We start from the raw sequence: 89,110 nt of genomic DNA, 5'->3' as shown, positions 1-89,110 counted from the left end.
ATACGCCACACCGACGAAATGCGTAGCATTTTGGAGGTTGGCTCTGAACAGTTACGTAAAATGAAAGAAAGGAAGAGGTGAGATGAACAAATTTAAAATGAAAGTGACAGCTGTCATAGGAGTGATTCTGTTGATTGGAATCTATTACTATGTGACACTCCCGGCGATCAATATTCATGCCTCAGAATTCTGGATGTATCTTGTGGTGTTGGTCATTCTGGCAGCTGTGGTATTTATCAGAAAGAAAAATTTAAACCGTTACGACTGGAAAGAGTCAAAGGGATTAAAGGTGATCCTTGGAATCCTTGCGGTGCTTGTGATCGCATATGTGGCAGGATCAGTTTTGTCTTCTCCAATTGTGAATGCGAAGAAGTATCAGGAACTTTTGACGGTGAAGAATGGAGAATTTACGAAAGATATCGAAGAATTATCTTTTGATCAGATTCCATTGCTGGATAAGGATTCAGCAGAGCTTCTCGGTGACAGGAAGATGGGAAGTATGGTAGATATGGTATCCCAGTTCGAGGTAGATGAACTGTATTCCCAGATCAACTATCAGGATCAGCCGGTGAGAGTTTCTCCTTTGAAATATGCCAGCGTGATCAAATGGTTTACGAACATGAGAGAAGGAATCCCGGCCTATATCAAGATTGATATGGCAACACAGAATACGGAACTCGTAAAACTGAGTGAAGGGATGAAGTACACGACAAGTGATCATTTTAACAGAAATATTTACCGTCATCTGAGATTTAACTATCCGACCTATATTTTTAATGATCTGAGTTTTGAAATTGATGAAGACGGGGTTCCGTACTGGATCTGCCCGGTGAAGAAGTACAATATCGGATTATTCGGTGGAACAACAATCGGAAGAGTTGTACTTTGCAATGCAATCACAGGAGAAACGAAGGATTATGCAGTTGAGGATGTCCCACAGTGGGTTGACAGAGTATATTCCGCAGATCTGTTAGTTGAGCTTTATAATTATCACGGAACATTGAAACATGGTTTCTTTAATAGTGTATTGGGGCAGAAAGACTGCCTGAATACAACTGACGGATACAATTATCTTGCAATCGATGACGATGTATGGGTATACACAGGTGTTACCTCGATTACCGGAGACCAGTCGAATGTAGGGTTTGTTCTGATGAATCAGAGAACAATGGAGACAAAGTTCTATGAGATTGAAGGAGCAACAGAGAGTTCAGCGATGTCTTCCGCAGAAGGGCAGGTACAGAATCTGCACTATACGGCAACATTTCCACTGCTTTTAAATATTTCCGGTGAACCGACCTATTTCATTGCACTGAAGGATGATGCCGGTCTGGTGAAGAAGTATGCGATGGTAAATGTGCAGAAATATCAGATTGTTGCAATTGGAGATACGGTCAGTGAATGCGAGGAATCTTACACTAATCTGATGTATAAGAACGGGATCAAGACAGAAGCTGAGGATACAAGATCCGTAGAGACACTGACAGCTAAGATCACAAAGATCGCCCAGGGCGTTATAGACGGTGATTCTCATTATTATATCATGCTTGAAGGTTCGGATGAGATCTTTGATGTATCTGTTGTAGATTTTATTGATATTATCCGGTTTAATGTCGGAGATGAAGTCACAGTTGAGTATAAGAAGGGGGAGCAGGTGGATACAGTTCTTTCCCTGAATGGAAAAGCGAGTGAACAGATCAGCACAAAAGCTGCGAAAGAAGAGCAGGCAGAAGATACGGCAGGGGATTCTGCACAGACAGAATAAGAGAAAGAAGCGAAAAAAAGAAGTACAACCGGAGAACGGAAGTACTTCTTTTTTAATTCCTAAAATTATTGTAACTGTTCAGACCCAGAAGGGCGAATCCTGTGTTACACTACGCTGTAAATGCTTACAGAACTGTGCATTCAAGTGTGTCAACATCTGCAATCTCAGCTTTATCTGCGCTGACGCTGAGGTAGAAGTCAATCTTAGCATCTTCGGAAATCTTATTTAATTTCTCGATGAATGTCGGAAGACTTTCTAATGTGATATTAGCCTGCTTTAAGATACTGTCAATGAAAACAGCCTCGATATCGTGATTGCCAGCAGCCATACCATAGAGGAAACCTACGAATTCTTCTAAGGTAAGGATGTCAGGATAATCAGCCATCTTGATGACACGGATATTGAAATCTACAGAATAAGTGTCTTTGCTGCTCCTTTTAATAAATACGACATTACCGGAAGAAGTCTTAACCTTCTCGTTTGCAAGATCGATCATCTGCTGTGTTTTTCCGCTGCCTCTTGGGCCTGTGATTAAATTTACCATGGCGAATCTCTCCTTTATGTAAGTGTGTATAATGTTTGAGATTTTCTCACCTCTCAAATATTTATAAATTCATTATACACTAAAGATATGTGAGTAACAACTAAAAAAGTGTTAAAATTTGAAAAAGTTTTATGCGGAATTACCATAAGAAATAAGCAGCAAGATGCCATCATGGTAATGAGAAAAGTTCTCAAAAACTGTATTGAAAATCATTTTCATTTATGTTAACATAACACTTGAATGAAAACAATTCTCAAAATAAAACTAAGGAGAACGATATGCCGACGGAAGTATTATCCTACTATCTAAAAAATAAAGACCGGAAGGTGAGGCTTGGATTTCAGGTTATATTACAGTGTGCGCCTTTTCTGAAAGGGCTTAAAGTATCTGGCCTGATTTCAATGGAAAATGAATCATATTCTGAATTGGAAGAAATGTTTTCCGGGATGGAGATCAATTTTTATAAATTATCCTGCTCAGAGGGGAAATGCCTTGTCCTTTTCTATCGCCCCAAAGAGCTGGAAGAATATATGAACCAGCCAAAACTCCGCGAACTGATTGGACAATACGGATATAAGGAAAGCAATATCGAGGAAATGCTGGCACATCTGTCAGAACGTATCTGCGAGTGTACTGCACAAGGAATTGGATTCCCACATGAGATTGGAGCTTTTCTCGGATATCCGACGGCAGATGTGCAGAGCTTTATTGAAAAAGAAGGCAGAGATTTTATTATGACAGGATATTGGAAAGTATATAGTAATCCTGAAAAAGCGAGAATGATTTTTCATGAATATGACCGCGCAAAGGTTTGTGCGGTGAATGAGTATCTGGATGGAAAAAACATCCGTGAAATTGCATTGAATCAAAGAAAGTGGAGGAATTTATAAAATGAGTATATCAGTTGTATATTGGAGTGGAACCGGTAATACACAGGCAATGGCAGAGGCGGTTGCCGAAGGAATCAAAGCGGCAGGTCAGGAAGCAGAACTTCTGGAAGTAGGGGATGCAGATGCAAAAACAGTGGCAGAAGAAGCTGCATTTGCACTTGGATGCCCGGCAATGGGGGCAGAGGTGCTTGAAGAATCTGAGATGGAACCATTTGTAGAAGAACTGGAATCTTATGTATCAGGGAAGAAGATCCTTCTGTTCGGTTCTTATGGATGGGGAGACGGAGAATGGATGAGAGACTGGGCAGACCGCATGAAAAACGCTGGGGCACAGTTGATCTGTGAAGAAGGAATCATCGCAAATGAGGCTCCGGAGGATGACGTACTTGAAGAACTTAAGGCAGCAGGAAAAGAGCTGGCAGAATAATCTTATTGTTAATGTTTATTAATAAATATTAGTATTCTTAATTGAAAAAATGTTTGAAACGTATTGCATTTCTTATAACATAGTGCTATTCTTAATTTTATCGTGTTAAAGCACGAAAGAGAAAACTTGCTGTCATTTACATCTGACGTGAATGACAGCAATACTCAGGAGAGTCTCTTTAAAAAGAGCGCCGAAGGTGTAAGCGGTCATGGATGCAGTTACATGCCGCGAGTCTCTCAGGCAAAAGGATGGAGGAATAAAGAAATGTTTGCACAAATCGACAAAATCATCACTGCAATCGACAATGCTGTGTGGGGGCTTCCGTTGATCTGCCTCATCATGGCAACAGGTATCTTTCTAACAGCCAGACTTGGTCTTGTACAGATCAGGCATCTTGGCAAAGCTTTCAAATTCATGTTTAAAGATGAAGAAGACGGTAGCGGAGAAGTGACCAGCTTTGGGGCACTTTGTACAGCTCTGTCAGCAACTATCGGAACCGGTAATATCACAGGTGTTGCAACAGCAATCGCACTTGGTGGTCCGGGAGCGTTGTTCTGGATGGTTATCGCGGCATTCTTTGGAATGGCGACAAAATACGCAGAAGGTCTTCTGGCAATCAAATATCGTACAATCGACGAAGACGGGCATGTACTTGGCGGACCATTCTATTATATTGAAAACGGAATGGGTAAGAAGTGGACATGGCTTGCGAAGATTTTCGCATTCTTCGGAGCCGGAGTTGGTCTCTTCGGAATCGGTACATTTACACAGGTAAACAGTATTGCATCAGCGGTTAAGAACTTCTTCGACCCGGATATGGCACATACAGTTTCCCTGTTTGGAGGAAATTATTCTTGGGCAACTGTAGTCGCAGGAGTAATTCTGACATTATGCGTAGGTCTTGTAGTTCTTGGAGGAATCCAGAGAATTGCTAAAGTATCAGAAGTTATCGTACCATTTATGGCAGTTCTTTATGTAGGACTTGCAGTAATCATCATTATTACAAATATCACAGCTGTTCCGGCAGCACTGGCTTCTATCGTGAAATCTGCATTTACAGGAAGTGCACTTGCAGGAGGAGCGGTTGGATCCGTGTTCGTAGCAATGCAGAAAGGTGTTGCAAGAGGAATCTTCTCAAACGAGTCCGGACTTGGTAGTGCACCGATCGCAGCAGCAGCAGCAAGAACAAAAGAACCGGTCCGTCAGGGACTTGTGTCTATGACAGGAACATTTATTGATACAATCGTAATCTGTACGATGACAGGACTTTCTATCGTGATCGCCGGTTCCTGGCTGAACCCGGAACTTGAAGGTGTGGCAATCACAATGGATGCTTTCCAGAAAGGACTTCCATTCCCATCGTTCGTAGCGACATTCTCCCTGATGCTGTGTCTTGTATTCTTTGCATTCACAACAATTCTCGGATGGAACTATTACGGCGAGAGATGCGTGGAATACCTGTTTAACAGAAATAAAGGAGTTGTAATGGGATATCGTATCCTGTATATCCTTGCAGTATTCATTGGACCTTATATGACAGTAAAAGCAGTATGGAATATCGCAGATATCTTCAATGCACTGATGGCATTCCCGAACCTGATCGCACTTCTTGCATTGAACGGAGTGATCGTCAAAGAGACAAGAGATTTCCATGCAAAACATAACGGATCTTATTAGAAAAAGAATTGACCGAATTATCTGTGAATTCGAAAAATAAATAGAATTATTACCTGAAATAAAACGAAAGAAAAGGCAGCCAAAGTCCTTGAATAAGGACTGTTTGGCTGCCTTTTCCGCAGGTGTGAAAGGAGAATGAGTAGACAGATAATTCATAGACAGTTTTGATTTTGTATAACAGATGGAGTAAAGATTATCAGTTAAATGAAAAACTCAAAAAATGTAGCAGATGTTCTGAAAATACATGATACTGTGTTTTGGGGATTGCATTATACTATATTTTGTATTAGAATAAGTATCAGACAGCACGATAGAAACGGATAAAACACAAGATATCGTGCAAGAATAAGAAAAAGTGAGGAGACTGATCAATGAAAATTATCAAGCGAAATGGGTCGGAAGAGACATTTGATATACAGAAAATCGTGGTTGCTGTGACGAAAGCGGATAAGGATAATGGGGAGCGTACGCTGACAGACAGCCAGATTGAAGATATCGCAGAATATGTGGAATTCAAGTGTAACAAGTTGAATCGTGCAGTATCCGTAGAAGAGATCCAGGATATGGTAGAGAATCAGATTATGGCTACCGGAGCTTTTGAACTTGCACGTAAGTATGTAAGATATCGTTATAAGAGATCCCTCGTACGTAAGGCGAATACAACAGACAATCGTATTCTGTCACTGATTGAGTACAACAACGAGGATGTAAAGCAGGAGAACTCGAACAAGAACCCGGCAGTCAACAGCGTACAGAGAGATTATATGGCAGGAGAGGTCAGCCGTGACCTGACAACAAGAATGCTTCTCCCACATGATATTGTGGAGGCAGACAGAGAAGGAATCATCCACTTCCATGATTCTGACTATTATGCACAGCATATGCACAACTGTGATCTTGTGAATCTGGAGGATATGCTTCAGAACGGAACTGTGATCAGTGGTACAATGATTGAAAAACCACACAGCTTCTCTACAGCATGTAATATCGCAACTCAGATTATTGCCCAGGTTGCAAGTAACCAGTATGGTGGACAGAGTATCTCACTTGCTCATCTGGCACCGTTTGTAGATGTTTCCAGAGAGAAGATCCGCAAGGAAGTGATCAGCGAACAGGAACTGGTCGGAATGGAATATCCGGAAGATGTGCTCAATGAGATCGTAGAGAGAAGACTGAAGAAAGAGATCACAAAGGGTGTCCAGACAATCGAATATCAGGTGATCACACTGATGACAACTAACGGACAGGCACCGTTCCTTACAGTTTTCATGTATTTGAACGAGGCAAAGAACGAGAGAGAGAAGAAAGACCTGGCGATGATTATCGAAGAGACACTTCGTCAGCGTTATCAGGGAGTTAAGAATGAAGCCGGAGTATGGGTGACACCTGCATTCCCGAAACTGATCTATGTTCTGGAAGAAGATAATATCGAAGAAGGAAGCGAATATTATTATCTGACAGAACTTGCAGCAAAGTGTACTGCAAAGCGTCTTGTTCCGGATTACATTTCCGAGAAAAAGATGAAAGAGCTTAAAGAAGGAAATTGTTTCCCGGTTATGGGATGCAGAAGCTGCTTAAGCCCATGGAAAGACGAGAACGGAAACTACAAGTTCTACGGACGTTTCAATCAGGGAGTTGTTACGATTAACCTTGTTGATGTTGCACTTTCTTCCGGTGGAGATATGGATAAGTTCTGGAAAATCTTTGATGACAGACTGGAACTTTGCTATCGCGCATTGATGTGCAGACACAACCGTCTGAAAGGAACACTGTCTGACGCAGCACCGATTCTGTGGCAGTTCGGAGCACTTGCCCGCCTGAAGAAGGGAGAACCGATTGATAAACTTCTCTATGGAGGATATTCAACGATTTCTCTTGGATATGCAGGACTTTACGAGTGTGTGAAATATATGACAGGAAAATCCCATACAGATCCGGATGCTACACCATTTGCACTGGATGTTATGAAGCACATGAACGATGCATGTAACCAGTGGAAAGAGGAGACGAACGTTGCTTTCAGTATCTATGGTTCACCGATTGAAAGTACAACCTATAAGTTCGCAAAATGTCTGCAGAAGAGATTTGGCATTGTTCCTGGAATTACAGATAAGAGTTATATTACAAACAGCTATCATGTATTTGTCAGAGAAGAGATTGATGCTTTCTCAAAACTGAAGTTTGAATCTCAGTTCCAGGCACTTTCTTCCGGTGGAGCCATCAGCTATGTAGAAGTTCCGGACATGAAAGACAACATTGCAGCCGTACTTCAGGTCATCCGTTTCATTTATGACAACATTATGTATGCGGAACTCAATACAAAGAGTGATTACTGTCAGGAATGTGGATATGACGGAGAGATTCAGATCATAACAGATGAGGAAGGAAAGCTCGTATGGGAGTGTCCGCATTGCGGAAACCGCAACCAGGATACACTGAATGTTGCAAGACGTACCTGCGGATATATCGGAACGCAGTTCTGGAATCAGGGAAGAACGCAGGAGATCAAGGAGAGAGTTCTGCATCTGTAGAATCACAATTGTATTTGTAACAGGAATTTTGTGCATAACCAAAAAAAATTTTTTAACAAAAAAGCTCGAAAATGTACATAATGAACTTTAAAACCTAAAAACAGATATTTAGAAAAAGTATCAAAAATGTACATAATTAGCTTTAAAACTTAAAAATAGAAATCACTAAAATCATTAGAAAATGTACATAATAAAAAGGAATCAGATTATGATTCCTTTTTATTTTACACTTTAAAATTAAAATAGTCGCTTCTTGCGTCTTCGTCCCTTACAATAAGGACAGCTTTCACGATGACGTTTCTTGTATAAAATCTTTTCAGAAACACTTAATTCATAGACGTGATCAGGATTACGCTTGCAAATCCACCAGACGTTAGTTGAATATTTTTCTGTAATCTCATCAGGATTAACTAATACATAATTGTTAATCCAATTCCATTCATTCATTAGATCGGGATGAAGTGCCGCGAAGGATGTTTTGCCAGGGATAACTTTTCGACCTGAACAATACGGACAGTCAGCATCTCCATTTACCATATCAATGATTTCAGCATTGTAATCGTTATGGCAAGTAGGGCAAGTCCAAGCACCAGATCTGTGATTGGGTCGGACTTCATCCGCAGTTAATTCATTTTGGTCACTCCATAAAGTAGCAATGTCAGGGTATTTAGCAAAAGAATTCATGCTGTATGCTATTGGAAGAAATATAAATAAATATCATCGTTTTTTATACGAAAAACTGAGAAAATTTGAAGGAAAAACTGCCTAGAAAAAAATGCGGCTGAAAAAATCCAAACAAGGATTTTTTGCGGCCAAAAACAGAAAGTATTTATCAAAATAAAAATATCCTGAACAAGTTGCAGAGCCAGAAAGCTCTGTAACTGTCAGGATATTTTTGTTTGGTGCTGTCAGCTCTAAAAAACGTTATTTACCGACAGCTCCCTGTTTTGTTTTAATGATATTTATGCATCCGTACATAATAGCTGATGCATAAGATCACAGTGGCTCCGCTCCATGCTGCAATCTCTGCAAAGAAAATACCGTCCTGTCCGATAAAATGGGGAAGGATTAGTGCAGCACTGATACGCATGACAAATTCAGCCATACCACTTACCATAGGCATTAAGGTATCTCCCAGCCCCTGAAGTACAGATCTGTACACGTACAGGAAGTACAAAACCCAGAGCATGGCAGCCATAATAGAAAGGTATTTAAAAGCAATTGCCAATACCTGCTGTGTCTGCTGCGGTTCACCTGAGATGAAAAGTGAGAGAATATTTTTTCCAAATAAAAACATGGCAGCAGAAATGATCAGTGAGGTAAGCAGGCAAAGCAGCATACTGCTGCGGACGCCTTTTCTGATCCTGTCAATCTTTCCGGCTCCCAGATTCTGACCCACATAGGTAACGATGGCATATCCATAGGAAATAGCAGCCATTTCCAGCAGACCATAAAGCTTGTTTGTAGCTGTAAATCCTGCTACAAAAAGGAAACCGTAGCCATTGATCACATACTGGACTACCAGACCGCCCACACCGATGATGATATTCTGAAATACAACAGGAATACCAAGCTTCATCAGGCGGGCATTCATGCCGGAGGCAGGCATAAAATCTGCTCTGGTCAGATGAACGATATCAATTCTGCGTAAAATCAGGAAACAGTAAACAGCGGAGAAGCTCTGTGCAATCACAGTTGCGATTGCTGCTCCTGCCACACCCCATCCGAAGCCTGCCACAAAAAGGATGTCCAGTGAGACATTCAGCACAGATGCGATGATCATTGCGGTCAGCGGTGTTTTACTGTTTCCCATAGCCCTTAGAGCAGAGGCAAACATATTATAGGCTGCTGTGGCGGGGATTCCACAGAAAATGATGCGCAGATATAACAGAGACATTCCGATAATATTGGAAGGTGTATGCAGCCCTGTTAATACCAGCGAAGCAAATGACTGGCTGAGAATCAATACTCCGGCTGCGATGAATGCGGTCAGCCGGTAACTGTGAGCCAGAGATTTACGCAGATTTTCGAAATCCTTTGCCCCATAATACTGGGAGAGTTGAATAGAAAATCCCTGAGTGAGTCCTGTGGATATTCCTGTGACAACCCACATCAGAAAGTCAACAGCACCCAGTGCGGCAAGAGCCTCCACACCTGCAACCTGGCCAACAACCATGGTATCCACCATTGTATAAAGCTGCTGACAGATATTTCCCAGCATCAGGGGAATTGCAAAAAGAATGATCAACCGTCCCGGTGAACCGGAGGTCATATCCTGAATCTTGGTTTTCATTAGTATAAAAGTTCCTTTCCAGAGCATATTTGAAAAAGTTTAGAAATGATTATTCGAATATGCCCTGATATTTACATTGATAATTTTACATCATTAACGTGAAAAATAAAATATAATATTTCATCAGAATGATATAAATTTATCAATACCTGCTATAAGCAGCATGTTGTTGAAATTATTATGCATAGCGCCTGAGAGGGGTTTTTGATTGCTATTTTTTAAAATACAGATATATAATAGAATCTGGATTTGCCTTTATAGTTGTTGAAGTGCCTGTATCCATCATGTAATTACAATCTTTTGACTTGCTGATATCAAAAGAACTTAAATCTAAGTATTTCAAACTAGAACAATTACTAAACATACATCTCATATCTGTAACATTACTTGTTTCAAAATATTTTAGATTTATTTCTTTCAATGAAGAACAGTTATAAAACATAAAGTACATATCTTCACATTTATCTGTATACAGATTTTCAATATTTTTCACTTCTACTAAATTTGTAAAACCATAAAACCAATTTCTACACGATATAGGTCTTATTTTTTCTGCAAATTTGACACTCTTTACTAATTTTGAATCAAATGAACCATCTCTTGCTAATCCATTACTACGAACATTTATTGATTTTTCTTTTAAAAGTGCATCAGTTGGTGCTGTTATTTTATTCTTAGATATTACAAGTTCATTATTTTTATTAATATAAATCCAAACATACAGATCTACTGTTGTTGGTGGTTTTGGACGTCCTGTTGTTGCCACATATACTTCATCACTTCCTAATTTGGTAATCTTCTGGAACGGCAGTTCAATTTGCCCCCCGAAGTAACGCAGCTGCCCCGATCATGATCGCGATCACAATAGAAACAACAACGATCTTGCCGTATTCTTCCAACATTGATTTCATAAATAAATTCTCCTTTCAACTATCAACTTGCTACCATTTCCAATCTAATTATTTTGTTCTATCTCTGATCATTGTATCTATCCTAACTTTCGCATTATATTCCTTATATTAATATGGAAGATAATCGAACAAGAAAAAGAGTATGTTGTAGGATTTGATATTTCTGAAAAGATTACATTTTTTTGCAAAGAGAATGAACATAATATTCTCTTTATTGTAGTAGGTGAAAAATAAACATTATGAAGTGGAATCATAAAGTTTATTTTGCAATAAAGTCTAATTAAAAAAATAGTGAACTTTATACGTAAACCCTTGTGGGTGCTGACTTTTGTAGCAAAATTGATATAGTTCACGATTTTTAAGTTATGTAAAAATGGAGCTTGACGACTAATCGTCAGGCTCTTTTTAAACAAACATAATATGATGATACGGATGTAAAGTTTCAGCAAGTCAATGAGTGCCATCCCTAGAGTTTGGACTTTTTTAAAGCCCAAACTCCTTCAATAATTTTTTCTGATATTCTCGGTCTGCAGCTGCTTTGAGAATCTCATCAGTTCTGTTAAGTTCGGACAATTTCAAAATCAGTTGATTGATCCTGTTTTCTCCAAGAGATTCCCCTTCTTTTATGCCCTCTTTTATCCCTTCTTCTCTTTTTTCATCTAATTCATCTTTCATTAATTCTAATAACGCATTACACATATCTCGTTTCCCCTCCTTTAGCCGATTCTCGTTTGCTTTTACTATGATCTCCATAACAGCCTGATACAGCTGATTCTCTTTGTTCTTTTTATAATCCTCTAAAAGCTGTCTGGTAACAGACATGTCTTCCAGTGTATCTGTCAAACTATATAACCAAAGATTTTTCTCCGGCGATAATCGATTTGTTACAAGAATCTGAATCGGTAAGATATCTCCAATTACATAATAAATCCCTTCTTCCGGATTATCAATAGTGTAGTGGCGTACTTCTTTCAAATGTCGGATCAGTTCTCTTGGATATCGTTTTGATACTAAGGTGATCGTCAGCTCCTGAATCGGAATTTCATTTACCTTCCCTGTATCTGCTTTATAAAAATTTGTATATCCATATACCTTATAGAAATCGTCCACGGAAAGGGAATCGGATGGTGATTTATATTCGATGATATTATACTTACGGAATATTTTCCCAATATTTTTATGGATAGGTTCCGCATCCTTCTTTTTAATGATCAACACATCAATTGCCATTGGCTTTGAACTTAATAGATACTCCCGTTCAAATTTTAATTTTTCTTTTTCTTCTCTGAATTCAATCTGCAAGTCTGCATAAAATGCAGGATGCCACTGAAGCAGCTTTTCATCTGCCGGTTGCTGTTCTTCCGGCAATTGCTTTCTCTTTTGTTTCATCTAAGAGACCTCCTTATGTGATTTTTCACAGAAGTTATCCCTTCATCAGAAAACCTCTGCTTTAAATAATGGATTTTAAAAGCATGAATTTTCTGATTTGACAGGTGTATTCTACCTGTAATGAAACCTTTTATATGAATTTAGATGTTTTAGAAAATATGCTTTGAAACAGGATAACATATTTATGTACAATATTCAATGCTTTTCGATAATGAACTGTTACTTCTAAGCAGCATCACTTAAGATAGCAAAAGATGAAAAGATATGGTATGATAGGGATAAATGGAAAGAAAATTCCAATCAATGCTATGATACAAAATGTATTTTGGAATAAGTGGAAAAGAGGATTCAAAGTGAACTACGGAGAAATCAAAAAATGTGATATTGCAAATGGAGAGGGTGTTCGTGTTGCCCTTTTCGTGTCAGGCTGCAGGCATCATTGTAAGGGATGTTTTAACAGTATGACATGGGATTTTAATTATGGAAAGAAATTTACGAAAGAAACAGAAGAAGAGATTCTGGAAGCGTTGAAGCCGAATTATATTGATGGACTGTCATTGCTTGGTGGCGAACCATTCGAACCGGAGAATCAGGAAGTGCTTGTGAAGCTTTTAAGAAAAGTGAAGGAACGTTATCCGGAGAAGAATATCTGGTGTTACAGCGGTTATTTGTTCGATGAGGAACTGAAGAAAGAAAGCAGGGCGAGATGTGAGTATACGGATGAGATGCTTTCTATGCTGGACGTACTTGTGGATGGAAGATTTGAGGAAGATAAGAAAAATATTACATTGTTGTTCAGAGGTTCGGAAAATCAGCGTTTGATCGATGTGAAGAAATCACTGGAACAAGACAAGGTTGTAGAATGGAAACCGGCAATAAAAAGAGGACTTTAAGCGGAAAAAAGCCTTGACTTATATTCGCATAGTTTTTATAATGAATAGGTATATTGTAAAAACGCAGATGAGGAGTAGTAGAAGGAAAAGATGCCTTTCAGAGAGCTGTCGGCAGGTGTGAGACAGCAGCACAGACTTTGAACTGACCTCGGAGTTCTTTCGGTGAAAAGATATTATATTGATTAGCCGGAGGCGGGAGTTCCCGTTATAGAATGAATGAGTGCATTTGACTTTGTGTCAGATGAATAAGAGTGGTACCACGGAATTAAAGCCTTTTCGTCTCTTGGATATATGAGAAGAAGAGGCTTTTCTTTATATTGATGAAAGAGAGGAATTAAGTACATGGGTACAAAGATTGTTTACAATCACAAAGCCATTGAGAAAAAATGGCGTGAGAAATGGGAAGAGACACCGGTCAATCCAAGAAACGGAAAAGACGGAAACAAGAAACCGAAATATTACTGCCTGGATATGTTCCCGTATCCATCAGGAAATGGTCTTCATGTAGGACATTGGAGAGGATATGTAATCTCTGATGTATGGAGCCGTTATAAATTACAGCAGGGATACTACATCGTTCATCCAATGGGATGGGATGCATTCGGTCTTCCGGCTGAGAACTATGCGATCAAGATGGGCGTTCACCCGGCAAAATCAACAGAGGCGAACATCACGAACATTAAGAGACAGATCAATGATATCGCAGCACTGTATGACTGGGATATGGAAGTGAATACAACAGATCCTGAGTTCTACAAGTGGACACAGTGGATCTTTGTTAAGATGTTCAAGGAAGGTCTTGCTTATGAAAAAGAGTTCCCGATCAACTGGTGCCCGTCCTGTAAGACAGGTCTTGCGAACGAAGAGGTTGTGAATGGTAAATGTGAGCGTTGTGGTGCAGAGGTTACAAAGAAGAACCTTCGTCAGTGGATGCTTCGTATTACAAAATATGCAGATCGTCTGTTGAATGACCTTGATAAACTTGACTGGCCGGAGAAAGTTAAGAAGATGCAGGCTGACTGGATCGGAAAATCTTACGGTGCAGAAGTTGACTTCCCGGTAGAAGGAAGAGATGAGAAGATCACTGTTTATACAACAAGACCGGATACACTCCACGGAGCTACATTTATGGTACTTGCTCCTGAGCACGAACTGGCAGCATCTCTCGCAACAGATGAGACAAGAGATGCAGTAGAGAAATATATTTATGATGCATCTATGAAGTCCAATGTTGACCGTATGCAGGACAAAGAGAAGACAGGAGTTTTCACAGGAAGCTATGCGATCAACCCACTGAATGGAGCAAAGACACCGATCTGGCTGTCTGATTATGTACTGGCTGACTACGGTACAGGAGCAATCATGTGTGTACCTGCACATGACGACCGTGACTTCGAGTTCGCAACAAAATTCAATATTCCGATCATTCAGGTTATCGCAAAAGACGGAGAAGAGATCGAGAATATGACTGAGGCATATACAGATGCAGTCGGAACAATGATCAACTCCGGTGAGTGGAACGGTATGGAGTCTTCTGTGCTTAAGAAAGAAGCTCCACATATGATCGAAGAGATGGGAATCGGACGCGCAACAGTAAACTACAAGCTGCGTGACTGGGTATTCTCCCGTCAGCGTTACTGGGGAGAGCCAATCCCGATCATTCACTGTCCGAAGTGTGGAAATGTTCCGGTACCGGAAGAAGAACTTCCACTTCGTCTGCCAGAGGTAGATTCCTACGAGCCAACAGGAACAGGTGAGTCACCACTTGCTGCAATCGATGAGTGGGTAAACTGCAAGTGTCCGGTTTGTGGAAGTGATTCCAAGAGAGAGACTAACACAATGCCACAGTGGGCAGGATCCTCCTGGTATTTCCTGCGTTATGTAGATAACCACAATTCAGAAGCACTTGTTTCCAGAGAAAAAGCAGACGAGATGCTTCCGGTAGATATGTACATCGGTGGTGTAGAACATGCTGTACTTCACCTTCTGTACTCCAGATTCTATACAAAATTCCTGTGCGATATCGGGGCAATCGACTTTGATGAGCCATTCCACAAACTGTTCAATCAGGGTATGATCACAGGTAAAAACGGAATTAAGATGAGTAAGTCCAAAGGAAATGTTGTATCACCGGATGACCTCGTACGTGATTACGGATGTGACTCTCTGAGAATGTATGAACTCTTCGTAGGACCACCGGAGCTGGATGCAGAGTGGGATGACCGTGGAATTGACGGCGTAAACCGTTTCCTGAAACGTCTTTGGAATATCCTTATGGAAAGCAAGGAGAAGGATGTTCAGCCTACAAAAGAGATGATTAAACTTCGTCACAGAATGGTTTATGACATCACAACAAGACTTGAAAGCTTCAGCCTGAATACAGTTATCTCCGGATTCATGGAGTACAATAACAAGTTCATGGAAATTGCAAAGAAAGAGGGCGGAATCGACAAAGAGACACTCGAGACAATCGCAGTACTTCTTTCTCCATTTGCACCGCACTTTGCAGAAGAGATGTGGGAGCAGCTTGGACATGAAGAGACAATCTTCAATGCAGGATGGCCAAAATATGATGAGAACGAGATGAAAGATGATGAGATCAAGATTCCGGTTCAGATCAACGGTAAGACAAAGGCTGTAATCGAGATCCCGGCAGATATCTCCAAAGATGATGCAATCGCAGCAGGTAAAGAGGCAATCGCTGATAAGCTGACAGGAAATGTGATCAAGGAGATCTATGTTCCGAAGAAGATTATCAATATTGTAATGAAATAATTCAAAATAATGAGAAATGGCGCAGATGATAGAGATATTGTCTGCGTTATTTTTTGTTGTTGGATTTTATGATTTCATAGTTCTTAATATAATTTTGATACGTAAAAATACGTTGACGCACGTATTTTTACGTAGTAATATATAAATATGATAAGGAAAGGAGACACAAAAGATGCCAATGAGCTCGAAGGAGATGCTAAAACTCCTGAAAGAAAATGGATTTGAAGTAATCAGTCAGAATGGTTCGCATGTAAAAATGAAGAATCTGAAAACTGATAAGACAGTAATTGTTCCTTATCACTCCAAGGACTTGAAAAAAGGATTGGAGCAGGCAATACTTAAACAGGCAGGGCTTAGATAGTCCTGTCGCTTGAAAGAGAGGTTATTTGATGAAGAATAGATTATTTTATCCAGCTGTTTTTCATAAAGCAGAAGAAGGCGGTTTCTGGGTTAGCTTTCCCGATTTTCCTGAATGCATGACACAGGGCGATAGCATGGATGAAGCATATGAAATGGCGATAGATGCATTAGGTTTGTCATTGTCCAGTATAGAAGATGAAGGAACTGATATCCCAAAAGCATCAGAATTTGAAACGGTGGATCCTGAAGATGGGATTCTGGTAATTATAGAATTTGATATGGCAGAGTATCGGAGAAAGCACAGATCAAAGGCTGTAAAAAAGACGCTCAGTATTCCAGAATGGTTAAATGAAGCGGCTGTTCGAGAGAATCTTAACTTCTCTCAGATTCTTCAAGAAGCTCTTATGGTGAAATTAGGGGTAAATGGAAGATTGCGGTAATATGTCTAAAAATTGTTCCTAAGTCCTCTATGTATCATCAGATCCTTGGATGTTCCATAAGATCAAATGCGGAGTTATGAATCAGATAATCATAAGCAGCTGCAATCTCTTCCGGGGTATATGTGATATCATGTATGATCGCATATTTTACAGAATCTGCGAGCCCAAAGGTATAAAATCGCGCAATTGTCTCGCGACTGAGTATCTGGAGCTTCGCAGGTGATTTCAATGGATATTTGTTTAATAATGTAAGCAATGTATCATAAATAAATTGGAACATCAGATGATCGAAGGAGTTAGGACCTTCGATCAAATAAAGTCTCTTATAAAATTCTTTGTCTTTAGAAAGACAGGTGAAAAGAAGACGGAGAAGATCGTCTTCCATGTCATTTTCAATCAGTACCCGGATTTTATCTTTGATTTCTTTTTTGAGGATATATTCGATGATTTCGTATTTGTCCTGAAAATGTTTATAAAAAGTTGGACGGATCACATCAGCTCCGTCGGTGATCATCTTAACTGTAATCTTTTCAAAAGGCATCTTCATAATAAGTTCTTTGAAAGAGAGTGCCAGCAAATTTTTTGTCAGTTCTTTTTTCACTTCTGTCATTTGTTCAAATCCTTTCTACAATGGAAATATTATACCATAAAAAAGAGAATGTGATTAAAAAAGTTTCTAAGATTGACAATTCTTTAACATGACTTTTCAAGAACATAGTGTTGAAATTTCTTGATATTTCGGATACATTTCACACAATTTGTAGCCAAAAAAGAACAACAAAAAGAAAATGTTCAAACTACAGCACATTTGGAAAAAACTGAATCTTACATGAAAAAAAGGAAAATGCTAGATTATGAGATAATAGTTTATACTTAAGAAAGGTTCCTTGAAAAGTAAGGAAAAGGTGAAAAAAATGGCAGGATTAAAATTTCAGGCAGAAAGAGCAGCATTTAGTTTGGCAGCAGATAAAGTACTTAAATATATGAACAAGACAGATGATAGAACGAAAGCACTTCTTAAGCTTGTAGATCTTACAGAAAATTTTGCAAAAGATCGTTTCCAGCCAGGGTCTTATGAAGCTGCAAGAAAGATGATTCAGGATCCGGACAATAAATGGGTTCAGTATTTGAACAGACTTTTTGATGAAGTGGATCCGCATGTCCTTAAGACAACAGCATTGAATCTTGGATTTGATGCAATGCTTTACGGAACAAAGTTAATGCATGAGTCACGTGAAAAATATCAGTGTAATATTCCATGGCTGATCCTGATGGATCCAACCAGCGCATGTAATCTGAAATGTACCGGATGCTGGGCCGCAGAGTACGGACACCTTCTGAACCTTTCCTTTGAAGATATGGATCGTGTGATCACACAGGGAAAAGAACTTGGAATTTATCTTTATATGCTGACAGGCGGAGAGCCTCTCGTGAGAAAGAAAGATGTCATCCGTTTGTGCGAGAAACACAACGACTGCGTATTCCACGCATTTACAAACGGAACACTTGTAGATGAAGAGTTCTGCCAGGAGATGCAGCGTGTAGGCAATCTGTCCTTGTCCATCAGTTTGGAAGGATATGAGGAAGTTAACGACGGCCGCCGTGGAAAAGGCGTTTATCAGAAGGTTATGCATGCAATGGATCTTTTGAAAACATACGGATTGATCTTTGGAACATCAATCTGCTATACACGCGCTAATATTGATACAGTAACATCCGACAAATTCCTTGATATGATCATTGAAAAAGGATGTCGTTATGCATGGTATTTCCACTACATGCCGGTTGGAAATGATGCAGCACTGGATCTGCTTCCAACAAAAGAGCAGAGAGAATACATGTATCACCGCATCCGTGAGATCCGTGGATTGACAGGTGGAAAACAGCTCTTTGCATTCGATTTCCAGAATGATGGAGAGTTTGTAGGAGGATGTATTGCCGGTGGAAGAAATTACTTCCATATTAATGCAAATGGAGATGCAGAACCATGTGTATTTGTTCATTATTCAAGCGCAAATATTAAAGAAGTAAGTGTTCTTGATGCATTACGCCAGCCACTGTTTATGGCTTACCATAACAATCAGCCATTTAACAACAATCATCTGCGCCCGTGCCCAATGCTTGAAAATCCGGAAAAACTGCAGCAGATGGTACACGAAACCGGCGCAAAATCAACAGACCTTCAGTCCCCGGAAACTGTAGAACACCTTTGCGGAAAATGCGAACATTACGCCAAAGAGTGGAAAACAAAAGCCGACGAACTTTGGGGTGAGAGATAATTAAAGTAAGAGCCAGAACAGGCACCACACACGGTAACTGTTCTGGCTCTTATGTTTCATATTAATTGCTTGAATCCAAGTTCAACAAATTCCTCTTACTTCTTCTGTGATTCTACTTCCTGCATTTTCATAGCACGAACTTTCAGAGGAAGTCCGAACAGGTTGATGAATCCGTCAGCGTCATGGTGATCATACAGATCTCCTGTTGTGAAGCTTGCAAGGGATTCGCTGTACAGTGAGTATGGAGATGTCTCTCCGGCACGGATGATATTTCCTTTATAGAGACGGAACTTAACTTCTCCTGTTACATACTGCTGTGTAACATCAACAAATGCCTGGATTGCTTCACGAAGTGGTGTATACCATTTTCCTTCGTATACGATCTGAGCAAATTTATTTCCAAGATCTTTCTTAACTTCATATGTAGCACGGTCGAGAACGAGCTCTTCAAGCTGGTCATGTGCTTCCATAAGGATTGTTCCACCAGGAGTCTCGTAAACACCACGTGATTTCATTCCAACAACACGGTTCTCAACGATATCAACGATTCCGATTCCATGTTTTCCTCCGAGACGGTTCAGCTCTGTGATGATTTCAGAAACTTTCATCTCTTTTCCGTTTACGCTCTTTGGAACACCTGCTTCAAATGTCATTGTAACGTATTCATCTTTGTCTGGTGCTTTCTCTGGTGTTGTGCTCAGTACGAGAAGATCATCGTAGTTTGGTTCATTTGCCGGATTCTCAAGTTCAAGTCCTTCATGGCTGATGTGCCACAGGTTACGGTCACGGCTGTAGCTGTGCTTTGCGTCAAATGGAAGATCAATTCCATGAGCTTTACAGTAATCGATCTCGTCTTCACGGGACTGCATTGTCCATACATCTGTCATACGCCATGGAGCGATGATCTTGATGTCCGGAGCAAGAGCTTTGATACCAAGCTCGAAACGGATCTGGTCATTTCCTTTTCCTGTTGCACCGTGGCAGATAGCAACAGCGCCTTCTTTACGTGCAATCTCAACCAGTTTTTTAGCGATTGCCGGACGAGCCATGGAAGTTCCGAGAAGGTATTTGTTCTCATAAACAGCTCCGGCTTTTACGCAAGGAACGATGAAGTCATCACAGAATTCATCAATGATATTTTCAATATATAATTTAGAAGCTCCGGAAAGTTTTGCTCTTTCATCCAGTCCGTCCAGTTCTTCGCCCTGTCCACAATCGATGCAACAGCAGATAACGTCATAGTTAAATGTTTCTTTCAGCCACGGGATAATTGCTGTAGTATCAAGACCACCTGAATATGCTAATACAACTTTTTCTTTACTCATTTTATTGCCTCCTGAATGTATTTTATCAATTTCTGTTTTCTCAGTTTCTTGAGTTCTAAAGATTTCTGCTTTAACAAGCTAAAACATACTATACACCACATTTTATAATTATGCAAGTATTATTTTAAAAAAATGAATAAAATGCATAAAGACACACATAATAAACAAAAAGAATGCATAAAACAATAGACTATAAGAAGAAATATACAAGATATGATGAAAAGAATGAAATAAGAAGAAAATCAAAAAAATATTTAGGCCAATATCATCGCCTTTTTTATATATCTTTATATAGTAGGAAAATACTATCTACAAACTTTTTTGAAAAAACGCTTGCATATTATACATGGAAGATGTATTATTATGCAAGTAAAGCAGGGAAAGTGTATTTTTATACATTCAATTTCAGGAAATACTTTACATCCCGATTAAAGTGGTATATTATAAGGAGAAATGATTGCGGTAACACGTTACCACAGTACAGTAAATATGCAATTCCCAGGGAACTTCTATTGGCTCCCATGGAAATGGTAAAAGAAAGGACTTGAGAACGATGATTAAGGTCGGAATTATTGGAGCAACCGGTTATGCAGGCGGCGAGCTCGTAAGAATATTGATGGGACATAAAGATGCAGAGGTTGTCTGGTACGGATCCAGAAGTTATGTGGATCAGAAATATGCAGATGTATATAGAAACATGTTTCAGATTGTAGATGCAAAATGCATGGATGATAACATGGATGAGCTTGCCGAGCAGGTAGATGTGATCTTCACAGCAACTCCGCAGGGACTGTGTGCATCTCTGATCAATGAAGAAATCCTTTCAAAGACAAAGATCATTGATCTCAGTGCAGATTTCCGTCTGAAAGATGTGAAGGTTTACGAAGAGTGGTATAAAATCGAACACAAAGCACCGCAGTATATTGATGAAGCTGTCTATGGATTGTGCGAGATCAATCGGGACAAAGTGAAGGATGCACGTATCGTGGCCAATCCGGGATGTTATACAACATGTTCTATCCTGACAGCATATCCGCTTGCAAAGGAAGGACTGATCGATATGAGCACTCTGATCATCGATGCGAAGTCTGGAACTTCAGGAGCAGGAAGAGGAGCAAAGCTTCCGAATCTTTACTGTGAAGTGAATGAAAATATCAAAGCATATGGAGTAGCTACACATCGCCATACACCGGAGATTGAAGAACAGCTCGGATATGCAGCAGGAGAGAAAGTTGTATTGAACTTTACACCGCATTTAGTTCCAATGAATCGTGGAATTCTTGCGACAGAGTATGCAAAGCTTACGAAAAAAGTTACATATGAAGAAGTAAAAGCAATTTATGATAAATATTATGCAGATGAGAAATTTGTTCGTGTTCTAGAGAAAGATCAGTGTCCGGAGACCAAATGGGTAGAAGGAAGCAACTATGTAGACATTGGATTTAAGATCGATGAGAGAACAGGACGGATCATTATGATGGGAGCTATTGATAACCTTGTAAAAGGTGCCGCAGGACAGGCGGTTCAGAATATGAATCTGCTGTTTGGTCTTCCGGAGAGTGAAGGACTTGAACTCGTTCCGATGTTCCCATAAGATATATAAATATAGAAGCAACAAAGTTGCTAAATCACATAATAGTGAGGACAACAGTGAGATAAAGGGTTGCTGGTCGCACATCGTGTGAACAGTAACGATAAAGGTGGTATGTATGATACGTGTAATGACAATAGAGGATTATGATGAAGTATATAAATTGTGGAAGAAGATCCGGGGATTCGGAATCCGCAGTATCGATGATTCGAAAGAAGGTGTCGAACGTTTTCTGCGGCGTAATCCGACAACGAGTTTTGTCGCAGTGAAAGAAGGAAAAATCGTCGGAAGTATTCTCTGTGGTCATGATGGAAGACAGGGAAGTCTCTATCATGTATGTGTGGATGAGGCATATCGAAGACATGGAATCGGAAAAGACATGGTCGTGCATAGCATGAAAGCTCTTCAGGAAGAGAAAATTAATAAAGTCTGCCTGATCGCATTTGCACAGAATAATGTAGGAAATGCATTTTGGAATACAATCGGATGGACGGAACGACTTGATGTGAATTATTATGATTTTATTTTAAATGAAGAAAATATTACAGCATTCAATGAACAATAAGCAGAAAGGAAGCAAGTTATATGAAGATAATCGAAGGCGGAGTTACCGCAGCAAAAGGATTTGAAGCAGCAGCAACAGCAGCAGGAATCAAATACCAGGGACGTACAGATATGGCGATCATTTACAGTGAGAAACCGTGTAAAGTTGCCGGAACATTTACAACGAATGTAGTAAAGGCAGCTCCGGTGAAGTGGGACAGACAGATTGTAGAGAGCAAACAGAAATCACAGGCAGTTATTGTAAACTCCGGAATTGCAAATGCGTGTACCGGAGAGGAAGGTATGAAATACTGTGAAGAGACAGCAAAAGAGGCAGGAAAAGTTCTTGGAATCGATGAGAAAGGTGTTCTTGTAGGTTCTACAGGAGTCATCGGAATGCAGATCCCAATCGATAAGATCAAAGCCGGAATTACAGAACTTGCCAAGGGAAAGAAAGCTGATCTGGCAAGTGGAACAGAAGCTGCAAAAGCAATCATGACAACTGATACGAAGAAAAAAGAAGTTGCGGTTACATTTATGGCAGGAGATACAGAAGTAACGATCGGAGGAATGGCGAAAGGTTCTGGAATGATTCATCCGAATATGTGTACAATGCTTGCATTTATTACAACGGATGCAAAAATTTCCAAAAAAGCACTTCAGGCGGCAATGAGCAGTGATGTTGAGGATACTTATAACATGATCTCTGTTGACGGAGATACTTCAACAAATGATACAGCACTTCTTCTCGCGAATGGAATGGCCGGAAATGAGAAGATCAAAGAAGGCACACCGGAATTCGATGCATTCAAAGAGGCTCTTCATTATGTAAATGAGACACTTGCGAAGGCAATGGCGGGAGACGGAGAAGGTGCAACAGCACTTTTTGAAGTAAAGGTTGTCGGAGCACAGACAAAAGAGCAGGCAAAAGTTCTTGCAAAATCTGTTGTATGCTCGAATCTTACAAAGGCTGCAATCGCAGGACACGATGCAAACTGGGGAAGAATCCTTTGTGCAATGGGATATTCCGGAGCGCAGTTTGATCCGGAGCAGGTAGATCTTTTCTTCGAGAGCTGTGCAGGAAAGCTTCAGATCATTGCTAATGGAACAGCAACAGATTATAGCGAAGAAAAGGCAACAGAGATTCTTTCACAGGAAAAAGTGACAGCCATTGCTGACTTAAAAGCCGGAGATGCAGAAGCTACTGCGTGGGGCTGTGACCTGACACATGGATACATTGATATCAATGCGGATTACAGAAGTTGATTTATAGAGAAATTATTATTTCTTTAAAGACGCTGAAAAGATAAAAAAGGGAGACAGAAAAAATGACAAGCAATATGCAGAAATATCTGGATAAAGCGCAGGTGCTGATTGAGGCACTGCCTTATATCCAGCGCTTTAACCGTAAAATCATTGTAGTAAAATATGGTGGAAGTGCCATGGTGGATGAAAGTCTGAAACGCAGAGTAATCGAGGATGTTACACTTCTGAAACTGTGTGGATTCAAACCGATCATCGTGCATGGCGGTGGTAAGGAAATCAGCAAGTGGGTTGGAAAAGTTGGAAAAGAAGCAGAATTTATCAACGGACTTCGAGTGACAGATGCAGAGACAATGGAGATTGCTGAGATGGTTCTGGGACGCGTGAATAAGAGTCTTGTACAGCTTGTAGAGAGTCTTGGCGTGCGTGCGATCGGAATCAGTGGAAAGGATGGAAATCTTCTCCAGGTTGAGAAGAAGTTTTCAGACGGACAGGATATCGGATTCGTAGGAGATGTCAAGAAAGTAAATGCAGAGATTTTGTATGACCTTCTGGAAAAAGATTTCCTTCCGATCATTTGCCCGGTTGGTATGGATGAGGAATACAATACTTATAATATCAATGCTGATGATGCAGCTTGCGCAATCGCCCGTGCAATGAAAGTTGAGAAGCTTGCATTCCTGACAGATATTGAAGGTGTTTATAAAGATCCAAAAGATCCTTCTACATTGATTTCTGAACTGGAGGTCAAAGAAGCCAAGGAATTGATTGCTGACGGATATATTGGAGGTGGAATGCTTCCAAAGCTTCAGAATTGTATTGATGCGATTGAAAGTGGTGTATCCCGTGTTCATATTCTGGATGGAAGAATCCCACATTGTCTGTTGCTTGAAATCTTTACAAACAAAGGAATCGGTACAGCAATTTTAAATCAGAAAGAAAGCAGGTATTATGATGGTGAACAGTAAAATACAGGCGGCAGAAGAAAATCTGATCCATGTATACAATCGATTTCCGATTGCACTGGATCACGGAGAAGGAATGTATCTGTATGATACAGAAGGAAAAGAATATCTTGACTTTGCAGCAGGATTTGCTGTGTCTGGACTTGGATATGATAATAAAGAACTGAATCAGGCATTAAAAGACCAGATTGACAAGTTATACCATACATCAAATCTTTATTTCCACGAGAGCTGTGGAGAGGCGGCAAAAGAATTAAACCGCATTTGCGGAATGGACAGAGTTTTCTTTACAAACAGCGGCGGAGAGGCAAATGAAGGTGCTCTGAAAGCGGCAAGAAGATATGCTTACACAAAGAAGACAGGAAGATATGAATTTATCGCGATGCAGAATTCTTTCCATGGAAGAAGTTTCGGAGCAGTTTCTGTGACAGGACATGATTCTTATCGTGAACCGTTTGAGCCGGTTGTTCCAGGTGTAAGATTTGCAGAGTTTAATGATCTTGACAGTGTGAAAGCACTGGTAAATGATAAGACCTGTGCAATTATTTTGGAACCGCTGCAGGGCGAAGGCGGAATCAATCTTGCAACACAGGAATTTATGGAAGGAATCCGTAAGATCTGTGATGAAAATGGAATTCTGATGATCTGTGATGAAGTGCAGTGCGGAATGGGAAGAACCGGAAATATGTTTGCATGGCAGGGATTTGGTGTAAAACCGGATATTTTGACTATGGCGAAAGCAATCGGAAACGGAATTCCGGTCGGTGCATTTGCAATGACAGAAGAAGTGGCAAAATATTCTCTGCAGCCGGGAGATCACGGCGCAACTTATGGAGGAAATCCACTGGCATGTACAGCTGTTAAGACAGTGATCGAGATTTTTGAACGTGAAGATATTGTAGGACATGTAAATCAGGTTGCTCCATATCTGACAAAAAAACTGGATGAGCTTGTGGATGAGCTGGACTGTGTTGTCAAAAGAAAAGGAAAAGGTCTGATGCAGGGAATCGAGATTACAAAACCTCTTGCAGAAGTAAATAAAAAGACAATTGAAGAAGGACTTCTGATTATTCAGGCTCAGGGAAATGTGATCCGTTTTGTTCCACCGCTGATCGTAGAAAAAAAGCATATTGATGAGATGATCGAAAAACTGAAACGTGCACTTGCATAAGAAATCTTATACATAAAAAAGCCGGCATTTGCTTATACTATTTCTATAGGGAGGTATGAGCTTATGGCCGGTTTTTTGATTGCACTGCTATCAGGTGCGCTGATGAGTGTACAGGGAGTGTTCAACGCGCAGGTGACAAAGACGACAGGAATCTGGGTAAGCAATGGGTGGGTGCAACTTTCAGCATTTCTTTTGTGTCTGTTTGTCTGGCTGGCAACAGGAAGAGACTCTGTTGCAGCACTTATGGAAGTCCAACCGCGCTATATGTTGTTGGGAGGTGTGATCGGAGCAGGGATCACATGGACTGTCATTAAAAGTGTGGATGCTCTGGGACCTGCAAGATCAGCACTTTTCATTGTTGTTTCCCAGCTGGCGGTTGCTTATCTGATCTCACTATCCGGAATGTTCGGAATGGAAAAAGAACCATTTTCATGGAGAAAATTGATTGGATTGTTGATCGCAGCCGGTGGAATTGTTCTTTTCCAATGGAAATAGAAAGTTTTGCGGGTATTGTAACAAGTCTGTAACAAAGCGTTAAATTGTCTATTGTATTTTTGAGAAAAATTCGTTACAATATTTATGTCCGGTTTTAAGGGGAAGTCTGACTGTCTGAGAACAGTGAGGCAATAGGATGAAGAACGGATGGAAGAAAATATGCAGATGCCGTAAAGGGCAGATGCTAAAAGGAATTGTATTGACTTTAACTTTGGCTTTTTTGACCATGGGATTGTGTGGCTGTGCAGAGAAGCATGACGCAGCGGAAGAACTTGAAGAGTTCACACTGGAGGGAGAATCTGATGTAGGAAAGAATTCCCAAAATTCCAAAACAGAGTCAGAAAAAGGATCTCAGGGTGGCACAGATGCAGAAGAAGGACTGCCGGAGACGTTATATGTTCATGTATGTGGAGCTGTGAATGCTCCGGGGGTGTACGAACTGAGGACAGATGCACGGATTTACGAAGCATTGGAAGCGGCCGGTGGAATGACAGAAGATGCTGCTGCAGATTGGATCAATCAGGCAGAAGCTTTGAGTGATGGAGAGCGGATCTATGTGCCAACGCAGGAAGAAGCAGAGGAGTCAGCACAATCTGTTTCCGGTCAGTGGGCAGATCCGAATGGAAATGCAGGTGGATCAGTCAGTGATAAAATTAATATAAATACAGCCGCAAAAGAAGAATTGATGACCTTGAGTGGAATCGGAGCATCAAAGGCAGAGAGTATTCTGAAATACAGACAGGAGCATGGAAACTTTCAGAGTATAGAGGATCTCAAGAAGATCGAGGGAATCAAGGATGGCGTGTTTAATAAGATAAAAGACGATATTACGATATAGGAGCGGGCAGGCAGAAGAACGGCCAGAAAGAGGAGTATGAGCAAGAAGATATTAGTTGTTGATGATGAAAAATTAATCGTAAAGGGGATTCGGTTCAGTCTGGAACAGGAAGGAATGGAAGTGGATTGCGCTTATGATGGAGAAGAAGCATTAGAATATGCGAGAAGATGTGAGTATGATCTTGTACTTCTTGATGTCATGCTTCCGAAACTGGATGGTTTCCAGGTATGTCAGCAGATTCGTGAATTTTCAGATATGCCGATTGTTATGTTGACTGCCAAGAGTGAGGATATGGATAAGATCCTTGGTCTGGAATATGGTGCGGATGATTATATCACAAAGCCGTTCAATATTCTTGAAGTGAAGGCAAGAATCAAGGCAATCATGCGCAGAACAGCGAAACGCAAGGAAGAGCCGGCCGGCAGTCCGGTGCTTGTGAAAGGGAATATGAAGATTGATTGCGAAGGACGCCGTGTTTTCATCGGAGAACGTGAGATCAATCTTACAGCGAAGGAATTTGATGTGCTTGAGCTTCTGGCAATGAATCCGAATAAGGTTTACAGCAGAGAGAATCTGCTGAATCTGATCTGGGGATATGATTATCCGGGTGATGCAAGAACTGTAGATGTACATATCCGTCGTTTACGAGAGAAGATAGAACAGAATCCAAGTGAACCAAAATACGTACATACGAAGTGGGGAGTGGGTTATTATTTCCAGGGGTAAGAATACATTTTCATTTAAGAAAAAGATCTTTAACAATCTTAGATTCCGAATTTTTATTATGGTGCTTCTTGCCGGGCTTGTGCCCAGCGTAGTAGCACTATTTGGAATCGTAAAAGTCTATGAGTCACGTGCTGTGTCACTTCGAACAGCAGAAATTCAGAATCAATGTACAATTTTAACGAATCAGATCAGTGCGAGCCACTATTTTGAGGACACTTCACAAGAGGTGGTCAATGACAGCCTGAATCAGCTGACTAACATTTATAACGGAAGAGTTATGGTAATTGACGATCAGCTGAGGGTAGTCAAAGATACTTACAGTCTGGATGAGGGAAAGCTGGATGTATCTGAAAGTGTAGTGCGCTGTATGAAGGGGACGAGCACGAATAATTATGATAAGAAGAATCATTATATCGAGGTGACTGCACCGATTGCAATACCCGGAGAGAATCAGATTCGCGGTGTAATGCTGGCAAGTGTTTCAACTGATAGTATTGAGGATTCTCTGGATGTATTATATACACAGGGGAGCGTGATTATTGGTCTTGTGATGATTTTTCTGACGATTGTTGCAGTGTTTGCAGCAGATCGTGTAGTACGTCCGCTGCATCAGATTGCAGCTACGATCGAGAATGTAAGTGCAGGGTATAGCGATGATGTTTTGCATGTGGATACATTTACAGAAACGAAAAGTATCAGCGAAGCAATTAATAAGATGATGGGAAGGCTAAAGCTTTTGGATGATTCCAGGGAAGAATTTGTATCCAATGTATCTCACGAACTGAAGACCCCGATGACATCGATGAAAGTACTGGCCGATTCACTTCTGGAGCAGGAGAACCTTCCGGTTGAGATGTATCAGGAATTCATGGGTGATATTGCAAAAGAGATTGACCGTGAGAATAAGATCATTACAGATCTTTTATCACTTGTGAAGATGGACAAGAAGGGGCAGACGCTGAATATTGAATCCATTAATATCAATGAACTTCTGGAACAGATTTTGAAGAGATTAAAACCAATTGCAGAGAAAAAGAATGTGGAGATCGTAATGGAGAGCTTTCGTCCGGTTACGGCGGAGATTGATGAGACAAAGCTGTCACTTGCGATTTCCAATCTGGTAGAAAATGCAGTAAAGTATAATCATGATAATGGATGGGTTCATGTATCATTGAATGCAGACCACAAATTTTTCTATGTAAAAGTAGAAGATTCAGGAATTGGAATTCCGAAAGAGGATCAGGCGCATGTTTTTGAACGTTTCTTCCGTGTGGATAAATCTCATTCCAGAGAGATCGGAGGAACAGGACTTGGACTTGCAATTGCGCGAAATGCTGTGATTGCACATAGAGGTGCGATTAAAGTATTCAGTGAAGAAGGCGAAGGAACAACATTTACTGTGAGAATTCCATTGATCTATACAGCTTCTTAGGAGAAAAGTTATGAAAAAAAGAAAAGGGATCGCAGTGTTGCTTATTCTGATTCTTTCTCTCGCAGTAACTGCGTGTGGGAATCGTTATGGAGTAAAGGAAGGCGAATCTTACATTTACTGTATGAATACAGACAAGACAGGACTTGTAAAGGTTGCGGCTAAGATCAGCGGCAATTCTGCGATAAAAAAGGCGGAATCTGTAATCGATGAGATGAAGAAACCAACGAATGAAATTGAATATACACAGGCAATTCCGGAACAGGTGAAATTGCTCGACTGTGCTTTAAAGGGCAGTATCCTTGAGATTAATTTCAGCGAAGAATATTATGAAGTGAAATCCTTAGATGAGAAACTGATGCGGGCAGCAATCGTGCAGTCACTGCTTCAGATTGACGGAATTGATGCGGTATCTGTCCGTGTGGAAGGAGAACCACTCAAAGACGATGAAGGAAATGAGGTCGGTCTGATGAATGAGGACGATATTGTTGACACGACAGGTTCTTCGTTAAGTTCTTATCAGAGTGATACATTGAAGTTATATTTTGCAGATCAGAATGGATCCAAACTGGTCAAACAAGAGGTTGATGTTCATTACAGCAGTAATGTTTTGAAAGAAAAGCTGATTGTAGAAAAGCTGATGCAAGGTCCATCTGAGGAGGGGGCATATCCAACGATCAATCCGGCGGCTAATCTGTTGAGTGTAACGACAAAGGATGGAATCTGTTATGTGAATTTTGACAGCACATTTCTGATCAGTGCGTATGATGTACTGCCTGAGATCACGATTTATTCTATTGTGGATTCTCTTGTAGAGGGAACAGGAGTAAGGCAGGTACAGATTACGATCAATGGTGAATCGAATGCAAAATACATGGAGAAGGTGGACTTGTCACAGCCATTGAATGAAGAGCAGGACTGGATAGCAGCAGATAACAAAGAATGAGAAAACGCCCGCTCTGTATGGTATGTCTTATACTGCTTGCCATACAGATTGTAAGAGTGAGTTTTTTACAGAATACAAAAGATCAGAAACCGTCCCTTGCAGAAACATTGATTTCGGATGAGAAAAATGTGATTTGCGAGGGCACGGTTTATAGAATTGAAAATAAATCACAATCAACTGCAATTTATCTGAAAGATGCGGTTGTTTCTTGTACAGACCAAAAGAGTAAGAATCAGATAATCAAAGAAAAGAAAATCCTTGTAACAATAAAAAATAATAAATCCGGTAAAAAAATCAGAATGAAAATAGGACAGAAGCTGAATGTGTGGGGGAAAAAACAGTCGTTTCATCCGTCAAGGAATCCGGGTAATTTTAACCAAAAAAGTTATTATCAAAAACAGGGAATCCATGTTGGGGTTTTAACAAAGGCAGAACAGGTTGAGATAGTTTTGTCTGAAAAAGACAAGAACTGGATTGTATCACGATGGAATAGCATACGGAATCAGCTGGACCGGCTGAAAAATTACTGGAACTGGAAGATTGTAAGCCAGATGGGAAAAACACATGGCGCGATGCTTTCTGCAATCTTGTTGGGAGAAAAGAGCGGACTTGATCCGGAGATGAAAAAATTGTATCAGAAGAACGGATTAGGACATCTGCTTGCAATTTCGGGATTACACATGTCACTGATCGGAATGTCTGTTTACCGGTTATTAAGAAGAATGGGAAATTCATTTCTGTTTTCCGGAATTGCCGGAGGAGGGATTTTGTTTTTTTATTTGGTTATGACAGGTCCACAGGTGTCCAGTCTTCGTGCACTTCTTATGTTTTTTATCCGCATGGGGGCAGAAATTACCGGGAGAGATGTGGATCAACCTACAAGCCTGGCGGTTACAGCAGCTATCTTAAGCATATATCAACCGCTGTATCTGTTAGACGCAGCATTTTTACTTTCGTTTGGTGCAATTCTTGGGATTTTATTATTGTATCCAATTTTTGAACAGAAAACACGTTTGAAAGCATGGGAAGGATTTAAGATTAGTTTAGCTGTTAATGGAATGCTTCTGGGAATCATGCTGTATTATTATTTTGAGATACCACCGTATGCACTCGTTTTGAATGTTATTTTAATTCCGTTGTTTCCATTTGTGATGTTGACAGGTATAGGTGGAATTTTGTTTTCAGAATTATCGGGAACCGTAGGAAAAATTGGATTCAGAAGCTGTGATCGCCTGTTGTCCTTCTATGATAAATTATGTGAGCTGACATCAGCGCTTCCGGGCAGCAGGATCGTGACCGGACAGCCAGAGTTATGGTGGGTGCTTATTTACTATGGTGTGCTGTTGTTTTTGTGCTTCCTGTTTCATGCAATGAAAAATAAGACAGATAACCGAAGAAAACAGGCGGGATTTTCACTTCTTGTTTGTATTGTCATAGCAGGATCGATCTGCGGATGCGGAATACTCAATAATGATTCAAAAAACCTTCAGGTGACGGTTCTGGATGTTGGACAGGGGGACTGTATTTTTATAAGAGACAGGGAAGGAAAGAGAATGCTGGTGGATGGAGGGAGCAGTGATCTGTCTTCTGTCGGTACTTACCGGATAGAGCCGTTTCTATTATCGCAGGGGGTCAGAAAACTGGAGTATGTTTTTGTGACACATGGTGATGCGGATCACATCAATGGAATTCAGGAACTTCTGCAAAATCAGAAACAGGGAGTGGAAATCGATGCGCTTGTTCTGCCGCCGGAAGAATATATGGATGAGAAATTACTCCATCTTGCAGAAATAGCGAAAGAAAATGGGACGAGAGTGTTGACAATTTATGCCGGAGAAAAAGCAGGAACGTATTTAAAATGCATTGCTCCGTTGACAACGAGGAAAAACGAGCGTATTCGTGGCAAGGAAGAGGAGATGCCTCGTCTGGAAGCGGGAAATGAAGCATCTGTTGTACTTGAATTGAAGGATGGGGCGTTTCAAATGCTTCTGACAGGAGATTTGGAAGGAAGAGGAGAGGAACAGCTGGTGGAAAGCGGAGCATTGGAAAGCTGTCCAATCTTAAAAGCAGGACATCATGGGTCGAAGAATTCGGGAAGTGAAGAATTTCTTCAGATTGTGAAACCCAGATTAACATTAATCTCAGCGGGGATAGAAAATCGCTACGGACATCCACATGCGGAGACGCTGGAACGCCTGCGGGAAATCGGAAGTGAAGTATTGTCCACGCAGGAATGTGGTGCAATTACACTAAGGAGCGATGGACGAAAAATAAAGGTTCACAAGTATTTATAAAACAGGAATAGGTGATAAAAAGGCTCTTGTCAAAGTGTTGGTTATTCATTTATAATAGAATAGTTATGAAGACCTTAAATGAAGATTTAAAATCAGGACAATTTAAGCAGGTATATCTTCTCTGTGGAGAAGAAGGATATCTGAAGAAACAGTATAAGAACCGTTTTGTGAAGGCAATGCTTCCGGAAGGTGATACGATGAACTATTCGTATTATGAAGGGAAGAATACGCCAGTGAAAGAAGCAATCGATCTTGCAGAGACCTTACCTTTCTTTGCAGAGCGCAGACTGATCGTATTTGAGAATACGGGATTTTTTAAAACTGCGGCAGGGGCAGATCTGGCGGATTATATTAAGGACATGCCAGAGACAACCTGTTTTATCTTTGTGGAAGAAGAGATTGATAAGAGAAATAAGCTCTATAAAGCAGTGAAATCAAAAGGATATATTGCAGAGCTGTCCACGCAGGATGCAGGAACTTTGAAACGCTGGGTTGCAGGTCTGGTCCGAAAAGAGCAGAAGCAGATTTCGGAGTCTGTGATAGTTTATTTTCTGGATAAAGTTGGAACAGATATGGAAAATATCCAGGGAGAGCTGGAGAAAGTATTCTGTTATGCACTGGAGAGGGATACGATCACGAAGGAAGATATTGATGCTGTCTGTGTGACGCAGATTACGAATCATATTTTCGAGATGGTAGATGCGGTTGCAGCCGGAAATCAGCAGAAAGCACTGGATCTGTATTATGAACTGCTGGCTTTAAAAGAACCGCCGATGCGTATTCTTTTTCTGCTGGTGCGTCAGTACAGGATGCTTTTCCATGTCAAGGCACTTGCAAATCAGGGATATGGAAGAAAAGAGATTGCGTCTAAAGCAGGCTTACATCCATTTGTGGCAGGAAAGAACATGGAACAGGCGAAGCGGTTTAAGATGGGACAGCTGCGCCGTGTGATGGAAGAAGGGGCACAGTTGGAGCAGGATGTAAAGACAGGATTGCTGACAGACAATCTTGCGGTAGAACTTTTTATTGTAAAACAGTCAGAAAGATAGATGGAGGTAAGAAGTATTGTCAACAATTGATCAGAGTCATATTAGAAATTTTTGTATTATAGCACATATCGATCACGGTAAGTCTACACTGGCGGATCGTATCATTGAGCAGACAGGACTTTTGACTAGCAGAGAAATGCAGTCACAGGTTCTCGATAACATGGATCTGGAGAGAGAGCGTGGAATCACGATCAAAGCACAGGCAGTCCGTACTGTATATCAGGCAGATGACGGAGAAGAGTATATTTTCAACTTGATTGATACACCTGGACACGTCGATTTCAACTATGAGGTATCCCGAAGTCTGGCAGCCTGCGACGGAGCGATTCTTGTTGTTGATGCAGCACAGGGAGTTGAGGCACAGACGCTTGCGAATGTATATCTTGCACTGGATCATGATCTGGATGTTATGCCAGTTATCAACAAGATTGATCTACCAAGCGCAGAGCCGGAGCGTGTAAAAGAAGAGATAGAAGATGTGATTGGAATCGATGCGGAGAATGCACCACTGATTTCTGCTAAGACAGGACTGAATGTACATGAAGTTCTCGAGCAGATTGTACAGCAGATTCCGTCACCGGTCGGAGATCCGGATGCACCGCTTCAGGCACTGATCTTTGATTCCAAGTACGATTCTTACAAGGGAGTTATTGTATTCTGCCGTATCAAGGAAGGCACTGTCAAAAAAGGTACACCGATGCTTATGATGGCAACAGGCGCGAAAGCAGAAGTTGTAGAAGTTGGAACTTTTGGAGCGGGACAGTTCATTCCATGTGACGCACTTGAAGCAGGAATGGTAGGATATATCACAGCCAGTCTTAAGAATGTAAAGGATACCCGTGTCGGAGATACGATCACGAATGCAGAGAATCCATGTGCAGAACCACTTCCGGGATATAAGAAAGTAAATCCGATGGTATATTGCGGACTTTATCCGGCAGACGGAGCAAAGTATCCGGACTTGAGAGATGCACTTGAGAAACTGCAGCTTAATGATGCTGCGCTTCAGTTTGAGGCAGAGACATCGGTAGCACTTGGATTCGGATTCCGTTGTGGATTCTTAGGACTCCTTCATCTGGAGATCATTCAGGAACGTCTGGAAAGAGAGTATAACCTTGATCTTGTTACAACAGCACCGAGTGTTATTTACAAGATCCATAAGACAAACGGTGATGTGATCGATCTGACAAACCCGACAAACATGCCGGATCCTGCAGAGATTGAATATATGGAAGAGCCTATGGTAAAGGCAGAGATCATGGTGACATCCGAGTACATCGGAGCGATCATGGATCTGTGTCAGGAACGCCGTGGAATCTATCAGGGAATGGAATATATTGAAGAGACAAGAGCCGTGTTGACATATCATCTGCCACTCAACGAGATTATTTATGATTTCTTTGATGCATTGAAATCAAGATCCAGAGGATACGCATCTTTTGATTATGAGATGCTTGGTTATGTACGTTCCGAGCTTGTCAAACTTGACATTCTGATCAACAAAGAAGAAGTGGATGCTCTTTCCTTTATTGTATTCGAAGGAAGCGCTTATGAGCGTGGAAGAAAGATGTGCGAGAAGCTGAAAGAAGAGATTCCAAGACAGCTTTTCGAGATTCCGATCCAGGCAGCAGTCGGAAGTAAGATTATTGCGAGAGAGACAGTTAAGGCAATGCGTAAGGACGTTCTTGCGAAATGTTACGGCGGTGATATTTCACGTAAGAAGAAACTGCTTGAAAAGCAGAAAGAAGGAAAGAAGAGAATGCGTCAGGTTGGAAATGTAGAGATTCCACAGAGTGCATTCATGAGTGTCCTGAAGCTGGATGAGAACTAGATAAAAGAAGGAAGGAAAAGATACTGTTTTTATCAGACAGTATCTTTCTGTATTTAAAGATGAAAAAGAGAAATTTAGAATTATATCTCCATATTCCGTTCTGCGTAAGAAAATGTAATTATTGTGATTTTTTCTCAGCAAGTGGAACAGAGGAAGAGCAGGCAGCTTATGTCAGTGCTATGATTCAGGAGATTCAGAATTATCAGGAATTATCTGGAGAGTATGAAGTTCAGACCATTTTCCTGGGAGGCGGAACACCGTCTCTTCTGACACCGGAACAGATAGAACAGATTTTTAATGCAATTTATCATACATTTTCAGTAAATGAGAATGCAGAGATCACAATGGAAATGAATCCGGGAACGGTTGATATCGAGAAGCTTCATGCTATGAAAGCAGCAGGGGTGAACAGACTGAGTATTGGACTTCAGTCGGCACAAAATGAAGAACTGAAAATGCTAGGAAGAATCCATACATTTGAAGAATTCCTTGAGACTTGGAAACTGGTAGAACAGGCTGGATTCAAAAATCGAAATATCGATCTCATGTCTGCGCTTCCGGGACAGACGATAGAAAGCTACGAAGATACACTTTCAAAAGTTCTGGCACTTGAGCCGGAACATATATCCGCATATAGTTTGATCTTAGAGGAAGGTACTGTATTCTATGACTGGTATGAAAAAGGAAAGTTAGATTGTGGTGCATGGAAACTTCCATCTGAGGAAGAAGAATATGCGATGGGAGAACTGACAATACAAAGACTTGCAGAAGCAGGAATGCATCGATATGAGATATCTAATTATGCAAAGCCAGGGAAAGAATGCAGACATAATCTGGGATACTGGGACAGAACGGAATACCTTGGGATTGGAGCAGGGTCCTCCTCATTGATCAAAGGAGAGCGGTTTGATCATATTCGAGATCGGAAAGCATATATTGAAAAGATTAGAAATGGCGAGTCGATCCTTATTGACAGAGAAATTCTTTCCGTGGAATCGCAGATGGAAGAGTTCATGTATCTGGGGCTTCGAAAAGTAGAGGGAGTTTCGAGAACAGATTTTCAGAACTGTTTTGGAAAGAATGCAAATGATGTATATGGAAAAATTCTTGATAAATTAGAAGAAGAACAATTGCTGGAATTTAGTGGAGATCGAATCAGACTGACGCATCGGGGGATGGATGTCAGCAATTGTGTGCTGGCGGAGTTCTTGTTTTAAAGGCTGAAAACCAAAATTGTGCAAAATCAACCAAAAACAGTCATGAAATTTGTTGATTAGTTTGATTGACTATGAACGAGTTTGAACGTATAATACAAGCATAAAGAAAAACAATGGTCAGAGAGAAGGAGAATGCAAAATGATTTACACAGTAACATTTAATCCGTCATTGGATTACATTGTCTCTGTTGAGGACTTTAAGCTTGGACTTACGAATCGAACGAGTTCAGAGCTGATCCTTCCAGGTGGAAAGGGCATCAATGTTTCTACAGTGCTTGGTAATCTTGGTATCGAGAATACTGCACTTGGATTTTTAGCCGGATTTACCGGAAAAGAGATTGAAAGAAGACTCAAAGAGATGGGAGTTGCATCTGATTTTATTGAGATCAATGAAGGTGTATCTCGAATCAACCTGAAGTTAAAATCAATCGACGGAACAGAGATTAACGGAAGTGGACCGGTGATTTCTCCGGAAGATGTAGAGAAGCTGATGGAGAAGCTTGACAAACTTGGAGAAGGTGATGTTCTATTTCTGGCAGGAAGTATTCCAACATCTATGCCGGATGACATGTATCAGAAGATTATGGCGAAGCTTGATGGCAAAGGTGTCATGATCGTTGTAGACGCAACGAGAGATCTGCTGTTGAACGTTCTTGAATATCATCCATTTTTAATAAAACCGAACAATCATGAACTTGGAGAGATTTTTGATGTGGAACTTCTGACAAGAGAATCTGTTGTACCATATGCAAAGAAACTGCAGGAAAAAGGAGCAAGAAATGTTCTTGTATCCATGGCAGGAGAAGGTGCCGTTCTTGTAGCAGAAGATGGAAGTGTTTATGACACTCCGGCGCCGAAAGGGGAATTAAAAAACGGTGTTGGAGCAGGTGACTCTATGGTAGCCGGATTTATGGCAGGCTGGATGGAGAAACATGAATACAGACATGCATTCCACATGGGAGTTGCATCAGGAAGTGCAAGTGCATTTTCAGAGAATCTGGCAACAAAAGAGGAGATTGCCGGAGTATATCAACAGGTTGTAAAGGAGGAGCGGTAGGATGAGAATTACAGATTTGCTCGATAAAAGAAGCATTGCCTTTGACAAGAATCCGGCAAATAAGCAGGAAACTTTGGACATGGCCGTGGATTTGATGTGTGCAAGTGGTAAGATCAATGACACAGAAGCCTACAGAAAGCAGGTTTACTTAAGAGAAGAAGAAAGCACAACAGGAATTGGTGAAGGAATTGCCATTCCACACGGAAAAGGTGATTGTGTAAGCAAGCCGGGACTTGCAGCAATGGTCATTAAAAATGGTGTTGATTTTGATTCTCTGGATGGAGATCCGGTAACACTTTTATTCCTGATTGCGGCACCGAATACAGAAGACAACGTTCATCTGGAAGTACTTAGTAAATTGTCAATGATGCTGATGGATGAGCAGTTTACAGAAGCTCTGAGAAATGCAACCTCTGCGGAGGAATTCCTTTCTATTATTGATAAAGCAGATGATGAGAGAGCTGACATTGATGAGCAGCTGGCAGATACAGGAAATGCAGAGAGTGATTTCAAGATTCTTGCAGTAACAGCATGCCCGACAGGTATCGCACACACATATATGGCAGCAGAAGGAATCGAGAAAGCTGCAAAAGCTGCTGACTGCTTTGTGAAAATCGAGACAAGAGGAAGCGGCGGAGCAAAAAATGTGCTGACAGATCAGGAAATCGCTGATGCAGACTGCATTATCGTTGCAGCAGATACACAGGTTCCGATGGATCGTTTTGACGGAAAGAAAGTAATCATCTGTCAGGTATCAGACGGAATCAGCAAGGCAGATGAACTGGTAGCTCAGGCGAAAGCCGGAAATGTTCCGGTCTTCCACGGAAACAATCCGGCTGCAGCATCTTCTTCCGCAGGAAAGAAAAGCGGCGGAGTCGGACATCAGATTTACATGCAGTTAATGAACGGTGTTTCCCATATGCTTCCACTTGTTGTTGGTGGTGGTATTCTGATCGCGATCGCATTTCTGATTGACGGATTGTGCGTAGATCTGAATGCACTTCCGGCTGACCAGAGAGCAAATTTTGGTATGATCACTCCGGTTGCGGCAGTATTTAAACAGATCGGTGGAACAGCATTTGGATTCATGCTTCCGGTACTTGCAGGATTTATCGCAATGGCAATCGGTGACCGACCGGCGCTTGCAGTTGGTCTTGTAGGCGGTATGATGGCAGCAAGCGGAAAATCCGGATTCCTCGGAGCTCTTGTAGCCGGATTCCTTGCAGGATATATCATTGTACTTCTTCGTAAAGTATGCGACAAGCTTCCGGATGCACTGGAAAAAATCGCACCGGTACTTATTTATCCATTGATCGGAGTTCTCCTGATCGGACTTGCGATGATGTTTGTAATCGAGCCAATCATGGGTGGAATCAACACAGGCCTGAATAATGCATTGACAGGTATGGGAGATTCAAGTAAAGTAGTATTAGGACTGATTCTTGGAGGAATGATGTCCATCGATATGGGTGGTCCATTCAACAAGGCAGCTTATGTATTCGGTACAGCATCAATCGCAGCTGGTAATTATGATATTATGGCAGCAGTTATGGTTGCAGGAATGGTTCCGCCATGTGCCATCGCCCTTTCCACACTGTTGTTTAAGGATAAGTTTACAAAAGAAGAAAGAGATGCAGGTCCGACAAACTTTATCATGGGTCTTGCATTTATCACAGAAGGAGCAATCCCATTTGCAGCATCTGATCCGCTGCATGTACTTCCATCTTGTATCATCGGTTCAGCAATTGCCGGTGGAATGTCAATGCTGTTTGGATGTACACTGATGGCACCACATGGTGGAATCTTCGTATTCCCGGTTGTTGGAAATGCAGTAATGTATCTTGTTTCCCTCGTAGTAGGAACAGTCATCTCCGCAGTACTGCTTGGATTGCTTAAGAAGAAAGTTGCATAAAGTAACAAATATTTGGATGAAATGCCGAATAGAATAATCTGTCAAAACCATTGAACAGTTACAAGAATATAAGAATCAGGACCGGGAGTCGTGGATCAAGAAGCAGGCGCTTGAGATTCATGGCTTCAGGTCCTTTTTTAAAAGGAGATAATAAAAATGCTTACAGAACAGAGATATCAGATTATTTTGGATTTGCTGAAAGAAAAGAAAAGTGTTACGGCGACAGAACTGAAAGAGATTTTAGACACATCAGAGTCTACGGTAAGAAGAGATATTACTGCACTTCATAAAGCCGGAAAGCTTATCAAGGTATTTGGCGGAGCGGTTGCGCTAGAAGATGAAGGCACTGTCTCTGCTTATGAACCGACAGTTGAGCAGAAGAGCGAACTCCATGTGGAAGAGAAAAGAAAAATCGCGCAATATGCGGCAGAACTGATCGAGGAGGAAGATTTTATTTATCTCGATGCAGGAACAACGACAGGTTATATGATTGATGCTCTTGGACATACCAATGCAGTTTTTGTGACAAATGCTGTTTCACATGCACAGAGACTGGCAGCTAAAGGAATCAAAGTGTTTCTGATCGGCGGAGAACTTAAGAACTCTACAGAGGCAGTGATCGGTGCCCAGGCAATGAAGAATCTGCAGGAATATCATTTTACCAAAGGATTCTTTGGAGCAAATGGAATCACAAAAGCAGAAGGATTCACGACACCGGATGCGAATGAGGCTCTGGTGAAACAAACGGCAATCGAGAGATGCAGGAACAGGTTTGTCCTTGCAGATCATTCAAAATTCGGATGTATCAGTTCAGTGACATTTTCTGCTTTTGCGAATGCAAAGATTCTGACAGACAGCTGTCCGGCAGATTATCAGGAGATGGATTGTGTGATAGGGGTGGAAGTAGCAATGTTCCCAACAGAATAAGAATGAATGTAAAGATTCTGACAGACAACTGTTCGACGGAATTTTTGTATAATATAGTGGACATGTTTATATTTTATACTATCAGCCAGACTTTTGAAGTCTGGCTGTAATTTTTTGTCATGAAATGGAAAAAGAAGAATTAAACAATAGAAGAAATAATTTTTACTGTAATTTAATTTATTTTAATTGTTATTTGAAAATAAATATGCTAAAATAAAATGACATTCACTAAATGTCAAAACATAAAAAGGAGAGTGGAGACTATGGCAATATGTCCGTTTTTTGAAGAATCAATGTGGAATGGTAATAAGTGTAAAGCAAGTGGTGGAAAAGATGGGGCACCGATACAGAAACGGTATGCAGATTATTGCGGAGCTAATTTATTATCATCAGATTATCACAAATGTCCGTTGTATAAGGATGCGACAGGAAAAAGCAATAGTAGCGGTGGATGCTATTTAACGTCAGCTTGCATGAGTGTAAAAGGAGAAGAATTTCTAGATGATTGTGATGAACTTGAACTTTTAAGAAATTTTCGGGATTCATATGTTAAAGAGAATTATCCGCAGGACATAGAGAAATATTATGTGATTGCGCCCAAAATTGTAGAGAAAGTGAAAGGGCTGAAAGATAATGTAGATGTGTTCCGAAAAATGTATTATGAGTTAGTACTGCCATGTTGCAATTTAATTGAAGAAAACAAATTGTATGAAGCATATAATAGATATAAAAATTATTCATTAGAATTAGCTGAAAAATATTTACAATAGCCGCTTTATTTCGTATACCTTTTAATCACTATTTCAGTACCTGATATATCAAAATGCTCATAACTGCGACTCATTCTCTGAGATATGAGAGACCAGAAAACCTTGAATCTTCAATAAGAACATTTGATTATATGAGGAGTGGTAATAATTATGGAAAAAAATTATGAAAGACAGAATGAACAATTAAGAAGAAATATTGAATTATTAGAACAAGGAATTACAGTAAAAAAATATTTACAGATAGAAAATGATATAGAGGTCGAGGGAAGTACAGCAATCTATAATTATTTCGGAATCTTTATTATATATAGTGAATCTGAAAAAAGATTTATTTTAAAAGGACATCCAGAAAAAAAAGACGAATATTCAAAAAAATATATGGGAGATTATATACATAGAATTATAGATCCCAAGAGCTATAAAAAACATTTGCGCAGATGTTTCTTGAATGATTTCTATATATTAAAGTATTATAGGCTAAATCCAAAAGAGTTCCCAACTATAGAAGAATATTTAGTCAGAAAAGGAGATACATGTGAAAAATATATAAATGAATTCATTCAATTGAATGGTAAAGTTTTACAGGAATATTGGGATATGGGCTATTTACATTATACTTCTATAAATGATGAGAAAACGATAGTAAAATACCAAATACAAGTTATGGCAAGAAGCTTGTTACATTTAAGAAAGAAGAGTCGATTTTTGTATGAAATATTAAATATGATAGTTGATATTCTTGTTAAGTCATTGCCATTTTTTATCTGGCTGTTATATATGAATAAATCATCTTTATTAACAGGTGTAAATATAGTTCAAAAGGGTAGTTCTTTAATTGCTGGAATTCTAGGAAATTATTTAGCAGGAATCTTTATGTATCTTATATGTTTGGTGATGATTTTTGTTATAGATTTGATTGTGTTTAAAAGTATATATACAATAAAACTGAAAATATTTGATTGGATAATTGATAAAAGCGTATAAAATATATAATTTTTTAAGATTTTCATTAAGGCATCCATTAGGATGCCAAATAATTTGCTGAAAGTGATTTCTGTCATTTTATTAACAAGGAAGGAGAACTGTTCACCAAGAGTTCTCAGGTATTTACTTTGTCTTTGTTCCATTGAGCAACACATATTCTGGTAAATATAATGGTCACGTGGGCTATTAGTCCATCTTTACAACAGTCACCTTTTAGGATTAAGAAAAATTACTGTTCAGTAATGTATCACAACTTACATTTAAGACAGAAGCAATAGCTTTCAATTCAATATCAGTAACAAAACGTTGTCCAGATTCAATTCTTTGAATAGCATTTTTGTCTACATCAAGCCCGTGTATTTGAAGCATATCTGCAAATTTGCGCTGAGAGGTTTTTTCGGGAAGTTGTAAACGCAATTCTTTAATTTTTTGTCCACAAATATTATTAAATCCAGTTGAAGATTTATTTTTATACATAGATAAACTCCTTTCTAAAAATGACATTCACTAATTGTCAATTTAAAAAGTATATGATAAAATAAAACAAAAAATGACACCTACTAGATGTCAAAGGCGATTTTATTTACGAAAGGGAGAAGAATAATATGAAAAAGAAAACATCGCTATTATTAATGCTAGTATTCATTATGTTGTGTATGACAGGGTGTTCGTCAGTACCCAAGGAAAAACAAATCAAACAAGATATAATGGATGCAAGTTCCTCACTCGCATTAGCTGAGAATGAAAAAGTAGTTGATATTGAAATCAAGGATAGAAAAACGGACAAAAAAGCTAAAAGTGATCAAGTGATATGTATCGTAAAAACAGAATTAGACAATGTTTCTTATGAAAAAGGATATACATTGTCATATCATAAATTTGATAATGGATGGAAAATGCAGTCTATTATTATAGGCGAAAGTGCTGATTGGGTTATAAAACCATTAAAGGGGGTTAATGAAGAACAGATTAAGAATTCTTTAGCTTACAAGACAATAAATGTTGATGGTGAGTTGTGGACAATCGAAGATGGAGAAATTTCCGATATTGTTATAAAAAAACAAGATACAGATTTAGATAAAGGGAAAGATAAAGTGACTATTAAGATAAAACTAAATGGAGAAGTGGAAGAAGTTGAAGGTACAATCAAAGCAGAATATGATTTTGATAAAAAATGGGAATTAAAAGATATGGAAGACGAGAATGATTTTTCATCGAAGGAAAAAGCAGATAAAGCTTTAAATGTTAATAAAGAAGATTTGATTGCTGAACTTTCAGGAAGAGAGATATCAGTTGGAGAAACAAAATCAGATGTTGGTAATGGAATTTCTTTTATTGATTATTCGACACAACAGAAAATAAAGATAAATACAGATGATATATCAGAATTCACAATCAATCAACAGACAAAAGAAGAGAAAGGAAAAGGCGTAACATATGAATGCAGTTGCAAATTGTCAAAAGCAGATGTGCAATATACTCTTCAAGTAAAGTATTTTTATTATTATGATGGAACATGGAATGATCCAAGTGTAACAATTACTCCTGTGTTAGATACGGATTCAATTAATTTGAGTGGAACTTGGAAAGGAAATTATACAGGAGCAGGATCTTCTGGAACAGCAGAGCTAGATATTAACTCGGAAGATGGGATAAATTATTCTGGTACTTATACATATACTTCGGATAAATCATATGTAAATTCTGGAAGTTATAAAGTAGAAGGAACATTTGACAAAGATACAATGCAATTAAAATTAAAAGCAGGGGATTGGATTTCGAAACCAGATCGTCCACTTTCTGTTGAAAAACAGGATATTTTAGCAATCTATTATGTGGATAGCTCAAAGCTGAATGGAAGGGGACAATGTGGAGATATATTTAATATAAACAAGTAGATAAAGTTAAAAATCTGAAGGAGAAGATGAGTTGAAAAAGTGGATACAAAGGATAATATTTATTATTCTAATATTGATTGTTATTGTAATGGTGTCGGTATTAGGATATCAAAAATTATATAAGGATAAGAAACAAAAACAAGAGGGAGATGTTATTGTAAAAGAAAATGTAAAAGTCATTACTTCAGATATGGATAAGAAAAAGAAACCGATAAATGTGAATGATGATAACCTTGTCTTTGAATCAAATCCGAAATACAAAGAAGGAGACGTAATTGTTGCAGGTGAGATTAGTGGAGCTGAAAATGGATTTATAAGAAAAGTAGTGTCAGTTAAAAAAGCAACTGGAGGGTATGTAGTAGAAACGCAGTCAGCTCTTCTAACAGATGTGTTTGAAAAAGCATATATTGAAAAAAGACTAAAATTAACAAAAGATGGAGTGCAAGAAGTATCTAATAATGTGAGCAAAAAAGATACTGATAAAGCTGTAGAGACAGTACAGATGATGTCCGCTAAAATGGAAAAGAATTATTCTGTGATAGAGATGGCAGATAAGAAAAAAGATAGTAGTTCATCAGATGGCACAGAAACTCAAGATGATTCGAAGTCAAAAGAAGATAGTGACAAAAAGACTCAAAAGGATTCAAAGTCAAAAGAAGATGATGACAAAAAGACTCGAAATGATTCAAAGTTAAAAGAAGGCAGTAGCGAAGAGACTCAGGATGATTCGAAATCGAAAGAAAGTGATAACGAAGATCCAGAGAAAGAAGAACCAGAAAGTGAGTATGATTTTGGAAAAGCTTTTGAGGAAACGATAGATGATGTTACGATTTCAGGTGATATGGGAGTTGATCTTGAAGTTGAATTGATGTTAGATATTAATCATGGAAATATCAAATATGGCATGGCGATGTATAGGAAAGCGGGGGCAAATCTTTCAGTTGATTTGAAAGAAAGTATGAGTAAAGAGCATGAGAAGCAACTGTTTGAAAAAAAATTACCTAATTATACTTTTGTCGTGGCAGGAGTACCGATTGTTATAACGAATCAATTAGAATCAAATCTTACAGGAAAGATTGGAATTGAGGGAAATTGGAATATGTCACTTTCCTGGTTAGATGAACAGACTGTTGGATTTATATATGATAGTAAGACAAATAAAGTGAAAGAGATTAAAGATCCAAAAGAGCAGAAAGATATTTCAGATGGAATTGAGTGGTCAACTATTGCATCAGCAAAAGGCGATGCCTCCGCAGGAATAGATATTCATTTAATTACAAAGATATATGGAACATGTGGAGGTGATATCTCAGCTGGAATCTTTGGAAATGCATCAGGTGAGGTGAGTTTGTCTAATCGAGAGGATCAATACTATGCAGGAACAGTAAATCTGAGTATTGTTCCTAATCTTACAGGAAAGCTTGTTGTTGACCTTCCACTTGTATCAGAGGAACTTATGGAGGTGGAAATTTTCAATAAAGATTTACCGGCAATTTGGGAAAAAGAGTGGAAATCCAGCTGGAATCCAGACGATGATTTGAATTATTCTGATACCGGGGAGCAGTGGAACTTATATAAAACCAGATATGGGGAAACATATAATGTTGATGCGCAAGAGTTTCAATTTAAAATTCCTTTAGGATGGAACGTTGAAAGCGAAGAAATAGGGGAACCAAATGATGAAATTATGGAAAAGGTTGTGTTATCTAATGAGCGCGGTGTTACAGTTACATTTTGGTCTCTAGTACACAAATTGGGAGGAAGGTCTGGTGTGTCTATGTTACAAGCGGATATAACAAAAGCGGATGATTCAGAATTCGTTCCGAGTTTTCCAAATGGAACAAATACAGACTTCTCATCATTAGGCAATTTTATTGTAGCGAAGGTACATATTATTGGCGAATTGGATATGAAGAGAGATTCAGATTTTACTCCCGTAGATTCAGGAACTACATTTTATGCAGTTGTTCCAGAATCTTATCTTGGAACAAGAGAATTTGTAGGACAAGCTGGGAATGTAGATGAATTTTCTTTTGACTATCCAACACCATATGCATTCATTGCAGAGGCACCAGATGGAACCTTTACTGCGGGTGAAGAAAGAGATGTGGTTAAAATATTGAAGAGTTTTAAAGTTGCAGAGTAAAAGAGAAAAATGTTCACTTATAAAATAGCAGGCGGAGCCCCCGCCTGTTTTTAAATTGAAATTTATTGCCTTTTTAGGTAGGCGTTTTTCATACATAATACTTAATTCATCATATACCTGTCCTCGGTTTTGAATGATCATAGTCCGTTTTTTGTAGCTTCATCGAAAGTACAGGAAGCATTTGAAAGACTGGATCATTATGTGTTTCATCCTTAAAATGAATTGACAAGATATAAAATCGCTGGTAGGGTAAAAAGGGGAGTGTGATAGGAGAAAAAATGGATACAAGTACTGAAAAACATAATTTTCCACATTCAAAATCAGAGAAAGAAGAGGATATCTTAGAGCAGTTGTGTATCTGGAAGACACAGAATATCTCATTAGATCTGGAACGAATCTGTCAGCATTTCAGAATGGAGAAAAGAGATATAGTGGTGTGTCTCAAGAGGATGCAAAAGGAAGGATATCTTGAAAAAATAATTGCAGGACAGGAGATACAATTGACAGATTATGGGCTATCTGTAGGAAATGATTATATTTACCGGCATAATTCAATCAGTCAGATGTTACAGTTTATTGGTGTAAATGAAAAGACGGCAGACCAGGATGCATGTCGGATTGAACACATTGTAACCGATGAATCTACGAGAGCAATCTGCCAGTTTATCAATTATGAAAACATGTACTATGAGAGAAGAATAAGAAATTCAGAACTGACAGACCGTTATGAAAAAGGAAACTATATTTTTTCAATGCAGATGTATAGTCTGGAGCAACGCTGTCCTAGAAAATTAAAGAAGGAATATCATTGTTATTCCAGGAATGTAATTCTTGAAATAACAAAAAAGGGTTATTTTAAATTACAGAAAGTGAGCAGTCTGGGAAACAAAAGATTATGGTATAAGAACTATGATAAACAGTGGGTTTTAGCTGAACAAGGAGCACAAGGAGAACAGATTCCATCCAGAGTCTTTGAATTTATTATAAAGCCGAATGACAGAGTGATTGAGGGAAAACTTCTGATTGCATTTATGCCGGAGAATCAGACAGAACCGGAAGTGTGGGACTGTGGACAACTAGAAGTGGAAATATGGTAGAGGAATTGAGTCATGACCAGGAACCAGACAGTAGAAATTAATCATCTGACAGTATTACAAATTCAGTATCTGACAGAATTGGAACAACTGGAAAAGGGAAGAGGGACAATTGGTGCAGTTGCTACAAAATGTGGCGTAAAACATCCAACAGTAAGCCGATTCTTTAAAAGTTGTATAGAAAAAGGATATCTGACCGAAAGTCTTGAATTCACGGATAAAGGGAAAAAGATGCTCCGTTGGCATCAGAAAGTCCAAAAAGACGTTAGGGAGTATCTGGAACGCAGTGGGATTACAGAAGGAATCGATGATGTTCTGAAAGGAATGATCGAAAATATTGATTACAGAAGACTGGAAGAACTTACAAAAAGCCATATGCGAATCAATAAAGAAATTCGAATGCAAAAAGAACAGAATCAGATTAGAAACATAGAAGAACTTGTGGAGTATGGCAATCATCCAGTTGTGATTTCTATCCTGCAGACAGATGGGAGTAGTCGATCCATGGCAGAAAATGGATTCGAACCTCTCGGGATTGTGAAACGTAATAAAAGAGGCTGTTATCTCGAATTGACAATCAGAGAAATGCATGCGGTATCTCGGATTAATGGAAAACAGATGAAAGGGCATCTTACCTGTCTGAAATATTTGCAAGGGGATATGTATAAAATTGCAGATGTAAAGAACGGAAGGATAAAAATACCTTTGAATGCATGTGTTTTTCAGAATTTTGACCATGGAACGTTACGTGGAAATCTTTTGATTACTGTGTCCAGTTCGGTTGGAGAAGCACATATGCCAGAGAGTACAGCACGATTGATTTTTAAGCTGTAAGTGTTAAAAATGCGAGAGGTTAACAGATAATAGATTTAATAAATATGTCTTAAAAGAAGTAATGTATGTAAAATCAGGAGCATATAGTACTTCTTTTTTTATGGTATAATGCCGCTGTTTTACAATTTATTAACAAGTAAAAAGAAAAAAATATTGATAAAAATTATCAAATAGTATGAAAAATAACGTATTTATAAGGAGATTAGAAAATGAAGATTTCGTACTTAAGGGTACGAAATAAGTGGAAAAATATTGACAGTCAGAAAGAGTATAATATATATTTTAACAGGATAATAGTCATAACTAACAACAAATGGAAGAAACTAACCTTGCGTGTTCGGAAATGACCATCATTATCTTATAAATACAGATGAAAATAAGTGATAAAGGAGAGGAGTATGGAGAAGAAAAATAAAACGAGAAAAAATCCTTTAAAAATAGTATGGATTGTGCTTGGATTTCTTTGCCTGGGACTTGGTACGATAGGAATTGTACTTCCTATCCTGCCAACCGTTCCATTTTATATGGCAACACTGTTTTGCTTTGCAAAGAGTTCTAAGAAATTGCACGACTGGTTCATAGGAACGAATTTATATAAGAAACATCTAGATAGTTTTGTTCAGAAAAGAGCTATGACCATGGGAACAAAATGCAAGATTATCGGAATGGTAACGGTAGTTATGTTGATTGGTTTTATCTGCATGAAGAATGTACCGATTGGAAGAATCTGTATCGCAGTGGTTTGGGTATGTCATTTGTTATATTTCTTCCTGAAAATTCAAACGATAAAGCCTGAGGAACAGGAACTGGAGGCAGCAGAATAAATGGATTCAATCGAAAAGAAGCGGCAGAAGGAACAGTGCGTTGTGGAAGAAATGATCCGGCTGTACTGCCGGAAGAATCATAAGGAATATGACAAAACGACAGGAAAGATGTGTCCTTCCTGTCAGGAACTTTCGGATTATGCCAGACTCAGAAGCCAGAAATGTCCCTTTATGGAAGAGAAAACATTCTGTGCGAACTGTAAGGTGCATTGCTACAAGCCGGAGATGAGGGAGAAGATTCGGAAGGTTATGCGGTTTTCCGGACCGAGGATGCTTCTGTATCATCCGGCACTTGCAGTGTGGCATTTGATATGCAGTAGGAAATAAAAAGAACAAAAAAAGAAACGAGCAAGCCGCTTGAACAGTAACAAATCACTGGGGTGAAAATTCTAAACAAGGAGTTACTTATGATTAAAACAAGACTGATGGGGCTGTTGTCCCACGCAAAAAAGTATATCGTGTATACGATTTTGTGGCAGTGGGCAGCCCTCCTGTCACAAGTGTTAGCGGTTTTTACTATCGCAGATTTACTGGAACGTGTAGTGTACCAGGCAGTAACCGTACCGATCATTGAACGGACCATAATGATCTTAGTCCTGGTCGTTGTGATTCGTTTTGTATGCGAACGGATGGGAGCAAAGTCTTCTTATCTGGCGTGCGTGGATGTGAAACGGATTCTGCGTGAAAAGATTTATGAGAAAATGTTAAAGCTGGGAACTTCCTACAGTGAGCAGGTATCCTCTTCGGAGGTCGTACAGGTGTCAACTGAGGGTGTGGAGCAGTTGGAAACATACTTTGGAAAATATCTCCCACAGTTATTTTACAGCCTGATCGCACCGCTGACCTTGTTTATCATTCTTTGTAGAGTGAGTCTGAAAGCGAGCGTTATCCTGCTAATCTGTGTACCGCTGATCCCGATTTCTATCGTGGTGGTACAGAAAGTGGCGAAGAGATTATTAAATAACTATTGGAGCATCTATACCGGACTGGGTGATTCGTTCCTTGAGAATTTGCAGGGACTTACCACATTGAAGATTTATCAGGCAGACCAGCAGAAAGCAGACGAGATGGATGTGGAATCCCAGAACTTCCGTAGGATTACGATGAAAGTTCTGACCATGCAGCTTAATTCCACCAGTGTGATGGATATTGTGGCGTATGGTGGAGCTGCGATCGGTATGGCGGTTGCGGTATCTGAATTCTTAAAAGGAAATATCAGTGTAGCAGGAACGTTATGTATCGTTCTGCTTGCCAGCGAGTTTTTCCTGCCGCTCAGACTGCTTGGTTCATTCTTCCATATCGCAATGAATGGTATGGCAGCGAGTGATAAGATTTTCAAGATTTTAGATTTGCCGGAACCACAGGCTGGAGAAAAAACACTGCCGGATGGAGCATTAGATGTTACATTAAAAGATGTGCACTTTTCTTATGAAGAGGACAGAGAGATTTTAAAAGGAATCAACTTAAATCTTCCGGCAGGAAGTTTTGTATCACTGGTTGGTGAATCCGGATGTGGTAAGAGTACAATCGCTGGAATGCTTGCAGCAAAGAACCGGGGATACAGCGGAGAAATCACCATCGGTGGTGTACCGCTTAACGAAGTGAATGAAACAAATCTGATGCAGAGGGTTGTTCTGGTTCGCCATAACAGCTACCTGTTCAAAGGTACAGTAGAAGAAAATCTGAAGATGGCAAAACCGGACGCAACGAAAGAAGAGATGGAAGCAGTTCTTCAGAAAGTCAATCTCTTAGGGTTCTTACAGACACAGGATGGCTTGCAGACACAGTTGCTGGAAAAAGCAAGCAACCTGTCCGGCGGTCAGTGCCAGAGACTGGTGATTGCCAGAGCATTGCTTCGGACAGACAGTGCAGTTTATATTTTTGATGAAGCTGCATCCAATATCGATGTGGAAAGTGAAGAACTGATCATGAATGTGATTCACGAACTGGCAAAGACAAAGACGGTGCTTCTGATTTCCCACAGACTGGCAAATGTCGTGAAGTCTGATAAGATTTATTTCTTAAAAGATGGAGAAATCAAAGAAAGCGGAAAGCATGACGAACTGATGAGCCAGAATGGTGCGTACAGACATCTGTATGAAAGCCAGATGGCACTGGAAAACTATGGAAAAGGAGGAGTGGCATAATGAGTGAAAATACGAATACAACAAAACGAAGAAGTGCCATTCAAATCATGGAAAGCCTGATCGGGTTAGTAAAACCCCTGCTCCATATCATGCTGGCAGCAATCATCCTTGGAACATTGGGATATTTGTGTGCAATCTTCCTGACAATACTGGCAGGACAGGTCATCATGCATGGACTTCTGACAGGAGTAGCCGGAATGATTGTTCCGGTGGACAATATGTGGTTAGTATTTACCCCAGTAAAAACGATTATTACAGTTATGATTGTAATTGCAGTGCTTCGTGGAATCCTGCATTATATGGAGCAGTATTGTAATCATTTTATCGCATTTAAACTGTTGGCAATCATCCGTCATAAAGTGTTTGCAGCACTGCGGAAGCTCTGTCCGGCAAAACTGGAAGGACGGGATAAGGGAAACCTGATTTCTATTATTACAACCGATATCGAATTACTGGAAGTGTTCTATGCACATACCATTTCCCCGATTGCGATTGCAACATTGACTTCTATCATTATGTTGATTTTTATTGGAAGATATCACTGGTTAGCAGGTCTGCTTGCACTGGCAGCTTATCTGATTGTCGGTGTAGCTATCCCAATGTGGAATGGAAAACGTGGCAGTCAGAAGGGAATGGAATTTCGAACAAACTTTGGAGAACTGAATAGTTTTGTCCTGGATTCCCTACGTGGACTGGACGAGACCATTCAGTATGGACAGGGTGAAAAGAGAAAAGAGCAGATGTCTGAGCGTTCCAAAAATCTTGCAGGAATGCAGGAGTCATTAAGCAAAATGGAAGGCTCACAGCGTTCATTTACGAACATGGTTATCCTGCTTGCATCCTTTGGAATGCTGGCACTGACAATCTGTCTGTACGACAAAGGTGCGATGGAATTCGAGGGAATCTTAACCTGTACCATCGCAATGATGGGTTCTTTCGGACCGGTAGTAGCATTATCAAGCCTTTCCAATAACCTGAACCAGACACTGGCAAGTGGTGAGCGTGTTCTTTCTCTTCTGGAAGAGACACCGCTTGTGGAAGAAATTCCGGGTGATGTGGAAACTTCCAATGCAGAGAGCATGGAACATGAATTTACAGGAGCAGAGGCAGAGAACGTAACATTTGCTTATAAGGTGAATGGCTCCGAAGGAGACAGACAAGGGGAGCCCGCTAGGGCGGGAAGGTGCCCTGGGGCAGAGGACGGCCTGGACCGCGATAATGAGGTTATTTTAGATAACTATTCACTGAAATTACAGCCGGGTAAGATCACAGGGATTCATGGTGTGAGCGGCTCCGGAAAATCTACACTTTTAAAACTGTTGATGCGTTTTTGGGATGTGCAGGGTGGAAGCATGTCGGTAGACGGTACAGATGTCCGAAAGATTCCGACCAGGCATTTAAGAGATATGGAAAGTTATGTCACGCAGGAAACACACCTGTTCCATGATTCCATTGCAAATAATATCGCAATCGCAAAGCCGGGAGCATCCAGAGAAGAGATTATGGAAGCCGCAAAGAAAGCGTCTATCCACGATTTTATTATGACACTTCCGAAAGGATATGATACGGAAGTCGGAGAACTAGGTGATACATTATCTGGCGGTGAGAAACAGAGAATCGGAATTGCAAGAGCATTTCTCCATGATGCACCGATGATTCTGATGGATGAGCCAACCAGCAATCTGGACTCGCTGAACGAAGGAATCATTTTGAAATCATTAAAAGAATCCGCCAGAAAGAAAACCGTTGTTTTGGTATCCCACCGAGTATCCACAATGAACGTGGCAGATGTGGTATATGAAATGGAGAATGGAAGAATTTCATAGCTAAAACATTTGAAATAGCATTACTAAAAGCGGCATGGTAACAATAGAAAACAGTGTTGTAACAACATTGATCGCACTGGCATATTGAGAATCATTTCCGTATACCTGACACATCTGAGTTACAGTTGAGGCAGATGGAGTAATGATTGCAAGAAATACAATGAGCATGATTTTATCTCCATCTGCTGAAAAAGCGGCGAGATGGCTCAACTGAATCAGAATCAGTGCAAATACGGGTAATACGATTAACCGGAGAATAGAGATAAAGTATACTTTCTTATTTGTAAAAATCTGTTTCAGATCCATACCGGCGAAAAGCATACCTGTTACGATCATGCTTGCTGGTCCAATCATATTACCGACAGAACTTATCGAATCATTTATGATTTCCGGTAAATGGATTTTTGTAAAGAAAAGCAGGATTCCAATAAAAATAGAAATCATATTTATATTGAGGACAATCTTTTTCCAGTCATAAGAAGCCTCTTGGCTGATAATTTTCTTACAGTGAGTCCATATAAAAACGAGTTGCACGCTCATGAATACACATCCATATAATACCCACTCTTTTCCTAAGATAAAAGTTACGATTGGTACGATCAGATTACCAGAATTAGAGTAATAGATAGAGGCAATTTCTACTTCATTCAAGTGAAAAAGTTTTCCTAAAGCAGAAATAACAATAAGAAGAATGATCTGAGTGATTACAGATGCTATAAAAGCTAACAATAATCCTTTCACAGTGTCAGAGGTATAATCAACTTGAAAAGCGTTTATAATTACACAAGGGATGACCAGATAGAGGATGATTTTGGATAATACCTTACTGTCGGTATCCTCAACAATACCTGTTTTTACAATTAAGTATCCCATAAAGATCATAAGAAAAAGCTGTGCAATTTGTTTCATGAGAAGTATACTGATGGTCATAAAATTATCTCCGTATTCTTGTAAAGTCTTTCATAATAGAACTGATTTAAACCATAAATAAGTATAGTACTTTTTCAAGAAAAGTAAAGAGCGTAAGTAAAATCCGTACCGCATACGAAAATGCTCCTTGATATGTTGCGCAATAATCCAACAATTACGCAAAAAGAAATTATTGAACGAGTCTCTTTGTCGAGAAGCGCTGTTCAGAGAATGATTAAAGAGTTGTCTAAATTAGGACGATTAGAGAGAGTTGGTTCAAAGAAAACTGGCAGTTGGATTGTAAAAGAGTAAAAGAAAATATGTTACTTTGAAATCTCCGTTGTTCTGTTGTAGAATGACGGAGATTTTTCATGTATAAATATGGTAACAGACATTTTTGGTGCAGAGGATATTATGTCGATACGGTAGGAAAAAATATTTGATTAAATTTGTCACTTTTTTAAATTTTGAAACGTTTTATTATAAAAGGAATTGAGTAGGATATCGGGAGAGGAATGTGAAAGGTATGCTTGAACAAGCTTCAGTTGAGGAGATGTTTCAGAAATATGGAGAAATGCTATATAAAATATGTATCGTAATGCTTGAAAATACGTATGATGCAGAAGATACAGTGCAAGATGTATTAATAAAATATATGACAAAAAAGCCTCTTTTTGAAACTTATGAACATGAAAAGGCATGGTTAATTAGAGTTACAATAAATCTTTGTAAAGATAAATTGCGTTTCTATAAACAACATCCATATATAAATATCGAAACAATTAAGACTACATATCCTGAGGATAGTATAGATAATCAGATACTTGCTATCCTTTTAGAATTACCATCTAAATATAAGGAAGTGCTTTTATTATATTATGTAGAAGGATATAAATGCTTTGAAATAAGTAAGATTTTGAAAATTACGGAATCGACTGTGAAAAAGCGTTTGGAACGAGGTCGGAAATTATTAAAAAAGAAGTTGGGAGTGAATGAGTGTGGATAAAAATTCAATTAAAAGTGCTGTGACTGGAATTGAATTTACTGAAGAATCCAAACAGAGAATTTTTGATGGGATTGAAAGAAGAAAAAATTTGAAACAGAAAATTCACATAAAGAGAATTACAACGGGGATAGTTGCAACTGCCATAGTTTTTTTGTGTGTGTTTACAAATATCTTGCAAAAAAATAAATCAATAATTACAGTTTATGCGATGACGCAAGATGGAAATGAGAAAGGTTCTGTTTTAATACCAGAACATAAAGAAACTTTAAAATTGATGGAAACGCCGGTAGGAAATGGTTATATTTTTCAGATAGATATACCAGAGAATTACATGTATAATTGCAAGTCATTAGAAAAAGAAAATAGTATTTTTACAATTTACCAAAAAGGGGAAAAAATATATTGGATTCCCGAGTCAAATATATTTGAACAAATTTATAGTGGTGAAAATGAGAAGTTGACAAATAGTAGTCCAAATTGTGTGAACGAATGTGAATTTGAAATAGTAGTTTACAATGAAAATAAAGAAATTTCATATGAGGAGGTTATAAAATTTGAATTAGTAAATGGAAAATGTATTGTTACACTAAAAAAGTAAATTACTGTTTGGAAATAAAAATATGTTTTGGAGGTAGAATATGAAAATAAAAATTAAATTAATGGTAACTTTTATGGCATTGGTTTTAAGTATTTTTACAGCTATTTCTGTAAGTGCAGCATCAGAAGATCCGTATCAGGCAGTGATTGATAAATTGAATAAAGAGTATTCGATGGATATTCATTTTATGAACTCGGAAGAATTTTGCGTATATTCAATGGAGAAACAGCAAAAGATAGATATTACACCAGAGGAATTCGAAAAGAATTTGAGGGAACAAATTATTGAAAACAACCGGGCTAAAGCTGAAGCAGATAAAAAATTTGCAGAATTAGAAGCGAAGGATATTATTGAAAGTGGAAGTGGAGTTTGTAAACCTAAAAATACAACTAGATGGAGTTTTGGGCAGGCAGTGGAATGTAGAAAAAGAATTATAGAGAGAAGGCTTTGGGTCAATAGAAATGACCCAAAGCCTTCTTCTTAATCAATCCCATCTGTCTCAATAATAAACCGTACTTCTCCGGTCTGTTCTTCCAACTTACCGCCATAATTATCGTATTCAGCGTCCGCTTCTTTGACAGCTTTCATTCTTTTAGAGAGATTCTTCAGATCATCCCCGCCTAGTTTTTCAAGTTCCTGGATTCCTTCTTTATCAAAGAGAGTAAGTCCTTCAGAGAGAGAAGAGATTCCTTCGGCAAGGGTTGTGTATCCTTCTTTTAGCTCTTTCCCGGCTGTGCCCAGTTTAGTAGCTCCTTGAGATAGCGTTGAGCTGCCTTCAGACAATTGACTGATTCCCTGTTGGAAAGAGGTAAGTCCCTGAGTGAGCTGTAAACTGCCGGCAGATAAAGCAGAAAGTGAGTTCTGTAAAGTCTTTAATGTCTCACTGAGAGAAGAAAGACTCTGTGCTGCCTGAGCAAAGGAACCGGCACCGGAAGATATCTGGTCAAGCGTAGTATGGCAGGAAGCAATCAGTTCCGTCAGGCTGTTTAATGTTCCTTCCGTGGCGGATTTCAGCTGATCGATATCTGTGGAGGAAGAAGAAAGATCAAGGTTCTGATCAATTGCAGATGCAATCGTATCATTTATTTCATTCTTTAATTGTGACATCTTATCGTTGACAGCATCTTTAGATTCTTCTGATAATTCTGAATCTGATGCAGTTTCAGAAACAATCTGATCGATCGCAGACTGGACAGCATCTGTCGCAGCGGTTTTGGACTGTTCTTTTGCGTCCTCTGTGATAGAAGATTTCAGAGTATCCCAGTTGACGGATGCGAAGGAGGATTTCGCCTCTGCAAGAGAGGAATCAACAGAATCCAGCTGTTGGCTGAGTGATTTGATCTGTCCCTGAAGTGATGAAAGTGTCTCAGCAGACGGAAGAGAACTGGAATCCGTGTTTATCTGGCCAGAGAGAGCAGAATTCAGCTGTTCAAGACCATTTTGAAGAGAAGAAGCACCTGCAACCAGCTTTCCGGAATTTTCATTAAGTGCGGTTACACCGTTATCTAAAGCGTCTGATCCTTCGGCAAGTTGTGAGACACCGTCTACATATTGCCCAAGATAACTTTGATAAGTAGAAGCGCCGCCCAGCAGCTGCGCTGCTCCGTCAGCAAGTTTGCCGGATGCATCTCCGAGTTCCTGCAGGCTGTCAGCTGCATCCTCCATATCGTCAAAGGAATCCTCTTCCAGATCTTCAAACAGACCGGAGGAGACCACAGTCGCAGTAAAGTCCATCTCAAAATCTGTTATATCTGCAGTTACTTCCACTGATTCTGGGATAGAGATATCTTCCGTAGGTTCATAATCAGTAAGCTTCAGACTGTCCTTAAGTCCCGGGCAGGCATAACCGACAACGACGCTCTGGTCATTCATGGTAAATATTTTACCATTCGTCACCTGGATATTAGAAGCAGTATCTTCCGGAAGAATCATGGCGGAGATCACTGCGAATGGAACCGGAGAAGTCATCTCTTCACCATTTATGGTTACATTTTCTTCGGTAGTATTTTTATAATCAAAACGAATTCCAAGTTTGCCGCTTTTTCCGGAGAGATCTTCCGGTTGTATAGATTTTCCATCCAGTGTGTAACTGATTTTTACATTCACAGGAAGTTCTTCTGTAGAAGTACCTTCATAATGAATGTCCTCCCCTTTGTTTTCCCAGGTAATCGTTCCGTCAGAGGACTGGGTGAAGGACTCATTTCCTTTCGTATTTTTTATGTCTTTCAGAGTTGAGAAGTCTTTGATTTCATTTGATGTTCCGTTATTTTTCAAGTCCGTCTGGACTTTGATCTCATGTATCGTTCCGCTTGCATCAGCTTTTACATATACCGTTTCTGATTTGTCAGCATCTGAAGCAGTAGTAGCTGTTTTGGTGTCAGTTGAGCATCCGGTCAGACTTGTGGCAGAAACCAGGACAAGACTGGCACACAGACCAGGAACTAATTTTTGTAATAGTTTTCTTTTCACGGGAAATCCTCCTTTCAAATGGTACCTGCACTGTTATGCCTAACTTAGAAGTTTGCAGGTTACTGTTCACTCCCGTGTCAATCACTTTGCTGATTGACACGGAGGATGCATGTTTTGGCTTGAATGCATCTCGCCCCATCACCAAAGGCGATTTAAAATGGCGGGATGCGTTGCTGGTCGCACATCGTGTGAACAGTAACGTCCGCAGGCAGCAGATGCAGGTACAGTTACGATTATTCAATATTTTTTAATGCCTGATCCATAGGTACTTTCTTGATCCTGCGGTATTCGATCAATGCAACAAGCAGGTAAGTTCCGAATCCTAGCAGGAACATTTTTACATACAGGATCGGATCAATATACAACGGAATCCAACCGGAAATACTGCTGATCATAATTCCACGGAAGAGAGCGTTCATGAGAACTGTTTCAATCGGAAAGCTCAGAAGCAGGAAGACCACGACCATAATGGTTGTAGACAGCAGATACAGACTGCTGATCTCTCGGTCAGAGTATCCAAGTATTTTTGTCATAGAGATTGACTGTGCATTCTTTTCGATAATGATCTTTGACAAAAGATAGATCAGAATCATAAAGAGCACGATTGAAAATCCGTCTAACAGATACATCATGCTTCCCATCGAAACATTCAATTGTCTGGAGATTTTAGACAGACTGTCAAGGTCAATCACAGAGCCGATGTATTTCTGGTCAATATCAGTGATCTCGCTGTCAGAGAGATAACCACTGAAGTAATCGGAACCAAGATCAAACAGTTTATTAAGCTGTTCTTGTGGAAGAAAAACGGTCAGACTACCTTCATAATCGTAGATTCCTTCAATAGAAAACGTGTATGTATCATCTTCATAAGCTTCCTTTAAAGTGATTTCATCACCGATATCCAGAAAATATTTATCTGCATAAGCAGAAGAGATGTATGCAGGAGTCGCATCAGAAGCGACCTCTTTTTTTGAAACATCTTTGTCAGATACAGTTTCCTGAAAATCAATTGGAAGATAGCGGCTGTTATCTGCAAGTCCATAGAGAAGGATTTCTTCTTCCTTATATTCCTTATCGGTTGTTTTCAGTGAATAAGCACTGAATTTCTCGGCATCAGGATTATCAGTTTCTACTTCATGCTGAAAATAGAGCATATTTACAAGGCTCTCCAGTTTATGATCTTCATCCATAGCATTGATCGGTATCTGCAAAATGTACTGGTAGTTACAAAGCAGATTATCTTTTAGAACAGTCTGATAATGATCGAGTACAGCAGGGAAGAGCAGACCGAACATCAACAGAAGGTTTGCAAATAAGATTCCGAGGAACAGCAGAAGGTAATTGCTGATATTCTGGAAAATCACACGTAGTCGGAAGCGACTGAAAAATGGAATTCTTTTGCTCAGTGATAATGTATGCTTCTGTTGTCTTCTTTTTAAGTCTCTGCGGAGAAACTTCAAAGGAGAAAGTGATAATTTTCTGTGAAGTACTGTGTAATTGACGAGAAGCATTAGCAAGATTGGAATGATCGTGGTAAGCAGAAATGCTTCTGCGTTCCAGACGGTTACATATGTTGGAAGACTGTAGCTTCCGTAATACATGCCGGCGCAGACATCTTTCATGATCGTATAGCCGAGAATATTTCCAATGAAAGCACCAATTAGCGTGACAAGGATAGGCATGGCCATATAATGTCGGATCAGTTCATTTCTGGTGTAACCGCTGGCAAGAAGAGTTCCGATGATATTTGCCTCTTTTGCAATGGTGTTGCTGATCGTAATGCCAAAGACAAAAGCCATGATCGCAATTACGATATAAAGAAATACGATCATCATTGCGCGGTCGCTTCCCATGTCATCCCGGGTAAATGTGATTGCCTGGTTAAGATAACGCGGAACAAATTCTTCCAGAGAAACCTCCTTGTTGATCGCTTTCATCAGATCATCAGATACTTCTTTTTCTTCTTTCTCTGTCGTAGGTTCATCATTGTATTTCCACGCATAGCAGTATTTTACAAGTGGAGAATCTAGTGATTCAAATGCTTCGGACGTTACAACTCCAATTCCGAATTTGACAGAATCAAACATGGAATCGTTGTTGTTCTGAAAAAGACAGCTGTAATCCGGAAGAGCAATGAATCCGGTAACTTTCCAACTCTGTGTATCACTTTTCAGTGTGTCTCCGATGGAAATCTTATTGTTGTCAGCATACATACGATCGATGGCGATTTCATTTGCCGCTTTTGGAAATTCTCCTTCCATGAGGCAGGCAAGATTCACTTGATCCCGGCTTTCAAAGATACGCATCGTACTGTCATTTGTTAAATCTTGTTCCAGATAGAAATTGTCATAGATATGAATACCATTTTCTTCTATAGACTGAATTTGTGCATCATTCATTTTTTCAGAAGTGCGGAAATGTCCGTTTTCTGTATTATATTTGTCAACCCCTTCATTATAAGCTTTGATCATGCTGCCATCGGCAACAAGGAATCCGGAGACAAAACCAATGGTTATTACAAGAAGAAGGAAAATGACAAGATATTTACCAAAGTCTTTCCGGAATTCTCTGGGGAGACGTTTGTTTAATGGATTTTTCATTGTCTGTTGCCTCCTTTACCAGTCAAGATCCTGGGCAGTGACTTTGTGGTCATTCAGGTAATTCTTTCGTACCATACCGTCACGAATTCGGACAACATGGTCTGCCATATCCTTAATCGCATCATTGTGTGTTACCATTACAACTGTATTACCGTACTTTTGATTGACTGTTTCAATCAGCTTCAGTATTTCTTTCGACGTTTTATAATCAAGCGCACCGGTTGGCTCATCACAGAGCAGAATATCCGGATTCTTTACAATCGCCCTGCCAATGGCAGTACGCTGTTGCTGGCCACCAGAGAGCTGATTCGGCAGCTTCTTCTGATGTGCAGAAAGACCGAGGGTATCAAGAAGTTCATCTACATCTAACGCGTGATCACTTAAGTAAGCACCGACTTCAATATTTTCGCGCACAGTAAGATTGGGAATCAGATTATACATCTGGAAAACATATCCAAGATGTTTTCTTCGGTATTGACTAAGACGTTTTGCAGTCATTTTTTCCATCAGCTCGTCTTCAATTATGATCTGACCACTGTCCGCACGGTCAATGCCACCGATGATATTCAATAAAGTTGATTTTCCCGAGCCGGAAGGTCCAAGAAGAACACAGAATTCTCCCTTTTTAATCAATAGATCAATGCCTTTTAAGACTTCTACACGACTGTCGCCTTGTCCAAAAGATTTTTTGATATTGGTTAAGGATAAAAACATAGTCAGCCTCCTGTCTTGTGTGAGAATTGAGTTTATCTTATTTCAGGCTCCCTTGTTTGAAAAAAGGATAGATAAAACTCACACATATTAGAAATGAATAGTATACGTTAGTTACAACTAACGATTATACCACAAAAAAGATGAAAAAGACACTATAAGAAATGTAAAAAATTATAATTATTTCAGATATAAAAAGGGCTTCCCGATGATTGAAGGGAGGTCCTTTTTGAAAAACAGATTGATTATTATATTTCATACATGCGTGCAGTCAGGTTCAGGTTGAAGTCGTTTTGCCACAAAAGAAAGCATGCTTTCGAGTACCTGACATTTATTGTTACAGACAGGGCAGAGGATGGAAGATACATTTTCTTCTGATTGGGTCGGGACGGTTTCTTGTGATAAGAAAATAAAATCGTATAAATATTCAAAAAATTCTTTATTCGTTGGTTTTCTGTCCATATAGGTTCTGTTGAAAATTATTTCAAGAATAGTTTTATTTTCCGAAGTCCAGATTGCATTGACCGTGTTGCGGATGTTTTTTTCTACACAAGACCAGCTTGTCTCATAATGGGCAGCAATATCGATGTACAAAGCTTTGGTAATATTGGATACACGAGTCTGATCCTCGTTTATCAAGAGTAATCCATACACAATGTAATCATAACCAAGACTAGTTCTGGCAGCAATAAGTTTATCAAGTGTAGATTTGATTTCAATTACGAGTGTATTGTGGTTCATGAGAGTCCCCCTTAGAAAGTAATATAGATAAGAAGGAAGAGCCTGTTTTTGATATCATATCTATTATATACGTATTTATTATATTTGTAACGATAAAATTTATGAGTGACTAAACAAATGTACAAAATTATTTCTTTTTGTTATAATGAAAAGAAAATAATAGCGGTGTTCGACACCGAGGGGAGAACGCATGGAAAAAGCAAAAGTAATAGAATTAAAAGAAACAATTCTTGAAGACAACAATGCAGATGCACAGGTGTTACGTCAGGAATTAAAGGCACAGAAAACGTGTCTGATGAATTTGATGTCCAGTCCGGGAAGTGGAAAGACAAGCACGCTTCTGGCATTGAAACCGTATTTTGAAGGGAAAATCAAGTGGGGTGTGATGGAGGCAGACATTGATTCTGATGTAGATGCGAATACACTGATCGAGGCGGGAATTCCATCGATTCAGCTGCATACAGGAGGAATGTGTCATTTAGATGCAGATATGACACGGCAAGGAATAAGAGCATTTGACAGAGATGAGCTGGATTTTGTTGTACTTGAGAATATTGGAAATCTTGTTTGCCCGGCAGAGTTTGATACAGGCGCAAACTTTAATCTGACAATTCTTTCAGTTCCGGAAGGAGACGATAAACCGGCAAAATATCCGTTGATGTATGAAGTATCTGATGTGTTAGTGATAAACAAAATCGATGCATTACCTGTTTTTGATTTCCGAAAAGACTATGTGGAAGCATGTGCAAGAAGATTGAACCCACAGATTAAGATTTTTTACATCTCTGCAAAGACAGGAGAGGGTATGAAGGAACTGGCTGATTATCTGTTGGAAAAGATACAGGAAGTGAATGCATGATATATAAAAGAAGGGAATAAAAACATGGGAAACGTCAGAGTGATTGAGATAAAAGAAAGTGTATTTGCGGATAATGATGCTACTTCAAAGGCAATCCGCGAGAAAATGAGTGCCCAGGGGACACTATTCTTAAATGTCATGTCCGGACCGGGGAGTGGAAAAACAACATTATTAAGTGCATTGATCAACAGAATGAAAGAGCAGCTGAGAATTGGTGAGATGGATGTAGATATCGAGACAAGTCTAGATGCACAGAGAGTCGCAGATCTGACTGGTGTGGAATCCATTCAGATCCATAATTGCGGATTATGTCATATTGATGCGGATATGGTATCGCGCGCACTGCTTGAATATGATACAGAGAACCTTGATCTGTTAATTCTTGAAAATATCGGGAATCTTGTCTGTCCGGCAGAGTTCGATACTGGGGCACATAAGAATGTGATGCTTCTTAGTGTGCCTGAGGGGGATGATAAACCACTGAAATATCCGTTGATGTTTCAGGTAAGTGATCTGGTGCTGATCAATAAAATAGATACTCTGGAGTATTTTGATTTTGATTTTGAACTTGCTAAGGAACGTATCTTGAAATTAAATCCAAATGCAGTCGTTCTTCCGGTTAGTGCAAAAACGGGAGAAGGATTAGAACAGGTGATTGACTGGATTATGAAAGAAAGAGAAAAGCTATAAGCAAATTCTCCCTTGATTTTTCAGAGGAAAATGCTATAATTATTCTTGTGTCTGCTTTGGCAGATGCAAGAGAAGGAGTTGTATCGAAGTGGTCATAACGGGGCGCACTCGAAATGCGTTAGCCCTCCGGGGCACGTGGGTTCGAATCCCACCAACTCCGTTTGTATGTTTAGCATGTAGGTATCATTCATTATAACGATAAGTAAAAGTAAGAAAAAAGCACTAACAGAAGAGATATCACTCTTCTGTTAGTGCTTTTTCGTTTTAAGAATGAGAAACAATATGTTTTTTAATTGCGTTGAAACTTTCCTCGCTGATCACATGCTCCATACGACAAGCATCATCAGCGGCAATCTGTGGATCAACTCCGAGTCTCTCAAGCCAGGAAGAGAGAAGAGTGTGACGCTCATATATCATGTCAGCAATCGCCTGTCCGGATTCTGTTAATGTAATATAGCCCTCACGAGATACAATAATGTGTTCGCTTTCTCTAAGCTTTTTCATTGCCACACTGACACTTGATTTCTTAAAGTTAAGCTCTGTTGCAATGTCGACGGCACGTACGACAGGAAGCTTCTTGCTTAACATGAGGATTGTCTCCAGATAATTTTCAGATGATTCATTTACATGCATAGGTAATGGCCTCCTCTATATAAATTATAATTTATCTGTATCACTATTTACAGTGAAATTTCATGTCTTTGCTTAGTATATCATAATTTATTCCTCACAGCAAATAATTTGCCAGACAAATTCCACATAGATTTGGAATGGCGTTGAACAGAAAAAAATAGAAAAACTGCAAATTAGTCATTGACAACTAATAAAGATTAGCATATACTAACTTACGAACAGGAGAGAAAATGAAAAAAATTATCAATCTCAACTGTTTTTAATAATCTATATCAAATGAGAATGGATTCTAATATCATTTAAGAAAGAAGCGTGAGATTATGCCACTTACAATGGCCAACATTGGCGAAACCAATACAATTAAGAGAGTAAGCGGAAATGATGAGACAAAGCGTTTTCTTGCGAATCTTGGATTTGTGCCCGGAGCAGAAGTGATCGTACTATCCGCAATTGGCGGTAACGTTATTGTTAATATTAAAGATTCGAGAGTAGCAGTAAATGCTGATATGGCGCGCCATATCATGATCTGATTGAGACGCTGAAAAAGTGATGAGTAAATTAAGAAAGGAGTATGTGTTATGACTTTAGGTGATGCAAAAGTAGGAACTACTGTTGTAGTTACAAAAATCGAAGGAGACAGTGCTTACAAACGCCGTATTATGGATATGGGAATAACAAAAGGAAGTGAACTTTTTATCAGAAAAGTTGCACCACTTGGTGATCCGGTTGAAATTACAGTTCGTGGATACGAGCTTACTGTCAGAAAGGCAGATGCACAGTGTGTAGAGGTTAAATAAGCCTACAGATACAAAAAATCTGATGAGAGATTCTAGAATTTAAGGAGGTAAAGAGAGTAATGGCAATCACAATTGCACTTGCAGGAAACCCGAACTGCGGTAAGACAACACTGTTTAATGCTCTTACAGGAGCAAACCAGTATGTTGGAAACTGGCCGGGAGTAACGGTAGAGAAAAAAGAAGGTAAGATCAAGAATAAGAAATACAAAAAGGAAGACGTTACAGTAACTGACCTTCCGGGAATCTATTCCCTTTCTCCATATACACTTGAGGAGGTTGTCAGCCGTGATTATGTTCTGAATGAGAACCCGGATGTAATCGTTGACCTTGTTGACGCAACTAACATCGAACGTAATCTGTATCTTACAACACAGCTTGTTGAGACAGGAGTACCGGTTGTAATCGCATTGAACATGTGCGATCTTCTCGCTAAGAGAGGTATTAAGATTGATGTAAAACGTCTTTCCATGCTGATCGGCTGCCCAATTGTTGAGATTTCAGCGTTGAAGCAGAAAGGTCTGGATGAACTGATCGATGAAGCAATCAAAGTTGCAAAGCAGAAGGAAGTAAAACTTCCTGGTGAGATCTTTGCAAAAGATATAGAAGCTGCTGTAGAAAGCGTAAAGGAAATCCTTCCTGATACAATTACAGAAGATAAAAAAAGATGGTACGCTGTAAAGTTCCTTGAAAATGACAGCAAAGTTGTAGATCAGATAAAGCTCTCAGGTGCAGCAAAAGCAGTTGTTGAAGATGAAAGAACAAAACTGGAAAAGAAACATGATGACGATATGGAAAGTATTGTAACTGACGGACGTTATCAGTTTATCCAGAAGATTGTCGGAACTACTGTTAAAAAAGCAAAAGAAAAACTGACAACATCGGATAAGATTGACCGTATCGTTACAAACCGTATCCTCGGTATTCCGATTTTCATTGCAGTTATGTGGCTTGTATATTACATATCTGTCACAACAGTAGGTACATTTGTAACAGACTGGACAAATGATACATTCGTTGGAGCCATTCAGGAGGCAGTTGGAGGATTCCTTACAAATGTCGGAGCAAGTGATCTGATCAATGGACTTGTAGTGGATGGTATCATCGGCGGACTTGGAGCAGTACTTGGATTCGTTCCACAGATGGCGATTCTGTTCCTCTTCCTGTCTATTCTTGAAGACTGTGGATACATGGTGCGTATCGCATTCGTCATGGACCGTGTGTTCAGACATTTCGGACTTTCAGGCAAGAGCTTTATTCCGCTTCTGATTTCTTCAGGATGTGGAATCCCTGGAATCATGGCTTCTAAGACAATTGAGCAGGACAACGACAGACGTCTTACAATCATGACAGCAACATTTATCCCATGTGGAGCAAAACTTCCAGTTATTGCTATGATGGGTGGAGTTATTGCCGGTGAAGTAGCAGGATATCAGGAGAGCTCCTTCATTGCACCATTGATGTACTTTGTAGGAATCGTTGCAGTACTTGTTTCTGCAATCATCCTGAAGAAGACAAAACCTTTCTCAGGAAAACCGGCTCCGTTCGTAATGGAGCTTCCACAGTACCATATTCCACAGGCTAAGACAGTTCTCCTTCATGTTTGGGAGAGACTGAAAGGATTCATCATCAAAGCCGGAACAATCCTGTTCCTTGCATGCGTAGTAATGTGGTTCCTTGGAGGATTCGGATTTACAGCAGATGGATTCGGACTTGTAGAAGACAGCGCAGACAGCTTAATGGCAGCAATCGGCGGAGTGATCGCTCCACTGTTCGCACCACTTGGATTTGGTGAGTGGCAGCCTGTAGCAGCATCTATCTCAGGATTTACAGCGAAAGAAGCAATCGTTTCTACAATGGGAGTTCTTGCAAATGTGTCCGGAGATACAGAAGACGCAGTGACAGTAGCGCAGGGAGTTGCTTCCTGGTTCCCGTCAACAATTGCAGCATTTACATTCCTTCTGTTCAACCTGCTTGACTCACCTTGTCTTGCAGCAATTGCGACAATGGCACAGCAGATGCAGTCCAGAAAATGGTTCTGGTTTGCAATCCTGTTCCAGAATGTATTCGCTTATGTTGTTTGTCTGATTGTATACCAGGTGGGATCTTTTGTAACAGGCGGAGCATTTGGTGTAGGTACAGCAGTAGGATTTATCTTACTGATCTTCCTTCTGTTCATGCTCTTCAGACCAGATCCGTATAAAGATCAGAAAGTATATTCTAAACGTTCCGTGCAGGCAGCGTAATATGAAAAAGCAAGAATGCGGAAGTGTTCTTGAATAAAATGGAGCTGGGTGCAGGAAATGTATCCGGCTCTCTGTTATAATTAGAGAAAAAGCGAGGTGTTGAAGACAATGATAGCAAATATTGTAATAATAATTTTGATAATCGGATATTGTATTTTTCTCATTTATAAAGCATATAAGAACCATAAAGAAGGGAAACATGTCGGATGCGCCGGGTGCAGCGGCAACTGTGGAAGCTGCGGCGGATGCAGTGCGGCAGCAGGGAAACCTCAATATACAAAGAAAAAGTAAAAGGGGATCAGAATGGGAAATTCAACAGGTTCTATGTTTTACGCATTTGGTGCATTCCTTTTGATTTACCTTGTTGGTGTATCCATCTATCAGATCTATCTGTGGATTAAAAAATGGCGGGAAAACAGAGACGAGAAAGAAGACTAAAAGAGGAATCACAAAATGGCAGATATTATTATTGTATTAATTGTAATCATATTGCTCGGACTGGCTCTGAAAGGATCAATCAAACATTTTAAAGGAGAAGGTCCTTGTTGCGGAGGCGGTTCAGGAAGCAACAAGAAAGCAAAAACAAAGTTTTTAGACGGTCCGGTGATTGGCAGAAAAACGTTGAAGATTTCAGGAATGCACTGCGAGCATTGTGCGAATACCGTAACAAATGCATTGAATGGATTGGATGGTGTTACTGCAAAGGTGAGTTTGAAGGAAAATAGTGCAGAAGTTTCCTACGACAGAGAAATTGATCAGGCAGATTTAAAAAATGCAGTAAAAAATGCAGGTTATGAGGTCACCTCTATCTCATGAGAGTGAAACTCTGTGAGATGGCGAAGTAACTGATACAGCGAAGACCAGAAAGCAGGAGGTGTACCGTGAGTAAGAAAGAGCAGATTATTGAAAAATTAAAAGAAAACGGATGCCGGATCACAAAACAGCGTAAGATGTTGATTGATATTATTTTGGAAAATGAATGCTCAAGCTGTAAAGAAATCTTTTATAAGGCATCCCAGGCAGATGAAAAGATCGGTGTGGCAACTGTTTACAGAATGATCAATGCATTAGAAGAAATCGGAGCAATCAACAGAAAAAATATGTATAAAGTTGATTGTGCGCAGGATTGTCCGGAAGATGGGGGATGTATCATCATGCTGGATGATGATACGATCTTTAAACTTACGGAAACAGGATGGAACAAGGTGATCCGCGAAGGACTGAAACATTGCGGTTATGTAAAAGATCAAAAAGTAACATCAATTAAATTACCGGATAATAAACGATAAAATTTATCGACAAATGCAGTTAGAATTGACTATCTGCATAGTGAGTTGATATGATGTATAAAAATTTTAGGAGGTTTTATACAATGTGGGATATATTTAAATTGAAAAAAGCAGGAATCTTTGCAGGAGGTGTTCTTTTCGGAACAGCGGGAGTGAAAATTCTTGCAAGTGATGATGCAAAGAAAGTTTACACAAACTGTACAGCAGCAGTTTTAAGAGCAAAAGACTGTGTGATGAAGACAGCAACAACTGTTCAGGAGAATGCAGAAGATATCCTTGCAGAGGCTCAGCAGATCAATGAGTCACGTGCAGCAAAAGAGGCTGAGGCTGTCTACGAAGCAGAAGAAGCAGAAGAGACAGAAACTCAGGAAGAGAATATAGGTGCGCAGGATTTCAAAGAGGAAGAAGTTTAAATCTCTATGAAATTTATTGTAAAGCATGAGATCAATGGCCGCCTTCGTATCCATGTTGTCCAGAAAAGGATGACATATACGGAGGCGGATACTCTATCTTGGTTTCTCTCCAATCAGAAGAATGTAACAGATGTAAAAGTATATGAACGCACCGCAGATGCTGTGATCTGTTATGTTGGAGATAAGGAAGAGGTCTTGAATTTATTGAAGCAGTTTTCTTATGAAAATGCAATTCTTCCGGAACATGTTGCTGCAGGTTCTGGAAGAGAGCTGAATGCTGTTTATCAGGAAAAGCTGGTCATGAAGACAGTTCTTCATTATGGAAGTAAGTTATTCCTTCCAATGCCGATCCGTGCAGTGATTACATCTGTAAAATCAGTGAAATATATCTGGCACGGAATCCGTTGCCTGATGCATGGTAAGATAGAGGTTCCTGTCCTGGATGCTACAGCAATCAGCGTTTCCGTATTCCGTAGAGATTATGCTACAGCTGGATCTGTCATGTTCCTGCTTGGAATTGGTGAGATCATAGAAGAATGGACGCATAAAAAGTCTGTCGGAGATCTTGCGCGCAGTATGTCACTGAATGTCAATAAAGTGTGGCTGAAGAGAAATGAACAGGAGATTCTTGTAAAATCATCAGATATTGAGCCGGGAGACCATGTTGTGATCCGTATGGGAAATGTGATCCCGTTTGATGGGGAAGTAGTTACTGGTGAAGGAATGATCAATCAGGCATCTCTTACAGGTGAGTCACTTCCTGTAAGAAGAAGTGTAGGACAGTCTGTTTTCGCCGGAACAGTTCTCGAAGAAGGTGAGATTGAAGTTCTTGTCAAAGCGGTATCAGGCTCTACCAGATTTGAAAAGATTGTGACAATGATCGAGGATTCTGAAAAACTGAAGTCTTCTGTAGAAGGTAAGGCAGAACATCTTGCAGATAGACTTGTTCCATATACATTACTGGGGACAGGTGCAGTCTGGCTTTTGACAAGAAATATTACGAAGACACTGTCTGTTCTGATGGTAGATTTCTCCTGTGCATTGAAGCTTGCGATGCCGATCACTGTACTTTCGGCAATCCGTGAGGCAGGCGAGAACAATATCACAGTGAAGGGTGGTAAGTTCTTAGAGGCCGTGGCCGATGCAGATACAATCGTTTTCGATAAGACAGGAACATTGACAAAGGCAACGCCGACAGTGAAAGAGATTGTTGCTTTCAGTGAATACTCAGAAAATGATCTGCTTCGTATTGCAGCATGTCTGGAAGAACATTTTCCTCATTCTATGGCAAAGGCCGTTGTAGATGCAGCGAAAGAAAGACAGTTGTCTCATGAAGAAATGCACTCAAAGGTAGAATATGTTGTGGCACATGGAATCTCTTCCTCTATTGATGATAAAAAGGTTCTGATCGGAAGCAGTCATTTCATTTTCGAAGATGAAAGATGTATGATTCCATCCGAATATCAGGATAGATACGATTCATTAAAACCAGAATACTCTCATCTGTATCTGGCAATTGAGAAACAACTTGTTGCAGTTATCTGCATTGAAGACCCACTTCGTGAAGAGGCAACAGAAATGGTTCATGATCTGAAGAAAGCCGGTATCCGTAAAGTTGTTATGATGACAGGTGACAGTGAGCGTACAGCGGCGGCAATTGCGAAACGCGTTGGCGTTGATGAATATTATGCTGAGGTTCTTCCGGAAGATAAAGCGAATTTCGTTGAGAAAGAAAAAGCAGAAGGAAGAAAAGTAATTATGATCGGTGATGGGATCAATGATTCACCTGCTCTTTCAGCGGCGGATGCGGGAATTGCGATCAGTGACGGCGCAGAGATTGCAAGAGAGATTGCAGATATCACGATTGCGGCAGATGACCTGCGTGAAGTTGTGACGCTGAAACTTTTGGCAAATGCCATGATGAAGCGGATACATAAGAATTACAGAAATATCGTCGGAATCAATTCAGGACTGATTCTGCTTGGCGTGACAGGAATTGTCCAGCCGACAGTATCTGCACTTTTGCACAATGCGTCTACATTGATGATAAGCCTTGGAAGTATGAAGAATCTGCTGGATGAAAATAAAAGAACAGAACTTGAGTAGTTACTGTGAACAGCAATCTTGAGTGAAACAACATAAAATAAAAAAGGCAAGAAAAAGAACTGCCGGGATTAACTTTTGTAGAGGTTTGTCCCGGTAGTTCTTTTTTATATGTTAGGAAAGTTCTTTCCTAACATATAAAAAACGCTCCGCTCAGGATGCGCACTGCGGCGTACAAGGTAGGTGTCGCAAGCGACCGCCGCAGGCGCAAGAAGGTGCCAAGGCACATTCTTTATTCTAATGAGAAACATTATCAGTAAATGATATTGATATTACGTTTTCATTATAGTATAGTAAATACATAGGTTAGGCACAACTAACGAACAAGGAAGATATGTGGAAATGAATTCATAAAACATACAGGAAAAGAATAGGTAAAGTAATAGACAATCAGATTCAGATTTCAGGAGGTAATTCAGTATGAGTGTAGTAATCATTGGAGGACATGACAGAATGGTATGTCAGTATAAGAAAGTCTGTAAACAGTTTAATTGTAAGGCGAAGATCTTCACCCAGATGTCAGCAAGCTTAAGCAAACAGATTGGAAGTCCTGATCTGATCGTTCTTTTTACAAACACAGTATCCCATAAAATGGTTCGCTGTGCAGTAGAAGAAGCCGGCAGATGCAATGCGGATGTGATTCGTTGTCACACCAGCAGTAAGAATGCGCTGGAAGAGATTCTGGAGAATGTTTGTGCATAATAAATATGCTGAATTATTGAAACTATGAAAATAGAAAAGTCCCTTCAGAAGAAATAAACTTCTGAAAGGGACTTTTTCTGTATCATGCTGCCAATTACGCAGATTATCAATCTGAACAGGATCACAGCACCAATTTCTATAACTGGATATTTTTAAAGAGATCTCCAAGGTTTGTTCCGATATCTTCTGCTTTCGGGATCACAACCTTTTCAGCTTTCTCTTCAGCCTTCTCTTTGTCTTCTTCGAGAGCTTTCATGCTAAGGCTGATCTTGCCATCTTTGATACCGATGACTTTCACTTCAACTTCATCGCCAACTGTGAGAACATCAGAAGGCATTTTTACACGCTTCTGGGAGATCTGTGAAACGTGAACCAGACCGGAAAGTCCGTTCTCCAACTTTACAAATGCTCCATAGTTCTGAAGTGTTTCTACAGTTCCTTTCAGAACAGTTCCAACCTTCATACTTGCAATTTGTGCATCACGTGCTGCTTTTTCTTTTTCCTTCAGAAGCTCACGTGCAGAAAGGACAAGACGATTATTCGCCTGGTCAACATCGATCACCTGTACTTCGATATCCTTGAGAAGATAATCTTCCAGATTCTCAATATAGGAAAGGGACAGCTTAGAAGCCGGAACGAATCCGCGAAGTCCTTCTACCATTACAATTACGCCACCGTTGACAACACCTTCAATTTTAACAGGAAGAACAGTTTTCTTATCCATATAATCCTGGACTCTGTTCCATGGATTCGCATCATCGAAATGATCTTCATAGTCTGCCATTGTTTCTGTTACTTCATTTGTCTGTAATTCTTTCATTTCTTCGCTCATTAAAAGCACCTCATTTTCTTTTTCTCGTTAATCAAAAGTATAACATATGTATGAGAAAAAATACAACAAAAGAGCCAAAATCCGTGAAGAAAATGAAAAATGCGGTTGGATTAATAGAAAAAAAATGTTACTCTACTTATTGAATAGTAAATTGTCAGGTTTAATACTTAATGAAGAAGCTGTTCATGTAAGATGACAGAATACAGAGATAAATTGATGTGAGTGTAAAAGTAAATAAGAGATAAATTTGAGAAGGAGAGATAGAAAAATGGCTGAGAATAAAAAGGTGTATGTTGTAGGTCATAAGAATCCGGATACAGATTCTATTTGTACAGCAATTGCTTATGCAAATCTTAAGACAAAGATTACCGGAGAAACGTATGAGCCTCGTCGTGCAGGGCAGCTTAATGAGGAGACACAATATGTACTGGAACACTTTGGCGTAAAAGTTCCGTTATTGCTTTCTGATCTTAGAGAACAGATTAAAAATGTGGAATTGAAAGAAAGTCAGGAAATTCAGGGAAGCCTCTCAATCCGTACAGCATGGGAAAAGATGTCAGAGATGAATACTCATACGATTCCAATCACACGTAATGGTGTGCTGGAAGGTGTGATCACAAAAGGTGATATTGCGAAATCCTATATGGAAGTCTATGATAACACAATGCTTGCGAAGGCAAGAACACAGTACCGTAATATTGCAGCGGCAGTAGAAGGTGAAATTGTAACAGGAAATGAACATGGTTATTTTTATAAAGGAAAAGTAACTGTTGCAGCATCAAGCAAAGAGTTGATGACAAGCTTTATCGAGAAAGATGATCTTGTTATCATTGGGGATCGAATTGATGCACAGCAGTGTGCAGTTGATCTGGATGCAAGCTGTATGGTAGTCTGCCAGAATGATCCGATCTCAGAAGATATTCTGCGTCAGGCAGAGGCAAAAGAAATTGTCGTTATCTGGACACAGCATGATACATTTACGGCAGCGCAGCATATCAGCCAGAGTATTCCGGTAAGATCTTTCATGACAAAGGATCAACTCGTAACATTCCGCAAGAATGATTATGTAGATGATGTGAAAGAAGTGATGGCACGCAAGCGTTTCCGCGACTTCCCTGTTGTAGATAAAGATGGAAAGTTCTTAGGTCTTGTTTCCAGACGAAGACTTCTCAATGTCAGCAAGAAACAGGTGATCCTTGTCGATCATAATGAGAAGAACCAGGCAGTAGACGGAGTGGAAGAGGCAGATGTCCAGGAGATTATTGATCACCACAGATTGAGCAGTATCGAGACGATCGGACCTGTATTTTTCAGAAATCAGCCGGTTGGATGTACAGCAACAATTGTATCTCAGATGTACGAGGAAAATGGTGTCGAAATAGATCCGGTGAATGCAGGACTTCTTTGTTCCGCGATCATTTCCGATACATTGATGTTCCGTTCCCCAACTTGTACACCACTTGATGAAAGCACAGCGAAAAGGCTTGCAGAGATTGCAGGGATCAATATAGAGAAACTTGCGCAGGCGATGTTCAAGGCAGGAAGCAACCTCAAAGGAAAGACAGCCGAGGAGATTCTCTTCCTTGATTTTAAACAGTTTACAGTGAATGATACGGTATTTGGTGTTGGTCAGGTGAATTCAATGAGCGAAGAAGAGCTTGAAGAGATTAAGGCAACAGTACTTCCGGAGATGGAAAAGACAAGACAAAATCACAGTCTGGATATGATTTTCTTTATGCTGACAAATATTATTACAGAGTCTTCTGAACTGATTTGCAGTGGTAATGAAGCAAGAGAAAAGATTATCGGAGCTTATGATTTGGAAGATAATGCACAGAAACTGATGCTCAAAGGTGTCGTATCACGTAAGAAACAGCTCGTTCCGGCACTTGTATCAGCACTGCAGCAGTAAGAAGCCCAAGACATTTTTAAATAGAAAGTCAGAACCGTCTCCGTAACAGGGGACGGTTTTCAGGAGGAAAGAGAAATGGCGAAACAGGTATGGAAAGCCGGTAATATGGTCTACCCGCTTCCGGCAGTTATGGTAAGTACGGCAGATAAAGAAGGAAATACGAACATTTTTACCGTTGCATGGACAGGAACTGTATGTACAAATCCGGCGATGGTATATATTTCCGTAAGACCGGAAAGATATTCGTATCATATGATTGAAGAGAGCGGAGAGTTTGTGATCAATCTGACAACCGAACAGCTCGCCCATGCGACTGATTACTGTGGTGTGCGCTCCGGCCGGGATGTGGATAAATGGAAAGAGTGTCATTTGACTGCGAAAAAGGCAGAGAAGCTTACTTACGCACCGGTCATTGAAGAAGCACCGGTCAATATTGAATGTGTAGTGACAAAAATTGAGAAACTTGGAAGTCACCATATGTTTCTTGCAGAAGTGAAAGCGGTTCAGGTGGACGAGTCCTATATGGATGAGAAGGGCAAATTCGAACTCAATAAGACAGGTCTTCTGGCATATTCCCATGGAGAATATCTTGGACTTGGAAAAAAGATCGGAACGTTTGGATACAGCGTGAGAAAAAAGAAGACCGTTGACAAACGAACTGCTAAGAAGATCACAACAAAAAATGAATCAAGGAGCAAGAAATCTCCAGAGAAAAGAACTGTGAATAAAAATGCAACATTCAGAAAGAAAGGAAAAGCTAAGAAATGATTTCATTTGAAAATGACTATTCAGAAGGCGCACATGAGGAAATCCTGCGCAGACTGGCAGAAGTAAATAAAGAAGGAATTACAGGATACGGAAATGATTCATATTGTGAATCCGCAAAGGAAAAAATCCGTCAGGCATGTAAATGCCCGGAGGCAGACATTTACTTCCTTGTGGGAGGAACACAGACAAATCAGACAGTAATTGATTCCGTGCTCCAGAGCTATGAAGGCGTTATCGCAGCTGAGACAGGTCATGTTGCATCACACGAGGCGGGTGCGATTGAAGCATCCGGTCATAAAGTACTGACCCTTCCGCAGCTGGAAGGAAAGATTCAGCCCAAAGATGTGGCAGATTATTTGAATCAGTTTTATAGTGATGGGAATCATGAACACATGGTTTTCCCGGGGATGGTCTACATCTCTCACCCAACAGAGTATGGCACACTGTATACACGTGGCGAACTCGCAGAGCTTTCTGATATCTGTCAGCAGTACCATATTCCACTGTATCTCGATGGAGCACGTCTTGGATATGGTCTTGCAGTAGAAGATACAGATGTGACAATGGAAGATATTGCAGAATATTGTGACATTTTCTATATTGGTGGAACAAAGGTAGGTGCCTTCTGCGGAGAGGCAGTTGTATTTACAAAAGAAAATGCACCGAGACATTTTGTGACACTGATCAAACAGCACGGAGCACTGCTTGCCAAAGGGTGGTTCCTTGGTGTTCAGTTTGATACGTTATTTACAGATGATCTGTATATGAAAATCAGTAAGAATGCAATCACAACAGCTGCGAGACTAAAAGAAATTCTGAAAGAAAAAGGATATGACTTCTATATTGATTCTCCGACGAACCAGATCTTTGTTGAGATGGAAGATGAGAAGCTGAAAGAACTGGAGAAGAATGTCAGGGTCAGCTTCTGGGAGAAGACGGATGAGAAGCATACGGTGGTGAGATTGGCCACCAGTTGGGCAACAAATTTTGAGAAGGTTGAGAAGCTGAGAGAGTATTTATAAAAAAGTAAGAATATAAATAATAGCAAGTACAGATAATATATAGAAGTTCATAAAATGAGAATCATTATCAAGTAAAAATATTGCGTTTTGTAAAGAAACTTGATAGAATACATATAGTTAGAGAAAACTAACTGTGTGAATAAATCATGTATACTCCTTTGTCTGTAATACCTGAACACAGGCGAGGGAGTCCTCAGAAAGGATGGACAACTATGAATTATCTGGAAATTGAAAAAGTAATTGGAAGAGAAATTATCGACTCGCGCGGAAATCCAACGGTTGAGGCAGAAGTGCATCTTGTAGATGGAACTGTAGCAAGAGGTGCGGCTCCAAGTGGTGCTTCTACCGGAGAATTTGAGGCACTTGAACTTCGTGATGGAGACAAGTCAAGATTCGGTGGAAAAGGTGTTTCCCGTGCGGTAGAAAATATTAATACAACAATCAACAGTGCATTAGTTGGAATGGATGCAGGCGACACTTATGCAATTGATCAGGCTATGATCCAGGCAGATGGAACAAAAGATAAATCAAATCTTGGCGCAAATGCAATTCTTGCGGTTTCAATCGCATGTGCAAGAGCGGCAGCAGATGCACTTGAGATTCCGCTGTACCGTTTCCTTGGAGGAGTGAATGGAAACAGACTTCCTGTTCCAATGATGAACATTGTAAATGGTGGGTGTCATGCACTTTCTTCCGGACTGGATGTGCAGGAGTTCATGATCATGCCGGTTGGAGCACCGTCTTTTAAAGAATGCATCCGCTGGTGTACAGAGGTATTCCATGCACTTGCAGGAATCTTGAAAGACAGAGGACTTGCAACATCTGTAGGTGATGAGGGTGGATTTGCCCCGGCACTGAAATCAGACGAAGAAGCGATCGAGACAATTCTTGAGGCTGTGAAGAAGGCTGGATATGAGCCTGGAAAAGACTTCAAGATCGCGATGGATGCGGCATCTTCAGAATGGAAGACAGGGACGATTGGAGAGTATAAACTTCCAAAGGCAGGAACAGTCTATACTTCAGAACAGCTCATTGACCACTGGAAGAAACTGGTAGAAAAATATCCGATCATCTCAATCGAAGATGCACTTGATGAGGAAGACTGGGAGGGCTGGAAAAAGCTGACAGCAGAGCTGGGAGATAAAGTTCAGCTGGTTGGAGATGATCTTTTTGTCACAAACACAGAGAGACTGGCGAAAGGAATTAAGCTTGGATGCGGAAATTCTATTCTGATCAAACTGAATCAGATTGGGTCTGTATCTGAGACTCTTGAAGCAATCAAGATGGCACACAAAGCAGGTTACACAGCAATTTCTTCCCACCGTTCCGGTGAGACAGAGGACACAACGATTGCAGATCTTGCAGTAGCGCTGAATACCTGCCAGATCAAGACCGGAGCGCCGAGCCGTTCGGAGCGTGTAGCGAAATATAATCAGTTACTCCGCATCGAGGAAGAACTTGGAACAAGCGCAGTATATCCGGGGAATGACGCATTTAATGTGAAATAACATCAGTAAAATAACCTGACAGTCAGGAAAATCCATGCATTTTATGATCTCAGTGGGATGAAATGCATGGATTTTTGTGCATATATTTCTTTGATTTTCATCTAGATTTTTTTATCTATATGTCATACAATAGAAATATAATTGCCATTAGGCAACATAATATTTAAAAATATTTGGAGGATTTCATTATGAAGAAACCGGTTCTGGTCATTATGGCAGCAGGAATGGGAAGCAGATATGGCGGGCTGAAGCAGATTGACCCGGTAGATCAGGAAGGACATATTATTATGGATTTCTCGATCTTTGATGCAAAACGCGCAGGATTTGAGAAAGTCGTATTTATTATTAAGAAAGAAAATGAAGCAGATTTTAAAGAAGCTGTTGGAAAGAGAATTGAGAAGATCATGGATGTAGCGTATGTATTCCAGGATCTGAACAATCTCCCGGAAGGTTACGAAGTTCCGGAAGGACGTGTAAAGCCTTGGGGAACAGCACATGCTGTTTTAAGTGCGATCGATGAGGTGGATGGACCATTTGCAGTAATCAACGCGGACGATTATTACGGACGTCATGCATTTGAGACAATCTATGAATTCCTTACAACACATGAAGATGATGATAAGTACCGTTATACAATGGTAGGTTATCGTCTGAAGAATACAGTTACAGATAACGGACATGTTGCTCGTGGCGTATGTGAACTCAATGAGGCGAAAGAGCTGGTTGGAATCACAGAGCGTACAAAGATCGAGAAGCGTGACGGTGGAATCGCTTTCTCAGAAGATGACGGAGAGACATGGACAACTATCGACGGAGATACTCTTGTATCCATGAATATGTGGGGATTCACAAGAAGTATTTTAGATGAGATCGAAGCAGGATTCCCGGCATTCCTTGAGAAAGGTATTAAGGAGAATCCAATGAAATGTGAGTACTTCCTGCCATCCGTAGTCAGTGACCTTCTGGCAGAGGGCAGAGCAACCGTAAGAGTGCTTGAATCCGAAGATAAATGGTATGGAGTTACATACAAAGAGGACAAGCCGGTTGTAGTTGCAGCGGTACAGGCTTTGAAAGACGAAGGTCTTTATCCACAGAAATTGTGGGATTAGATTATGTGTTGTCAGTTACAGAATTTGTGAATCATAATGATTATGCAACATTTTTACCATAAGAGGAACTATTCGTATAAAGATTTTTGTGGTGGATGTGTTATAATCAGAGACAACAAAGCAAAGATAAGCAAGCTGCTGAACACAGTTACTGTGAGTGGCAGCAGCCTGAGCAGTCAAAGCTCAAAGGAGGATTTTAAAAATGGCAATTTTAGTAACAGGAGGCGCCGGATTTATCGGAAGCCACACATGTGTAGAACTTTTGAATGCAGGATATGATGTTGTAATCGCAGATAACCTTTACAATGCATCTGAGAAGGCAGTAGACAGAGTAAAGCAGATCACAGGAAAAGACCTGAAGTTCTATAAAGCAGATATCCGCGACAAAGAAGCAATGAACGAGATCTTTGAGAAAGAAGAGATCGAGTCGGTTATTCATTTCGCAGGACTCAAGGCAGTAGGTGAATCCGTTGTTAAACCACTCGAATACTACGAGAATAACATTGCCGGAACTTTAGTTCTCTGTGATGTAATGAGAAATCATGGTGTGAAGAATATCATCTTCAGTTCTTCTGCAACAGTATATGGTGACCCGGCATTTATCCCGATCACAGAAGAGTGCCCGAAGGGAACATGTACAAACCCATACGGATGGACAAAATGGATGCTGGAGCAGATCCTGACAGATCTTCATACAGCAGATCCGGAGTGGAATGTCGTACTTCTTCGTTACTTCAATCCAATCGGAGCTCATGAGAGCGGACTGATCGGAGAAGATCCAAAGGGAATTCCGAACAACTTGATTCCATACATTACACAGGTTGCAATCGGTAAACTTGAGTGCCTCGGTGTGTTTGGAGATGATTATGATACACCTGACGGAACAGGTGTCCGCGATTACATCCACGTAGTTGATCTCGCAGTGGGACATGTCCGCGCAGTAGAAAAACTGAAAGAGAAAGCAGGAGTTTCCGTATATAATCTTGGAACAGGAAACGGATATTCCGTACTTGACATGGTGAAAGCATTCTCCAAAGCTTGTGGAAAAGAGATCCCTTACCAGATCAAGCCACGCCGTGCAGGAGACATTGCTACATGTTACTGTGATGCTTCCAAGGCAAAGGAAGAACTGCACTGGGTAGCTGAGAGAGATCTGAACAAGATGTGTGAAGATTCCTGGAGATGGCAGAGCATGAATCCAAACGGATACGAGGATTAAGTTTGATTAATCATTTATAATGTGAAATAAAAAGTTGTTGATGAGCAGGGGCGCACGATGATAGTGCGGTTTCCTGTGCTATCAACAACTTTTTTGTATCATTTGTAAATTATGTTAACCAACCGCGAACAGCAACACAGCTCTTGCAACCAACAGTCCATCTGTATTATACTAATAGAACACGATTAAATTCAGAAGAAATTGGAGATAGAAAAATGAAGCGCGAAGTAGATCTTAATGAAATTTCAGACGGACGTCTGTATTCCTCCGGAGATATGGTTAAGGTGGACTGTCATGATTGTGAAGGCTGCTCTGCATGCTGCCAGGGAATGGGAAATTCCATCCTATTGGATCCAATGGATCTGTGGAGATTGCAACTCGGAAAAAAAGAGAATTTTGATACACTGCTTGCAAACTATCTGGAATTGAATGTAGTTGACGGGATGGTACTTCCTAATTTAAAGATGGCAGGAGAGGAAGAAGCCTGTCTGTTCTTGAAAGATGGAAGATGTTCTATTCATGGATACAGACCGGGAATCTGCCGTTTGTTCCCTCTTGGACGTATTTATGAGGAGAATGGATTCAAGTATTTTATCCAGGTTCATGAGTGTAAGAAGCAGGAACGTGGTAAAGTGAAGATTAAGAAGTGGCTTGGAATTGCAGATCAGAAGAGATACGAAGATTTCGTGTGGAGATGGCATACATTTCTTAAGAACTGTGAAGAAGGAATGAAAGAACTTGATGAGCAGAACGCGAAAGTACTGACGGTTGTGGTTCTCCGCAACTTTTATCAAATGCCTTATCAGGCAGAGGAAGAAGCACAGTTTTATCCGGAATTTGAAGAAAGACTGGAAAGACTGAATGCAATGTTTGGATTTTAGAAGTGAAAGTTAACAACAGGTGAAAGGCATCAGTAGATGGAAAGCAACAGTAGAAAAACACAGATATTAAAAGAAATTTTTGGATACGATTCTTTCCGTAAAGGACAGGAGGAGATTGTAGATCAGATTTTGAATGGAAGAGATGTGTTGGCAATCATGCCGACTGGAGCGGGAAAGTCACTTTGTTATCAGGTTCCGGCACTTCTGATGTCTGGGATCACGATCGTAGTATCACCGCTGATTTCATTGATGATCGATCAGGTGAAGGCACTGAATGAAGCAGGAGTTCATGCAGCGTATATTAACAGTGCACTGACAGAACGGCAGATTACAAAAGCATTAGAACTGGCAGCGGCAGGCAGATATAAGATGATCTATGTCGCTCCGGAACGCTTGTTGACACCACGGTTTCTGGACTTTGCATGTCATACAGAACTTTCTATGATGACAATCGATGAGGCTCACTGTATTTCCCAGTGGGGACAGGATTTCCGCCCAAGTTATGTGAAGATCACAGAATTCATCCGCCAGCTTCCAAGACGCCCGGTCGTCAGTGCATTTACAGCAACAGCAACACAGAAAGTAAGAGAAGATATTCTTGAAGTACTTGATCTTGAATCTCCTTATATAAATGTATCCGGTTTTGACAGAGAGAACCTTTACTTCGAAGTAAGACCAGCGCGTGGGAAGAAGGATGCAATTAAGGAATATCTTACACAGCACAGAGAAGACAGTGGAATTATTTACTGTGCAACAAGAAAAAATGTAGATGAACTCTATTTGGAATTGCAGAATGCCGGATTCTCTGTTGGAAGATATCACGCAGGAATGGGGACAGAGGCAAGAAATGAAAGTCAGGAAGATTTCATTTATGACAGGATAGAGATTATGATCGCAACGAATGCATTTGGAATGGGAATAGATAAGTCCAATGTCCGTTTTGTACTTCATTATAATATGCCGCAGAGCATGGAAAATTATTACCAGGAGGCAGGCAGAGCCGGACGAGACGGAGAACCGGCAGAATGTATCCTTTTCTATTCACCGCAGGATATCATGATCAATCAGCTCCTGCTGGATAGTAAAGAGCAGATTGGAGAATACACAGAAGAAGAACTCCGGGTGATCCGGGAACAGGATGTTCTCCGGCTGCGTAAGATGAGTAATTATTGTACGACAAGCATGTGTCTTAGAAAATACATATTGAATTATTTTGGACAAGAGACAGAAGAACATTGTGGGAATTGTTCCAATTGTCTGGAAGAATTCGTAGAGCTTGATGTCGGAGAGATTGCGGCAGACGTGATCGAGTGTGTGCGCGAATCCAGACAGAGATACGGTATGACAATGATCCTTTCCACACTGGCGGGAGCGAATACAGCGAAGATCAGAAGTGCAGGGATGAATGAACTTTCCGTTTATGGAAGACAGAGTAAATGTTCTCAGCAGAGGCTGAAAGACGTAATTTATACACTGCTCGAACACGGATACCTTCAACAGAGCGCAGATCGTTATGCGATCCTGAAACTGACAGACCGGTCAGAAGAATTACTGGAATCAAGAGAATTGAAACTTCGCTGCAAGAAGTCAGAACTTACAGAAAAGAAAAAGTCCGGAAGTGGAAAGAAAGCGTCTCATAGAAAGGGAGAGAGTTTCGGGAATCTTACAGATAAAAGCCGAGAATTATTCGAAGAATTGCGTTCTATGCGTTATTCGCTGGCAAAGAAAAAAGGAATTCCGCCATACATGGTCGCTTCAGATCGTACATTACATGAGATGTGTGTACTTGTTCCATTGAAAAAAGAGGAACTGCTTGAAGTACACGGTATGGGACTTAAGAAATATGAACAGTACGGAGCAGTTTTTCTTGATAAGATTCAAGAAGTGACAGCAGGTGATAAAAAGGGTTACGGTATATCAGAAGATGCTGATGGAACAGATGCAGTTCAGAACCAGAATCCTTTGGACATCGGACCATTTGGAAGCGTAGAGAATTAACAGCAAAAAAGAAGTAAAAGAAAGAAGTGACATAAAAGTGTCTGTAAAAATATTTTCAACATTAAAAAATTATAAAACAGAATATTTGCCAAAAGATATTTTAAGCGGAATTATCATGGCAGCGGTCTCAATTCCAATCTCTATGGGGTATGCACAGATCGCAGGCGTTCCGGCAGTGTATGGACTTTATGGATCTGTTCTGCCGATCCTGCTATTCGCCATGCTCTCAACTTCAAAACAGTTTATCTTCGGAGTAGATGCGGCACCGGCGGCAATTGTCGGAGCTGCACTGGCAACACTTGGAGTGACGGCAGAATCAGCCCAGGCATTGCAGTATGTACCATTGATCGCATTGTTTACAGGACTCTGGTTATTGTTGTTTTATCTTTTACATGCAGATAAGATTGTTGATTTTATCTCAACACCGGTTATGGGTGGATTTATCAGTGGTATTGCGGTGACAATTATTATGATGCAGATTCCGAAACTGATGGGAAGCCCGGCGGGGACTGGAGAATTCATAGAACTTGCAGAACACATTTTTCAGGCAATCACAAAGATAAACTGGTTGTCCTTTGGAATGGGAATTGGAGCACTTGTAATCTTGATTGTATCCAAAAAACTGATTCCAAAGTTCCCGATGGCAATCGTTATTATGATTGCCGGAGTTCTCTCGACAATTGTCTTTCATGTAAACCAGTATGGTGTAGTTCTCCTGCAGGCAGTTCAACCAGGGCTTCCGCGGCTTATTTTCCCGGATTTTACAGGGATCAATCTTACCCAGGCTGTGGGAAGAGCACTTATGGTTGCTGTTGTGATCATGGCAGAGACACTTTTGTCAGAGAACAATTTTGCATCCAAAAACGGATATGAACTGGATGACCGTCAGGAAATCCTTGCCTGTGCCGCAGGAAATCTTGCTGCCGGTGCAGTAGGATGCTGTCCGGTAAATGGAAGTATTTCCAGGACTTCCATGAATGAACAGTATGGAGGAAAGACACAGGTTGTATCCATTACAGCGGGACTGACCATGGCAGTTGTACTTATAGGTGCAACCGGATTTATCGAATATCTTCCGGTTCCGGTATTGACGGCAATCGTAATCTCTGCACTGATGAATGTTGTAGAGACACATCTTGCAGTACGCTTATTTAGAGTAAGCAGAAACGAATTCTATATTTTTATTGCAGCAGGGATCGGTGTGCTGTTCCTTGGTACGATTTACGGAGTTGTGATCGGAATTTTGTTATCTTTTGTTGCAGTGATTTTAAGGGCTACAAACCCTCCGAGATCTTTCCGTGGAATGATTCCGGGAAAAGAAGTTTATTATGATCTGGAGAGAAACCGTTTTGCATATCCAATCAAGCATGTGATTATTTACAGATTTAGCGAGAACCTTTTCTTTGCAAATAACAAAGTGCTGGTTTCAGATATTGAAAACAGCATCAAAGAGGATACAAAGGTCGTAATTCTGGACGCATCAGCAATCAACAGCCTGGATATTACAGCGGCAGATGCACTCGAAATGCTTGCAGCAAGTCTGAAAAAACGTGGAATTAAGTTCTATATCACAGAACATTCCAGAGAAGTTAACGATCAGATGAGAAAGCTTGGAATCGGACATTTGATAAAAGAAGGTGCTGTGCGAAGAACAATTCTTGCGGCACTTCATGATGCGGGGATTGAGCAGCCTTGCCCATTGGATATTCCAGAAGAAGATCTCGAAAAACTTAAGCGAAGAGAATATTTTTCCCTTCCTGCAGAAGAAGAAAATACACTGGAAGAGTTTGCATGGGCATTTGGTGATGATGCAGTCAAAGAAATTGAGAAACGAGTGCTTTCTATTGTGAAGCAGATCCATGAGATTACAGATCTCGAGAAACTTTCCGAAGAAGGAATCAAAGAAAAACTGGAATTTTGGAATTCACTTGGAGCACTTGATGAAGATGAGTTGCTCCGCAGAATGGAGCTTCACTTAGATGATCTTCCAAGTGATGTAAAAGAAAACAAAAAACTCGTCATTGAATTAATCGAGCGTAGAAGAAGAAAACTTAGAGATCGTCTTCTGAAAGAGCATCCAGAGATTGTTGAGCATATTGAAGAGCGAAGAGAGCGGCTGGAGCGAAGACTTGAGAAACAGAATCCAGATGCAGTAAAGCGTCTGAAACACTGGAAAGATGAAGAAATCTAAAGAATAATCTTTAAGATTCTTAATAAATCATTAGGATTGTCAAAGTTCCCTTGTTTCTGCAAAAAAGGAATGCTATGATTAATATGGAAGAAAAAGTCAGGGGACAATTTTGATTGTCCCCTGATTTTAAGAATAGAAAAGAAAAAAGGGATAAGCATGTGGTCTAAAGAAACAAAAGAAGAAAAAGAACGCAAGAAAGAACAAGCGTTTTACGAACATTATAGCGCGATGGGAAAAAGCACAGATTCCATTAGAAAAGAGTGGGAGAGACGCAAGAGGAATGAACAACGTATTCGACGCCTCAAGAGACGAAGGAGAATTGCAATCGTATTGATTCTGCTCGTTGTATTAGTTCCGGCAGTTTCAACATTTACTTATTTTAAAATGAATCCGATTGTATTACGGAGTAAAGTGATCGCGCAGGAAAAGAAAGAAAGTATGGATCTGATGTCCAACATCCGTTTCGTTGTTGGTGGAAAAGCGAAAGATGTGAAGACAGAAGGCAAAGTAGATACGAATAAAGAAGGAAAATATACGGTTTACTATGTCTATGGTAAACAAAAAGTAAAAGCTGAAGTCGAAGTTAAGGATACAAAAGCACCTGAGCTTAAAATGAAAGACAGTTATACAACAGAACTTCCGAAAGATATCAAGCCGGAAGATTTTGTAGAATCAGTAAAAGATGCATCAGATGTCACACTTGAATTTGTCGGACAGGATTCCTGGGAGAAGAAAGGAAAATACGGAGTAACTGTTGCTGCAACAGATAGTGACGGTCATAAAACAGAAGGTAAATCAACACTGAATCTGGAAGAGGATACAACAGGACCGACTATTGAAGGAGCAGATGATAAAGAACTTGCACAGGGCGATACGATGGACTTGAATGAAGGGGTTACGATAAAGGATGATATGGATCCAGAGCCAACATTGGAAGTACAGGGTGCTGACAAAGTGGAATTTGCGACACCGGGAACCTATATTGTCACCTATCTTGCAAAAGACCGTTCCGGAAATGAGACAAAGATTGAGCGAAAGATCAAAGTGAAAAAGAATCCGGATTGGAATGAGAAAGTTGTTTATCTGACTTTCGATGATGGTCCGTCAGAGAATACCGGAGAGATTCTTGATATCCTGAAAGAAAAAAATGCAAAGGCAACCTTCTTCGTCACAGGAAATAATCAGGAACATGATGATATGATAAAAAGAGCCTTTTCCGAAGGACATTCGATCGGACTTCATACCTATACACACGATTATGCAACAGTTTACGCATCCGAAGATGCATACTTCGCAGATCTGCAGAAAGTATCGGATCTGGTAGAGAGTATCACAGGAACAAAATCCATGATCATTCGTTTCCCGGGAGGATCCAGCAACACCATCAGTGCAAAATATGTCAAAGGATTGATGACAACACTTACGAAAGCAGTGAGAGACAAAGGATATCAGTATTTTGACTGGAACTGTGATTCTACTGACGCAAGCGGAAATAATGTGCCGGTAGAAAAGCTGGTTTCCAACGCAACATCCTGCACGGCAAATCATGTTGATATTCTGATGCATGATACAGATGCAAAAGATACAACCGTACAGGCATTGCCACAGATTATTGATTACTATAGAAGTCAGGGATACACATTCAAAGGACTGACCGTTGATAGTGTGGCAGCGCACCATGGAGTGAATAATTGATAAATATTAGAAAGAGCCAGGACAGGCACAACACACGGTGTCTGTTCTGGCTCTTAATTATATCTTAATCCTCATCATCTGTCTGTACAGAGTAAGTCTGTCTCTTTCTTGCCATCTCATCGCTCTCAAGATATTCATCGTAAGTTGTGATCTTATCGATCAGCTTACCGCCCGGAACAATCTCCATGATACGGTTCGCTGTTGTCTGTACGATCTGGTGGTCTCTGGAAGTAAAGAGAAGTACTCCAGGGAACTTGATCAGACCGTTGTTGAGTGCTGTGATAGATTCCATATCCAGGTGGTTTGTTGGCTCATCAAGAAGCAGTACATTTGCTCCTGAGATCATCATCTTGGAGAGCAGGCAGCGAACCTTCTCACCACCGGAAAGTACAGCAACTTTCTTCACTCCGTCTTCACCGGAGAAGAGCATTCTTCCAAGGAATCCACGAACATAAGTTACATCCTTTTCCTCTGAGTACTGTGTCAGCCACTCTGTGATATTGTAGTCATTGTCGAATTCTCCGCCGAAATCCTTCGGGAAGTAAGCCTGAGAAGTTGTAACTCCCCATTTATATGTTCCCTCATCCGGTTCCATCTCACCGATCAGGATCTTGAAGAGGATTGTCTTAGCAAACTCATTACCACCAACAAAAGCAACTTTATCCTCACGGCCAAGTGTGAATGTAAGATTATCAAGAATCTTCTCGCCGTCAATTGTCTTGGAAAGTCCTTCTACAGTGAGAACTTCATTACCAATCTCACGGTTCGGACGGAAGTCAATGTAAGGATATTTACGGCTGGAAGGTCTGATCTCATCAAGCTGGATCTTCTCCAGGGCACGCTTTCTGGAAGTAGCCTGTTTGGACTTGGAAGCGTTCGCACTGAATCGGGAAATAAATTCCTGCAGCTCTTTGATCTTTTCTTCTTTCTTCTTGTTTGCTTCTTTCATCTGACGGATCAGCAGCTGGCTTGACTCGTACCAGAAGTCGTAGTTTCCTGCGTAAAGCTGGATCTTGCCGTAATCGATATCGGCAATCTGTGTACATACCTTGTTCAGGAAGTAACGGTCATGGGATACAACGATAACAGTGTTGTCAAAGTTGATCAGGAATTCTTCCAGCCATGCGATCGCATCAAGATCCAAGTGGTTGGTAGGCTCGTCAAGAAGCAGGATATCCGGGTTTCCGAACAGTGCCTGTGCAAGAAGAACCTTGACCTTCTCAGAACCTGTCAGGTCTTTCATCAGTTTATAATGAAGCTCTGTCTCGATACCAAGTCCGTTCAGAAGATTGGCAGCATCAGATTCTGCTTCCCATCCATCCATTGTAGCGAACTCAGCTTCCAGCTCACTTGCTTTGATTCCGTCTTCATCTGTGAAATCTTCTTTTGCGTAAATTTCTTCTTTCTCTTTCATGATTTCATACAGACGTGCATTTCCCATGATAACTGTATCAAGAACAGGGAATTCGTCATATTTGAAATGATCCTGCTGAAGGAAAGAAAGTCTCTCGCCCGGGGAGATAACTACATCACCGGATGTCGGCTCAAGCTGTCCGGAGAGAATCTTAAGAAATGTAGATTTACCGGCACCATTCGCACCGATCATTCCGTAGCAGTTCCCCTCTGTGAATTTGATGTTAACATCTTCGAACAGCGCCTTTTTCCCGACGCGAAGGGTTACGTTATTTGCACTAATCATTTGAAAGTCTCCTTGTAAATAAATTAGAATTGTGATTACGTTGTTATAATTGTTCTTTTTCAAATACGTGTGAATAAGAACATACCAATCCATATATTAACATAGAAGAAAGGGTGCTGACAAGTACTGAAATAGAAAAAAGCATACGAAAAAGCAGGGCAAACTGTGTGAAAATGTATAAGCAGGGTTGTTTCATGAAGGATTTTTAAAAACATAAAAAGATCAGATTTTATCGGG

The 89,110-nt window shown here is 40.0% G+C and carries 81 protein-coding genes, 1 tRNA gene, 2 pseudogenes, 1 riboswitch and 1 other annotated feature; of the genes and pseudogenes, 68 read left to right on the top strand and 16 right to left on the bottom strand.

The window, feature by feature from the left end; genetic code table 11:
- Positions 1-82 precede the first annotated feature (82 nt).
- Entirely contained in the window at positions 83-1,765 is a 1,683-nt protein-coding gene (locus tag LI162_RS09175; protein ID WP_055170889.1) for a hypothetical protein, read from the top strand.
- A gap of 124 nt (positions 1,766-1,889) precedes the next feature.
- On the opposite strand, the gene LI162_RS09170 is transcribed toward LI162_RS09175, so the two are convergent.
- Entirely contained in the window at positions 1,890-2,309 is a 420-nt protein-coding gene (locus LI162_RS09170) for a hypothetical protein (RefSeq protein WP_015527878.1), read from the bottom strand.
- A 278-nt stretch (positions 2,310-2,587) separates the two neighbouring features.
- Here LI162_RS09170 and LI162_RS09165 point away from each other — a divergent pair, with 278 nt between their 5' ends.
- From LI162_RS09165 to nrdD, 4 genes are all read left to right on the top strand, one after another.
- On the top strand, positions 2,588-3,199 hold the full coding sequence (locus LI162_RS09165; protein WP_015527879.1) for a DUF3793 family protein: 612 nt from the start codon (positions 2,588-2,590) through the stop codon (positions 3,197-3,199).
- 1 nt (position 3,200) lies between these two features.
- On the top strand, positions 3,201-3,626 hold the full coding sequence (locus LI162_RS09160; RefSeq protein ID WP_227156344.1) for a flavodoxin: 426 nt from the start codon (positions 3,201-3,203) through the stop codon (positions 3,624-3,626).
- Between the two features lie 155 nt (positions 3,627-3,781).
- Positions 3,782-3,888, top strand: a riboswitch (glycine riboswitch).
- 2 nt (positions 3,889-3,890) lie between these two features.
- Positions 3,891-5,303, top strand: coding sequence for an alanine/glycine:cation symporter family protein (locus LI162_RS09155; protein WP_015529670.1), 1,413 nt, complete (start codon positions 3,891-3,893; stop codon positions 5,301-5,303).
- 371 nt (positions 5,304-5,674) lie between these two features.
- On the top strand, positions 5,675-7,834 hold the full coding sequence (gene nrdD / locus LI162_RS09150) for an anaerobic ribonucleoside-triphosphate reductase (RefSeq protein ID WP_055148777.1): 2,160 nt from the start codon (positions 5,675-5,677) through the stop codon (positions 7,832-7,834).
- Between the two features lie 237 nt (positions 7,835-8,071).
- On the opposite strand, the gene LI162_RS09145 is transcribed toward nrdD, so the two are convergent.
- Entirely contained in the window at positions 8,072-8,518 is a 447-nt protein-coding gene (locus tag LI162_RS09145; protein WP_055156741.1) for a zinc-ribbon domain-containing protein, read from the bottom strand.
- Here LI162_RS09145 and LI162_RS16080 point away from each other — a divergent pair.
- Positions 8,508-8,603 (top strand): annotated as a pseudogene (locus LI162_RS16080) (transposase); the annotation flags it as partial. The gene LI162_RS09145 and the pseudogene LI162_RS16080 sit on opposite strands and share 11 nt — an antisense overlap.
- A 183-nt stretch (positions 8,604-8,786) precedes the next feature.
- Here LI162_RS16080 and LI162_RS09140 read toward each other — a convergent pair.
- The 3 genes from LI162_RS09140 to LI162_RS09130 form a co-directional block, all read right to left on the bottom strand.
- Positions 8,787-10,127 carry an MATE family efflux transporter gene (locus tag LI162_RS09140; protein ID WP_055156739.1) on the bottom strand — a complete coding sequence of 447 codons (1,341 nt, stop codon included), beginning with the start codon at positions 10,125-10,127 and terminating at the stop codon, positions 8,787-8,789.
- Between the two features lie 211 nt (positions 10,128-10,338).
- A complete protein-coding gene (locus LI162_RS09135) occupies positions 10,339-10,893 on the bottom strand; it encodes a BspA family leucine-rich repeat surface protein (protein WP_055156737.1) in 555 nt (184 codons plus the stop codon).
- A 628-nt stretch (positions 10,894-11,521) separates the two neighbouring features.
- Positions 11,522-12,427 (bottom strand): hypothetical protein, encoded by a 906-nt coding sequence (locus LI162_RS09130; RefSeq protein WP_055156735.1) that lies wholly within the window; start codon positions 12,425-12,427, stop codon positions 11,522-11,524.
- 353 nt (positions 12,428-12,780) lie between these two features.
- Here LI162_RS09130 and nrdG point away from each other — a divergent pair, with 353 nt between their 5' ends.
- The 4 genes from nrdG (at position 12,781) to LI162_RS09110 (ending at position 16,895) form a co-directional block, all read left to right on the top strand.
- Positions 12,781-13,320: an anaerobic ribonucleoside-triphosphate reductase activating protein gene (gene nrdG, locus LI162_RS09125; RefSeq protein ID WP_020435722.1), complete on the top strand. Its 540-nt coding sequence runs from the start codon at positions 12,781-12,783 to the stop codon at positions 13,318-13,320.
- A gap of 55 nt (positions 13,321-13,375) precedes the next feature.
- Positions 13,376-13,607: a binding site (T-box leader), on the top strand.
- A gap of 55 nt (positions 13,608-13,662) precedes the next feature.
- The gene (gene leuS, locus LI162_RS09120) at positions 13,663-16,095 is read left to right on the top strand and encodes a leucine--tRNA ligase (protein ID WP_015529674.1); all 2,433 of its coding nucleotides are present in this window, start codon (positions 13,663-13,665) and stop codon (positions 16,093-16,095) included.
- Between the two features lie 172 nt (positions 16,096-16,267).
- Entirely contained in the window at positions 16,268-16,456 is a 189-nt protein-coding gene (locus LI162_RS09115) for a type II toxin-antitoxin system HicA family toxin (RefSeq protein WP_020435721.1), read from the top strand.
- A gap of 28 nt (positions 16,457-16,484) precedes the next feature.
- Positions 16,485-16,895 carry a type II toxin-antitoxin system HicB family antitoxin gene (locus tag LI162_RS09110; protein WP_020435720.1) on the top strand — a complete coding sequence of 137 codons (411 nt, stop codon included), beginning with the start codon at positions 16,485-16,487 and terminating at the stop codon, positions 16,893-16,895.
- Positions 16,896-16,932: 37 nt separating this feature from the next.
- On the opposite strand, the gene LI162_RS09105 is transcribed toward LI162_RS09110, so the two are convergent.
- Positions 16,933-17,505, bottom strand: a complete 573-nt coding sequence (locus LI162_RS09105) for a TetR/AcrR family transcriptional regulator C-terminal domain-containing protein (protein ID WP_020435719.1) — start codon at positions 17,503-17,505, stop codon at positions 16,933-16,935.
- Positions 17,506-17,809: 304 nt separating this feature from the next.
- Between LI162_RS09105 and LI162_RS09100 the strand changes: the two genes are divergently transcribed.
- Positions 17,810-19,174, top strand: a complete 1,365-nt coding sequence (locus LI162_RS09100) for a radical SAM protein (protein WP_020435718.1) — start codon at positions 17,810-17,812, stop codon at positions 19,172-19,174.
- A gap of 95 nt (positions 19,175-19,269) precedes the next feature.
- On the opposite strand, the gene LI162_RS09095 is transcribed toward LI162_RS09100, so the two are convergent.
- Positions 19,270-20,499 carry an argininosuccinate synthase gene (locus tag LI162_RS09095; RefSeq protein ID WP_015529678.1) on the bottom strand — a complete coding sequence of 410 codons (1,230 nt, stop codon included), beginning with the start codon at positions 20,497-20,499 and terminating at the stop codon, positions 19,270-19,272.
- A gap of 173 nt (positions 20,500-20,672) precedes the next feature.
- Here LI162_RS09095 and LI162_RS09090 point away from each other — a divergent pair, with 173 nt between their 5' ends.
- The 20 genes from LI162_RS09090 to LI162_RS08995 all read left to right on the top strand — a co-directional run bounded on the left by LI162_RS09090 (position 20,673) and on the right by LI162_RS08995 (position 42,507).
- Complete coding sequence (locus LI162_RS09090; RefSeq protein ID WP_227156342.1) at positions 20,673-21,047, top strand: hypothetical protein; 375 nt, start codon at positions 20,673-20,675, stop codon at positions 21,045-21,047.
- 5 nt (positions 21,048-21,052) lie between these two features.
- A complete protein-coding gene (argC, locus tag LI162_RS09085; RefSeq protein ID WP_020435717.1) occupies positions 21,053-22,093 on the top strand; it encodes an N-acetyl-gamma-glutamyl-phosphate reductase in 1,041 nt (346 codons plus the stop codon).
- Positions 22,094-22,208: 115 nt separating this feature from the next.
- Positions 22,209-22,655 carry a GNAT family N-acetyltransferase gene (locus LI162_RS09080; RefSeq protein ID WP_020435716.1) on the top strand — a complete coding sequence of 149 codons (447 nt, stop codon included), beginning with the start codon at positions 22,209-22,211 and terminating at the stop codon, positions 22,653-22,655.
- Positions 22,656-22,675: 20 nt separating this feature from the next.
- Positions 22,676-23,899, top strand: coding sequence for a bifunctional glutamate N-acetyltransferase/amino-acid acetyltransferase ArgJ (argJ, locus tag LI162_RS09075; protein ID WP_015529681.1), 1,224 nt, complete (start codon positions 22,676-22,678; stop codon positions 23,897-23,899).
- A gap of 62 nt (positions 23,900-23,961) precedes the next feature.
- Entirely contained in the window at positions 23,962-24,864 is a 903-nt protein-coding gene (gene argB, locus LI162_RS09070) for an acetylglutamate kinase (protein ID WP_020435715.1), read from the top strand.
- Positions 24,851-26,032 (top strand): aspartate aminotransferase family protein, encoded by a 1,182-nt coding sequence (locus LI162_RS09065; RefSeq protein WP_020435714.1) that lies wholly within the window; start codon positions 24,851-24,853, stop codon positions 26,030-26,032. The genes argB and LI162_RS09065 overlap by 14 nt, the downstream gene beginning before the upstream one ends.
- A gap of 63 nt (positions 26,033-26,095) precedes the next feature.
- Entirely contained in the window at positions 26,096-26,527 is a 432-nt protein-coding gene (locus LI162_RS09060; protein WP_015529684.1) for a DMT family transporter, read from the top strand.
- A 136-nt stretch (positions 26,528-26,663) separates the two neighbouring features.
- On the top strand, positions 26,664-27,365 hold the full coding sequence (locus tag LI162_RS09055) for a helix-hairpin-helix domain-containing protein (RefSeq protein ID WP_020435713.1): 702 nt from the start codon (positions 26,664-26,666) through the stop codon (positions 27,363-27,365).
- Positions 27,366-27,401: 36 nt separating this feature from the next.
- The gene (locus LI162_RS09050; protein WP_015529686.1) at positions 27,402-28,091 is read left to right on the top strand and encodes a response regulator transcription factor; all 690 of its coding nucleotides are present in this window, start codon (positions 27,402-27,404) and stop codon (positions 28,089-28,091) included.
- 58 nt (positions 28,092-28,149) lie between these two features.
- Positions 28,150-29,523 (top strand): sensor histidine kinase, encoded by a 1,374-nt coding sequence (locus LI162_RS09045; protein WP_020435712.1) that lies wholly within the window; start codon positions 28,150-28,152, stop codon positions 29,521-29,523.
- A gap of 10 nt (positions 29,524-29,533) precedes the next feature.
- The gene (locus tag LI162_RS09040; RefSeq protein ID WP_055156723.1) at positions 29,534-30,466 is read left to right on the top strand and encodes a GerMN domain-containing protein; all 933 of its coding nucleotides are present in this window, start codon (positions 29,534-29,536) and stop codon (positions 30,464-30,466) included.
- Positions 30,463-32,760 carry a DNA internalization-related competence protein ComEC/Rec2 gene (locus LI162_RS09035; protein WP_227156340.1) on the top strand — a complete coding sequence of 766 codons (2,298 nt, stop codon included), beginning with the start codon at positions 30,463-30,465 and terminating at the stop codon, positions 32,758-32,760. Before LI162_RS09040 ends, LI162_RS09035 begins: the two co-directional genes overlap by 4 nt.
- Positions 32,761-32,825: 65 nt before the next feature.
- The gene (holA, locus tag LI162_RS09030) at positions 32,826-33,809 is read left to right on the top strand and encodes a DNA polymerase III subunit delta (RefSeq protein ID WP_015529690.1); all 984 of its coding nucleotides are present in this window, start codon (positions 32,826-32,828) and stop codon (positions 33,807-33,809) included.
- A 16-nt stretch (positions 33,810-33,825) separates the two neighbouring features.
- Positions 33,826-35,640: a translation elongation factor 4 gene (gene lepA, locus LI162_RS09025; protein WP_020435708.1), complete on the top strand. Its 1,815-nt coding sequence runs from the start codon at positions 33,826-33,828 to the stop codon at positions 35,638-35,640.
- Between the two features lie 59 nt (positions 35,641-35,699).
- Positions 35,700-36,857: a radical SAM family heme chaperone HemW gene (gene hemW / locus LI162_RS09020; RefSeq protein WP_227156338.1), complete on the top strand. Its 1,158-nt coding sequence runs from the start codon at positions 35,700-35,702 to the stop codon at positions 36,855-36,857.
- A 139-nt stretch (positions 36,858-36,996) separates the two neighbouring features.
- A complete protein-coding gene (gene pfkB, locus LI162_RS09015) occupies positions 36,997-37,914 on the top strand; it encodes a 1-phosphofructokinase (RefSeq protein ID WP_020435706.1) in 918 nt (305 codons plus the stop codon).
- Between the two features lies 1 nt (position 37,915).
- On the top strand, positions 37,916-39,826 hold the full coding sequence (locus LI162_RS09010) for a PTS fructose transporter subunit IIABC (protein ID WP_020435705.1): 1,911 nt from the start codon (positions 37,916-37,918) through the stop codon (positions 39,824-39,826).
- A gap of 156 nt (positions 39,827-39,982) precedes the next feature.
- Positions 39,983-40,753, top strand: coding sequence for a DeoR/GlpR family DNA-binding transcription regulator (locus LI162_RS09005; RefSeq protein WP_226865618.1), 771 nt, complete (start codon positions 39,983-39,985; stop codon positions 40,751-40,753).
- Between the two features lie 254 nt (positions 40,754-41,007).
- Positions 41,008-41,523: a hypothetical protein gene (locus tag LI162_RS09000; RefSeq protein WP_227156336.1), complete on the top strand. Its 516-nt coding sequence runs from the start codon at positions 41,008-41,010 to the stop codon at positions 41,521-41,523.
- A gap of 150 nt (positions 41,524-41,673) precedes the next feature.
- The gene (locus tag LI162_RS08995) at positions 41,674-42,507 is read left to right on the top strand and encodes a hypothetical protein (RefSeq protein ID WP_117497264.1); all 834 of its coding nucleotides are present in this window, start codon (positions 41,674-41,676) and stop codon (positions 42,505-42,507) included.
- A 219-nt stretch (positions 42,508-42,726) separates the two neighbouring features.
- On the opposite strand, the gene LI162_RS08990 is transcribed toward LI162_RS08995, so the two are convergent.
- The gene (locus LI162_RS08990) at positions 42,727-42,984 is read right to left on the bottom strand and encodes a helix-turn-helix domain-containing protein (protein ID WP_117497262.1); all 258 of its coding nucleotides are present in this window, start codon (positions 42,982-42,984) and stop codon (positions 42,727-42,729) included.
- Between the two features lie 128 nt (positions 42,985-43,112).
- Here LI162_RS08990 and LI162_RS08985 point away from each other — a divergent pair, with 128 nt between their 5' ends.
- The 8 genes from LI162_RS08985 to LI162_RS08950 all read left to right on the top strand — a co-directional run bounded on the left by LI162_RS08985 (position 43,113) and on the right by LI162_RS08950 (position 53,276).
- The gene (locus tag LI162_RS08985) at positions 43,113-44,405 is read left to right on the top strand and encodes a hypothetical protein (RefSeq protein WP_147322137.1); all 1,293 of its coding nucleotides are present in this window, start codon (positions 43,113-43,115) and stop codon (positions 44,403-44,405) included.
- A 31-nt stretch (positions 44,406-44,436) separates the two neighbouring features.
- A complete protein-coding gene (locus tag LI162_RS08980) occupies positions 44,437-46,551 on the top strand; it encodes an MSCRAMM family adhesin SdrC (RefSeq protein ID WP_226865619.1) in 2,115 nt (704 codons plus the stop codon).
- Positions 46,552-46,829: 278 nt separating this feature from the next.
- On the top strand, positions 46,830-47,648 hold the full coding sequence (locus LI162_RS08975) for a metal-dependent transcriptional regulator (protein ID WP_226865620.1): 819 nt from the start codon (positions 46,830-46,832) through the stop codon (positions 47,646-47,648).
- 12 nt (positions 47,649-47,660) lie between these two features.
- A complete protein-coding gene (locus tag LI162_RS08970) occupies positions 47,661-48,479 on the top strand; it encodes a MarR family winged helix-turn-helix transcriptional regulator (protein ID WP_227156333.1) in 819 nt (272 codons plus the stop codon).
- 398 nt (positions 48,480-48,877) lie between these two features.
- Positions 48,878-49,303: a YbaN family protein gene (locus tag LI162_RS08965; protein WP_117497254.1), complete on the top strand. Its 426-nt coding sequence runs from the start codon at positions 48,878-48,880 to the stop codon at positions 49,301-49,303.
- Entirely contained in the window at positions 49,304-49,630 is a 327-nt protein-coding gene (locus tag LI162_RS08960) for a nitrous oxide-stimulated promoter family protein (RefSeq protein ID WP_227156332.1), read from the top strand.
- Positions 49,631-49,710: 80 nt separating this feature from the next.
- Positions 49,711-51,450, top strand: a complete 1,740-nt coding sequence (locus tag LI162_RS08955; RefSeq protein WP_227156331.1) for an ABC transporter ATP-binding protein/permease — start codon at positions 49,711-49,713, stop codon at positions 51,448-51,450.
- Positions 51,450-53,276, top strand: coding sequence for an amino acid ABC transporter ATP-binding/permease protein (locus tag LI162_RS08950; RefSeq protein ID WP_227156330.1), 1,827 nt, complete (start codon positions 51,450-51,452; stop codon positions 53,274-53,276). Before LI162_RS08955 ends, LI162_RS08950 begins: the two co-directional genes overlap by 1 nt.
- On the opposite strand, the gene LI162_RS08945 is transcribed toward LI162_RS08950, so the two are convergent.
- Positions 53,277-54,206, bottom strand: coding sequence for an AEC family transporter (locus LI162_RS08945; RefSeq protein ID WP_227156329.1), 930 nt, complete (start codon positions 54,204-54,206; stop codon positions 53,277-53,279).
- A 120-nt stretch (positions 54,207-54,326) separates the two neighbouring features.
- On the opposite strand from LI162_RS08945, the gene LI162_RS16075 reads away from it, so the two are divergent.
- The 5 genes and pseudogenes from LI162_RS16075 to LI162_RS08920 all read left to right on the top strand — a co-directional run bounded on the left by LI162_RS16075 (position 54,327) and on the right by LI162_RS08920 (position 56,273).
- On the top strand, positions 54,327-54,497 hold the full coding sequence (locus LI162_RS16075; protein WP_155203286.1) for a MarR family transcriptional regulator: 171 nt from the start codon (positions 54,327-54,329) through the stop codon (positions 54,495-54,497).
- A 62-nt stretch (positions 54,498-54,559) separates the two neighbouring features.
- Positions 54,560-54,622: pseudogene (locus LI162_RS08935) on the top strand (IS200/IS605 family transposase); the annotation flags it as partial.
- An 89-nt stretch (positions 54,623-54,711) separates the two neighbouring features.
- Positions 54,712-55,191 carry an RNA polymerase sigma factor gene (locus tag LI162_RS08930; protein ID WP_155203618.1) on the top strand — a complete coding sequence of 160 codons (480 nt, stop codon included), beginning with the start codon at positions 54,712-54,714 and terminating at the stop codon, positions 55,189-55,191.
- Positions 55,184-55,789 (top strand): hypothetical protein, encoded by a 606-nt coding sequence (locus LI162_RS08925; RefSeq protein ID WP_155203284.1) that lies wholly within the window; start codon positions 55,184-55,186, stop codon positions 55,787-55,789. The genes LI162_RS08930 and LI162_RS08925 overlap by 8 nt, the downstream gene beginning before the upstream one ends.
- Before the next feature lie 40 nt (positions 55,790-55,829).
- A complete protein-coding gene (locus LI162_RS08920; RefSeq protein ID WP_226861871.1) occupies positions 55,830-56,273 on the top strand; it encodes a hypothetical protein in 444 nt (147 codons plus the stop codon).
- On the opposite strand, the gene LI162_RS08915 is transcribed toward LI162_RS08920, so the two are convergent.
- From LI162_RS08915 to LI162_RS08900, 4 genes are all read right to left on the bottom strand, one after another.
- Positions 56,270-58,258, bottom strand: coding sequence for a hypothetical protein (locus tag LI162_RS08915; RefSeq protein WP_227156328.1), 1,989 nt, complete (start codon positions 58,256-58,258; stop codon positions 56,270-56,272). The genes LI162_RS08920 and LI162_RS08915 overlap by 4 nt on opposite strands.
- Before the next feature lie 233 nt (positions 58,259-58,491).
- Positions 58,492-60,858 (bottom strand): ABC transporter permease, encoded by a 2,367-nt coding sequence (locus tag LI162_RS08910; RefSeq protein WP_227156327.1) that lies wholly within the window; start codon positions 60,856-60,858, stop codon positions 58,492-58,494.
- A 15-nt stretch (positions 60,859-60,873) separates the two neighbouring features.
- Complete coding sequence (locus LI162_RS08905; protein WP_055156698.1) at positions 60,874-61,572, bottom strand: ABC transporter ATP-binding protein; 699 nt, start codon at positions 61,570-61,572, stop codon at positions 60,874-60,876.
- Between the two features lie 252 nt (positions 61,573-61,824).
- Positions 61,825-62,310: a sporulation initiation factor Spo0A C-terminal domain-containing protein gene (locus tag LI162_RS08900; RefSeq protein WP_226865624.1), complete on the bottom strand. Its 486-nt coding sequence runs from the start codon at positions 62,308-62,310 to the stop codon at positions 61,825-61,827.
- 190 nt (positions 62,311-62,500) lie between these two features.
- On the opposite strand from LI162_RS08900, the gene hypB (LI162_RS08895) reads away from it, so the two are divergent.
- The 3 genes from hypB (LI162_RS08895) to LI162_RS08885 all read left to right on the top strand — a co-directional run bounded on the left by hypB (LI162_RS08895) (position 62,501) and on the right by LI162_RS08885 (position 64,019).
- Complete coding sequence (gene hypB / locus LI162_RS08895) at positions 62,501-63,169, top strand: hydrogenase nickel incorporation protein HypB (RefSeq protein WP_055156696.1); 669 nt, start codon at positions 62,501-62,503, stop codon at positions 63,167-63,169.
- Between the two features lie 24 nt (positions 63,170-63,193).
- Positions 63,194-63,859 (top strand): hydrogenase nickel incorporation protein HypB, encoded by a 666-nt coding sequence (hypB, locus tag LI162_RS08890; RefSeq protein WP_226865625.1) that lies wholly within the window; start codon positions 63,194-63,196, stop codon positions 63,857-63,859.
- A 74-nt stretch (positions 63,860-63,933) separates the two neighbouring features.
- Positions 63,934-64,019: transfer RNA gene (locus LI162_RS08885), tRNA-Ser, on the top strand.
- 104 nt (positions 64,020-64,123) lie between these two features.
- Here the strand turns inward: LI162_RS08885 and LI162_RS08880 are convergent.
- Positions 64,124-64,492 (bottom strand): metal-dependent transcriptional regulator, encoded by a 369-nt coding sequence (locus tag LI162_RS08880; protein ID WP_015529710.1) that lies wholly within the window; start codon positions 64,490-64,492, stop codon positions 64,124-64,126.
- Positions 64,493-64,812: 320 nt separating this feature from the next.
- Here LI162_RS08880 and LI162_RS08875 point away from each other — a divergent pair, with 320 nt between their 5' ends.
- From LI162_RS08875 to LI162_RS08835, 10 genes are all read left to right on the top strand, one after another.
- Positions 64,813-65,022 carry a FeoA family protein gene (locus tag LI162_RS08875; RefSeq protein WP_055148154.1) on the top strand — a complete coding sequence of 70 codons (210 nt, stop codon included), beginning with the start codon at positions 64,813-64,815 and terminating at the stop codon, positions 65,020-65,022.
- Positions 65,023-65,070: 48 nt separating this feature from the next.
- Positions 65,071-65,289 carry a FeoA family protein gene (locus LI162_RS08870; protein ID WP_015529712.1) on the top strand — a complete coding sequence of 73 codons (219 nt, stop codon included), beginning with the start codon at positions 65,071-65,073 and terminating at the stop codon, positions 65,287-65,289.
- Between the two features lie 59 nt (positions 65,290-65,348).
- Entirely contained in the window at positions 65,349-67,532 is a 2,184-nt protein-coding gene (gene feoB / locus LI162_RS08865; RefSeq protein WP_055148152.1) for a ferrous iron transport protein B, read from the top strand.
- A 108-nt stretch (positions 67,533-67,640) separates the two neighbouring features.
- The gene (locus tag LI162_RS08860) at positions 67,641-67,823 is read left to right on the top strand and encodes a FeoB-associated Cys-rich membrane protein (RefSeq protein WP_055148150.1); all 183 of its coding nucleotides are present in this window, start codon (positions 67,641-67,643) and stop codon (positions 67,821-67,823) included.
- Between the two features lie 12 nt (positions 67,824-67,835).
- Positions 67,836-67,970, top strand: coding sequence for a hypothetical protein (locus LI162_RS15585; RefSeq protein ID WP_255616121.1), 135 nt, complete (start codon positions 67,836-67,838; stop codon positions 67,968-67,970).
- Positions 67,971-67,985: 15 nt separating this feature from the next.
- Positions 67,986-68,348: a heavy-metal-associated domain-containing protein gene (locus LI162_RS08855; RefSeq protein WP_055148147.1), complete on the top strand. Its 363-nt coding sequence runs from the start codon at positions 67,986-67,988 to the stop codon at positions 68,346-68,348.
- Between the two features lie 65 nt (positions 68,349-68,413).
- Positions 68,414-68,821, top strand: coding sequence for a Fur family transcriptional regulator (locus LI162_RS08850; protein WP_020435697.1), 408 nt, complete (start codon positions 68,414-68,416; stop codon positions 68,819-68,821).
- A gap of 83 nt (positions 68,822-68,904) precedes the next feature.
- A complete protein-coding gene (locus LI162_RS08845; RefSeq protein WP_055148145.1) occupies positions 68,905-69,234 on the top strand; it encodes a DUF6110 family protein in 330 nt (109 codons plus the stop codon).
- Between the two features lie 6 nt (positions 69,235-69,240).
- Complete coding sequence (locus LI162_RS08840) at positions 69,241-71,340, top strand: heavy metal translocating P-type ATPase (protein WP_055148143.1); 2,100 nt, start codon at positions 69,241-69,243, stop codon at positions 71,338-71,340.
- Positions 71,341-71,757: 417 nt separating this feature from the next.
- Entirely contained in the window at positions 71,758-72,039 is a 282-nt protein-coding gene (locus tag LI162_RS08835; protein WP_020435695.1) for a DUF2325 domain-containing protein, read from the top strand.
- A 136-nt stretch (positions 72,040-72,175) separates the two neighbouring features.
- Here the strand turns inward: LI162_RS08835 and LI162_RS08830 are convergent, their stop codons facing one another.
- Positions 72,176-72,871 carry a S1 RNA-binding domain-containing protein gene (locus LI162_RS08830; protein ID WP_020435694.1) on the bottom strand — a complete coding sequence of 232 codons (696 nt, stop codon included), beginning with the start codon at positions 72,869-72,871 and terminating at the stop codon, positions 72,176-72,178.
- Positions 72,872-72,917: 46 nt separating this feature from the next.
- On the opposite strand from LI162_RS08830, the gene LI162_RS08825 reads away from it, so the two are divergent.
- The 11 genes from LI162_RS08825 to LI162_RS08775 all read left to right on the top strand — a co-directional run bounded on the left by LI162_RS08825 (position 72,918) and on the right by LI162_RS08775 (position 87,174).
- Positions 72,918-73,067: a hypothetical protein gene (locus LI162_RS08825; protein WP_227156326.1), complete on the top strand. Its 150-nt coding sequence runs from the start codon at positions 72,918-72,920 to the stop codon at positions 73,065-73,067.
- 72 nt (positions 73,068-73,139) lie between these two features.
- Entirely contained in the window at positions 73,140-74,783 is a 1,644-nt protein-coding gene (locus tag LI162_RS08820) for a putative manganese-dependent inorganic diphosphatase (RefSeq protein WP_055148141.1), read from the top strand.
- Between the two features lie 75 nt (positions 74,784-74,858).
- A complete protein-coding gene (locus LI162_RS08815; protein WP_054753988.1) occupies positions 74,859-75,551 on the top strand; it encodes a flavin reductase family protein in 693 nt (230 codons plus the stop codon).
- On the top strand, positions 75,548-76,573 hold the full coding sequence (locus LI162_RS08810) for a threonine aldolase family protein (RefSeq protein WP_117539234.1): 1,026 nt from the start codon (positions 75,548-75,550) through the stop codon (positions 76,571-76,573). Before LI162_RS08815 ends, LI162_RS08810 begins: the two co-directional genes overlap by 4 nt.
- A 212-nt stretch (positions 76,574-76,785) precedes the next feature.
- Positions 76,786-78,081 carry a phosphopyruvate hydratase gene (gene eno / locus LI162_RS08805; RefSeq protein ID WP_015529725.1) on the top strand — a complete coding sequence of 432 codons (1,296 nt, stop codon included), beginning with the start codon at positions 76,786-76,788 and terminating at the stop codon, positions 78,079-78,081.
- 188 nt (positions 78,082-78,269) lie between these two features.
- Complete coding sequence (locus LI162_RS08800; protein ID WP_227156325.1) at positions 78,270-79,190, top strand: nucleotidyltransferase family protein; 921 nt, start codon at positions 78,270-78,272, stop codon at positions 79,188-79,190.
- Positions 79,191-79,392: 202 nt separating this feature from the next.
- Positions 79,393-80,409, top strand: a complete 1,017-nt coding sequence (gene galE, locus LI162_RS08795) for a UDP-glucose 4-epimerase GalE (protein ID WP_020435689.1) — start codon at positions 79,393-79,395, stop codon at positions 80,407-80,409.
- 215 nt (positions 80,410-80,624) lie between these two features.
- Positions 80,625-81,290, top strand: a complete 666-nt coding sequence (locus LI162_RS08790; protein ID WP_226900649.1) for a YkgJ family cysteine cluster protein — start codon at positions 80,625-80,627, stop codon at positions 81,288-81,290.
- A 36-nt stretch (positions 81,291-81,326) separates the two neighbouring features.
- On the top strand, positions 81,327-83,288 hold the full coding sequence (recQ, locus tag LI162_RS08785; protein ID WP_227156324.1) for a DNA helicase RecQ: 1,962 nt from the start codon (positions 81,327-81,329) through the stop codon (positions 83,286-83,288).
- Positions 83,289-83,325: 37 nt separating this feature from the next.
- Positions 83,326-85,479: a SulP family inorganic anion transporter gene (locus LI162_RS08780; RefSeq protein WP_196020351.1), complete on the top strand. Its 2,154-nt coding sequence runs from the start codon at positions 83,326-83,328 to the stop codon at positions 85,477-85,479.
- Between the two features lie 156 nt (positions 85,480-85,635).
- The gene (locus tag LI162_RS08775) at positions 85,636-87,174 is read left to right on the top strand and encodes a polysaccharide deacetylase (RefSeq protein WP_196020353.1); all 1,539 of its coding nucleotides are present in this window, start codon (positions 85,636-85,638) and stop codon (positions 87,172-87,174) included.
- Positions 87,175-87,238: 64 nt separating this feature from the next.
- On the opposite strand, the gene LI162_RS08770 is transcribed toward LI162_RS08775, so the two are convergent.
- Complete coding sequence (locus tag LI162_RS08770) at positions 87,239-88,873, bottom strand: ABC-F family ATP-binding cassette domain-containing protein (protein ID WP_015529731.1); 1,635 nt, start codon at positions 88,871-88,873, stop codon at positions 87,239-87,241.
- Positions 88,874-89,110: the final 237 nt, after the last annotated feature.

It is taken from the genome of Mediterraneibacter sp. 210702-DFI.3.120 (genome assembly GCF_020561005.1).
In the GTDB taxonomy this organism is placed as follows: domain Bacteria; phylum Bacillota; class Clostridia; order Lachnospirales; family Lachnospiraceae; genus Mediterraneibacter; species Mediterraneibacter faecis.
This window is presented reverse-complemented; position numbering and strand designations above follow the sequence as displayed.

Coding starts and splice junctions, on each gene's coding strand:
- LI162_RS09175 (WP_055170889.1), top strand. CDS start 83: ATGAACAAATTTAAAATGAAAGTGACAGCTGTCATAGGAGTGATTCTG.
- LI162_RS09170 (WP_015527878.1), bottom strand. CDS start 2,309: ATGGTAAATTTAATCACAGGCCCAAGAGGCAGCGGAAAAACACAGCAG.
- LI162_RS09165 (WP_015527879.1), top strand. CDS start 2,588: ATGCCGACGGAAGTATTATCCTACTATCTAAAAAATAAAGACCGGAAG.
- LI162_RS09160 (WP_227156344.1), top strand. CDS start 3,201: ATGAGTATATCAGTTGTATATTGGAGTGGAACCGGTAATACACAGGCA.
- LI162_RS09155 (WP_015529670.1), top strand. CDS start 3,891: ATGTTTGCACAAATCGACAAAATCATCACTGCAATCGACAATGCTGTG.
- nrdD (WP_055148777.1), top strand. CDS start 5,675: ATGAAAATTATCAAGCGAAATGGGTCGGAAGAGACATTTGATATACAG.
- LI162_RS09145 (WP_055156741.1), bottom strand. CDS start 8,518: ATGAATTCTTTTGCTAAATACCCTGACATTGCTACTTTATGGAGTGAC.
- LI162_RS09140 (WP_055156739.1), bottom strand. CDS start 10,127: ATGAAAACCAAGATTCAGGATATGACCTCCGGTTCACCGGGACGGTTG.
- LI162_RS09130 (WP_055156735.1), bottom strand. CDS start 12,427: ATGAAACAAAAGAGAAAGCAATTGCCGGAAGAACAGCAACCGGCAGAT.
- leuS (WP_015529674.1), top strand. CDS start 13,663: ATGGGTACAAAGATTGTTTACAATCACAAAGCCATTGAGAAAAAATGG.
- LI162_RS09115 (WP_020435721.1), top strand. CDS start 16,268: ATGCCAATGAGCTCGAAGGAGATGCTAAAACTCCTGAAAGAAAATGGA.
- LI162_RS09110 (WP_020435720.1), top strand. CDS start 16,485: ATGAAGAATAGATTATTTTATCCAGCTGTTTTTCATAAAGCAGAAGAA.
- LI162_RS09105 (WP_020435719.1), bottom strand. CDS start 17,505: ATGACAGAAGTGAAAAAAGAACTGACAAAAAATTTGCTGGCACTCTCT.
- LI162_RS09100 (WP_020435718.1), top strand. CDS start 17,810: ATGGCAGGATTAAAATTTCAGGCAGAAAGAGCAGCATTTAGTTTGGCA.
- LI162_RS09095 (WP_015529678.1), bottom strand. CDS start 20,499: ATGAGTAAAGAAAAAGTTGTATTAGCATATTCAGGTGGTCTTGATACT.
- LI162_RS09090 (WP_227156342.1), top strand. CDS start 20,673: ATGCATAAAACAATAGACTATAAGAAGAAATATACAAGATATGATGAA.
- argC (WP_020435717.1), top strand. CDS start 21,053: ATGATTAAGGTCGGAATTATTGGAGCAACCGGTTATGCAGGCGGCGAG.
- LI162_RS09080 (WP_020435716.1), top strand. CDS start 22,209: ATGATACGTGTAATGACAATAGAGGATTATGATGAAGTATATAAATTG.
- argJ (WP_015529681.1), top strand. CDS start 22,676: ATGAAGATAATCGAAGGCGGAGTTACCGCAGCAAAAGGATTTGAAGCA.
- argB (WP_020435715.1), top strand. CDS start 23,962: ATGACAAGCAATATGCAGAAATATCTGGATAAAGCGCAGGTGCTGATT.
- LI162_RS09065 (WP_020435714.1), top strand. CDS start 24,851: ATGGTGAACAGTAAAATACAGGCGGCAGAAGAAAATCTGATCCATGTA.
- LI162_RS09060 (WP_015529684.1), top strand. CDS start 26,096: ATGGCCGGTTTTTTGATTGCACTGCTATCAGGTGCGCTGATGAGTGTA.
- LI162_RS09055 (WP_020435713.1), top strand. CDS start 26,664: ATGAAGAACGGATGGAAGAAAATATGCAGATGCCGTAAAGGGCAGATG.
- LI162_RS09050 (WP_015529686.1), top strand. CDS start 27,402: ATGAGCAAGAAGATATTAGTTGTTGATGATGAAAAATTAATCGTAAAG.
- LI162_RS09045 (WP_020435712.1), top strand. CDS start 28,150: ATGGTGCTTCTTGCCGGGCTTGTGCCCAGCGTAGTAGCACTATTTGGA.
- LI162_RS09040 (WP_055156723.1), top strand. CDS start 29,534: ATGAAAAAAAGAAAAGGGATCGCAGTGTTGCTTATTCTGATTCTTTCT.
- LI162_RS09035 (WP_227156340.1), top strand. CDS start 30,463: ATGAGAAAACGCCCGCTCTGTATGGTATGTCTTATACTGCTTGCCATA.
- holA (WP_015529690.1), top strand. CDS start 32,826: ATGAAGACCTTAAATGAAGATTTAAAATCAGGACAATTTAAGCAGGTA.
- hemW (WP_227156338.1), top strand. CDS start 35,700: ATGAAAAAGAGAAATTTAGAATTATATCTCCATATTCCGTTCTGCGTA.
- pfkB (WP_020435706.1), top strand. CDS start 36,997: ATGATTTACACAGTAACATTTAATCCGTCATTGGATTACATTGTCTCT.
- LI162_RS09010 (WP_020435705.1), top strand. CDS start 37,916: ATGAGAATTACAGATTTGCTCGATAAAAGAAGCATTGCCTTTGACAAG.
- LI162_RS09005 (WP_226865618.1), top strand. CDS start 39,983: ATGCTTACAGAACAGAGATATCAGATTATTTTGGATTTGCTGAAAGAA.
- LI162_RS08995 (WP_117497264.1), top strand. CDS start 41,674: ATGGAAAAAAATTATGAAAGACAGAATGAACAATTAAGAAGAAATATT.
- LI162_RS08990 (WP_117497262.1), bottom strand. CDS start 42,984: ATGTATAAAAATAAATCTTCAACTGGATTTAATAATATTTGTGGACAA.
- LI162_RS08985 (WP_147322137.1), top strand. CDS start 43,113: ATGAAAAAGAAAACATCGCTATTATTAATGCTAGTATTCATTATGTTG.
- LI162_RS08975 (WP_226865620.1), top strand. CDS start 46,830: ATGGATACAAGTACTGAAAAACATAATTTTCCACATTCAAAATCAGAG.
- LI162_RS08970 (WP_227156333.1), top strand. CDS start 47,661: ATGACCAGGAACCAGACAGTAGAAATTAATCATCTGACAGTATTACAA.
- LI162_RS08965 (WP_117497254.1), top strand. CDS start 48,878: ATGGAGAAGAAAAATAAAACGAGAAAAAATCCTTTAAAAATAGTATGG.
- LI162_RS08960 (WP_227156332.1), top strand. CDS start 49,304: ATGGATTCAATCGAAAAGAAGCGGCAGAAGGAACAGTGCGTTGTGGAA.
- LI162_RS08955 (WP_227156331.1), top strand. CDS start 49,711: ATGATTAAAACAAGACTGATGGGGCTGTTGTCCCACGCAAAAAAGTAT.
- LI162_RS08950 (WP_227156330.1), top strand. CDS start 51,450: ATGAGTGAAAATACGAATACAACAAAACGAAGAAGTGCCATTCAAATC.
- LI162_RS08945 (WP_227156329.1), bottom strand. CDS start 54,206: ATGACCATCAGTATACTTCTCATGAAACAAATTGCACAGCTTTTTCTT.
- LI162_RS16075 (WP_155203286.1), top strand. CDS start 54,327: ATGCTCCTTGATATGTTGCGCAATAATCCAACAATTACGCAAAAAGAA.
- LI162_RS08930 (WP_155203618.1), top strand. CDS start 54,712: ATGCTTGAACAAGCTTCAGTTGAGGAGATGTTTCAGAAATATGGAGAA.
- LI162_RS08920 (WP_226861871.1), top strand. CDS start 55,830: ATGAAAATAAAAATTAAATTAATGGTAACTTTTATGGCATTGGTTTTA.
- LI162_RS08910 (WP_227156327.1), bottom strand. CDS start 60,858: ATGAAAAATCCATTAAACAAACGTCTCCCCAGAGAATTCCGGAAAGAC.
- LI162_RS08905 (WP_055156698.1), bottom strand. CDS start 61,572: ATGTTTTTATCCTTAACCAATATCAAAAAATCTTTTGGACAAGGCGAC.
- LI162_RS08900 (WP_226865624.1), bottom strand. CDS start 62,310: ATGAACCACAATACACTCGTAATTGAAATCAAATCTACACTTGATAAA.
- hypB (WP_055156696.1), top strand. CDS start 62,501: ATGGAAAAAGCAAAAGTAATAGAATTAAAAGAAACAATTCTTGAAGAC.
- hypB (WP_226865625.1), top strand. CDS start 63,194: ATGGGAAACGTCAGAGTGATTGAGATAAAAGAAAGTGTATTTGCGGAT.
- LI162_RS08880 (WP_015529710.1), bottom strand. CDS start 64,492: ATGCATGTAAATGAATCATCTGAAAATTATCTGGAGACAATCCTCATG.
- LI162_RS08875 (WP_055148154.1), top strand. CDS start 64,813: ATGCCACTTACAATGGCCAACATTGGCGAAACCAATACAATTAAGAGA.
- LI162_RS08870 (WP_015529712.1), top strand. CDS start 65,071: ATGACTTTAGGTGATGCAAAAGTAGGAACTACTGTTGTAGTTACAAAA.
- feoB (WP_055148152.1), top strand. CDS start 65,349: ATGGCAATCACAATTGCACTTGCAGGAAACCCGAACTGCGGTAAGACA.
- LI162_RS08860 (WP_055148150.1), top strand. CDS start 67,641: ATGATAGCAAATATTGTAATAATAATTTTGATAATCGGATATTGTATT.
- LI162_RS15585 (WP_255616121.1), top strand. CDS start 67,836: ATGGGAAATTCAACAGGTTCTATGTTTTACGCATTTGGTGCATTCCTT.
- LI162_RS08855 (WP_055148147.1), top strand. CDS start 67,986: ATGGCAGATATTATTATTGTATTAATTGTAATCATATTGCTCGGACTG.
- LI162_RS08845 (WP_055148145.1), top strand. CDS start 68,905: ATGTGGGATATATTTAAATTGAAAAAAGCAGGAATCTTTGCAGGAGGT.
- LI162_RS08840 (WP_055148143.1), top strand. CDS start 69,241: ATGAAATTTATTGTAAAGCATGAGATCAATGGCCGCCTTCGTATCCAT.
- LI162_RS08835 (WP_020435695.1), top strand. CDS start 71,758: ATGAGTGTAGTAATCATTGGAGGACATGACAGAATGGTATGTCAGTAT.
- LI162_RS08830 (WP_020435694.1), bottom strand. CDS start 72,871: ATGAGCGAAGAAATGAAAGAATTACAGACAAATGAAGTAACAGAAACA.
- LI162_RS08825 (WP_227156326.1), top strand. CDS start 72,918: ATGTATGAGAAAAAATACAACAAAAGAGCCAAAATCCGTGAAGAAAAT.
- LI162_RS08820 (WP_055148141.1), top strand. CDS start 73,140: ATGGCTGAGAATAAAAAGGTGTATGTTGTAGGTCATAAGAATCCGGAT.
- LI162_RS08815 (WP_054753988.1), top strand. CDS start 74,859: ATGGCGAAACAGGTATGGAAAGCCGGTAATATGGTCTACCCGCTTCCG.
- LI162_RS08810 (WP_117539234.1), top strand. CDS start 75,548: ATGATTTCATTTGAAAATGACTATTCAGAAGGCGCACATGAGGAAATC.
- eno (WP_015529725.1), top strand. CDS start 76,786: ATGAATTATCTGGAAATTGAAAAAGTAATTGGAAGAGAAATTATCGAC.
- LI162_RS08800 (WP_227156325.1), top strand. CDS start 78,270: ATGAAGAAACCGGTTCTGGTCATTATGGCAGCAGGAATGGGAAGCAGA.
- galE (WP_020435689.1), top strand. CDS start 79,393: ATGGCAATTTTAGTAACAGGAGGCGCCGGATTTATCGGAAGCCACACA.
- LI162_RS08790 (WP_226900649.1), top strand. CDS start 80,625: ATGAAGCGCGAAGTAGATCTTAATGAAATTTCAGACGGACGTCTGTAT.
- recQ (WP_227156324.1), top strand. CDS start 81,327: ATGGAAAGCAACAGTAGAAAAACACAGATATTAAAAGAAATTTTTGGA.
- LI162_RS08775 (WP_196020353.1), top strand. CDS start 85,636: ATGTGGTCTAAAGAAACAAAAGAAGAAAAAGAACGCAAGAAAGAACAA.
- LI162_RS08770 (WP_015529731.1), bottom strand. CDS start 88,873: ATGATTAGTGCAAATAACGTAACCCTTCGCGTCGGGAAAAAGGCGCTG.